The organism is Verrucomicrobium sp. GAS474 (genome assembly GCF_900105685.1).
Taxonomy (GTDB): domain Bacteria; phylum Verrucomicrobiota; class Verrucomicrobiia; order Methylacidiphilales; family GAS474; genus GAS474.
The window spans coordinates 285963-399834 of the sequence record NZ_LT629781.1 but is presented as its reverse complement, the minus strand read 5'-3'; the positions used below and the strand labels follow the sequence as shown (position 1 = coordinate 399834).

99 protein-coding genes and 1 pseudogene (2 of these 100 only partly in view) are annotated in these 113872 nt (G+C 68.0%); 42 read left to right on the top strand and 58 right to left on the bottom strand.

Translation table 11 applies throughout. The features are described 5' to 3' along the window. The 9 genes from waaF to BLU04_RS01690 form a co-directional block, all read right to left on the bottom strand. On the bottom strand, positions 1–41 hold the beginning of the coding sequence (gene waaF, locus BLU04_RS01730) for a lipopolysaccharide heptosyltransferase II (RefSeq protein WP_093281423.1). It extends 1003 nt beyond the left edge of the window; the window shows 41 of its 1044 coding nt (coding positions 1–41); its start codon is at positions 39–41; its stop codon lies off the left edge, out of view. Further along, positions 38–1267: a tetraacyldisaccharide 4'-kinase gene (lpxK, locus tag BLU04_RS01725; RefSeq protein ID WP_093281421.1), complete on the bottom strand. Its 1230-nt coding sequence runs from the start codon at positions 1265–1267 to the stop codon at positions 38–40. The genes waaF and lpxK overlap by 4 nt, the downstream gene beginning before the upstream one ends. 19 nt (positions 1268–1286) lie before the next feature. Beyond that, entirely contained in the window at positions 1287–2489 is a 1203-nt protein-coding gene (locus tag BLU04_RS01720) for an extracellular solute-binding protein (RefSeq protein ID WP_093281418.1), read from the bottom strand. Positions 2490–2533: 44 nt separating this feature from the next. Further along, positions 2534–4606, bottom strand: a complete 2073-nt coding sequence (locus BLU04_RS01715) for an autotransporter outer membrane beta-barrel domain-containing protein (protein WP_093281415.1) — start codon at positions 4604–4606, stop codon at positions 2534–2536. Between the two features lie 127 nt (positions 4607–4733). Beyond that, positions 4734–5903, bottom strand: a complete 1170-nt coding sequence (locus BLU04_RS01710; protein ID WP_093281413.1) for a hypothetical protein — start codon at positions 5901–5903, stop codon at positions 4734–4736. A gap of 18 nt (positions 5904–5921) precedes the next feature. Next, positions 5922–6458: an isochorismatase family protein gene (locus tag BLU04_RS01705; protein WP_093281410.1), complete on the bottom strand. Its 537-nt coding sequence runs from the start codon at positions 6456–6458 to the stop codon at positions 5922–5924. Positions 6459–6460: 2 nt separating this feature from the next. Next, positions 6461–7132, bottom strand: a complete 672-nt coding sequence (locus tag BLU04_RS01700; RefSeq protein ID WP_093281407.1) for an NAD(P)H-dependent oxidoreductase — start codon at positions 7130–7132, stop codon at positions 6461–6463. Next, complete coding sequence (locus BLU04_RS01695) at positions 7133–8353, bottom strand: hypothetical protein (RefSeq protein ID WP_093281405.1); 1221 nt, start codon at positions 8351–8353, stop codon at positions 7133–7135. Next, positions 8350–9360, bottom strand: coding sequence for an L-threonylcarbamoyladenylate synthase (locus BLU04_RS01690; protein ID WP_093281402.1), 1011 nt, complete (start codon positions 9358–9360; stop codon positions 8350–8352). The genes BLU04_RS01695 and BLU04_RS01690 overlap by 4 nt, the downstream gene beginning before the upstream one ends. A 117-nt stretch (positions 9361–9477) precedes the next feature. Here BLU04_RS01690 and fmt point away from each other — a divergent pair, with 117 nt between their 5' ends. The 3 genes from fmt (at position 9478) to BLU04_RS01675 (ending at position 12272) form a co-directional block, all read left to right on the top strand. Beyond that, the gene (fmt, locus tag BLU04_RS01685; protein WP_093281400.1) at positions 9478–10440 is read left to right on the top strand and encodes a methionyl-tRNA formyltransferase; all 963 of its coding nucleotides are present in this window, start codon (positions 9478–9480) and stop codon (positions 10438–10440) included. A gap of 9 nt (positions 10441–10449) precedes the next feature. Continuing rightward, entirely contained in the window at positions 10450–10818 is a 369-nt protein-coding gene (locus BLU04_RS01680; protein ID WP_093281397.1) for a hypothetical protein, read from the top strand. A gap of 68 nt (positions 10819–10886) precedes the next feature. Beyond that, positions 10887–12272, top strand: coding sequence for a hypothetical protein (locus BLU04_RS01675; RefSeq protein WP_157895023.1), 1386 nt, complete (start codon positions 10887–10889; stop codon positions 12270–12272). 338 nt (positions 12273–12610) lie between these two features. Here BLU04_RS01675 and BLU04_RS01670 read toward each other — a convergent pair whose 3' ends face one another. The 9 genes from BLU04_RS01670 to tadA form a co-directional block, all read right to left on the bottom strand. After that, positions 12611–13177: a hypothetical protein gene (locus BLU04_RS01670; RefSeq protein WP_093281392.1), complete on the bottom strand. Its 567-nt coding sequence runs from the start codon at positions 13175–13177 to the stop codon at positions 12611–12613. Between the two features lie 40 nt (positions 13178–13217). Then, positions 13218–14951 carry a hypothetical protein gene (locus BLU04_RS01665; protein WP_093281389.1) on the bottom strand — a complete coding sequence of 578 codons (1734 nt, stop codon included), beginning with the start codon at positions 14949–14951 and terminating at the stop codon, positions 13218–13220. Further along, positions 14948–16162 carry a glycosyltransferase family 9 protein gene (locus BLU04_RS01660; RefSeq protein ID WP_093281387.1) on the bottom strand — a complete coding sequence of 405 codons (1215 nt, stop codon included), beginning with the start codon at positions 16160–16162 and terminating at the stop codon, positions 14948–14950. Before BLU04_RS01660 ends, BLU04_RS01665 begins: the two co-directional genes overlap by 4 nt. Continuing rightward, complete coding sequence (locus tag BLU04_RS01655) at positions 16159–17403, bottom strand: glycosyltransferase (protein WP_093281384.1); 1245 nt, start codon at positions 17401–17403, stop codon at positions 16159–16161. The genes BLU04_RS01660 and BLU04_RS01655 overlap by 4 nt, the downstream gene beginning before the upstream one ends. Before the next feature lie 27 nt (positions 17404–17430). Beyond that, positions 17431–18870 carry a UDP-N-acetylmuramate:L-alanyl-gamma-D-glutamyl-meso-diaminopimelate ligase gene (gene mpl, locus BLU04_RS01650; protein ID WP_093281382.1) on the bottom strand — a complete coding sequence of 480 codons (1440 nt, stop codon included), beginning with the start codon at positions 18868–18870 and terminating at the stop codon, positions 17431–17433. Positions 18871–19481: 611 nt separating this feature from the next. Continuing rightward, positions 19482–21572, bottom strand: coding sequence for an autotransporter outer membrane beta-barrel domain-containing protein (locus BLU04_RS01645; protein ID WP_093281379.1), 2091 nt, complete (start codon positions 21570–21572; stop codon positions 19482–19484). A gap of 318 nt (positions 21573–21890) precedes the next feature. Continuing rightward, on the bottom strand, positions 21891–22709 hold the full coding sequence (locus BLU04_RS01640) for a LuxR C-terminal-related transcriptional regulator (protein WP_093281376.1): 819 nt from the start codon (positions 22707–22709) through the stop codon (positions 21891–21893). Positions 22710–22833: 124 nt separating this feature from the next. Further along, the gene (locus BLU04_RS01635; protein WP_162274609.1) at positions 22834–23586 is read right to left on the bottom strand and encodes a hypothetical protein; all 753 of its coding nucleotides are present in this window, start codon (positions 23584–23586) and stop codon (positions 22834–22836) included. Positions 23587–23747: 161 nt separating this feature from the next. Then, entirely contained in the window at positions 23748–24278 is a 531-nt protein-coding gene (gene tadA, locus BLU04_RS01630; RefSeq protein ID WP_093288397.1) for a tRNA adenosine(34) deaminase TadA, read from the bottom strand. A 182-nt stretch (positions 24279–24460) separates the two neighbouring features. On the opposite strand from tadA, the gene BLU04_RS01625 reads away from it, so the two are divergent. Then, positions 24461–25114, top strand: a complete 654-nt coding sequence (locus BLU04_RS01625; RefSeq protein WP_093281371.1) for a phosphopantothenoylcysteine decarboxylase — start codon at positions 24461–24463, stop codon at positions 25112–25114. Positions 25115–25136: 22 nt separating this feature from the next. Here the strand turns inward: BLU04_RS01625 and BLU04_RS01620 are convergent, their stop codons facing one another. Together BLU04_RS01620 and BLU04_RS01615 are read right to left on the bottom strand one after the other, a co-directional pair. Beyond that, a complete protein-coding gene (locus tag BLU04_RS01620) occupies positions 25137–26231 on the bottom strand; it encodes a histidine kinase (protein ID WP_093281368.1) in 1095 nt (364 codons plus the stop codon). A 114-nt stretch (positions 26232–26345) separates the two neighbouring features. Further along, positions 26346–27188, bottom strand: a complete 843-nt coding sequence (locus tag BLU04_RS01615) for a LytTR family DNA-binding domain-containing protein (RefSeq protein WP_093281366.1) — start codon at positions 27186–27188, stop codon at positions 26346–26348. Positions 27189–27404: 216 nt separating this feature from the next. Here BLU04_RS01615 and BLU04_RS01610 point away from each other — a divergent pair, with 216 nt between their 5' ends. The 8 genes from BLU04_RS01610 (at position 27405) to BLU04_RS01585 (ending at position 33346) form a co-directional block, all read left to right on the top strand. Next, on the top strand, positions 27405–27689 hold the full coding sequence (locus tag BLU04_RS01610) for a hypothetical protein (protein WP_157895022.1): 285 nt from the start codon (positions 27405–27407) through the stop codon (positions 27687–27689). Between the two features lie 76 nt (positions 27690–27765). Next, positions 27766–28869 (top strand): redox-regulated ATPase YchF, encoded by a 1104-nt coding sequence (gene ychF, locus BLU04_RS01605; protein ID WP_093281362.1) that lies wholly within the window; start codon positions 27766–27768, stop codon positions 28867–28869. A 58-nt stretch (positions 28870–28927) separates the two neighbouring features. After that, entirely contained in the window at positions 28928–29554 is a 627-nt protein-coding gene (locus BLU04_RS01600; RefSeq protein WP_093281360.1) for a L,D-transpeptidase family protein, read from the top strand. A 98-nt stretch (positions 29555–29652) separates the two neighbouring features. Continuing rightward, a complete protein-coding gene (locus tag BLU04_RS01595) occupies positions 29653–30309 on the top strand; it encodes a L,D-transpeptidase family protein (RefSeq protein WP_093281357.1) in 657 nt (218 codons plus the stop codon). Between the two features lie 36 nt (positions 30310–30345). Continuing rightward, complete coding sequence (locus BLU04_RS01590) at positions 30346–31494, top strand: glycerate kinase (RefSeq protein WP_093281355.1); 1149 nt, start codon at positions 30346–30348, stop codon at positions 31492–31494. A 471-nt stretch (positions 31495–31965) separates the two neighbouring features. Beyond that, the gene (locus BLU04_RS16205) at positions 31966–32403 is read left to right on the top strand and encodes a hypothetical protein (protein WP_162274608.1); all 438 of its coding nucleotides are present in this window, start codon (positions 31966–31968) and stop codon (positions 32401–32403) included. 8 nt (positions 32404–32411) lie between these two features. Beyond that, positions 32412–33053 carry a hypothetical protein gene (locus BLU04_RS16200; protein ID WP_157895020.1) on the top strand — a complete coding sequence of 214 codons (642 nt, stop codon included), beginning with the start codon at positions 32412–32414 and terminating at the stop codon, positions 33051–33053. Positions 33054–33067: 14 nt separating this feature from the next. Beyond that, entirely contained in the window at positions 33068–33346 is a 279-nt protein-coding gene (locus BLU04_RS01585) for a hypothetical protein (RefSeq protein ID WP_093281352.1), read from the top strand. On the opposite strand, the gene BLU04_RS01580 is transcribed toward BLU04_RS01585, so the two are convergent. The 4 genes from BLU04_RS01580 to mutL form a co-directional block, all read right to left on the bottom strand. Beyond that, positions 33343–33576 (bottom strand): hypothetical protein, encoded by a 234-nt coding sequence (locus BLU04_RS01580; protein ID WP_093281350.1) that lies wholly within the window; start codon positions 33574–33576, stop codon positions 33343–33345. The two genes, BLU04_RS01585 and BLU04_RS01580, sit on opposite strands and share 4 nt — an antisense overlap. 75 nt (positions 33577–33651) lie before the next feature. Further along, positions 33652–34230, bottom strand: a complete 579-nt coding sequence (locus BLU04_RS16195; protein WP_157895019.1) for a hypothetical protein — start codon at positions 34228–34230, stop codon at positions 33652–33654. 152 nt (positions 34231–34382) lie between these two features. Next, positions 34383–34619: a hypothetical protein gene (locus BLU04_RS01575; RefSeq protein WP_157895018.1), complete on the bottom strand. Its 237-nt coding sequence runs from the start codon at positions 34617–34619 to the stop codon at positions 34383–34385. Positions 34620–34770: 151 nt separating this feature from the next. Then, positions 34771–36699, bottom strand: a complete 1929-nt coding sequence (gene mutL, locus BLU04_RS01570; protein WP_093281345.1) for a DNA mismatch repair endonuclease MutL — start codon at positions 36697–36699, stop codon at positions 34771–34773. A 37-nt stretch (positions 36700–36736) separates the two neighbouring features. On the opposite strand from mutL, the gene BLU04_RS01565 reads away from it, so the two are divergent. Together BLU04_RS01565 and BLU04_RS01560 are read left to right on the top strand one after the other, a co-directional pair. After that, the gene (locus tag BLU04_RS01565; RefSeq protein ID WP_093281342.1) at positions 36737–37210 is read left to right on the top strand and encodes a CAP domain-containing protein; all 474 of its coding nucleotides are present in this window, start codon (positions 36737–36739) and stop codon (positions 37208–37210) included. Positions 37211–37227: 17 nt separating this feature from the next. After that, positions 37228–37563 carry a hypothetical protein gene (locus tag BLU04_RS01560; RefSeq protein ID WP_093281339.1) on the top strand — a complete coding sequence of 112 codons (336 nt, stop codon included), beginning with the start codon at positions 37228–37230 and terminating at the stop codon, positions 37561–37563. A 12-nt stretch (positions 37564–37575) separates the two neighbouring features. On the opposite strand, the gene BLU04_RS01555 is transcribed toward BLU04_RS01560, so the two are convergent. The 4 genes from BLU04_RS01555 to BLU04_RS01540 all read right to left on the bottom strand — a co-directional run bounded on the left by BLU04_RS01555 (position 37576) and on the right by BLU04_RS01540 (position 42486). Beyond that, entirely contained in the window at positions 37576–38139 is a 564-nt protein-coding gene (locus BLU04_RS01555) for a thioredoxin family protein (protein ID WP_093281337.1), read from the bottom strand. 330 nt (positions 38140–38469) lie between these two features. Then, on the bottom strand, positions 38470–38862 hold the full coding sequence (locus BLU04_RS01550) for a response regulator (RefSeq protein WP_093281334.1): 393 nt from the start codon (positions 38860–38862) through the stop codon (positions 38470–38472). 99 nt (positions 38863–38961) lie between these two features. Next, on the bottom strand, positions 38962–41517 hold the full coding sequence (locus BLU04_RS01545) for a tetratricopeptide repeat protein (protein ID WP_093281331.1): 2556 nt from the start codon (positions 41515–41517) through the stop codon (positions 38962–38964). Between the two features lie 36 nt (positions 41518–41553). After that, on the bottom strand, positions 41554–42486 hold the full coding sequence (locus tag BLU04_RS01540; protein ID WP_093281328.1) for a hypothetical protein: 933 nt from the start codon (positions 42484–42486) through the stop codon (positions 41554–41556). 141 nt (positions 42487–42627) lie between these two features. Here BLU04_RS01540 and BLU04_RS01535 point away from each other — a divergent pair, with 141 nt between their 5' ends. Further along, the gene (locus tag BLU04_RS01535; RefSeq protein WP_093281326.1) at positions 42628–44082 is read left to right on the top strand and encodes an MBOAT family O-acyltransferase; all 1455 of its coding nucleotides are present in this window, start codon (positions 42628–42630) and stop codon (positions 44080–44082) included. 70 nt (positions 44083–44152) lie between these two features. Continuing rightward, a complete protein-coding gene (locus BLU04_RS01530) occupies positions 44153–45043 on the top strand; it encodes a hypothetical protein (protein WP_093281324.1) in 891 nt (296 codons plus the stop codon). 6 nt (positions 45044–45049) lie between these two features. Here the strand turns inward: BLU04_RS01530 and BLU04_RS01525 are convergent, their stop codons facing one another. Further along, complete coding sequence (locus tag BLU04_RS01525) at positions 45050–46588, bottom strand: hypothetical protein (protein WP_093281322.1); 1539 nt, start codon at positions 46586–46588, stop codon at positions 45050–45052. Beyond that, positions 46585–48429: a hypothetical protein gene (locus tag BLU04_RS01520; RefSeq protein ID WP_093281319.1), complete on the bottom strand. Its 1845-nt coding sequence runs from the start codon at positions 48427–48429 to the stop codon at positions 46585–46587. Before BLU04_RS01520 ends, BLU04_RS01525 begins: the two co-directional genes overlap by 4 nt. Before the next feature lie 103 nt (positions 48430–48532). On the opposite strand from BLU04_RS01520, the gene serS reads away from it, so the two are divergent. The 10 genes from serS (at position 48533) to atpC (ending at position 59421) form a co-directional block, all read left to right on the top strand. Next, a complete protein-coding gene (serS, locus tag BLU04_RS01515; RefSeq protein ID WP_093281318.1) occupies positions 48533–49819 on the top strand; it encodes a serine--tRNA ligase in 1287 nt (428 codons plus the stop codon). Between the two features lie 27 nt (positions 49820–49846). After that, positions 49847–52201, top strand: a complete 2355-nt coding sequence (locus BLU04_RS01510) for a carboxy terminal-processing peptidase (protein WP_093281315.1) — start codon at positions 49847–49849, stop codon at positions 52199–52201. Positions 52202–52721: 520 nt separating this feature from the next. Continuing rightward, positions 52722–53510, top strand: coding sequence for a F0F1 ATP synthase subunit A (locus BLU04_RS01505; RefSeq protein WP_157895017.1), 789 nt, complete (start codon positions 52722–52724; stop codon positions 53508–53510). Positions 53511–53597: 87 nt separating this feature from the next. Beyond that, complete coding sequence (locus BLU04_RS01500) at positions 53598–53807, top strand: ATP synthase F0 subunit C (protein ID WP_093281311.1); 210 nt, start codon at positions 53598–53600, stop codon at positions 53805–53807. An 82-nt stretch (positions 53808–53889) separates the two neighbouring features. Then, positions 53890–54465: a F0F1 ATP synthase subunit B gene (gene atpF, locus BLU04_RS01495; protein ID WP_157895016.1), complete on the top strand. Its 576-nt coding sequence runs from the start codon at positions 53890–53892 to the stop codon at positions 54463–54465. Between the two features lie 27 nt (positions 54466–54492). Continuing rightward, complete coding sequence (locus tag BLU04_RS01490) at positions 54493–54912, top strand: F0F1 ATP synthase subunit delta (protein ID WP_093281306.1); 420 nt, start codon at positions 54493–54495, stop codon at positions 54910–54912. Positions 54913–54974: 62 nt separating this feature from the next. Further along, positions 54975–56534, top strand: coding sequence for a F0F1 ATP synthase subunit alpha (gene atpA / locus BLU04_RS01485; protein ID WP_093281303.1), 1560 nt, complete (start codon positions 54975–54977; stop codon positions 56532–56534). A gap of 47 nt (positions 56535–56581) precedes the next feature. Then, on the top strand, positions 56582–57490 hold the full coding sequence (atpG, locus tag BLU04_RS01480) for an ATP synthase F1 subunit gamma (RefSeq protein WP_093281300.1): 909 nt from the start codon (positions 56582–56584) through the stop codon (positions 57488–57490). A gap of 57 nt (positions 57491–57547) precedes the next feature. Continuing rightward, the gene (atpD, locus tag BLU04_RS01475) at positions 57548–58966 is read left to right on the top strand and encodes a F0F1 ATP synthase subunit beta (protein WP_093281297.1); all 1419 of its coding nucleotides are present in this window, start codon (positions 57548–57550) and stop codon (positions 58964–58966) included. A 20-nt stretch (positions 58967–58986) separates the two neighbouring features. Then, complete coding sequence (atpC, locus tag BLU04_RS01470) at positions 58987–59421, top strand: ATP synthase F1 subunit epsilon (RefSeq protein ID WP_093281294.1); 435 nt, start codon at positions 58987–58989, stop codon at positions 59419–59421. Positions 59422–59770: 349 nt separating this feature from the next. On the opposite strand, the gene BLU04_RS01465 is transcribed toward atpC, so the two are convergent. After that, a complete protein-coding gene (locus BLU04_RS01465; RefSeq protein WP_093281291.1) occupies positions 59771–60229 on the bottom strand; it encodes a flavodoxin domain-containing protein in 459 nt (152 codons plus the stop codon). 45 nt (positions 60230–60274) lie between these two features. Next, on the bottom strand, positions 60275–61252 hold the full coding sequence (locus BLU04_RS01460; RefSeq protein ID WP_157895015.1) for a hypothetical protein: 978 nt from the start codon (positions 61250–61252) through the stop codon (positions 60275–60277). A 160-nt stretch (positions 61253–61412) separates the two neighbouring features. On the opposite strand from BLU04_RS01460, the gene BLU04_RS01455 reads away from it, so the two are divergent. Further along, positions 61413–62492: an NAD(P)-dependent alcohol dehydrogenase gene (locus BLU04_RS01455; protein WP_093281286.1), complete on the top strand. Its 1080-nt coding sequence runs from the start codon at positions 61413–61415 to the stop codon at positions 62490–62492. A gap of 685 nt (positions 62493–63177) precedes the next feature. Here BLU04_RS01455 and BLU04_RS01450 read toward each other — a convergent pair. The 3 genes from BLU04_RS01450 to BLU04_RS01440 are packed head-to-tail and all read right to left on the bottom strand — an operon-like array spanning position 63178 to position 65748. After that, positions 63178–63996 (bottom strand): metal ABC transporter permease, encoded by an 819-nt coding sequence (locus BLU04_RS01450; protein ID WP_093281283.1) that lies wholly within the window; start codon positions 63994–63996, stop codon positions 63178–63180. A gap of 7 nt (positions 63997–64003) precedes the next feature. Further along, entirely contained in the window at positions 64004–64873 is an 870-nt protein-coding gene (locus BLU04_RS01445; RefSeq protein ID WP_157895014.1) for a metal ABC transporter ATP-binding protein, read from the bottom strand. Beyond that, positions 64870–65748: a metal ABC transporter substrate-binding protein gene (locus BLU04_RS01440; RefSeq protein ID WP_157895013.1), complete on the bottom strand. Its 879-nt coding sequence runs from the start codon at positions 65746–65748 to the stop codon at positions 64870–64872. The genes BLU04_RS01445 and BLU04_RS01440 overlap by 4 nt, the downstream gene beginning before the upstream one ends. A gap of 152 nt (positions 65749–65900) precedes the next feature. Between BLU04_RS01440 and uvrA (BLU04_RS01435) the strand changes: the two genes are divergently transcribed. From uvrA (BLU04_RS01435) to BLU04_RS01420, 4 genes are all read left to right on the top strand, one after another. Further along, positions 65901–71621, top strand: a complete 5721-nt coding sequence (gene uvrA, locus BLU04_RS01435; protein WP_093288394.1) for an excinuclease ABC subunit UvrA — start codon at positions 65901–65903, stop codon at positions 71619–71621. Positions 71622–71670: 49 nt separating this feature from the next. Continuing rightward, on the top strand, positions 71671–72315 hold the full coding sequence (locus BLU04_RS01430) for a DUF4136 domain-containing protein (protein WP_093281274.1): 645 nt from the start codon (positions 71671–71673) through the stop codon (positions 72313–72315). Positions 72316–72416: 101 nt separating this feature from the next. Further along, positions 72417–73418: an oxidoreductase gene (locus BLU04_RS01425; protein WP_093281271.1), complete on the top strand. Its 1002-nt coding sequence runs from the start codon at positions 72417–72419 to the stop codon at positions 73416–73418. A 60-nt stretch (positions 73419–73478) separates the two neighbouring features. Then, positions 73479–74471 carry an AraC family transcriptional regulator gene (locus tag BLU04_RS01420; protein WP_093281268.1) on the top strand — a complete coding sequence of 331 codons (993 nt, stop codon included), beginning with the start codon at positions 73479–73481 and terminating at the stop codon, positions 74469–74471. Positions 74472–74500: 29 nt separating this feature from the next. Here BLU04_RS01420 and BLU04_RS01415 read toward each other — a convergent pair whose 3' ends face one another. From BLU04_RS01415 to BLU04_RS01385, 7 genes are all read right to left on the bottom strand, one after another. Continuing rightward, positions 74501–75418 (bottom strand): DNA-binding domain-containing protein, encoded by a 918-nt coding sequence (locus BLU04_RS01415; protein WP_093281265.1) that lies wholly within the window; start codon positions 75416–75418, stop codon positions 74501–74503. Continuing rightward, positions 75399–76259 carry a DUF692 domain-containing protein gene (locus BLU04_RS01410; protein ID WP_093281262.1) on the bottom strand — a complete coding sequence of 287 codons (861 nt, stop codon included), beginning with the start codon at positions 76257–76259 and terminating at the stop codon, positions 75399–75401. Before BLU04_RS01410 ends, BLU04_RS01415 begins: the two co-directional genes overlap by 20 nt. A 64-nt stretch (positions 76260–76323) precedes the next feature. After that, positions 76324–76584 carry a hypothetical protein gene (locus BLU04_RS01405; RefSeq protein WP_093288391.1) on the bottom strand — a complete coding sequence of 87 codons (261 nt, stop codon included), beginning with the start codon at positions 76582–76584 and terminating at the stop codon, positions 76324–76326. Between the two features lie 141 nt (positions 76585–76725). Continuing rightward, positions 76726–77193 (bottom strand): DoxX family protein, encoded by a 468-nt coding sequence (locus tag BLU04_RS01400; RefSeq protein WP_093281259.1) that lies wholly within the window; start codon positions 77191–77193, stop codon positions 76726–76728. 36 nt (positions 77194–77229) lie between these two features. Next, on the bottom strand, positions 77230–78024 hold the full coding sequence (locus tag BLU04_RS01395) for a hypothetical protein (protein ID WP_093281255.1): 795 nt from the start codon (positions 78022–78024) through the stop codon (positions 77230–77232). Then, positions 78021–78560 carry an RNA polymerase sigma factor gene (locus tag BLU04_RS01390; protein ID WP_093281253.1) on the bottom strand — a complete coding sequence of 180 codons (540 nt, stop codon included), beginning with the start codon at positions 78558–78560 and terminating at the stop codon, positions 78021–78023. The genes BLU04_RS01395 and BLU04_RS01390 overlap by 4 nt, the downstream gene beginning before the upstream one ends. A gap of 153 nt (positions 78561–78713) precedes the next feature. Next, positions 78714–79904: an MFS transporter gene (locus BLU04_RS01385; protein WP_157895012.1), complete on the bottom strand. Its 1191-nt coding sequence runs from the start codon at positions 79902–79904 to the stop codon at positions 78714–78716. Between the two features lie 94 nt (positions 79905–79998). Here BLU04_RS01385 and BLU04_RS01380 point away from each other — a divergent pair, with 94 nt between their 5' ends. Then, complete coding sequence (locus tag BLU04_RS01380) at positions 79999–80442, top strand: YiiD C-terminal domain-containing protein (RefSeq protein ID WP_093288389.1); 444 nt, start codon at positions 79999–80001, stop codon at positions 80440–80442. 261 nt (positions 80443–80703) lie between these two features. Here BLU04_RS01380 and BLU04_RS01375 read toward each other — a convergent pair whose 3' ends face one another. The 8 genes and pseudogenes from BLU04_RS01375 to cysT form a co-directional block, all read right to left on the bottom strand. Then, positions 80704–81633, bottom strand: a complete 930-nt coding sequence (locus BLU04_RS01375; RefSeq protein ID WP_093281247.1) for an OmpA family protein — start codon at positions 81631–81633, stop codon at positions 80704–80706. Positions 81634–81724: 91 nt separating this feature from the next. Next, a complete protein-coding gene (aat, locus tag BLU04_RS01370; protein WP_093281244.1) occupies positions 81725–82384 on the bottom strand; it encodes a leucyl/phenylalanyl-tRNA--protein transferase in 660 nt (219 codons plus the stop codon). Between the two features lie 398 nt (positions 82385–82782). Then, complete coding sequence (locus BLU04_RS01365) at positions 82783–83241, bottom strand: TPM domain-containing protein (RefSeq protein ID WP_157895011.1); 459 nt, start codon at positions 83239–83241, stop codon at positions 82783–82785. A gap of 1 nt (position 83242) precedes the next feature. Continuing rightward, a complete protein-coding gene (locus BLU04_RS01360) occupies positions 83243–84028 on the bottom strand; it encodes a TPM domain-containing protein (protein WP_093281239.1) in 786 nt (261 codons plus the stop codon). 10 nt (positions 84029–84038) lie between these two features. Continuing rightward, entirely contained in the window at positions 84039–84683 is a 645-nt protein-coding gene (locus BLU04_RS01355) for a LemA family protein (RefSeq protein WP_093281236.1), read from the bottom strand. Positions 84684–84999: 316 nt separating this feature from the next. Continuing rightward, a pseudogene (locus tag BLU04_RS01350) lies at positions 85000–85719 on the bottom strand (ATP-binding cassette domain-containing protein); the annotation flags it as partial. Beyond that, positions 85716–86552: a sulfate ABC transporter permease subunit CysW gene (cysW, locus tag BLU04_RS01345; protein WP_343124808.1), complete on the bottom strand. Its 837-nt coding sequence runs from the start codon at positions 86550–86552 to the stop codon at positions 85716–85718. The gene cysW and the pseudogene BLU04_RS01350, both read right to left, overlap by 4 nt. 116 nt (positions 86553–86668) lie before the next feature. After that, positions 86669–87535 (bottom strand): sulfate ABC transporter permease subunit CysT, encoded by an 867-nt coding sequence (gene cysT / locus BLU04_RS01340; protein WP_093288383.1) that lies wholly within the window; start codon positions 87533–87535, stop codon positions 86669–86671. Between the two features lie 287 nt (positions 87536–87822). Between cysT and BLU04_RS01335 the strand changes: the two genes are divergently transcribed. Genes BLU04_RS01335 through BLU04_RS01325 form a run of 3 tightly spaced genes read left to right on the top strand, consistent with a single transcriptional unit; the run spans position 87823 to position 94168 of the window. Beyond that, positions 87823–91614, top strand: a complete 3792-nt coding sequence (locus BLU04_RS01335; protein ID WP_093281230.1) for a filamentous hemagglutinin N-terminal domain-containing protein — start codon at positions 87823–87825, stop codon at positions 91612–91614. A gap of 23 nt (positions 91615–91637) precedes the next feature. Then, positions 91638–93350, top strand: a complete 1713-nt coding sequence (locus BLU04_RS01330) for a ShlB/FhaC/HecB family hemolysin secretion/activation protein (RefSeq protein ID WP_093281228.1) — start codon at positions 91638–91640, stop codon at positions 93348–93350. 41 nt (positions 93351–93391) lie between these two features. Next, positions 93392–94168: a TSUP family transporter gene (locus BLU04_RS01325; protein WP_093281226.1), complete on the top strand. Its 777-nt coding sequence runs from the start codon at positions 93392–93394 to the stop codon at positions 94166–94168. Between the two features lie 19 nt (positions 94169–94187). Here the strand turns inward: BLU04_RS01325 and BLU04_RS01320 are convergent, their stop codons facing one another. Beyond that, complete coding sequence (locus tag BLU04_RS01320) at positions 94188–95054, bottom strand: alpha/beta hydrolase fold domain-containing protein (protein ID WP_093281223.1); 867 nt, start codon at positions 95052–95054, stop codon at positions 94188–94190. Positions 95055–95230: 176 nt separating this feature from the next. Here BLU04_RS01320 and BLU04_RS01315 point away from each other — a divergent pair, with 176 nt between their 5' ends. Together BLU04_RS01315 and BLU04_RS01310 are read left to right on the top strand one after the other, a co-directional pair. Beyond that, entirely contained in the window at positions 95231–95623 is a 393-nt protein-coding gene (locus BLU04_RS01315; RefSeq protein WP_093281221.1) for a BlaI/MecI/CopY family transcriptional regulator, read from the top strand. Next, positions 95620–98388 carry an ankyrin repeat domain-containing protein gene (locus BLU04_RS01310; RefSeq protein ID WP_093281218.1) on the top strand — a complete coding sequence of 923 codons (2769 nt, stop codon included), beginning with the start codon at positions 95620–95622 and terminating at the stop codon, positions 98386–98388. The genes BLU04_RS01315 and BLU04_RS01310 overlap by 4 nt, the downstream gene beginning before the upstream one ends. A gap of 12 nt (positions 98389–98400) precedes the next feature. Here BLU04_RS01310 and BLU04_RS01305 read toward each other — a convergent pair whose 3' ends face one another. The 5 genes from BLU04_RS01305 to trpE all read right to left on the bottom strand — a co-directional run bounded on the left by BLU04_RS01305 (position 98401) and on the right by trpE (position 103605). Beyond that, a complete protein-coding gene (locus BLU04_RS01305) occupies positions 98401–99114 on the bottom strand; it encodes a lipoate--protein ligase family protein (RefSeq protein ID WP_093281216.1) in 714 nt (237 codons plus the stop codon). Beyond that, on the bottom strand, positions 99111–100061 hold the full coding sequence (locus BLU04_RS01300; RefSeq protein ID WP_093281213.1) for a dienelactone hydrolase family protein: 951 nt from the start codon (positions 100059–100061) through the stop codon (positions 99111–99113). The genes BLU04_RS01305 and BLU04_RS01300 overlap by 4 nt, the downstream gene beginning before the upstream one ends. 26 nt (positions 100062–100087) lie before the next feature. After that, positions 100088–101344, bottom strand: a complete 1257-nt coding sequence (locus BLU04_RS01295) for a Glu/Leu/Phe/Val dehydrogenase (protein ID WP_093281210.1) — start codon at positions 101342–101344, stop codon at positions 100088–100090. 97 nt (positions 101345–101441) lie between these two features. Continuing rightward, positions 101442–102017: an aminodeoxychorismate/anthranilate synthase component II gene (locus BLU04_RS01290; protein WP_093281207.1), complete on the bottom strand. Its 576-nt coding sequence runs from the start codon at positions 102015–102017 to the stop codon at positions 101442–101444. A 19-nt stretch (positions 102018–102036) separates the two neighbouring features. Continuing rightward, a complete protein-coding gene (trpE, locus tag BLU04_RS01285) occupies positions 102037–103605 on the bottom strand; it encodes an anthranilate synthase component I (RefSeq protein ID WP_093281204.1) in 1569 nt (522 codons plus the stop codon). 166 nt (positions 103606–103771) lie between these two features. On the opposite strand from trpE, the gene BLU04_RS01280 reads away from it, so the two are divergent. The 5 genes from BLU04_RS01280 to nagB all read left to right on the top strand — a co-directional run bounded on the left by BLU04_RS01280 (position 103772) and on the right by nagB (position 112155). Continuing rightward, positions 103772–103999: a hypothetical protein gene (locus tag BLU04_RS01280; protein ID WP_093281202.1), complete on the top strand. Its 228-nt coding sequence runs from the start codon at positions 103772–103774 to the stop codon at positions 103997–103999. A gap of 3 nt (positions 104000–104002) precedes the next feature. After that, the gene (locus tag BLU04_RS01275) at positions 104003–104389 is read left to right on the top strand and encodes a type II toxin-antitoxin system death-on-curing family toxin (RefSeq protein ID WP_093281199.1); all 387 of its coding nucleotides are present in this window, start codon (positions 104003–104005) and stop codon (positions 104387–104389) included. Positions 104390–104504: 115 nt separating this feature from the next. After that, the gene (gene uvrA / locus BLU04_RS01270) at positions 104505–107399 is read left to right on the top strand and encodes an excinuclease ABC subunit UvrA (RefSeq protein WP_093281197.1); all 2895 of its coding nucleotides are present in this window, start codon (positions 104505–104507) and stop codon (positions 107397–107399) included. Between the two features lie 11 nt (positions 107400–107410). Continuing rightward, positions 107411–110191: a tetratricopeptide repeat protein gene (locus BLU04_RS01260; protein WP_157895010.1), complete on the top strand. Its 2781-nt coding sequence runs from the start codon at positions 107411–107413 to the stop codon at positions 110189–110191. Between the two features lie 35 nt (positions 110192–110226). Then, positions 110227–112155, top strand: coding sequence for a glucosamine-6-phosphate deaminase (gene nagB / locus BLU04_RS01255; protein ID WP_093288380.1), 1929 nt, complete (start codon positions 110227–110229; stop codon positions 112153–112155). A 275-nt stretch (positions 112156–112430) separates the two neighbouring features. On the opposite strand, the gene BLU04_RS01250 is transcribed toward nagB, so the two are convergent. Both BLU04_RS01250 and BLU04_RS01245 read right to left on the bottom strand, forming a co-directional pair. Beyond that, the gene (locus tag BLU04_RS01250) at positions 112431–113501 is read right to left on the bottom strand and encodes a UDP-glucose--hexose-1-phosphate uridylyltransferase (RefSeq protein WP_093281188.1); all 1071 of its coding nucleotides are present in this window, start codon (positions 113499–113501) and stop codon (positions 112431–112433) included. A 41-nt stretch (positions 113502–113542) separates the two neighbouring features. Further along, on the bottom strand, positions 113543–113872 hold the final stretch of the coding sequence (locus BLU04_RS01245; protein ID WP_093281186.1) for a malate:quinone oxidoreductase. Its footprint extends 1212 nt past the window's final position; 330 of the gene's 1542 nt are visible here — the last part of the coding sequence; its start codon lies off the right edge, out of view — the gene reads right to left on this strand; the stop codon is at positions 113543–113545.

The following is a 113872-nucleotide window of genomic DNA, read 5'->3' as shown; positions in this document are numbered from 1 at the left end:
GTCCGCAGGAGGAGGCGGGCGGGAGCGGACTGCGTTTTCATGCGTGGGCGACGGCGGGCGCGTGAGCGGTCTTCGCCGGGGGGACGGTCGTGGCGCAGAGGCGGTCGACGAGGGCGTCGAGGACTTCGCCGCCCTGCAGGAGCTCGATCTCGACGCGGAGGAAGTAGATGGGGAGGGAGAAGTCGCCGAGGGGGATCTCGGGGAAGCGGACGGCGTCTTTCTCCGTGGTGACGACGAAGCGGGCGTTGCGGGCCTTGCTGCGGGCGAGGGCGTTGAGGATCTCGGGACCGGCGTAGCGGTGGTGGTCGGCGAAGCTCCGGCTGTAGCAGATCTCGGCTCCCAAGGCGCGGAGGCCGCCCTCGAAGCTCTCCGGCCGCGCGATGCCGGAGACGGCCCCGACGCGCTGGCCCTTCAGGAGGGAGAGGGGGACGCGCTCCCCGGTGCGGAGGTCCTCCAGGTAGCGGGGGGCGTGGGAGCACTCGACGAAGGGGGCGTGGCGGTTGTGGCGGCGGAGGTCGGCCTTCAGCGGGGCGAGGTCGGAGCCGTCGCACTTCGTGATGACGAGGAGGTTCGCCCGCTTCAGGTGGCGGTGGGGCTCCCGGAGCATGCCGCGCGGGAGGAGGTTCCCCGCGCTCCCGCTCGCGCCGCCGTAGGGGGCCTCCCGGTCGACGAGGACGACGTCGAAGCGTTCCTTCAGCGGGAGGTATTGGAAGCCGTCGTCGAGAAGGAGGACGTCGGCGCCGAAGTGGCGGATGGCGTGGAGGCCGCTCTTCACCCGGTCCCGGTCGACGAGGACGACGACGTTGCGGAGGTTCTTCGCCAGCATGTAGGGCTCGTCCCCGGCGAGGTCGGAGCCGAGGAGGAGGCGGCTGCCGTCGGAGACGACGCGGGGCGGGCTGGCGTTGTCGCGGCCCCGGAGGCGGTTCTTCACCCGCTGGAGGAAGGGGAGGGGGGTGCTCTTGTACCCGCGGCTGAGGATGGCGACGCGGCGGCCCCCGTCGGTGAGGCGGCGGGCGAGCTTCTCGACGATGGGGGTCTTCCCCGTGCCGCCGACGGTGAGGTTCCCGACGCTGATGACCTGGCAGCCGAGGGCGTGGACGCGGGAGAAGCGCCACTCGAAGAAGCGGAGCCGGAGGACGACGATCCCCTCGTAGAGGTAGGCGAGGGCGCGGAGGAGGACGCGGAGGGCGACGGCGGCGCGCCCGTGGCGACGTTCCAGGATGACGTCGATGGCGAACTGCTCGAGGTTTTCCAGGAAGGCTTTCATCCGGCGGCTCGTTCCCGGCCTAGCGGACGAAGCGGGTGTTGTTCAGCAGGGGATGGGCCGGGTAGAGGAGGGGATCGAGGAGGAGGGCGGGGGGGAGGAGCTTCTTCGCCTCGGGCTGGGTGACGCCGAGGTCGTCCTCGACGGCGAGGCGGGCGGCGGCGGCGGGATTGACGAGGGACTTCAGCGCGGCCTCGGAGAGGGCGGGCTTCGGGGCCGTGGCGGGGATCGCCCAGTGGTGGATGCGGAGGAGGGAGCCCTCGGCGGGGAGGACGACCTGCCAGGCCTCGCCCGGCTTCGACTTGAGGGAGTGGAGGGCGGCGACGGTGTCGATGCGGACGACGGAGGGCGGCAGGCCGGTGGGGGCCGGGTCGGCGTCGGTGTGCGCCTTCCACATTTCGGGGAAGGCCTCGGTGTCGGCGGGGAGCTTGTTGTTGGCGAGGTTCCAGAGGGCCTGCCGGGTGGCGTCGTCGGTCCCGGCGGGGAAGGTGACGAACTGGCCGGGCTTGGTCAGTTCCTTCCACGCGCGGAGGGCGGGGGCGGCGGCGGCCTTGCCGGGGGCGGGGGTGGCCGCGGCGGTTTCGGGGACGTAGGCGAAGGCGAGGAGGGTCCAGCCGTAGGGCCAGGTGTAGAGGCCCTTCGGATCGTAGTAGTGGTGGAGGAACTCGGGCGCGGGGCGGGCGGCGGGCGGGGCGGCGTCGAGCGGGAGGGGGCGGAGCTGCTGCTTTCCGATCAGCTCGGCGGCCTGGCGGTCGTCGATCGAGACGAGGTCGGCGGCGGGAAGGGCGGTCTGGAATTCGGCGGCGGTGGCGTAGGTGACGAAGACGATCTTCGTCCCGGTCTCCTTCTGGACGGCCTCGGCGAGCCACGCGGGGCCGTGCCCGGCGGGGACGAGGACGTGGAGGGTCTCGCCGTTGGTCGGAAGGACGGGGGCGGGGACGGGAGTCGGCGCGCTGTCGGAGGGGTGGGGAGCGGAGGTGATCTCGACGGGAGCGGGGGCGGGGGCCGCAGCGGTTTCCGGGGCGGCGGGGGTGGGTGCGGGGGAGGAGGCCGGGGCGGCGGCCTCGACCGGAGCCGACGAGACCGAGGAGGAGGCGGCGGCAGGGGCGGGAGCGACCGGCTCTTCGGCCGTTTTTTCAGCGCGGGAGCAACCGGTGAAGGAGAGCGTCAGGGCGAGGGTCAGCGCGACGAGGCGGAAGGGGGCGGACGGAACCAAGGAGGCCATAAGGGGCGATTCTGTACGCCCCGGCCAAACAATCAAGAACGCGATTAGAACGCGACCCGGATCGAGGCGTTGAGGCTGTTGTCCTGGTAGCGGTCGTTGGCTTCGCCGGAGTAGGAGACGTTGGCGGAGACGGTGTCGGTGAGCGTGGAGCGGAGGCCGATGCCGTAGGTGGCGCTGTCGTGGCCGAGGTTGTCCCCGGTGACGGTGAAGGCGGTGCCCGCGCCGGAGGCGAGGCGGGCGGTGACGGCCTGGGAGGCGTCGAGGTATTCGTGCGACCACCCGGCGGTGAGGTAGGGGGTGAGGTTGAAGCCCTTCAGGCGGAATTCCCGGGCGACGATGCCGCCGAGGTTGCTGCGGAAGGAATTGGCGGTCTGGTCCTGGACGGTAAGGGGGGCCAGGGAGCCGGTCTCGGAGTAGCCGTCGATGGCGAGGCGGATGTAGTCGAAGCCGAAGGTCGGGGTGAGGGTCCATTCGCGGTTGTCGCCGATCTTGAAGTCGTGGCCGTATTTCACGCCGCTGTCGAATTCGAGGCCCGCGGTGTTGCTCTTGGCCGTCCCGCCGTAGCCCTGGCGGTCGGAGTCGAACCAGTGGAACGCGCCGCCGACGAGGCCGTCGACCCAGTCGCCGGACTGGTCCTTCCACGTGGCGTAGGGGCCGAAGCGGATGGTGTTGACGGTGCTGCTGGAGCCGCTCTGGCCGAAGTCGGTCTTCGAGTAGTCGTAGCCGGTGGCGAAGCCGAGGGTGAAGGCGCGGTCCAGGCGGTAGTCGACGCCCGTGGTGAACCCCGCGCCGTGGTAGGTGGAGGAGGTCGTCTGGCCGTCGACGTCGCCGAAGTTCCCGGTGGTGGCGGCGAAGAAACCCCACTTGTTCTTCGGCGTCGGGGCGAGGACCTTCACGCCCTGGCCGACGCTCAGGTCGGTCCCGGCGAGGAGGGCCGAGGCGGGGAGGTTCTGGTCGATGAGGTTGATCTGGCTCAGGGAGAGGCCGGTCGAGCCCGCGCGGATGTTGTCCATGCGGTCGTGGAGGGTGCCGATGGCGGCGCGGCTGACGGAGAGCGAGGTCGGGACGACGGTGGTCTGGGCGACGGGGCTGATGAGGGCGAAGGCGGTGGAGAGGTCGGAGGCGGAGAGGCTGTTCAGGCTCCCGATGAGGGTGGTGGCCCGGCTGTCGCCGACGGCGCTGTCGATCGCCTTCGCCACGTCCTTGTAGGGGGCGGGGACGTAGCCGGTGAAGGAGTTCTGGACGGCGGTGACGACGACCGTGGTGCCGGTGTAGCTGACGGTGAACGAGAGGGCGTTGTTCAGGGTGTTGGCGACGCGGGCGTAGGTGCCGGTCACGGCGGTGTCCCCCTGGACGACGGTGAAGGTGTTCCCGTTGAGGACCCCCGCGCCGGGGGTGAGGTTCAGGGTGTTGCCGGTGCCGATGGTGACGGTGCCGGTGGAGTGGACCTGGCTGTAGCTGCTGGCGCTATCGAGCCGGAAGTAGGTGGAGCTGTTGCTCCCGAGGGTGAGGTTGCCGTTGATGGTGAGGGTGCCGCGGGCGGTGTCGCTCCCGCCGGAAATGATGGTGCCGGAGCCCAGGGTGACGTCGGAGGTGATCGAGCCGGTGCCGCGCAGGGTGCCGCCGGTATCGACGGTGACGGAGGAGGTGGCGGAGAGGGAACCGTCGACTTCGAGGATGACGTTCGTCCGGACGTCGGTGGGGCCGGTGTAGGTGTTGGCCCCGTTGAGGATGTAGGTGGCGAGGCCGCTGCCCGACTTGAATTCGACGACGGAGCCGGCGCCGGAGATGTTGCCGTTGAAGGTGGTGACGGTGCCGTTGCTGCCGGTGTTGAAGGTGACGCCCGAGCCCGTGTTGACGAAGTTCTGGCTCAGCGTGGTGCTGGTGTTGTCGAAGCGGAGGGTGACGGCGGCGGTGGCGATGGTGCCGTAGGCGGAGAGGGCCGTCGTCCCGGCGGGGCTGGTCACCGAGGTGATGAAGTTGTTGCCGCCGCTGGTGGTGACGCTGTAGGTGGAGCTGCCCGGGAGGGTGAGGGTCTGCGCCTGGAGGGAGGCGGAGAGGGTTCCGAGGAAAAGGGTGGCGGCCAGCGCGAGGCGGTGGGGGAAATGAGGCTTCATGACGATGTGGCGGCGATTTTTTAAGCCCCGAAAAAACCGTACCGGCACGGGAAAGACGACCTCTTTTGCGGTACGGATAATGCGTAGGCAAAGTGCCTACAGCGAAGACCGGGCAGGGAGATTGGCCCTAGAGCCCGGCCTGCTTGAGGAGGTCGGCGCAGACCTTCGGGGCGTCGAAGTGCTCCTCGGCCATCCGGCGGGCGGCGCGGCGGTGGCCCTCGTAATCCCCGGCGATCGATTCCATCGCGGCGGCGACGTCGGCCTCGGTCTCGAAGGGGTAGACCCCGGCGTCCTTCCCGTGGGGGAGGTGGGCGCTCCACCCCGTTTCCTGGACGACGGCGGGCCGCCCGGCGGCGAGGTAGCAGGCGGTGCGGCAGCTGAACCAGCCGCTGCGGGAGCGGACGTAGCCGTTCTTCGCGATGCTCCACTCGCCCTTCGAGGCGGAGAGGAAATCGCGGTAGGTGAGGTGGTCGGGGACGACCTCGTTCGGCTCGAGGATCTCCCATCCGGCCTCGCGGAGGGCCTCGGTCGGGCGCTGGCGCTTCGGCCCCTGGCCCATGGCGAGGGTGAGGCGTTCCGCGGGGACGCTCTTCGGCAGGTCGAAGAAGCGGCGGAACTCGAGGTCCTTCTGCCCGTAGTCGTCGCCTTCCCAGGTGCGGGAGGCGTAGCTGGCCCAGTTCATGACGGTGGTGTAGCCGTGCTTCGGGGGGGAAGGGAGGACGGGCCAGTGGCGGAGGGAGACGGGCTGGACGGTCTTCTTCCAGTCGAGCTTGCCGGTGGGGACGCGGCAGTCGGCGGCCCCGACGTTCAGGCCGAAGGTGAAGTGGCTGTCGTGGGCGAGGATGGTGGCGCACTTCGCGGGGTCGGTGAGGAGGTCGATGTGGGTGAACATCGGGTCGCCGTCGAGGTACATGCGGTGGCACCGGCCCCCTTCGTAGCCGGTGAGGTTCGCCGCGCCGGAGACGTTGGCGAGGAGGTCGGAGTCGCGGACGAGGGCGCGGGCCTCCTTCTCGCCGAGGAGGCCGTTGGCGCTGTGGAATTGGCCGTTCGCGCCGTTGCGGTAGATCCACCGGTCGCCGAAGCCGAACTCGCCGAGGAGCCGCCCGAGGGCGGCGATGTTGTGGGAGGCGTCCTCGGTGTAGGTCTGCTCGACGGGATGGTAGGGCCACATGCCGCTGTCCTCCAGGTACCAGACGTCGTGGCCGAGGTCGCGGAAGCCGATGAGGTATTGGACGTAATCCCAGATGACCCCGCCGAAGGGATACTGGGCGAGGAGGCCGCTGACGAGGATGCGCATGGAAGAGGAGTGGATCCGCTACTTGAGGAGGGCGAGGACGGCCTTGAAGCGGGGGGAATCGACGGAGCCGGTCAGTTCCCAGCCGAGGGCCTCGACCGAGGTGATGAGGGTCTTGTCGGTCCGCATCTCGTCGAGGGCGAGGGCGTGGTCGAGGGGGGCGCGGGAGCTGCAGGCGTCGCCGACGAGGACGACGGTCCGTCCGCCCTCGCGGAGATCGTAGACGGTCTGGCGGACGCAGATGTGGGTCTCGCAGCCGCAGACGAGGAGGGTCTTCGGCAGGGCGTCGCCGAGGGCCTCCAGCGCGGCGGCGGCGGAGAAGGTCCGCTTGAGGACGCGGCGGTCGTCGGGGAGGAGGCCGAGGTCGGGGACGGTGGGGCCGAGTTTTTCCGGCACGTGTTCGGAGACGAGGAGGGGGAGGGCGAAGAGGCGGGCGAGGGCGACGAGGGAGGCGGTCTTTTTGACGAGCCGCGCGGGCTCGTGGAGGACGGGGACGAGCCGTTCCTGGACGTCGACGACGACGAGGCCGAGGTCGCTGGGATCGAGGCGCCAGGACATCGCTATTCGGCGGCGTGTTCCTCGGCGCGGTGGCAGGCGGCGGCGAGGGTGTGGTGGAGCATCTTCGGGGAGCCCGAGGTCGGCTCGACGAAGATTTCCCGGATCGGGGAGAAGCCGACGAAGCGGAGGCATTGGCGGAGCCACGCGGCCTGGTGCTCCACGAGGGGTTCGCCGACCTTCGGGATCCAGGTGCCGCCCCGGGAGTAGACGGTGAAGGCCTTCTTCCCCGTCATCTTCCCGGGGAAGTGGCCCCGCCCGTCGGGCTCGGCGGCGAAGGCGATGCCGGGCTGCATGACGAGGTCGATGTAATGCTTCAGCCGGTAGGGGACGCCGAAGTTCCACATCGGGACCGAGAAGAGGAGGGCGTCGGCCGAGGCGAAGTGGGCGGCGATGCCGAGGGCCTCCTCCCATTCGGGGGAGGTGGCGGGCGGCGGCGGCGCCTCCCCCTTGCGGAGGGGGGCGGCGGCGGCCGCGGTGCCGGGGTTCATGAGGGAGCCGTGGGCGGCGAGGCAGGCGGGATCGAGGTCGGGGAGGCGGACGGCCCAGAGGTTGACGGTCTCCAGCTTCCACTTCGGGCGGTGCTCGATGTATTTCTTCGCCAGGTGGCGGGCGACGGTGCCGGAGGCGGAGGCGTCGCCGTTCGGGGAGGCTTCGATGTGGAGGAGGGTGGGCACCTAGAGCGGAGGTTCGGGCTTCAGGAAGGGGAGCAACGTGACTGGCGCGTGGCCGGTGAGTCCTGCAAAGAGGATGCCGACGAGGGCCAGAAGCGCAATCCAAACCAGGCGGAGACGGAGGCGGGGCGGGGCGGCCGAGGCCGGATCGAGGCTTTTTACCAGCGCCGGTTCGGCATGGGAGATGTAGCGGTCGAAGCTGGAGAACCCGAAGGAGCCGCCGAGGCAGAGATGGAAGAGGGTGTGGACGAGGGTGGCCCAGCCGAGGGGCCGGGAGAGGGAGTCGCCCGGCGGGGCCGGGCGGAGGAGGAAGCGCCAGACGGCCCACCCGGCGAGGAGGAGGGAGGCGGCGACGGAGAGTTTCTTCGCCAGCGGGACCCAGCCGAGCGCGAGGCCGTGGAGGAGGGAGGAGCCGGGCGTGGTGAGCATCGCCGGGGGGTAGCCGTCGGTCGAGGTGTAGGCGAAGTAGGCCTGCTGGGCTTCCTTCTGCGGGAAGGGGGTGCCGACGGCGGCGACGTTCCACGCGAGGTAGAGGAGCGGGAGCGCGCCGAGGGCGCCGAGGTAAAGGATCAGGCGGCGGGGCTGGTTCCGTTCCTCGGCCCACCACGACGCGATGACGAAGGGGAGGAGGAAGAAGAGGGCGGTGTTCCGGACGACGAGGGCGAATCCGGCGACGGCGAGGAGGAGGAGGCGGGGGGCGAGGCGGCTCCGGTCCTCGCGTTGGAGGGCCCAGATCGCGGTGAGGATGAGGAGGAAGGCGAGGCCCTCGCTCATGATGAGGGTGCTGGAGGCGACCCAGCTGGGGACGAAGACGACGTAGAGGAGGGTCAGCCGGAAGTTGCGGAAGAGGGCGTGGAAGAGGACGACGGAGCCGAGGGAGGCGGCCCAGGCGACGAGGTAGCCGCTCCATTCCATGTTCCCGACGAGCGGGTTGACGAGGGCCATCAGCAGGGCGAGGCCGGGGAACTGGCGGTAGGCGATGTCGGGGCCGGTCGGCAGGTGGCCGTGGGCGGTGAGGTAATTCGCGATGGTGATGTAGTTCGACGGATCGGACTGGAGGACATCGTAGTGGCGGAGGGCGTAGAGGCCGAGGACGGCGGCGCGGGTGGCGCAGAAAAGGAGGACGGCCCAGGCGGCCCCGACCCAGAAGGAGGGATCGGGACGGCGCCGGTCGGCGTCGTCGACGAAGAGGAGGCGGGTCAGGAATGCCTTCGGCGCGTTCATTGGTGGGCCGCCCGGATCAGCCGGTCGTTGATCGCGAGGCCAAGGCCGGTCTCGGGGACCGGCAGGGCGACGATCTCCCGCGCGGCGGCGTGGTCGAGGGTCCTCAGGAGGGTGAAGAGCCGGGCGGCGGCCTCGGGGAGGGAGGCCGAGGGGGAGAGGTTTTCGACGGCCTGGAAGGAGGCGGCATCGCCCGCGTCGAGAGGGCCGAAGGCGAGGAGGGCGGTGGCGTTCCGGTCCCCGGGGGCGACCTCCGAGGGGTGGCCGATCCGGCGCAGGGGCGTCCGGGGCGCGTAGTGGGAGGGGAGCTGGCCGGGGGCGGCGGCCCCGGCGGGAGGGGCTTCCTTCCCCAGCCGGGTGTTGTGGGCGAGGGGGCCGACGGCGTGCTCGATCTCCTCGACGGAGAGGCCGCCCGCGCGGAGGAGGAGGGGGCGGGATTCCCCCTCAGGGAAGGCGAGGATCGTCGACTCGAGGCCGATGGGGCAGGGGCCGCCGTCGAGGATGAGCGCGAGGGCGGCGGCCCCGCCCAGCTCCTCGGCGACGGCCTCGGCGGTCGTCGGGCTGATCCGGCCGAAGCGGTTCGCGCTCGGCGCGGCGAGGGGGAGGCCCGCCGCCTTCAGCACGGCCTGGGCGACGGGATGGGAGGGGGCGCGGAGGGCGACGTAGGGGAGGCCGCTGGTGACGAGGTCGGGGATGGAGGGATGCTTCGGGAGGATCAGCGTCAGCGGCCCGGGCCAGAAGAGCTCGGCCAGCTTGCGGGCCTGGGCGGGCCATTCCCCGGTCACGAGGGCCTCGGCCTCGGCGAGCCCGGGGAGGTGGACGATGAGGGGATCGAAGAAGGGGCGGCCCTTCGCCTCGAAGATCTTCGCCACGGCGGCGGGGTCGAGGGCGTTGGCGGCGAGGCCGTAGACGGTCTCCGTCGGGAGGCCGACGAGGCTCCCCTCCCGCAGGAGGGCGGAGGCGCGGGCGAGGCCGGCGGCGTCGGGAAGGGCGATCAGGGAGGCGGACATGCGGAAAGAGGTCGGAACGGGAAGGAAACCGTCTCGGTCTTATATAACGGACTTGCGCCTGCTTGGGAATCGGGCTTTATAGAGTTCCACGCTTTTTTGGGGGATTCTATTGTGATTATGAAGGTTGTCTTTATCGGTACCTCGGAATTCGGGGTTCCCGCGCTCGACGCGCTCGTCGCCAGCCCCGAGCACACCGTGGTCGGCGTCGTCACCCAGCCGGACCGCCCCGTCGGCCGCCAGCAGAAGATGACCCCCTCCCCGATCAAGGAGGCCGCCTTCAAGCACCACCTGAAGATCTTCCAGCCGGAGCAGATCAAGCGGGACAGCGTGATCAAGCAGATCGCCTACCTCCGGCCCGACGTCATCGTCGTCGCCGCCTACGGCCAGATCCTGCCGAAGGTGATCCTCGACCTGCCCCAATACGGCTGCCTCAACCTCCACGCCTCGATCCTCCCGAAGTTCCGCGGGGCCTCGCCGATCCAGTCGGCGATCCTCGCCCGGGAGAAGAAGAGCGGCGTGACGGTGATGTGGATGAACGAGGGCCTCGACACCGGGGACGTCCTCCTCGTCGGCGAGACGCCGATCAAGGCCGACGACACCGCGCAGACCCTCCACGACCGGCTCGCCCTGATCGGGGCGAAGTCGCTCCTCACCTCCCTCGCACTCATCAAGAAGGGGAAGGCGACCCGCACCTCCCAGTCCGACCTCGGCGTCGCCGCCTCCTACGCGAAGAAGCTGACGAAGGAGGACGGCCGGATCGACTGGACGAAGGGGAAGCGCGACATCGACGCCCACATCCGGGCGATGACGCCGTGGCCCTCCGCCTACACCTGGGTGCCCGACAACATGGCGGGCGGCACCGACCAGAAGATGCTGAAGATCTTCACCACCATCTTCTCCCACCGCGCGAAGGGGAAGCCGGGCGAGGTCGTCCGCGTCGACAAGCACGGCGTCCTCGTCTCGACGGGCGGGACCGGCGGCCTCCTCCTGCGCGAGGTCCAGCTCGAGGGGAAGAAGCGGATGCACGCCGCCGAGTTCGCCCGCGGGTTCAACCTCGCCGTCGGGACGATTCTGGGCTAACGTCGGGCCATGGCCCCAAGGACCGCTCTTTCGCCAGCTCGAACGCTGACCCTGGCGGGAGCGGTCTCCCTCAACGGCGTCTGGGAGCCGCTCTCCCCGCGCCAACGCGCCGCCCTCGCCCGCCTTGCCGGGACGAAATCCGAAATCCTTTTCCCCACCCCCGACGAGGCGGCGTGCCATCTGGCGGCGGGGGAGGCGGACGAGGTCGTCCTCCTCTGGCGGGCGAGGCTTGCGGCGGGCCCGGGGAGCCCGGGATTCGCCGCCCCTTTCACCCCTCCCGGCGGGCGGGCCCGGCTCGCGTTCCGCCTCCTTTCGGTCGATCCCGCCCCGGCGGGGTGCGGCCCTGGGGTCGTTGCCCGATACGGTTTGAAGAAGTAAGGTTTTTTTGATTGCCCGATTGACCGGAAAAATCGGCAACGCTAGGTTTGTACTTTATGGCTGGAACTGTGAAGAGTGAAAACGAGTTGGAGGCATCCCAGCTTGATCTGTGGAAGCGGGCGAAATCGGCGGCCGACACCAACAATCGGGACTACGCCATCAGCCTGATCCAGAACCTGCTCAAGGTGGAGCCCGGCTTCAACGAGGGCCGCCGCTACCTGCGGCAGGTCGAGATCGCGAAGTACAAGACCCTCTCGGCGATGTCGAAGAAGCTCAACGACGTCAAGACGATGGCCGGCGCGATGCGGGCCTCGGGCGCGGTGAAGAAGAACCCCCTCGACGCGATCGTCTCCGCCGAGGAGGTCCTCGCCCTCGATCCCTACCACGAGAAGGCGAACGAGGTCCTCTTCGACGCGGGCCAGTCCCTCGAGCTCTACGACATCTCGGTCCTCGCCTACGAGACCGCCGCCGAGGGGAACCCGAAGAAGACGAACCATCTCCAGCTCCTCGCCAATCTCTGCCTCAAGATCGAGAACTACGAGAAGGCGATCTGGGCCTTCGAGAAGATCGTCGCCATCGAGCCCCGGAACACCGACGCGCAGAGCGGCCTGAAGAACGCCACCGCCCGCTTCGCCTCGAAGAGCGGCGGCTGGAACGACGCGAAGGACTTCCGCGGCGCGCTGAAGAGCAAGGACGAGTCGGCCCGCATCGAGCAGGAGTCGAAGGTCGCGAAGTCGGCCGACGCCGTCGCCGAGCAGATCGCCCGCCTCTACCAGCAGTCCCAGGACAACCCGACGAACCTCAATTTCCCCAAGCAGATCGCGGGCCTCTACGACCAGATCGGCGACTACGAGAACGCCGTCGCCTGGTACGAGCACACCTACAACTCGGGCGGCGCGACCGACGCCTCGCTCGAGAAGATCATCGAGAACCTGAAGCTGAAGCAGATCGACAAGCAGATCGCCGACGCGGCGGCGAACGTCGCCGCCTCGGGCAACGACCAGGCCTGGGTCGATTACCACCAGCAGCTCGTCGACTACAAGAAGCAGCTCTTCGTCGAGACGGCAAAGAAGCGCGTCGAGAAGTATCCGACCGAGAAGAAGCTCCACTACGAGCTCGGCAAGGCCTATGCCGACATCGGCATGTACCGCGAGGCGCTCCCCTGCCTCCAGACGGGCAAGCAGGAGCCGAGCGTCCGGACCGAGGCGGCGAACCTCCTCGGCCTCTGCCAGTGGAAGCTCGGCATGTTCGACATGGCCGAGAAGGGCCTCGCCGCCGTCGCCGCCGAGATCCCGGTGATGAACGACGTGAAGAAGGACGTCCTCTACAACCTCGGCGGCGTCCTCGAAGGCGCCGGCAAGAAGGCCGAGGCGATCGACGTGCTGAAGCAGATCTACGAGGTCGACATCGGCTATCGCGATGTCGCGGCGCGGGTCGAGGCGTCGTACGGGTAAGGGTTCCCCAGCGGAATCAGTATTCAGGTCCTTCGGTTCCGCCCGCATTCGGACGCGTGGTTCCTCCCAAGCGGACAAGGGAACTAGCGGACATTCTCTACCCGGGAAGCACGGCCTGATCGGTACTGCCCTGAACAGTTCAGGCCTATCAGACGGGGAGGTCCAGGAGGGGCAGAATGCCGTCGCGGCAGCGACGCTCGTTTCTCAGTGGAGACTAACTGGCATGGCCGGGAGGCAAGCCCCTCTTGCGTCGTCTAACCCGTGCGGGTTACATCCAGCTGTACGGGGTCTCTGCCCGGTCCCGAAGGAGCGTTCACCGCCCCCTTCGCGAACCCTCCTCAGGGCTTCGCGTCCCCAAGCGCTTTCGCGACGACGTCGCGCAACTGTTCCGGCGCTTTCAAATCTTCCCAATAGTGGAGCACGTTGCCGTCTCTCCCGAAGACGGTGACGCGGAGGAGGTCGTCGTCGGGATTCCATTTCAGCGCGTCGACGAGCTTGCCGTCGAAGTCGGGGATCGCCGCCAGGTCGGTGCGGGGGTTCCCGGGGTTGCCGTTTTTCCGGTAGAAGGGAATGAGGCGCTTCGCCTCGGTGTCGAGGTTCGTCCGGATCTGGCTCTTCACGAAGTCGGGGACGATCCCGGCGAGGGAGTCGCGGAGGTCGACAACGATGATGAGGCGGAAGTCCTTTCGTCCCCGGTAGGTGTCGATCAGCGATCCGGCCTGCCGCGTCCGCTCCTGCGTGTCGGGCGAGGAGCTGATGACGACGGTAACGAGGTCCTTCGCGTTCAGGGTCACGGCGTGGCCGTCGGCATTGACGCCTTCGATCGGCTTCGCCGGGAGAGGGAGCGCGAGGGCGAGCAGGACGAGGCCGCAGGCGGCGAGTGGGGAAAGGGAAAAGGTTTTCATCCCGGGCCTTTTAACAGTCTTAAGCAAGCCTAGCGGGGCCTCATCCCGAGGTGAAGAGATATTTTACGAGGCCGTCCCAGAGGAAGAGGTTCGCCGGAACGGCCCAGACCCAGAACGCGCGCCCGCGCCGCGTCCGGGCCAGTTCCCAATGGAAGGCGAGGGTGAGGGGGAGGAGGGCGCGGGCGGTGGCGTAGTATTCCTCGAGGACCGGCTGGCCGAGGCAGAGGAAGAGCGGGACGTAGAGGATGCCCGCCCGCCACGCCGCCGAGGCGGGACGGGGATGGCGGAGGAGGAAGGCCGACTGGACGAGGAGGCTGACGAGCGCGAGGAGGGTGGCGCGGTTCGCCGGATCGGCCCAGCCGCCGCTCCGGGGGATGAGGGCGAGGCGGTCGGCGAGGCCGAGGAAGGGCCAGGCGAAGTTGTGGGTCGTCCTGGAGAGGGGATCGGGGAAGCGGAGGGTGACGTAGGCGAACCAGCCGGCGACCACGGCCCCGCCGAGCGCCGCCGTCGCGAGGAAGGGGCGGGAGAGGAGGGTGCGGCGGAGAAGAAGGGGGAGGGAGAGGACGAGGCTTTCCCGCGTGAGGAGGGCGGCGGCGAAGAGGAGGGGGAGGCGGGGCGAGGCTATTCCCCCTTTCTCGTCCTTTCCGCTTTTTTCGGTCCAGTACAGGACGAGGGCGAGGAGGGCGGCGGCGGGGAGATCGGTGAGGGCGCGGCGGATCGATTCGAGGGTGCCGACGGAGAGGAGGAGCGCGGCGACGGCCGCGCCCTCTTCCAACGTGGGGGCGGGGAAGGCGCGGCGGAGGACGAGGAGGAGGAGGGCCCACGCGGCGACGTTGAGGAGGGAGTAGGCCTGGATGACCCACGGCGCATGGCCGAGGCCCGCGAGCCAGGCGAGGGCGGGGAGGGCGATCCGCTTCGCGCGGTAGGAGGGGGCGTCGAGGGCCTGGGCGAGGGCGGCCCGGTCGAGTAGCAGCGGATCGAGGGCGAGCTGGGCGTATTGGAGGCCGTCGTAACCCCAGAGCGAGGCGACCTTGAAGTCGACGGCGCGGGCTTCCGGGGTGGCGCGGACGAGGGGGAACGAGCCCATGTCGCAAAGGCCGTTGAAGCCGTGGCGTTGGCCGTGCGGGCCGCGGTCTCCGTCCCAGCGGATCGCGAGGCCGAAGACGACGAGGAGGGCGAGGCCGAGGGGGAGGAGTGTCCGTCCCGCGAGGGAGCCGAAGCGTTCCGGGCCGAGGCGGCGGCGGAGGGCGGCGAGGCCGGTGCCGCAGGCGGCGAGGAGGGCGAGGAAGCGGGCGGCGTGGAGGGTCTCCCGGAGGAGGAAGTAGCGGGGGGCAACGGAGGCGAGGGTGATCGCGCCGAGGGTCGGCGTCGATTTGCGCCACGTGAGGGTGAGGGCGAGGGGGCCGGGACCGGCGGGGACGGTGAAGGTGCCCTGCCATTTCTGGAAGACGGGGGCGGCCCCGGGAAGGGTGGCGAGGGAGGGCTCGATGCCCCGTTTCTTCGAGGTTTTCGGGCCGCCGTTTTCGAGGAAGGCGACGGTGTCCGGAGCGCCGATCAGCGTGACCGTGGCGAGGACGACTGTGCCGGGCGGGACCGACTGGGCCTGCGGGCGGAGGACGGTTTCCTTGTGCGAGGAGTTCGGAGCCTGATCCCCCTCCCGCCCGGCGAAGGAGGAGGCAAGGAGCGGGGTGAGGTGGGACGCGAGCTTCGGATCGGGGATGAGGAAGAGGAGGAGCGCGAGGGCACCGAGGAGGAGGGGAAGGGCGCGTTTCATCGCAGGAGGGCCTCGGTTGCGGCGAAGACGCGATCGACGGAGAGCGTGGCGAGGTCGGGCTCCTGCAGGGCGTGGAAGCGCGGGGAGAGCGGACGCCACCGCTCGAGGTCCTGCGGCCCGAAGAGGCCGAGGACGGGATAGGCCGCGGCGGTCGCGGAGGCCAGGTGCATCGGCCCCGAGTCGTTTCCAACGAAGAGCGCCACCGCCGCGTTGCCGAGGAAGGCGGCGGTGACTTCGAGGGGGAGAATTCCGGCGAGGTGGATCGTCTTTCGGGAGTCGAGTTGGCCCAGCGCGGCGATGGCCTCGGCGTCGGCGCGATCCTCGGGACCGCCGATGAAGGCGATGCCGAATCCCTTCTCGTCCTGCAGGCGGCGGGCGAGGGAGGCGAAGTGTTCCTTCGGCCATTTCTTCTCGGGCTTTCCCGCGCCGATGCCGAGGACGGCGTAGGCGGGGGTGGAAGGGTCGCGGAGCGTGGCCCAGAGGGCGTCGGCCTCGGCCTGGGCGGCGGGGGCGATCCAGAGTTCGGGGAGGGAGACGGCTGAGTGCGCTGTTCCGGTGGCGGCGGCGAGCAGGGCGAGTTGCCGCGCGGTTTCGTGGCCGGAGGGGGGGAGGCCGAGGCCGAGGTCGAGCGGGTGCTTGGAACGGAGCGTGCCGTAGAGGTTCTTCAGGTTGTAGCCGACGCGGAGTTTGGCGCGGGAGGAGGCGAGGGCGATCTGCGCGGCGGCGGCGAGGGCGTCCCGTTCCCCGCGCAGGCTGATCGCGAGGGCGGGCGGAACGGCCGGGAAGTGGGCCTCGCGGAGGGCGGCGGCGGCTTCCCACCAGCCGGGATGGCCGTAGAGGTGGGTGATCCAGTCGGGACCGGCGATCCCCTTGGCGTCGAGAACGGCGACGGCGTCGATGAGTGGGCAGGCCTGGAGGAGGCGGGCGGGGAGGGGAGAGGCGACGACGACGATCCGTTCCGTGGGAAAGGCCTCGCGGAGGCGGCGGAGGAAGACCGAGGTGAGGACCATGTCGCCGATGTCGGCGGGCTGGAGGACGAGGATGCCGGAGGCGCGGGCGTCGGGATTTTGGAAATAGGTCCGCCGCGCGGCGGCCTCCCGCTGCGGCAGGGTGCGGAGGAGGTGGCTCCGCTTGAACTCGAGGAAGCCCCGCGTGAGGAGGCGTCCGGCGAAGCGGAGGGGGGCGAGGAGGGAGGATCGGTTTCCGCTCATCGGTGTTGCTCCAGCAGGGCGGTGAGTTCGCGGGCGTAATCGCCCCAGCGGCGGAAGGGGCGGGCGGCAGCCTCGGCGAAGAGGCGGGCGTGGAGCGCGGGATCGGAGAGGAGGCGCTCGATGCCGTGGGCGAGGGAGGCCGTGTTTGCGGCCTCGATCCCCTCGGTGAGGCAGCCGCCGCCCTCGGCGACCTCGCCGAGCGCCCCGGCGGCGGAGCAGAGACAGGGGCGGCCATGCCAGAGCGATTCGAGGATGGGGAGACCGAAGCCCTCGCGGAGGGAGGGGAAGACGGTGAAGGACGACTCGGCGTAGGCGCGGGCGAGGCCCGCGTCGTCGATGTGGGCGTGCCAGGTCAGCGGCCGGCCTGCGGCGCGGAGGCGCTCGATCTCGGCGACGACGGCGGCGCTTCCCGCGCCGAGGGAGCGGCCGACGAGGTCGAGGGAGAAGGCGTGCCCCTGCTCCCACAGCAGGCGGCAGGCCTCGAGGAGGCGGAGGTGGTTCTTGCGCGGCTCCAGGGTGGCGACGACGAGGAGCCGCCGCCGGGCGTGGGCGGCGGCGGCCTCGCCCGGCACGGGGCGGGCCTCGTCGTTCCCCAGCGGCATCGGGAGGGGAAGGGTGCAGGTGCGGGTCGCGGCGATGTCGTTCGCCTCCCAGAACCGGATCAGTTCGGCCTCGGCTTCGCGGGAGTCGGAGACGACGAGGTCGAAGCGGGCGAGGGCGGCGAGGTAGTCGGTGAAGCGGGGGTTGGATCCGGGGAGGAAGAATTCGGGCGACGACCACGCGAGGGCGTCGTAGTAGAGCGCCGCCGATTTCCCCCGCTGCAGCGGGAGGTTCGCGGCGAAGTATTCGATCCGCTTGTCCTGGAAGATCTCGGGGACGAGGAGCCAGCCGCCCTCCCCGACCCGGTCGGGAACGGCGATCCGGTGGAGCGCCTGGAAGAGCCACCGGAAGGTCTTCGACCACGGGTAGGGATTGTGGAGGAGATCGGGCCGGGAGGAGGGGCCCTTCTTCTTCCTGCTTCCGAAGGGATCGACGAGGTTCCGGTATTCCTCCTCCCGCAGGGTGCAGTAGGAGAGGAACGAATTGCTCCAGCCGACGGGGCGGACGGGGTTGCCGTCGCCCATGCCGGCACCCCCCCGGTTCGCGATCTCCCCGTGGAGGCCTCGGACGACCCGCTGGACGCCGGTCTGGACGCGGTGCCGCGCGGTGCTGCTGACGTCGAGGAAGAGGGCGGGAGGCATGGGGTTCCCTCTGTCGTGGTCGGCCCGTTAGATCGCCTGGAGCAGCTTCTCGTGGATGCCGCCGAAGCCGCCGTTGCTGAAGACGACGACGACGTCGTTGTGCTGGAGGAGGGGGACGAGGCCGGCGACGATGGTGTCGGCATTGGCCGAGTAGTGGGCGGGCTTCCCCATCGCGGCGATGTCGGAGACGACCTTCTCGGGGTTCAGCCGGTCGGCGACGGCGATCTGCTCCAGCGCCGCGACCTGGGCGACGAAGACGCCGTCGGCCTCGCCGAGGGCCTCGGGGAGGCTCTGCTGGAAGACGGCGCGGCGCGTGGTGTTGCTCCGCGGCTCGAAGATCGCCCAGAGGCGTCGGCCCGGATACTGGTGGCGGAGGCCCTTCAGGGTCTCGCGGATCGCCGTCGGGTGGTGGCCGAAGTCGTCGATGACGGTGACGCCGTTCTTCACCCCGCGCACGTCCTGGCGTCGGCGGATCCCCTCGAACGCGGCGAGGCCCTGCGCGAGGGTCTCGAGCGGGATGTGGTAGAAGTGGGCGGCGGCGACGGCCATGGCGGCGTTGCGGACGTTGAACTCGCCGGAGAGGGGGACGGTGAAGCGGTGGCCGAAGAGGGTGAACTCGCTCCGGTCGGGGAAGTAGGCGACGTCGCCGATCCGCGCCCCGGCGTTCGGCCCGAAGCCGACCTCGAGGAGCGGCGCGGGGCTTTCCTTCACGACTTCGAGGGCGCTCGGGTCGTCGGCGTTGACGAGGATGATGCCGTTGCGGGGGACGATGCGGACGAGGCGCCTGAAGGAGAGCTGGATCGCGGCGAGGTTCTCGTAGATGTCGGCGTGGTCGAACTCGACGTTGTTGATGATGACGAGCTCGGGGAGGTAGTGGAGGAACTTGCTCCGCTTGTCGAAGAACGCGGTGTCGTACTCGTCCCCCTCGAGGATCCAATGCTTGCCGTCCTGCTTCCGGCAGCCCTCGGTGAAGTTCTTCGGCAGGCCGCCGATGAGGTAGGAAGGCTCCTTCCCGGCGTGCTGGAAGAGCCAGGCGAGGAGGGAGGTGGTGGTCGTCTTGCCGTGCGTCCCGGTGACGACGAGGTTGTGGCTCTGGCGGAGGAAGAAGTACTTCAGCGTCTCGGGGAGCGAGAGGTAGAGGCGCTTCTCGTCGAGCGCGGCCTCGAGCTCGGGATTGCCGCGGCTGATCGCGTTGCCGACGACGATGATGGTGTCCTTGTCGGCGGGGAGGTGGTCGGCGGAGAAGCCGCTGTCGGTTTTGATTCCCTTGCCCTCGAGGAAGGTCGACATCGGCGGGTAGACGCTCTGGTCGGAGCCGGTGACGGTGTGGCCCTGGTCCTTCAGCATCGCGGCGACCGCGCCCATCGCCGTCCCGCAGATTCCGATGAAGTGGAAACGGAGGTGCCGTCGTTCGCCGCCGGGGGCGGTGGGGGTGCCGGAAATCGCGTGGAGGAAGGGGCCGCTCATACTGTTGGTCTCTTAGGGAACCAAAAGAGGGGGGCGGGGTACAGGAGAAAGTGAGGGTTCGGAGCGCCCTTCGGGGCTGGCGGGGTCGACCCTGTGCAGCTGGAGGCGACCCGCTTTATAGCCCAAGAGGGGCTTTGCCCCTCCTGGAACCTCTGTTCTGAGGGCCTTAGCTAGGCGGACGCGCTTTGGCGGCGCCTTGTCTCTTCACTGGATTAAAATCAGATGGTTTCGGGAGCGTCCGAGGGTACGTGCTGCGGGGGGAGACGGGACCAATACGCCCAGACTCTTATTGGGAGAGGAGCGCTTGGAAGAATGGCCGCTTCGGCTCCGCCAGCACTCGGATGGAAGGAATCGTTCCCCCCTACCGCCTCTTACGGGAGAGGTTCAAGGAGGGGCGACAGCCCACTCCTTGGCGTTAAAGCGGAGAGCCTCCAGCAGTACAGGTAAGCGAAGCGATTCTGCCCTGCCCCACTTGGATATCCAAATTCAGTATTTTATCAAGAACACATCAACCGGAGATGCTTGTCACAAGATAGAGGCAGGAATATCGCTCTACGCCGTTTTTGGACTCAAGGCATTTAGCACGCCTCATCAAAGAGGGCATCCATGCGTTAAAACGTCACCCTTACCGCGGCATTGAACGAGTGATTCTGATAGCGGTCATTCGCCTCGCCGTTGTAGGAAATCGTCGCCGACAAGGTATCGGTCAACGCCGTGCGGAGGCCCACGCCGAAGGTGGCGCTGTCGTGGCCCAGATTGTCGCCCGTCGCGCTGAAGAGATCGCCCGCGCCGGAAGCGAAGCGGGCGCTGACGGTTTGCGAAGCGTCGAGCAACTCATGCGCCCAGCCGGTGCTGACGTAGGGTGTCCAGCCGATGTTCTTCCACGTGAAGCCGTAGGCCGCCGTGCCACCGAGGGTGCTGCGGAAGGAGTCGACGGTCTGTTCCTGAACGGAAAGAGGCGCGAGCGAGCCGCTCTCCGTGTAGTCGTCGATATTCAGGCGGGTGTAATCGAGGGCGAAGCTCGGCGTCAGCGTCCATTCCTTGTTTTTGCCCGTCTTGAAGTCATGCCCGTACTTGAGGCCGCTGTTGAATTCGAGACCCGTCGTGTTGCTCTGTGCCATGCCGCCGAAGCCTTGCCGATCCGAGTCGTACCAGTGATGGGCACCGCCTGCGTAGCCGTTGACCCAATCGCCGAGCGTGTCCTGCCACGTGGCGTAAGGGCCGAAGCGGACGGTGTTCACCGTGCTCTTCGAGCCCGAGTTGTCGAACTCGGTCTTGGAGTAATCATAGCCCGCCGCGAAGCCGACGGCGAAGGAGCGGGCGAGGCGGTAGTCGGCCCCCAGCGTGCCGCCGTAGCCGTGGTAGCTCGACTGGACGGTCTGGCCATCAATGTCGCCGAAGTTGCCGTTTGTCGCCGCGAAGAAGCCCCATCTGTTTTTGGGCGTGGGAGCCAACACTTTTACGCCTTGGCCGACGCTCATGTCCGTTCCGGCGAGGAGCGCCGAGGCGGGGAGATCGTCGTCGAGGAGATTGATCTGGCTGAGCGATAGGCCGGTCGAGCCGAAGCGGATGTTGTCCATCCGGCTCTGCAGCGTGCCGATGGCGACGCGGCTGTTCGCGAGGGAGGTGGTGGAGACGGTGGCCTGCTGGATCGGGCTGATGAGGGTGAAGGCGGCGGGGAGACTCGTTCCCGGCAGGGCGTTCAATGCGGTGAGGAGGGCGTTGGCGCGGGAGTCGCCGACGACCTTGTCGAGGTTCCGGGCGATGGCGCTCTGGTTCGCGTTCCCCGCGAAGGAGGTAAAGGAGTTTTGGACCGCAGTGACGCTGACCGAGCCTCCGGCTCCCGCCGTGTAATTCGGGGTGAAGGTGAGGGCGTTGCCGAGGCTGTTAACGACGGAGGCGTAGGTGCCGCTGAGGGTGCCGTCGGCCTTCAGGAGGGTGACAGTGTCGCCGTTGAGGACACCGCTGCCGGGGGTGACCTTGAGGGTGCCGTCGAGGGTGATGTTGCCGGTGGCGTGGATCTGGTCGGAAGAGGGGGTGCCGTTCGCCCGCAGGGCGGTGATGCTGCCGCTGTTGAGCGTCAAGTCTCCGACGGTCAGGGTGCCGACGGCGGAGGCGCTTCCGGCGGCGAGGGTGCCGCCGCTGTTGACGGTGACGTTGGCGACCGTGCCCGCACCCCGCAGGGTGGCGCCGGAAAGAACGATGGAATTGGAGGTGATGGAGCCGTCGACCTGGAGGGTTCCGGCCCCCACCGACGTCGCTCCGGAATAGGTGCTGGCTCCGCTGAGGATGAGGGTGCCGGTGCCTTTCTTGAAGATCGGGACGGCGCCTGAGACATCGGAGATCCCCGATGAAATCGTCGCCGTGTCGTTTCCGTTGACGGTGAGGGACGCCGAGGCCGTCAAGTTGTTCAACTGGAATTGCGCCGGGGCGAAGATGACGCCGTCGCCGAGGATGAGGGTGCTGCCGCTGTCGAGTTGGAAGAAGCCGGTGACGTTGAGGGTTCCTCCCGTCGCGATCGTGGTGGTGCTGGTGGCATCGACGTAGAACATGCTTGCGGTGACGGAGCCCGCAATGGTGACAGCGGCACCGTTGTATGTCTCGATGAGGCCCGCTTGCAAGCTGCCCGCCGCGCCGACAAGGAGGTTTGCTCCGCCCACATGGATTTCGTTGGCCGTGGTGCCGGGGGTCGAAATCGTCACCGCACCGGAGGTGATATCGGGGCTGGCGGTGGAGGTCGGGACAGTGCCGTTGTCCCACCCGGACGCGGTGTTCCAATCGCCGGAGCCTCCGTTCCAGGATTGGTTTCCCCCAAATCCATGCAAGGCCCAGCCTGGCGTAGTGGCGCAGGTGAGTGCGCCCAGCAGTAGCGCAGTGGCCGCCGTCCGCACCCACTGGTTCTTAAACCTTTCTGAGTATTTTCCCTTATGCACCTCCTCTACATGCCTGAGACGGAGAGGAATGCCTAGTGGGCTAAACAGCGTAATTTGATCAGGTGTGCTCCATTGGAGCTTAAGGACTTAGCGCCCCGCCAGCCAGAGGGCCATCAGGGCGGCACGGCTGTTGACGCCGAGGGCGCGGTAGACGGCTTCGACGTGCTTGTGGGTGGTGGCGGGGCTTTGGCCGAGTTCGGCGGCGACGGCCTTTTCTTCCTTCCCGGTGAGGAGGCCGTGGACGACGCGGCGCTGCATGGGGGTGAGGGCCTTGTCTCCGACGAGGAGGCCGCGGTCGAGGAAGAGGCGGAGGTGGAACCAGCGGAGCCCGCGCAGGGCGGAGGCGGCGAGGGCGGCCTCGGCCTGCGTGAAGCGGGGTGACTGCGTCCGGTCGAAGAGGATGTACGATTCGGCATCTTCGTTGAGCGGGAAGGCGATCCAGAGGCGGTCGCGGACGCCGAGCTTCTCGTAAAAGAGGCGATAGTGGGAGGTTTGGCGAAAGGCGGCGAAATCGACAAAGCCGTTCCGGACGCCGTCATGGAGGCGGTGGACGCGAAAGGTTCCTGCCCGGGCGACGGTGGCGTGGGTCGTCATCCCGGCGTCGACCGGACCCTCTCTGCTCTGGCGGCGGATCTCGGCGAAGAGGGCGAGCTGCGCGGGGGTGGGCGGATGGAGGAGGCGCTGGGCGGCCATGCGCCAGCCGAGGAGGTAGTCTTCACTGATGCGGAGGTGGGCGGGACGGATCGCGCCGATCCACTGGGCGTTATCGGCACCGATCCAGGTGGAGACCGTGTCGAGGAGGTGATGGAGGGCCTGATCGGTGCGGGCGGTGGGATAGGACGAAAGCGCGTCCCACAGTTGATAGACTTTTTCCCGACCTGCAGCCCTGTCGACTCTCCCCTGCATGATTCCTCTTTTTATCTGAGGAGGTCAGCCGTTCAAGAGAGGAACGCGTTTCAGCTTCCTTTTTAAATCCCGAAAAATGGGGGGAGCCATCACCGAAGGGGATGCAGTCCTCTTTGCGCCCCCTTTACGCCTTCTTCTTCGCAACCTTCGCTTTCGCCTTAACCTTCGTCACGGCCTTTTTCTTCGGCTTGGGCGCAATCTTTTTCCCTTCTTCCTGCTTGGAGAGGAAGACCAGGTCGGAGGCGGTGACTTTCGGGAGGTTGAACGATTTCTCCCATTCCTTGAGCATGCAATCGAGGCCGCAGCCGACGAAGTGGAGGCGGCGGCGGATCGAGCGGAACAGGTAGGGGCAGAAGCTGTAGAAGCCGAGGTAGCGCGATTCGCCTTTGGCGGAGGGAAGCTCCTTCACGAGGAGGACGGTGCTGAACTTCGGCGTCTCGAGGAGGATGAGGCGGTAGTGGGTGAGGATCGGGCTGTCGATGGCGAGGAGGTCGACGCCGGGGAGCCGCTTCGGGGAGGCCCCGCTGCCCCAGACGCGGACGGTGTCGAGGCTCTTGCCGAGGGCGGAGAAGCGTTGCCGCAGCTCGGGGGTCAGGTCGGCGAAGGAGCCGAAGGTCGAGGTCCACTCGCCGCTGCTGGCGGTGAGGGCGAGTTCCTCGATGAGCTCGGCGACGATGCCGAAGGTCGCCGCGTCGAAGAGGTGGATGTCGTCCTGCTTCGGGACGGGGGCGGGCTTGCTGAGGGGGCGCTTGCTCTTCGGGCAGCGGCCCTCGATGGAGAGGCAGTGGCCGGTCGGCGCGGCGGCCTTCACGCGTGCGCCGAGTTTCTTCAGAAACGTGTCGGCCATCTTTTTCTCGGCAGGGGTACGCAGGGGCATATGAAAAGCGGGAGGGAAACGTCGGAATGGGTTGGGGACGCCGTAATAAACGGCACTTCTCCCCGGTGTGCAAATAATTTCTACAGAAGGGGATGGAAAACAACTACCTAAGCCCGCCTGGGCAACTTTGTTCAGTCGCCGCGTGTCGGGCACGCCGCGCCCTATCCCCGGCGTTCCTTGAAGAACTGGCGGAGGAGGGAGAGCGATTCCTCGGCGCGGAAGCCGGGGGTGACGAGGCACGTGTGGTTGAGGCCCTTCAGGTCGAGGAGGTTGAAGGCGCCGCCGAGGGCCCCGGCCTTCGGGTCGCCGATGCCGAAGACGACGCGCCGCAGGCGGGTGTGGACGATGGCCCCGGCGCACATGGGGCAGGGCTCTTTCGTGACGTAGAGGGTGCAGTCGGTCAGCCGCCAGTCGCCGACGGCTTCCTGGGCCTGGGTGAGGGCGATCATCTCCGCGTGGGCGGTGGCGTCCTTCAGGAGCTCGACCTGGTTATAGGCGCGGGCGATGATCTGCCCCTCGCGGACGATGATTGCGCCGACGGGGACCTCCTCCTTGGCCCCCGCCTTGCGGGCGAGGCGGAGGGCCTCTTCCATGAAGCGGGAATCGAAGAAGATTTCGTCCTCGTTTTCGCCTTCCCCGGAATGGCCGTGGCTCTCGTCGGGGTCGGGGAGATCGTTTTCGTCCCGGGGCATGATCATGGGGAGAATCTAGAGCCTGGCATGCACTTTGGGAAGCCCGCGCCGGAGGGGCTGCGCCCCTCGCGTCTTGATGGAGGCCGTTTTAGGAGCTTTTCCAAAGTGGATGCCGGGCTCTATATCAGTTGGCTTGTGGGAAAAAAGGGTTTAAGTGGAGGGAACGCCAATCCCTTCCCCTCATGCACATCGTCATCACCTGTGGTCCGGCTTATGCCCCCATCGATTCGGTACGCCGGATCACGAACACCTCGTCGGGGCGGCTGGGGGCGATCCTCTCCGATTTCTTTCTCTCGCGCGGTCATGCGGTGACCTGTTTCCGTGGGGAAGGGGCGACGTTCCGAGGGGTCTCCGAAGGGGTGAAGATCCACGAATTCGGGACGAACGACGACCTGGAGAAGGCGCTGGCGAAGCTGGCGGCCTCGGGGGCGCGGGTCGACGCGGTCCTCCATGCGGCGGCGTTGTGCGATTTCGGGATCGAGACGGTCCGGGACGAGGCGGGCCATCCCGTCCAGGGGAGCAAGCTGCCGAGCCGGGTCGAGGGCTACACGCTGCGGCTGAAGCCGCTGCCGAAGGTGATCCACCGCCTCCGCGCCCTCTTCCCCGACGCCTACCTCATCGGCTGGAAGTACGAGATGGAGGGGAACCACGAGCGGATCGCCGCCCTGGGCCGCCGCCAGATCGACGAATCTCGGACGAATCTCTGCGTCCTGAACGGCCCGGGCTGGGATGAATCGGGCGGCTTCGGGATGGTCGGCGCCGACGGCGCGGTCGAGGAGGCGCGGGATTTCGTCGCGCTGGCCGCCAGCCTGATGTGGCGGATCGAGGGGTTGTAGGCCTTCCCTCCCGGTCTCTTTCCTAATCGACGGGGAGGATGATCCGGGCGCGGACCCAGCCGTCCCCGGCTTCGCTCTCATGGGTCAGCCTGGAGCGGTCCGGGTAGAGGAGGTCGAGCTTCCGCCGCAGGTTGGCGAGGCCGACGCCGGTCGAGTCCGACTTGCCCCCGGGGAGCCATTTCCCGGTGTTCGCGATCTCGGCGTGGAGGTGGCCGTCCTCGACGCGGGCGGTGACCCGGATCCGCAGGGGGCGGGGGGAGGTCTTCAGGCCGTAGCGGAGCGCGTTTTCGATGAGGGGCTGGAGGATCGGGATCGGGGCGTGGGTCCCGGCGGCCTCGGGGGTGCAATCGATCTCGTAGACGAGGGCGTCGAGGTGGCGGAGGTGCTCGATCTTCAGGTAATTCCCGACGGCGTCGATCTCCTGCTGGAGGGGGGCTTTCTCCTCGCGGGCCTCGAGGCAGAAGCGGAGGTAGTCCGACATGGCGTGGACGAGGGGCTTCAGCTGCTTCGGATCGTAGTCGGCGTAGGCGATGAGGGAGTTGAGGGCGTTGAAGAGGAAATGGACGTTGAGCTGGGAGCGGAGGAGGGAGAGCTCCCGGTGCTGCGAGGCGATGAGGGTGCGGGCGGCCTCGCGCTCCTGCCGGAGGCGTTCGGTCCACTCGAGGAAGAAGAAGCGGGAGAGGCACCAGACGAAGGGGGTGCCGAACCAGAAGAGGTAGGAGGAGATGCGGGCGCTCTCGATGAAGCAGAGGGAGTAGATGAGTTCGGGATCGGCCCCGACGGCGCGGTAGAGGTGGGGGCTGATGTCCATCTCGACGACGGAGATCGGAAGGCAGGCGACGAGGGAGAAGAGGACGGTGCGGAGGAAGTTCGTCGGGTTTCCCGCGGGGGGCCAGATGGCGCGGTAGACAAACTCGATCGCCGTGGTCCAGAGGCCGAGGGCGAGGGCGAAGCCGACGGTGATCGGAAGCCGCTGGCCCCACATCGGGAAGAAGGTGCCGAAGAGGACCTGCTCGAAAAGGAGGAACGCGAGCCAGCAGACGAGCTGCCACCGCCAGAGGGAACGGATCATCGAGGCCGGACCGGCGGGCCGGGTGAGGAACGAGGCGAGGGGCATAGGGGGCGGGAGGCTCTCGGGTCGCAACTTCTGCTGCGTTAATGAAACAGCCCCTTTCTATCTCACCCCATATTTATATCAAACGAAAAACAAGGAAAAGGGTACTTGTGGTGATTATTTATCCCCCATGAGGAACTTCCGCAGGCGGGCGGCCCCGATCCGGCCCAGTTCGATGGGGCAGGTGAGGGGGTCGATGTGGAGGAGGGTCCGGTCGCGCGAGAGGGATTCCGCCTTGGAGATGCGGTAGCGATGGACAAGGGTGCTCCGGTCGAGGCGGAGGAAGACGGAGGCGGGGAGGCTCGCCTCCCATTTGCCGATGGTCTGGGAGAGGAAGAGCTTCTCGCCGCTTCGCAGGTGGACGTGGGTGAAGCTCCCCTCGGCGAGGATGAGGCTGATTTTCTCCACGGCGATGGCGTGGAGGCGGCCCGCTTCCCGCAGGAGGAGGGTGTCGTTCTGGTCGAGGGTGCCCGGGGTGGCGGGCGCCTGCCCCTGGCCCGCTTTGGCGGGGGAGCGGAGGCGGATGAGGGTCTCCGCGAGGCGGGGCGCGGTGACGGGCTTCAGGAGGTAGCCGACGGCCCCGACCTCGAAGGCCTGGAGCGCCCGCTCCTTTTCCGAGGTGACGAAGACGATCTCCGGGGCGACGGGAAGGGAGGCGAGGTGGGGGAGGAGGCTGAAGCCGTCTTCCTCGCCGAGGTGGATGTCGAGGAAGATGAGGTTCGGCTCGTGGGCGAAGGAGGCCCGGGCGGCGGAGGCGAGGTCGGCGGCCTCGGCAACGATCTCGACCTCGGGATGTTGACCGAGGAAAGCACGGAGGCAGGAGCGGGCGATGGTGTCGTCGTCGACGAGGAGGGCGCGCCAGCGGACTCCGTCAGCCGGAGTCTGAGTCGGGGACGGAGGGGTCTTTGCAGCCTTCTTGGCCTTCACTTTCGGCGCGGCAGCGGCAGGAGGCTTTTTCATGCAAAATGCTGGAGGAATCAATAGAGTGCTTTTTCTTCAGAGAAAAGAGGAGAAATCAGGAAAATAAGGGAGAATGGCTGATTTGACTGAAATTCTGCCTGTTTCATCGTAATACGCTTAACAAATTGTTCCGAATAGAGGATTGAGTTCGTTGTGCAAGCCGAGCGGATGGGGGGACCTTCCGCCTTGGCCGGTTCAAAACCAGGAGATGGAACTATGAATAGAATCGAAAACGACAGCGAAACGGTCTTGGGTCAGAATGCGGTGGAAAGCCAAGTGAGCCCCCTCGTCGGCGGGATGGAACTGCGCCGCCGGATGGGCCGCCCCCCGAAGCCGGTCGAACACGTCCGCCGCCACCTCGTCGCCCTCCGCGTGACGACGCTCGAAAAGCAGATGCTCCAGGATTTCGCCGCCTCCAACGGCAAGGCTTTCTCCGACTGGGCCCGCCCGATCCTCCTGGCCGCGCTCCGCGAAGAGCGCCGCACGGGGTTGGTCGCCTAGGGTTTTTTGGGAAAGGGGCCGCGGGGAGGGGCGGCCCTTTACTTTCCCCGGGTTCCCGGGTATCACCCTACCCCTTATGCTACGCGCTGGTATCGTCGGTTTGCCCAATGTCGGCAAAAGCACTCTCTTCAACGCCATGACGCGGAGCCGCAAGGCGCAGGCGGCGAACTATCCCTTTTGCACGATCGACCCGAACGTCGGCGCGGTGACGGTGCCCGATGCCCGCCTCGCCTTCCTCTCCGAGATGTCGAAGACGCAGAAGACGATCCCGGCCGTGATCGAGATGGTCGACATCGCCGGCCTCGTGAAGGGCGCGAGCCAGGGCGAGGGCCTCGGCAACCAGTTCCTGACCCACATCCGCGAGGTCGACGCCATCGTCCAGGTCGTCCGCTGCTTCGAGGATGAGAACATCCACCACGTCAGCGGCGCGGTCGACCCGATCGGCGACATCGAGGTGATCAACACCGAGCTGGTCCTCGCCGACCTCGGCGCGGTCCAGAAGCGGATCGAGAAGACGGCGAAGGGCGCGCGCGGCGGCGACAAGGTCGCGAAGGCCGAGCTGGCCCTGCTGGAGCGCCTCGCCCCCCACCTGGACTCGGGGAAGCCCGCCCTCCTCCTCTCCGTCTCCGACGAGGAGAAGCCGATCCTGAAGCACTTCCAGCTCCTCACGGCGAAGCCGACGATCTTCGCCTGCAACGTCGCCGAGGGCGACCTCGCGAAGGCCGACGACCATCCCCTCGTCCAGAAGGTCCGGGCCTACGCGAAGGAACACCTCTCCACCGAGGCCGTCGTCATCTCGGCCCAGATCGAGTCCGACCTCGTCGAGCTGAGCGACGCCGAGGCGGCCGACTACCTGAAGGAACTCGGCGTCGCCGAGTCGGGCGTCGGCGGGCTGATCCGCGCCACCTACCACCTCCTCGGCCTCCGCACCTACTTCACGACGGGCGAGAAGGAAACCCGCGCCTGGACGATCCCCGAAGGGGCGACCGGCCCCCAGGCGGCGGGCGTCATCCATTCCGACTTCGAGCGCGGCTTCATCGCCGCCGAGTGCGTCGCCTACGACGTCCTCAAGAGCCTCGGCACCATGGCGAAGGCGAAGGAAGCCGGGAAGTGGCGGATCGAAGGGAAGGAATACGTCGTCGCCGACGGCGACGTCCTCGAATTCCGCTTCAACGTCTGATCCGGTCGAGGGGCCGGGCTTCGGTTGGCGGTTCGGGCGGGAGAGGCTAAATTGGGATATGCGCTTTCTTTTCCCGTTCCTGTGCCTCGCCCTCCTCGCCCCCCTGCGGGCCGACGAGGCCTCCGACGACGCGGAGAGCCGCGGCTTCGCCCAGCCCTCCTCGTCCCGGGAGAGCCTCCACCGTTCCGAGAGCCGGGTCGTCGACTACTGGACGAACCGGGCCCTCATCCCGCTCCTCTGGAATCCCGACACGACGAAGCCGATCACGAAGATCGAAGTCGAGCTCGGCGCGTGCAAGCTCTTCGTCTACCAGGGGGAGAAGCTCGTCGGGGCGACCTCCATTTCCCCCGGCAAGGAAGGGGGCTACGAGACCCGGCCCGGGGTCTTTGAAATCACCCAGAAGGACAAGGACCACCGCTCCAACCTCTACGGCTCCTTCGTCAACGCGAAGGGGGAGACGGTGAACGACAGCGCCGAGGCCGGGCAGACGCCGCCCCCCGGCACCCATTACGAGGGGGCGCCGATGTTCTGGTTCCTCCGCATCACCGATACCGGGACCGGCCTCCACGCCGGGTATGTGACCGGGACGCCGGTCTCCCACGGCTGCATCCGGATGCCGCCCCCTTTCGCCGAGGATCTCTTCAGCCTCGCCCAGGTCGGGACGAAGGTGGTGGTGAAGCCTTAGCGGGCTCCCTTTAGCGTGTTTCCTGGCCTAGGTAAAACCCCGTAGCGTTTTACCTCGACGACAGGGTAATTCGCCGCCAATTTTTCAAAAAAACCGGTATGCGTCTTTACCCTCTCTCGCTCTCTCTCCTGGTCGCGTGGATCGTCGCCTGTGGACCGGTTGCCGGGGCGCGCGCCGATCTGCCTTCCGACACGAAGAAGGCTCCCGGCTTCTCCCAGACCGTCTCGTCGAAGGGAGGCTCCCTCAAGCGCCGCGCCAGCGACGGCGAACCCGATTACTACTACAGCAACCGCTCCCTCATGCCGATCGTCTGGGAGCCCGACACGACGAAGCCGATCACGAAGATCGAGGTGCAGCTGACCGCATGCAAGCTCTTCGTCTACCAGGGCGACAAGGTCGTCGGCGCGACCTCGATCTCCCCCGGCAAGGAAGGGTACGACACCCGCCCCGGCCAGTTCGAGATCACCCAGAAGGACAAGGACCACCACTCGAACCTCTACGGCTCCTTCGTCAACGCGAACGGCGGCATCGTGAACGACAAGGCCGAGGCCGGGCAGGAACCTCCCGCCGGGCTCCACTACGTCGCCGCGCCGATGCTCTGGTTCCTCCGCATCACCGACACCGGGACCGGCCTCCACGCCGGGTACGTGACCGGGACGCCCGTCTCCCACGGCTGCATCCGGATGCCCCCGACCTTCGCCGAAGACCTCTTCAACCTCGCCCAGGTCGGGACGAAGGTCGAGGTGAAGCCCTAGCCCGCCGCCCGGGCTTCCCCCGCTTCCGCTCCCTCCATGCCTTCCCCACGGGCCTTCCTGCTCGTTCCCGACAAGTTCAAGGGAACGCTGACGGCCTCGGCGGCGGCCCGCGCCCTCGCCCTCGGCCTGCGGCGCGCCGATCCCCGGGCCCGCGTCGCCGCGCTTCCCCTTTCGGACGGCGGGGAGGGCTTTGTCGAGACGCTCTGCCGCGCGCGCGGGGGCACGCTCCACCGGATCGACTCGATCGATCCGCTGGGCCGCCGCTGCCGCGCCGCCTTCGCCGTGCTCCCCGACGGTACCGCCGTCGTCGGCCTCACCGAGGCGTCCGGGCTGTGGCGCGTCCCGGTTCCCCGCCGCGATCCGGGGACGACGACGACGGTCGGCACCGGGCGGCTGATGCGCGAGGCCGTGCGCCGGATGGGGCGCGGGTGCCGCCGCCTCATCGTCGGGATCGGCGGGAGCGCGACGAACGACGGCGGCATCGGGCTGGCGTCGGCGTTCGGGTTCCGGTTCCTCGACGCGCGGGGCCGCCCGATCCCGCTGACGGGCGAGGGGCTGGCGCAGCTCGAAAAGATCGTCCCGCCGTCCCGCCTGCCGCAAGTCGAGGTCATCGTGGCGTGCGACGTGAACCATCCCCTCTACGGCCCGCACGGGGCCGCCCGCCAATTCGCCGCGCAGAAGTTCCCGGTGAAGGACGAGGTCGGCGAGGAGACGATCGCCCGGCTCGACGCGAACCTCCGCCGCCTCGCCCGCGTCGCCGAGGCGTGCCTGGGCAGGAGCGCCCATCGCCGCGCCGGGGCCGGGGCGGCGGGCGGGTGCGGCTACGGGCTGATGACCTTCCTGGGCGCGCGCCGCGTCTCGGGCTTCGACGTCTTCGCGAAGGCCTCGGGCCTCCGCGAGGCGATTGCGCAGCACGACGTGGTGATCACCGGGGAAGGGTGCTTCGACCGGACGTCGCTGGGCGGCAAGGGCCCCTCCGCCGTCGGCACGATGGCCCTCCGCGCCGGGAAGAAAGCGTGGCTCGTCTGCGGCAAATGCCTCCTCACGAAGGCGGAGCGAAAAGCATCGCCCTTCGAGAAGATCGTCGAGCTGGTCGAGCTCGCCCCCACCCCGAAGAAAGCCCTCGCCGACGCGGGGCGCTATGTCGAGGAAGCGGGACGGCGGTTGGCTTCCGCTTCGCTTTAAGAGGGGATGAGGAGTCCTCATAACCTGAAGGTCCTAGGTTCAAATCCTAGCCCCGCAACCAATTTCGACGGTTTAAAACGCCCTCGGAGCCTCTTAAAACAAGGTTCCGGGGGCTTTTTCGTTTGTTGATGTAGGTTAGGGTGTCCGAAGGCTGGTTTTGCCGAAAACGAGGCTAAGTAGGGCGGGAAGTGTCCTCAAGGTGTCCTCCGCGTACAGAGAGGGGGACTACTCCGTTCGCCTTGTTTCACTATCTTTGGTTAGGTGAATCGGCGAGGAAGCCTGAGATGCTAAAGAAGATGGTGTGCGGAGCATCATCGTGCTACGTGATGGATATGAACTTCCGATTCGTCGAGCACACGCTGCAATTTGAAACTCCTAGGAACGGAAATGTACGCTTTGGGACTGTTTGCAAAGGATAGTGTCCATCCCCTCACGGGCGTGCCTCAATCTTCTGTCGGTGCGCCTTGCCCTATGGTGGTTGCCGACGAGCATCATCTATCCGTCATTTTCTATCTTCAAAATACCCCGGAAGGCTGGGACGGGGCAGAGGTAAAGGTTGTGGGGCCTGACTCGGAAGATGAAACCCACGCCATTGTTTCCTTTTCATCTTTTAAAGCTTACTACCACGGCGCACCTAACGATGAGGCGTTTTCGGGACACCCTCTCTCGAAAAAGGGATTAGAGCCGTATGGAGCTTATGAGGTCAAAGACTCTACTTGGATTCGAGACCTAATAGAGATGAATCGCGTCCATGCTTATCACAGCGATGAGGCGTTCAAAGATTATCGACACTTCATTTTCTCGTTCCACGACACGACGTTTGAGTGCGTGGCAAAAGGATATGACATCACAGTCGGGCAAGGCAGCGTTTTGGGTGCTGCTCAAGGTCTGCTGCATAATAGAGCGTAGGATACTTTATGAACTCTCTTTCGGTCGGTGAAGTCTTGGAGGGAGATTGGAGCGACCGTCCTATGCGGGTTCTAATGTTTGACGAGGTAGAGGTCTTCTATGACTCTTGGTGGCCTTACAAAAGCTCTTGGGGATTCACTTCCTTAAAGAAAAGAATCTCTTATTATCGCACTTCGACGGCGACCTTTTTGGCTCGTTCCAAGTCACTCAGGATTGAGCCGTTTACAGACGCTGAGAGGGAAGCTCATCGCGCTGACCTTCCTTTGCGTTTATGCCGGAGTGCGCGTTTCCAGTGGTCTTCGCAAGCATTTAAGACTTTCGAGGATTTCTCTCAAGCAGTGAAGTCTGCAGCTCCAATGTTCCATTCTAACGTCTCTAAAGCTGACTTGCCTATTTCCAAGATTGCACTCTGTCCGGTTGGCCCTAAAGGCAGCTCAAAGCGTGGCGTTTTGGTTGAGACTAAAAAGCAGGTTGGCTTTTCCTATCTAGAGTTGCTGTGGCATGCCCACACGATTCAGTCCTCGTATGTTCGGGAGTCGAAGATCGGAGTTGGCCTATATCGCTTGGGTCTTCAAGGCGGCGTTCCCTCCTACTACGTTTGGGGAAGTCAGAGCCAAGCAGGAAATTTGAAGGACACTCTCGCCATCTAAACCTCTCTATTTTTGTGATCGACTGGCGCAGCAACCCCGAAAGGAGGTCGCAACTAGACGAGTTCTTTATGGGGAAGCGCAAGCTGTTCTTTGTGTTTGTCTCGGATGCCGGCTTCGAGGTGCGCGGAGAAAAGCTAACAGTGGATTATCATCTCGTGATGAAGCAGCGAGACGGTTTGGTCATTCCCTGCTGGTTGACGCATGAACTGGCTGAGACCGCTAACCCAAGCTGCGTGCGACCCGGCCAAGGTGAGGGGGAGTCACTTGAGGCGCATTCTATGTTTCGATTTTAGCTATCCAAGTAATCATCCGAGATTCCAAAACCCTCGACCCAATGGGTTTTATCTATCTCGTATTTATCCACGTAAAATCCATCCTGATAATCGATGAAACCCGGAAAATTTTTCAATGACTCGATGGCTTTGCGCGCCTGCTCTTCCGACGAATACACGCCGATGAACTTCACGTCCTCATCTTCGGAGGATTCGCGCAGGTGTTGAACCACGAAAACCTTGTTTTCCATTGGAAAGCTTTTTTGGGTATTGTTAACGGTCGACGCTCTTTATGACGTAAAGGGAAGTCACTTGAGACGCATGGCTTAACGTTTTCTTGCTGGAGCCGTAGCTGCCAAGGCGCGTTCGTATCCCTCGTTAAAATTGATTCGAGTGATGTCCGACAATTTGATGTGAACTGGCTTCGTCCACTCACAATTAGTGTTGAGACTGTCTAGAATCAGCGTCTTCTCTGTCACTTTCAAAGGGAATCCAATGTAACAAACATCGGGTTTCGTGATTTCGCAGTTGATGGCAAGGAGTGGGAATCTTTCGGCAGCGGAGGTGATGCAAGAAGCCCAATCAAAAAGGTTCACTTGCGGAGCCTGAGTTGGCCGTTCTTGCATTTTTTCCAAAGCAGCATTTCTCCAATCCTTAGCGCGACGAAAAAGACGAATACGTTGAACATCGACGTCTCGAACTACACCAAAGCCATTGAAAGAGAAAGTATCCCATTCGAAGCTGTGGAGTAAGATCAAGCTGTCGGAGAAGTCGGCCACGATCCCAGAAACTCGATCCGTGATTTTTGGGCGATCGAGTTCGCAGAAAGTCTTTCCTTGATGCTTCAAGAGAAGCCGACGCCATGCGGGTTCCATGCGTGATGGGAATTTCTGATCCGTTTTCATTCTGAGGCGCTTCTCCCGAGAGTATCGAGGCTACATCTGGAAACCAGCCTAAAGGCTCCAATACGCAGCCACTTCGCATAGTCAAAGCGGCATCCGCTTTTGGAGCATGACGTAGCCCGTTGATTGGGCATACTGCGGAAGATGGCAGACGATCAGAGCATTGCAGCGTTGTCGGGATTGATCGGAGCGTCCTTAGTTAGCTTTCGGAAGTAGGATTTTAGCGTGTTGGCGATCGCGCTTAGATAGGCGTCAAGCTTATCGACAAGCTGCTTGGTCGAAAGCAGCTCTGCAACCTGCGTGAATCTCTTGAGATCGCAGAACACGATGGTTGCCAGGACGCTCTCCCGCTCTGTTTCGATCAATCGACGAGACGAGGCGAAGGGCCACATTCGGCTTTGATAGCAGCTAACGATCTAAATGCAAATCTCCCCCAGTGCGCGGACACCTCCGCTTTTGGGAGAGCGAGGCAGAACAGGGCGAATGGCCTTTTTTGTCGAATCGGGAGTCCAGCGTTCATAGCCGCCGAGCTCCTTTTCTTGATCAGACGATGCGGCCGAACTTTTTTTCCAGCTCGGGCTTGGTGATCTGGATCATCGTCGGGCGGCCGTGGGGGCAGGTGTAGGGGAGGTGGCAGGCCATGAGGTCGAGCAGGAGGCGCTCGGCTTCGGGGGGGGAGAGGCGGTCGTTGGCCTTGACGGCGAAACGGCAGGCTTTTTTGGCGACGGTCTCCTCGCTCAGGCGGCGTTCTTTGCGGGTTTCGCCGCCTTCTTCCTGGAGGTCGGCGAGGAGGTTGCGGATGAGTTCGGGGACGTTGGCGCCGTGCTTGGTGTTGGCGATCATCGGCGGGAGGGCGTCGACGACGAAGGTCCGCGCGCCGAAGGGGGCGATGCCGAGGCCGATGGCCTGGAGGGAGGCGATCTCCGATTCGAGGAAGGCGCTCTCGCGCGGGGGGAGCTCGACGGTGACGGGGAGGAGGAGGCGCTGGGATTCGACCTCGCGGCGGCGGAGGCGGTCGAGGAGTTTCTCGAAGAGGATCCGCTCGTGGGCGGCGTGCTGGTCGATGAGGACAAGGCCCTCGGGGCTTTCGGCGACGAGGTAGAGCTTCGCGAGGATGCCGAGGAGGCGGAAGCCGAGGGGGGCGGGGGAAGCGGCTGCGGCAGAATCGGGCTCTGGCTCGGGCTCGGGCCGGAGTGGCGCGGAGGGGAGGGGATCGAGGCCGGGGCGGGGCAGGGGGGCGAGGGGCGTTTCTTCCCGGGGAATGGGAAGGTCGGATTGGCGGGGCGGCAGGGCCTCGTCGGGGGTGCGGGCGATGGGGGCGGCCTCCCTGCCGGGGCTGGCCGGGGGCGGGGCGAGGCGGCTGGCGATGCCGTAGCGGGGGGAGGCGATCTCCCGGACGGAGGGGGCGGGAACGTCGGACCCGGGGCCGGCGCCGAGGGAGACGGAGAGGGGGGCGTCGGCGAAGCCTTCGAGGGCTTTCTGGACGGCTTTTTTCAGGAAGAACCGGATGCGCCCCTCGTCGTGGAAACGGACTTCGCGCTTGGCGGGGTGGATGTTGACGTCGAGGTCTTCGGGGGCGAGGTCGAGGAAGAGGACGGTGACGGGGTAGCGGCCCCGCATGAGGGCGTTGTGGTAACCCTCCTGGAGGGCGTAGTGGAGGGTGCGGCTCTCGACGGGGCGCTTGTTGACGAAGAGGAATTGTTCCTGCCGGGTGGCGCGGCTGACGCCGGGGCGGCCGATGAAGCCGGTGAGTTTCAGGTCGCCGTCCTCGCCGGAAACGGGGACGAGGTCGGCCCCCCAGGCGGGGCCGAAGATGGAGGCGATGCGGCGCTGGAGGTCCTGGCCGGCGGGCCAGCGGACGGGGGCGTCGTCGTCGTGGACGATGTCGAAGCCGACGTCGGGCCGGGCGAGCCCGGCGAGGAGGAGGATGTGCTGGAGGTGGGAGAGCTCGGTCTTCTCGGTGCGGAGGAATTTGCGCCGGGCGGGGAGGTTGTAGAAGAGGGAACGGACCTCGACGCGGGTGCCGTGGGCGAGGCCGGCCTCGCGGACGGAGAGGAGTTTTCCGCCGTGGATGGAGATTTCGGTCCCCTCGATCGCGCCCGGTTCCTGGGTCTGGAGGAGGAACTTCGAGACGGAGGCGATGCTGGGGAGGGCCTCGCCGCGGAAGCCGTAGGAGAGGAGGTGGCGGAGGTCGTCGGTGTCGCGGAGCTTGCTGGTGGCGTGGCGCTCCAGGCAGAGGAGGGCGTCGTCCCGGTTCATGCCGTGGCCGTCGTCAATGACTTCGACGAGGGAGCGGCCGCCGCCCCGGGTGCGGACGCCGACGCGGCGGGATCGGGCGTCGAGGGCGTTTTCGAGGAGTTCCTTCAGGACGGAGGCGGGCCGCTCGATGACCTCGCCCGCGGCGATCTGGTTGGCGACGTGCTCGGAGAGGAGGCGGATGCGGGAGGGGGAAGGGGCGGGGGACGAAGCCACGCTTTGAAATTTGGGGAAGGTGCCCTATCTTGGCGATATGAAAGTACGGCGACTCTGGATGGCGGCGGTCTTCGGCCTGGCGGCGGCGTGGCTTGCGGCCCCCCTTCCGGCGGCGGCGAAGGGGAATGACGACGAGGTCTTCCAGCAGGAGGCGGTCCGCCAGATCAACGGCTTCCGCGCCTCGGAGAAGCGCGGCCCGGTGACCCTCGACCCGGCGCTCAACGCGCTCGCCTCCGAGTGGGCGGCGAAGCTGGCGCACGAGGGGGAGATGGAGCACCGGAGCATGGGGAACATGAGGACGCTCCTCTCCTCCCACGGCTGGTCGGCGCTGAACGAGAATCTGTTCATGAGCAGCGCCCCCTCGGCCTCCCCCTCCGAGGTGATCGCGGCGTGGAAGGAGAGCACGGGCCACCGGCGGAACCTGCTCCAGGGGAACATCACCCGGATCGGCATCGGGACGGCGGCGGGCAAGGCCGGTTTTTTCGTCGTCTTTAACGGCGCGGGCGGATAGACCCTATTTCCTATTTTATGGCCCGCAATCACACTCCCGAGGCGATCGCCTCCCGCAAGGCATTCTACCGGGCGTTCTGGATCCGCACGGCGATCCTCTCCGCCGCGTTCTGGGCGGAGTTCCTCCTCGTCAGCGCCGTGCGGCACGGCGGGGCGGTGACCCCGTCCCTCTGGAACCCGCTTTCCTATCCCGCGCTGATCTACCACGGCGGGCTGATGCCGGGGGTCAATGCGTGGATCTTCGTCGTGATGACGGCGGTGATCTTCGTAACGACGGTGCGGACGATCCCGCTGGCGTGGCTGATCCCGACGGCCCTTTCCTTCGCCCCGCTGGCGTGGTGGCTGGGGGTCTAGACGGGCTTCCGCTTACTCCCGCCACTTGATATTGCAGCCGAGGCTCGGGAGCTGTTCGGCGGCGGGGGCCTTTCCGGCGAGGACGGAGTCGAGGGCGGCGCGGAGGTCGGCCCCGGTGAGGGGCTCGGGCTTTTCGACGCGGGGGCGGCTCCCGTCGAGGCGGCCCCGGTAGGCGAGCTTGTGTTCCCGGTCGAAGAGGAAGAAGTCGGGCGTGCAGGCCGCCTTGTAGGCGCGGGCGACGGCCTGCGTTTCATCGTAGAGATAGGGATAATCCCAACCGAAGGTCCGCGCCTGGTGGGCGAGTTTCGCGGGCGCGTCGTCGGGATAGGCCGCGGCGTCGTTGGAGCCGATGGCGAGGAAGGCGACGCCCTTCCCCGCGTAATCGTTCGCGAGGCGGGTCAGCTCCGGCTCGATATGCTTCACGTAAGGGCAATGGGCGCACAGGAACTGGATGAGGACCGCCTTCCCGGCGGCATAAGTCGAAAGAGTGATCGCCGAGCCGGTGACCGTATCGGGAAGCGTGAAATCGGGCGCGGGCGTGCCGAGGGGGAGCATGGTGGAAGGGGTGAGGGCCATGGGGAGAGGCTAAGCTATCTGCTTCGATTTCGCCAGCACCCGAACAAGCATTCCTCCCCCATACGCTTCTCTCCCGATAGGAGTCTGGGCGTATTGGCCCCGTCTCTCCCTATCGCTCGTACCCTCGGGCGTTCAGGGAAGCAGCGGATTTTAAAACAGTGAGGAGATGAGGCGCCGCCAAAGCGCATCCGCCTAGTTCAGGCCCTCCGAAGGGGAGGTTCGAGGAGGGGCAAAGCCCCTCTTGGGCTATAAAGCGGATCGCCTCCACCTGTACAGGGTTGACCGCGCAGGTCCCGAAGGGCCGCTCCGCTTCCCCGCCCCCCGCCCCCCCTACCCCAACGCCCGCCCCAACGCCGCCGCCACCTGCTGCGGATCAAACGGCTTCGGCAGGTAGATAAACTGCGCCCCGCCGGTCTGCTCCTGAACCGTCTGCCACTCCTCCGGAGTCGCGCAAAGAATGGCGGGAAGGCGGTTGAGGGCCGGATTCTCCTCGGCGCGGAGTTTCTTCAGGAAATCGAGGCCGCCGAGGTTTCCTGCCACGCAGTCGACGATGCAGAGATCGGGGAGGTCGATCCCGGCGCGGAGGCGGGAGAGGGCTTCCTCGCCGTCGGGGAGCTTCACCAGCCGCCAGTCGCGGGCGGGGCGGGCGTCGATGACCTCATGGAGGGCGAGGCGGCTCTTGAGGTCGCCGCCGATCACGACGATTTTTTTCCAGTGGCTCATGGCGATGACGGGAGGGGATGACGTTTGTAGCGTCGGGGCTTTCCGACGGGAAGCAAAAGGAAGCAGGAGTCGGGCCGTTTTTTCAATCGGGGAAAGGCCCTACTTTTGCGGTCCCTTCGCCAGCGCCGCGGCCATTTCCGCGACGGGATCGCTCCAGTCGCCGTGCCGGGTCTGGCGGAAGAGGCGCATCGTCGGATACCACGGGCTCCGGTCGTCGCCGCCGGGGTTCACGCCGGGGCGGAGCCAGCGCCAGTCGGGGGCGGTCTGGAGGGGGACCCAGACCGGTTTCCCGAGCGCCCCGGCGAGGTGGGCCGCCGCCGTGTCGCAGGCGATGACGAGGTCGAGGGCGGCGATTTCCCGCGCGGTGGCGGCGAAATCGGGCAGGGCCGGGCCGAGGTCGGCGGGGCCGCCGGGGGCGATGCCGAAGCGGGAGTGGAGGAGGGCGGCCTCCTCGGCGGTCCGCTCTTTCTGGAGGGTGATCCACTCGATGCCGGGGAGCGCGGCGAGAGGGAGGAGGGCGGCGAGGGGGAGGCTCTTGCTCCGGCCCGAGGTCTCCGGCAGGCGCGATTTCCAGACGAGGCCGATCCGGCGGCGGGCCGGGGCCGGAAGGGAAGAGGGAATGGCGGCGAGGTAGGGGACGGCGTCGAGCTGCCGGTCCGGGATGTCGCGCAGATCGCGGAGGCCCGAGAGCCGCAGGAGGGAGAGGAGGGGGCAATGGAAGGCGTGGCGCGGGAGGGTGCCGCCGTCGGTGACATATCCGGCGAGGCCGGAGGCGACGGGGGAGTCCTGGAAGAGCCGCAGGAGGGAGGGGGCGCAGACGAGGTGGACCGCCTCCGCCCGGGCGCGGGCCCACGGGAGGAGGCGGATGAATTGGATGGCGTCGCCGATGCCCTGCTCGCAGTGGATCAGGAGGGGCTGGTCGGCGGCGAGGGGGCGGCCGTCCCACAGCGGGGCGTTCTCGGAGCAATGGGGGTCGATGCAGTTGTCGCGGTCGAAGCGCGATTCGTATTCGGGGAGGCCCTTGCGGAAGTCGCCCCGGCCCAGGCGGAGGAGGGCGAGGCTGAAGCGGGTGTCGGGATGGGTCGGCTCGAGTTTCAGCGCGCGGCGGAAGAGGCGGAGGGCGCCGGCGGGGTCGCCGTTGTCGGCCCGCGCGGTGCCGAGGGCGCGGAGGACGGGGGCGTGGCGGGGATGGCGGGCGGCGCACCGCTCCAGCACGGAAAGGAGGGCGGGGTAGTCGCCCTTTTCGTGGAGGAACTGGGCCTCGAGGAGGGCGATCTCCCGGTCCTCGGGGGAGGTCGGGATGCGGGGGGCGGCGGCCCGCGCCTCGGGGGTCGGCCACCGTCCGGCGAAGCGGATTTCCAGGGCCTCCCGCACGGCGGCGACGGGGGCCGACCAGTCGCCGTTGTCGGCCTGGCGGAAGAGGCGGAGGGAGGGATGCCACGGGGAGGTCTCCCCGTGGGCGGTCGTCGGCGAGAGGGGCCAGCGCCAGCTGGCGGCCTTCGGGAGGAGGACGAAGGCGGGCAGGCCGAGGGCTCCGGTGAGGTGGGCGGCGGAGGTGTCGTTCGTGACGAGGAGGTCGAGCTCGGAAAGGAGGCGGCCCGTCTCGAGGAAATCGCGGCAGGCGGGCGAGGCGTCGCGTCCGTGGAAGGCGGTGTGGAGGAGGTCGAGTTCGGCGGGGGTCGGGTTTTTCTGGAGGCCGAGCCATTCGGCGGGGAGCGGGGCGAGGGGAAGGAGCGATTCCAGGGGGAGGGAGCGGTAGCGGCTCCCCTCGCTCTGGCTGCCGTCGCGGAGGGTGCCGGAACGCCAGACGAGGCCGATCCGGGGCGGGCGGGCCGCGTCCCGTTCGGGGCGGGGGGCCCCGGTGTCGGGAAGGGCGAGGTAGGGCGGGGCGGGGGTGAAGAGCGTTTCCCCGGCGAGGCCGAGAACATGGGGGAGGGAAAGGAGGGGGCATTGCCAGCGGAGGCCCTGTTCCGCGGGGAGCGGAAGGGGTTCCCGGAAGGTGACGACGCGGGCGGGCTGGAGCGCGGGATGGAGCTTCAGGAATCCCTCGACGACGAGGCGGCGGAGCGGCGAGGGGAGGGCGATCCAGAGGGGGACGCCGGGGCCGATCCGGGCGCGGACGGCGGGGAGATGGCGGAGGAAGAGGAGGGTATCGCCGAGGCCCTGTTCCGCGTGGACGAGGAGGGACTCGGAAGCCGGAAGGGGCGCCCCTTCCCAGCGCCGCAGGGGGGAGCGGGTGTGGCGGCGGAGGACCGAGCCGCGGGGGTGGAGGAGCCGCCATTCGTATTCGGCGAAGCCGGGGCCGTGCTCCCCGGCGGCGATGCGGAGCATGGCGAGGTCGACGCGGGTCTCGGCGTCGTTCGGCGAGAGGGCGAGGGCGGCGGCGAAGTGGCGGCGGGCGGCGGCCTCGTCCCCCTCGCGTTGGGCGAGGACGCCGAGGGCGTGGGCGATGCGGACGCGGGCCTGCGGGGGGTAGGGGCCGCCCGGTCCGGCGGTGTCGAGGAGGGAGAGGCGGGACTGCTCCTCCAGCGCGGCGCGGGCCTCGGCGTAGCGTCCCGCGTCGAAGAGGGCGGCGGCCCGGTGGAGCTCCCCCTGGAGGGAGAGGAAGGAGTTGAAGGAGGAGAGCGACGCCAGGGAGGAGAGGGGGGTGGACATGGCGCGGGGCGGCGGGAGGGGGGCTTTAGCCGATGGCTAGCGGGCCGGAGGGGTTTCCTGCAGCAGCGCCCGGGTCCGGTCGACGATCAGCCCGGCGACGCGGCGCGATTCCTCGCCCGGGGGGATGTGGGTGCCGTCGTAGGTGCGGAAGGTGCCGTCCGAGGGGAGGTCGATCCACGGGTAGCGGCTCTTCGGGAACCGCTCCGCCGCGGTGGCGTGGACGAAGTGCTCGACGGGGGCGGCCTCGGCGGCGGGGTCGAGGGGGAGGTGGAGGAAGACGGGACGGATGCCCCGCCGTTCGAGCTCCGCGACCTGCCGTTCGAGGACGGCGAAGTTCCGGAGGATCTCGGTCCGGAGGGCGTCGTCGAGCGCGGCGGGCGGGGGGAGGGCGTGGGAGGGGAGGGGCTCCCGGGCGGCAGCGGCGGGCGCCGGGCTCTTTTTCCCGTGACGCATCGCGCCGAAGGCCCGGCCGTAGGTCCAGAGGAGCGATTGGATGACGCGGCTGGGGCGATACTCGAAGCGGAGGGCGGGGAGGAAGCGGCGGAGGGTCGCCATCGGCTCGGCGGTCGCGTCGTCGACGATCGCCCGGTCGAGGGGGCGGTCGATCCGGTTGATCTCGATCAGGACGGCGCGGGGATGGGCGCCGCTCTCCAGCAGGATGGCGTTCCCGGTCATCGGGCCGCCGCCGAAGAAGCCGCCGTCGAGGAAGTCCGGGGGGAAATCGAGGCCCAGCATCCGGCTGTAGGAGCTGCCGACGATCACCCCCGTCGCCTCGGGCCGGTGGGAGGCGAGCTGCTCCTCGGCGATGCGGTGCCAGACGGAATCGAAGGCGTTGTGGAGGTAGGGGGTGGGGCGCGTGACCTCGATGAGGAGGCTGTAGGTCGCGATCAGGAGGAACGCCCGCCCGCCGATCCCGGCGAGGAAGCGGAGGGCGGGGAGGGGTAGGAGAGGGGAAAGGGGGAAGGCCACGGAGACCCGATCGTAGCGCGTCCCGCCCCCTTTTGCCAATGTCTCTGCAACGCCCCGGGAAAAGGCCCCGAGATTCTTCTCGGCAGGGGGACGGAGGCTAATTACCGTCACTGCCGACTTTCACGGTATTTTTCCTCGACCATGCTCTTCACCAGCCTTTCCTTTTTCTGGCTCCTGACGGCGACGCTCTTCCTTTACTACGTCGTGGCGCGGACGGCGGCGCTGCAGATCGGGGTGCTGGTGGCGGCGAGCCTCGTTTTCTACGCGTGGGAGAATCCGCTGCTCCTCATCCTCCTCGCGTTCTGCACCGGCGTGGCGGCGGGGGTGAGCCGGGCGGTCGCCGTCGATGCGGCGGGCGGGGGGCGGCATCGGGCGGGGTGGCTCGTCTTCGGCGGGGTGGCGGTGCTCCTGGCGATGCTCGCCTATTTCAAGTACTCGAAGCTCTTCTATTGGACGTTCCACGCCGAGGCGGCCCGGGTTTACCACGCGTTCCACGGGGAGGGCGCGGGGTGGGCGTGGCGGCAGTTCCTGCTCGGCATGCCGCTCCCGATCGGGATCTCCTTCTACATTTTCCACGGGATCAGCCTGATCGTCGACACGTGGCGCGGGGACTGGAAGCCCCCGGCGAGGGAGGGCGGGCTCTCGGCCTTCGGGCGGACGACGCTCTACATGGTCTTCTTCCCCCAGCTGATCGCGGGGCCGATCACGAAGGCGCGCGATTTCTTCCCCCAGATCCAGACCCCGGCCTCGGGGGTGAAGCGGTGGAAGGAGATCGATTTCATCGCCGTCGCGCGGCTGCTGATCGCCGGGTATTTCTTCAAGCGGGTCGTCGCCGACAACCTCGCGACGGAGACGATGTGGATGGGGGCCGGCTCCTACGAGGGGCTCCCCGGGTTCCATCTCCTCCTCCTCCTCTTCGGCTTCTCGGCCCAGATCTTCGCCGACTTCTACGGCTACTCCCTGATCGCGCTGGGGCTGGGGCGGCTCTTCGGGTTCCGGCTCCCGGTGAACTTCGACCGGCCCTACCTCGCGGCGAGCTTCTCCGAGTTCTGGCGGCGGTGGCACATGTCGCTCTCCGCATGGCTCCGGGATTACCTCTTCATCCCGCTCGGCGGCTCGCGGCACGGCCTGGCCCGGACGGCGGTGAACCTCATGATCGTGATGTTCCTCGGCGGGCTGTGGCACGGGGCGGCGTGGGGCTTCGCCTTCTGGGGGCTCTTCCACGGCGCGGCCCTCGCGCTGGAGCGGCCCTTCCTACGGAAGGAGGGGGAATCGTCGGGCGTCGAGCGGGCGGTCCGCATCGCGATTGTCTTCTCCCTTGTCACCTTCGGCTGGCTCTTCTTCAAGTTCCCGAACCTCGGCCAGGCCTTCGCCTATCTCCATGCGATCGGGGCGAACTGGCCGAAGAAGATCCTGCTGCAGCAGTGCGCGCCGGTCCTCCTCTGCCTGATCCCGGTCTTCCTCCACCACGCCTCGCCCTTCCTCTTTCCGAAGGGCTTCTCCGCCCGGCTGGAGGCGTGGACGCTGGCGGCGATGCTTTTCCTCCTCCTCGTGAACAGCGGAGTTCCCGGTGCCTTCATCTACTTCCAATTCTGATTCGTCCTCCAGTTCCCCGGATGCCAATGGACCGGAGAGGAGGGGGCTGTTTCTTTTCCTTTGGGCGGCGATGTGGCGCGCGGCGCTCCTCTTCGGGCTCTACGCGGCGTGGATCGCGGCCGTGAGTCCGACGGTCTACGACAATCTCTCGACGATGGAGGCCCGGCATGCGATGGTGACGGAGCGGTTCCTGGTCCGTCCCTCGATGCCCGAGGCGGTCCTCGTCGGCAGCTCGATGTCGCGCGCGCTGGAAAAGGGGTTGGCCGAGAGCGGCGCTCCCGAAATCTACGACCTCGGCTTCTTCGGGGGGAGCCCGCTCACGGGGAACGCCCTCCTCCTGCACGGGAAGACGCTGCCCCGCCTCGTCGTCATCGAGGTGAACAATCTGCGGCAGCCCGCCGCCGAGGCGTTCCTTCAGGAGATGCTCGGGCCGCCGTGGGGGTGGCTCCGTCTCCATTGTCCCGCGCTGCGCACCGAGTACCAGCTGCTGCGTGTCATCCAGAGCGGGGCGCGGACCCTCGGCCACCGGATCGCGGGGAGCCCCCTCGATCCGCCCCGCTCCGACGTCGAGCCGCCGACGCCCCATCTGGAGGAGGGGATCGCCTTCGCCCACCGGGCCGACGAGACCTTCCAGGCCACGGTCTGGAAGCAGGTGCCGAAGAACCTCGACCGGCTCGCCGTCCAGGTCGATGAGCTCCGGAGCCGCGGCGTGCAGGTGCTCTTCCTCTACCTCCCTCCCGATCCCCGCGTCGAGGGGAGCGAGTTCCGGACCTACCTCCGCGGGGCGGTGCTGGCGCGGTTCCCGAAAGCGGAATGGCCGTGGCTCGATTTCCCGGTCGACGGCTCCTACCGGACGACCGACGGCGTCCACCTCACAGGGCCGAGCGCCCGACGGGCCTCGGCGCGAATCCGGGAACGGGTGCGGGAGATGCTCTCCGCCGCGCCGCCCGCGGGGCGGTGACACGGACTAGTTCGCGCTCTCGATCCGCTCGTAGAAGGCGAAGCGGTAGGAAGGGGCCGTCCCGCTGAGGGCGATGCCGAGGAAGCGCGGTTTTTCGGCCGTGAAGTCGTCCCACACCTTGCGGAATCCGGGGAGCTCCGGCGCGGTTTCGTAGGCGGTGAACCGTTGCTGGAGGACGATGTAGGCCGGATGGTCGTCCCGGCGCTGCGCGGGATCGAGGGCGAAGGCGCGGACCGGGTTCGGCTGCTCGACGTCGTCGAAGAGGAGCCAGAGCGACTTCGAGACGGCGATGAGGCCGGGGGGGCGTTCCCCAAGGAGCCGGGCTGCCTGAACCTTCGCCGCGTCGAGGCTCCCCGCCCGGTCGGCGAGGGCGTAGGGGAAGAGAAGGGCGCGATGGAGGAACCCCGAGGCGCAGGCAAGGAAGACCGCGAGGAGGAGGACGAAGCCGAGGCGCGGCGCGGTCCGTCCCCCCATCCGTTCGCCCATCCTGCCGCCGAGGATCAGGATCACCCAGAGGGTGACGGGGGTGAAGACCCAGAGGTTATAGGCCCGGTCCCACGCCTCGGCGACGAAGTGGAAGAAGAAGGCGGCGAGGCATCCCGTGAAGAAGACGATCCCGACCCGCGTCCCCCTCCCTTCCTTCCAGCGCCGGACGACAGCCTCGCCGAGGAGGGCCGCCGCCACCAGGACGAGGAGGCCGTAGGCGGTGGCGTAGGAATGGAGGAAGAGGAATTTCAGCGGCTGGTTCTTGTGGGGATCGTCCCAGGTTCCCGAGACCATCGTCGATCCGGCGTGCCAGCGGATGCCGTCGAAGGAGGCCTGGAGGCCGTTCGGGCTGACGGCGAAGAGGAGGAGCATGACGCCGACGCCGATGAGGCAGAACGGAATCAACAGGGTGGCCACATGCGGGAGGGTGAGCCGGAGGGAGAGCCGCAGGCCGAGGAGGGCGGTGGCGAACAGGGCGGCGACGGGATGGAGGAAGGCGAGGAGGCCGAGGACGGGCGAGAGGAGGAAGATCTCTCGGTCGGCCAGGGCGACGGCGAGGGCGCCGAACAGGACGACGACGGTCGCCATCGTGTCGGGCCGCCCGAAGGCGAAGGCCGAGCCGTAGGTGCCGAGGGCGAGGAGGGCGGCGAGGGCGAGGAGCCAGCCCTTCCGCCGTTGCTCCGGGGGCCGCCGCCCCGCCCAGTGGGCGAAGGGGAGGGCGGCGAGGAGGACGGTGAGGGAGCTCAGCGCGGCGAAGGCGGTGTAGATACCCTGCGCCGTCGCGCCGAAGGTGTGGGCGGCGATCTTCCCGAGGAACCAGGGGAAGCCGGGCGGGTAGAAGACGAAGAGGTTCCGGTGGGTGATGTCGAACGACCCGGCGTTGACGTGGAGCGCGTTGACCAGCCCCTCTCCCCGCGCCTCGGCGAGGGCGGCGGGGAGGAACCAGAGCGTGTCGCCGTCGGACTGCGGGTAGCCGTGCCACGCCATGAAGGGGAAGAGGACGGCCATGCCGAGGGCGGCGAGCCAGAAGAGGGGGCGGAGGAGGCGGGGGGAGATCATGGCTGGACGTCGATCCGGAAGCCGTTGCGGGGCGCGAGGCCGAGGGCGTCGAGCGAGTCCTTGCTGCCGTGCCAGAGGGTGAGCTGGAGGAGGTAGGGACCGGCGGGGAGCCCCTGCGGTATCGCGTAGGTCAGGGGGATGACCGCCTTCAGTCCGGGATCGATGGGGGCGGGGATGAAGCTTTTGTGAAGTGGGTAGACGAGGTTGGGGCCTTTTTCCGAAATGCCGATCAACACCGGCTCGATGAGGATATTGCCGCGCCGTCCCCAATGCTTGAGGGTGAGGCTGCCGAGGTTCTCGACCTCGACCTCGACGCGGAGCGTCTCGCCGCTGCGGACGACGATCGGATTCGCCGTCGGGGAGAGCGGCGTGAGGACGGCCCGCGTCTCCTTCCACCAATCGAGGGCCGAGGTGTTGCGCGGGTGGCGGAGGTCGAAGGCGGCGTCGTAGAAGGCACCGCCGAGGCGGAGGGGGAGCTCGGTGAGGGCGGCCTTCGGCAGCTTCGCGAAGTCGTGCCGGGTCATCGAGTCGCTCTTCACGAAGTGGAACCAGTAGAGCTGGGTGAAGAGCTGCGCGTAGAGGACCGCCGCCCAGACGACGATCCAGACCGTCTGCTTCCGGCCCGCGTCGAGGCCCCGCGCCGCGAGCCACGCCGCGCCGAGGAGGAGGAGGGGGTAGGCGTCGACGAAGGCGCGGTGCCCCAGCGAGCCGCCGAAGGGCCAGCTGCTCCAGCTCGCCGCGATGTAGAGCTGGAGGAGGGCGCAGAGGAGAGTGGTCCCGGCTTCCAGGCGGAGGGGGGCGGCGGGAGGGAGGTCGGCCCCGGTCTTTCCGGCCGGTCCCGCCGGGCGGCGGCCGAGGAAGAGGGCGAGGAAGAGCCCCGCGACGGGAAGGAGGAGGAAGGGGAAGTGGAGGAAGGCCCCCTTGCGCCAGCTCCAGAGGACGTTGGCGAAGAGCGGGTCGCCGAGGTTGGAGAAGCCCTCGCCGCCGTAGGAATAGGCGAGGAAGGTCCCCATGCAGTACTTCCAGATCAGGAGCTGGGGGACGATCACGACGAAGCCCGCGACCGTGGCAAGGAAAGCCCCCCGCAGCCACTCCCACAGCGGCATCCGCCGGGCGAGGAGGGGAAGCAGGAAGAAGGGGACGAAGTAGAGGACGGTGGTGTTCCGCGTCAGGAAGCCGTACCCGGCCAGGAGGCCGAGGAGGAGGGCGCGGCCCGGGGTCGGCGCGGCGGCGAAGCCGTCGAGGAGGTTCAGGAAGAGGGCGATCGCGGCGACGCTGTAGATGTGGGAGGCAAAGGAATCGAACGTCGCGTAGTGGGCGAGGTTCGTCCCGAAGGCGATGAAGACGAGGGCGGGGGCGACGGCCCCGGGCGGGAAGCGGCGCGCCAGCCACCGGGCCAGCGCCCAGAGGGCGACGGCGAAGGCGAGGAGCCCGGAGACGACGAGGGAGAGCTGGTAGGGGAGGGAGTAGCCGTCGGCGGCGTAGTGGTGGGAAAGCGGGGTCGCCGTGCAGAGGAAGTGGGCGAGGAGGTAGAACGGGGCCGCCGTGAGGGCGACACCGATCGGGTACTTGATGTTCCAGTGGCCTGTTTTCTCGATGAAGAAGCTCCCGCTCGGCACTGTCCCGGTCCCCTGCGCGGGGACGACGGCGGTGAGGTCGGTGGTGTGGTAGACGAAGGCGAGGGGGAGATAGGCGAAGTAGCCCTCGCCGTCGGAGCGGGCCGGGGGCCAGTTCGTCGTCCGGTTCACCCCGAGGAAGACGTAGAGGAGCGAAAGAAGGGTGGCAGCCAGGAAAAGGAGCGAGAGGACCCGCGAAAGTCCGGAACGAGAGCGAGGCGGCATCGGAAAACCGTGGCTAAAAGCCTCCCCGGGTTCAAGGATAGATCTTTCCCCCTCAGTCCCCGTCTTGCCCTTCAGAACGCGTTCTGATTCACTCAGCGTTTCCATGCTCGACATCAAGTACCTCCGCGACAACCCCGATGAAGCCCGCCGCCGCCTGGCGACCCGGGGCCGGGGCGACGAAGCCCACGTTGACACCCTCCTGGCCCAGGACGAGAGCCGCCGCGCCCTCCTGGTCCGCGTCGAGTCCCTGAAGGCGGAACGGAACAAGGCGAGCAAGGAGATCGGCGCGCGCAAGGCGAAGAAGGAGCCGACCGACGATCTGATGGCCGCCATGAAGACGGTCTCCGACGAGATCGCGGGGCTCGACGTCGAAGTCGCCGCCGTCGAGGCCGCGCAGGAGGCCCTCCTCCTCACCATCCCGAATTTCCCCCACGCCACCGTCCCCGTCGGCGACGATGCGGCGGCCAATCGGACCGAGCGGACCCACGGCGCTCCCGCCTCGTTCCCCTTTGCGCCGAAGAACCATATCGACCTCGCGGCTCTCTCGGGGCTGCTCGACTTCGAGCGGGCCGCGAAGATCTCCGGCAGCGGCTTCCTGGTCTTCAAGGGGAAGGGGGCCCGCCTGGAACGGGCCCTGATCTCCTATCTCCTCGACTTCCACACCGAGGCGAAGGCCGCCCCCGGCCTCGACGCCTACGTCGAAGTCTCCCCTCCCTTCCTCGTCCGGGGCGAGGCGATGAAGGGGACCGGCCAGCTCCCGAAATTCGCCGACGACATGTACAAGATCGAGGGCGAGGACCTCTACCTCATCCCGACCGCCGAGGTCCCGGTGACGAACCTCCACGCCGGGGAGATCGTCCCCGCCGAGGCCCTCCCGATCCGCTACGCCGCCTACACCCCCTGCTTCCGCAAGGAGGCGGGGAGCGCCGGGAAGGACACGCGCGGGATGATCCGCGTCCACCAATTCGACAAGGTCGAGCTCGTCCAGATCGTCCGCCCGGAGGACTCCTACGCCGCCCTCGACCGCCTCGTCGCCCAGGTCGAGGCCGTCCTCCAGAGCCTCGGCCTCCATTACCGGGTCCTGACTCTCTCGACGGGCGACATGGGCTTCGGCGCGGCGAAGTGCCACGACATCGAGGTCTGGGCTCCCGGCCTCGGGACGTGGCTGGAGGTCTCCTCGTGCAGCAATTTCGAGGACTTCCAGGCCCGCCGGATGGGGCTCAAATACAAGGATGCCGAGGGGAAGAACCGCTTCTGCCACACCCTCAACGGTTCCGGGACCGCCCTGGCCCGGTTATTTATCGCCCTTGTGGAAACGCACCAACAAGACGATGGTCGGGTCTTGCTTCCTGAGAAATTACGTTCATACATGGGGGCAGATTTTATTTAAAATCGGTAAAAACGAGCCCCTCCCTTTGTGATTCTCCTGAAGGTCCCCTCCAGAACGCTCGCCCTGACGGCGGCTCTGGTCTTTTCCATCGCCTCCTCCACGGGGGGCCTTCGGGCCGACGGCATCGTCATCCCCCAGCTCCCGCCGCCCGCGCCGACGGCGGCCTTCGGCGACGATCCCGCCGCCGCCATCGCCGCCACGGGGAACGCGGCGCAGGATGCGCGGATCGGCCAGATCGTCGCGAAGATCGTCAGCGGCGGCCACTACCTCCAGAAGCCGATCGACGACTCGGTCTCCCAGCTCTTCCTGAAGAGCTACGTCGACGCGCTCGACTTCCGCCACATGGTCTTCCTCCAGACCGACCTCGACGAATTCGCCCAGGCCTACGGCACCGCGATGGGGGTCCTCCTCCTCAACGCCGATCTCTCCCCCGAGGCGGCGATCTACAAGCGTTTCCTCGACCGCCTCGCCGAGCGCGTCGCCCTCGTCGACCGCCTGCTGAAGGACCCCGCCGTCACCGGCGACTTCACGAAGGACGAGAGCTTCAACATCGACCGGACGAAGGCCCCGTGGCCGAAGACCCCCGCCGAGGCCGACGACCTCTGGCGTCTCAACATCCGGTACGAGCTCCTCCAGGGCCGCCTCGGCACGAAGGAGAAGCCCGAGGAGACGATCAAGAATATCTCCCGCCGCTACAACCGCCTCCTGAAGACGATGCGGGAAAACGAGCACGAGGACCGCCTCGGCATCTACCTCTCCGCCCTCACCCACGCCTACGATCCCCACTCCGACTACCTCACCGAGGACGAGATGGAGAACTTCCGGATCAACACGATCAACATGTCGCTCGTCGGCATCGGCGCGGTCCTCTCGACCGACGTCGAGGGCTACCCGAAGGTCGTCAGCCTCGTCCCGGGCGGCCCCGCCGACCTCGGCGGCCAGCTGAAGCCGACCGACCGGATCCTCTCCGTCGCGCAAGAAGGGCAGAAGCCGGTCGACGTCGCCGACATGAAGCTCAACAAGGTCGTGAAGATGATCCGCGGCGCGAAGAAGACGAAGGTCACGCTGACCGTCATCGCCACCGAGGGCGCGGCGACCGACAGCAAGGGCAAGCGCGAGATCACGATCGTCCGCGACGTGGTGAAGCTGACCGAGCAGGTCGCCCAGGCCCGCCTCTACGAGCGGACCCTCGCCGACGGGACGAAGCAGCGTTACGCCGACATCATCCTCCCCGGCTTCTACGACCACGCCTCCGACGACGTGAAGCGGCTCCTCCTCCGCCTCCAGAAGGAGAAGATCGACGGCGTCATCCTCGACCTCCGCACGAACGGCGGCGGCATCCTCGAGGAGGCCGTGAACCTCACCGCCCTCTTCGTCCCCTCCGGCCCCGTCGTCCAGGTGAAGGACGCGCGCGGCGCCGTCCAGTCGTTCCGCATGGGCTTCGGGAACAGCCCCGTCTACACCGGCCCCCTCATCGTCCTCGTCGGGAAGCCGAGCGCCTCGGCCTCCGAGATCACCGCCGCCGCCCTCCAGGACTACGGCCGGGCGCTGATCGTCGGCGGGAAGACCACGTGGGGGAAGGGGACCGTCCAGAAGCTCTTCGACCTGAAGGAAATCAACCTCGGCTTCCGCACCGGGAACGATCCGGGCGGCCTGAAGCTGACGATCCAGAAGTTCTACCGCATCGCGGGCGGCACGACCCAGAACCGGGGCGTCCTCTCCGACGTCGTCCTCCCGGCCCTCGACGACTACATCGACTACGGCGAATCGTCGCTGCCGAACGCGCTGGCCGCCGACGAGGTCCCCGTCGCCGACTACACCCGCGTCCAGCCTCCCTTCACCTTCATCCCGCAGCTCCAGAAGGCTTCCTCGGACCGCATCGCCGGGAGCGAGGAATTCGCCTGCCTGAAGGACCGCCTCGCCCTGCTGAAGGAAAAGACGATCCCGCTCAACGAGGTCGCCCGCAAGGCGCAGCTCGACGCCTTCAAGGCGATCGACGAGCGGGAGAAGAAGCTCGCCGACAAGCCGGTTTCCGACCACAAGGTCTGGATCCTGAACCTCGCCATGCTCGACAGCAACCAGCCGCTGAAGCCGGTCTCCGACATCCGCCCCTCGGCGAAGTCGCTCAAGGGAAAGAAGGCCCCCGCCTCCTCGACGAGCGACGATGACGCCGACGCCGATTCGGCGACCCAGGACGAGGGAACCGTCCGTCGCGACATCTCCCTCGACGAGACCGTGAACATCTTCGGCGATTACATCCAGGCGCTGGGGAAAGCCCCCGGGACGCCGGCCACCGCCTCCGCGCCCGCCCCTGCCGCCGAGACCGACGCCCCCGCGAAGCCGCGCGGGTTGTGGGACGCGATGAAGGGCTTGTTCAAGTAGGCAGGGCGCTTTCGGCTCCGCCCGCACAGGGACGCGTGATTCTCCCAAGCGCCCATCTCCCGATAGGAGTCTAGGCGTATTGACCCTATCTCCCCCCGCAACCCGTACCCTCGGGCGTACCGGAACCATCCGATTTTAATCCAGTTAGGAGACGAGGCGCCGCCCAAGCGCATCCGCCTAGCTAAGGCCCTCCGAAGGGGAGGTTCGAGGAGGGGCGAAGCCCCTCTTGGGCTATAAAGCGGATCGCCTCCAGCTGTACAGGATTGACCGCGCAGGTCCCGAAGGGCCGCTCCGCAACACGGCATCAAGGACGCGCTTTCCCAAGCGCCCCTCTCCCCCCCCGTCAGGCAAAGAAGGGAGGTGTGGCAGATTGCCGCAGTACCCCAAAGGTTACAAAAAAAGCGTTGCCAAAAGAGGTGGGGGACGCCTATAGGAATAGCTCCCCTTTTATATTCCTATGCCGTTTTTTGCAGCATTAACATCTTCTGAGGCCGCGGCGGTCCACCAGGTTCCCTCTCCGGTGGCCCCCGTTCTCTTCCATCTCGGCCCCGTCGGCATCAGCGGCTCGATGATCGTCATGGTCGTCGTCGCGGCGGCCCTCATCGCCTTCGCCCAGATCGCCACCCGCTCCGCCACCCTCATCCCCACCGGTCTCCAAAACTTCGCCGAATGGGTGATCGAGTCCCTCTACAACTTCCTCGGGGACATCCTCGGCGCGAAGCTCGTGAAGGCGACGTTCTGGTTCTTCGCCTCGCTCTTCCTCTTCATCCTCGCGTTGAACTGGTTCGGCCTCCTTCCCGGCGTCGGCACCATCGGGCGCGGCGTCGGCGAGAGCGCCCTCGACCTCCACATCACCGAGCCCTTCCTCCGCGGCGCGAATGCCGACCTCAACCTCCCCGTCGCCCTCTCCCTCCTCTTCTTCGGCCTCTGGATCTTCTGGGCCGTCCGCTACAACGGCCCCGTCGGCGTCATCAAGCACATCTTCGGCTCGAAGGCCGATTTCCCCGGCATCGTCGGCTTCCTCATGGCGATCGTCTTCGTCGCCGTCGGCGTCCTCGAGCTGATCTCGATCCTGATCCGCCCCATCGCCCTTTCCTTCCGGCTCTACGGCAACGTCTACGGCGGCGAAGTCATGATCGACTCGATGATGAACCTCGCGAACAGCCCCTTCCTGAAGTGGATCGCCCCGACGCCCTTCTACTTCTACGAACTCCTCGTCGGCCTCGTCCAGGCCCTCGTCTTCTGCCTCCTCTGCTCCGTCTTCACGGCCATGATGTGCCGCCACGACGAAGAGGGAGGGAGCCACTAGCCCCTTTCAGACCCTTTGATCCCGCCGGACTGCGACAGACGCGGCGGCGGGTTCAGCCCCCAAAAAAACAAACCACCGCATCCCTCCATGAATCACCTCCTCGCTGAAATCACTGGCAACCTCCACGCCGGCCTCGCCCTCCTCGGCGCCGCCATCGGCATCGGCCTCATCGGCGCGAAGTTCGTCGAAGCCGTCGGCCGCAACCCCGGCGCGCAGAACAAGGTCCTCGTCTGGGCGATCCTCTGCATCGCGCTCGTCGAGTCGATCTTCTTCTACGCCCTGTTCCTGGTGAAGTAAGTCCCTCGGCGTCGCCCGCCGCATGGCGGGCGACGCCGACTTCCCTTTCCAACACGCTTCCTCCCCACCTTCCCCCTTTCCTATGTTCCTCTCCACGGTCATTCTCGCCCAAGCCGCCGAAACCGCCGCGCCCTCCAGCAGCATCGTCGGCGACCTGAAGGAAACGTTCGTCCATAACGGCGTCAACGGCCCCGACCTCCTCGCGCAGGCCATCGTCTTCCTCGTCGTCGCCCTCGCGCTGAAGAAGTTCGCCTACGGCCCGATCCTGAAGGTCCTCGAGGAGCGCCGGGCCCTCATCTCCCAGGGCCTCGAGAACGCCGAGAAGATCAAGGCCGAGCTCGCCAACGCCCAGGCCCACGCCGCCAAGGTCCTCCACGAGGCGGGCAACCAGGCCAACGGCATCATCGCCGAGGCCCGCAAGACCGCCGAGGCCCAGATCGCCAAGGCCCAGGCCGACGCCGCGAAGGTCGCCGAGGCCCAGCTCGCCTCCGCCCGGGAACAGATCGCCCAGGACCGCCAGCAGATGCTCCGCGAGACGAAGAACGAGGTCCTCGGCCTCGTCTCGACCGTCCTCACCCGCGTCTCCGGCAAGGTCCTCACCGCGCAGGACCAGGAGCGCCTGAAGTCCGAGACGCTCGCCGTCATCACGCAGAACTAATTTCGTCCCCTCCTCCCTCCGCACCCCATGAAGATCAACCGCGAAGCCCGCCGCGACGCCCGCAAGCTCTTCTCCGCCTGCCTCACCCCCACCGGGGTCGAGCCCGACCGGGTGCGGACCGTCGTGAAGCGGATCGCCGAGGGGAAGCCCCGGAACTACCTCCCCCTCCTCCAGCGTTTCAAGGAACTCCTCGCCATCGAGGAGGAGCGCCGGACCTACATCATCGAGAGCGCCGTCGAGCTCCCCGACAAGGGCGCGGCGATCTTCGCCGACCTGACGAAACGCTTCGGCGCCCCCCTCGTCACCCGCTACACGGTGAAGCCGGAACTCCTCGGCGGCGTCGTCATCTACGTCGGCAGCCGCATCTGGGACGGCTCCCTCCAGTATCGCCTGCGGAGCATCACCCCGCCCTCGTGGCTCCGCCGCCGCGGCATCGACGTCCGCTAAGGCGTCGTCCGCAATCCCTCCCTCTTTAAACAAGCAAAACGTTCCCTACCGAACCCACCATCATGAGCAGCCTCCTCCAGGAAATCGAAGCCCAGATCGCCAAAGTCAAAACCGACATCACCGAAGGGGCCGTCGGCACCGTCCGTGAAGTCACCGACGGCGTCCTGAAGATCAGCGGCCTCGGCGGCGTCGCGATGAACGAACTCATCGAGATCTCCTCCGCCACCTTCGAGACCAACGGCCAGACCGTCGGCCAGTACGCCCTCGTCCTCAACATCGAGGAAACCGAGGTCGGCGCCATCGTCCTCGGCGAGTTCACCGGCATCCGCGAGGGAGACCAGGTCCGCGCCACCGGGAAGCTCCTCCAGGTCCCCGTCGGCAAGGGCCTCCTCGGCCGCGTCCTCAACGCCCTCGGCCAGCCCATCGACGGCAAGGGGCCGATCACCGCGACCACCCACTATCCCGTCGAGAAGCTCGCCCCCGGCATCATCGCCCGCCGCTCCGTCAGCCAGCCCGTCCAGACCGGCATCATGGCCATCGACGCGATGATCCCGATCGGCCGCGGCCAGCGCGAGCTCATCATCGGCGACCGCGCCACCGGCAAGACCTCGATCGCCATCGACACGATCATCAACCAGGCCAACATCAACAAGGTCCAGGCCGGGAAGCCCGGCTTCCGTCCGATCTACTCGATCTACGTCTCGATCGGCCAGAAGAACGCCAACGTCGCCCGCGTCATCGAGATCCTGACCAAGGCCGGGGCCCTCGAATACACCATCATCGTCAGCGCCACCGCCTCGGACAGCGCCACCAGCCAGTTCATCGTTCCCTTCGCCGGGGCCGCGATCGGCGAGTGGTTCATGGACAACGGCATGGACGCCCTGATCGTCTTCGACGATCTCTCCAAGCACGCCGTCGCCTACCGCCAGGTCTCCCTCATCCTGAAGCGCCCCTCGGGCCGCGAAGCCTACCCCGGCGACGTCTTCTATCTCCACTCCCGCCTCCTGGAGCGTTCCGCCCGCCTGAGCGAGAAGGCCGGCGACGGCAGCCTCACCGCCCTCCCGATCATCGAGACCCAGGCCGGCGACGTCTCCGCCTACATCCCGACGAACGTCATCTCGATCACCGACGGCCAGATCTACCTCGAGACCGACCTCTTCCACCAGGGCATCCGTCCCGCCGTCTCGGTCGGCCTCTCGGTCTCCCGCGTCGGCTCGGCCGCGCAGATCAAGGCGACGAAGCAGGTCGCGGGCAAGATCAAGCTCGACCTCGCCCAGTATCGCGAGCTCGCGGCCTTCGCCCAGTTCGGCTCCGACCTCGACGCCGGCACCAAGGCCAAGCTCGACCGCGGCGCCCGCGTCGTCGAAGTCTTCAAGCAGCCCAACTACAGCCCGATCGCCATCGAGGTCCAGGTCGCCATCCTCTGGGCCGTCCAGAACAACTACTTCGACAAGATCCCCGTCGACAAGGTCCAGGACTTCAAGGCCAAGTACGTCGAGGCCCTGACCCTCCGCCACGAGCCGCTCCTCGCCGCCCTCCGCGACAAGGCCGCCATCAGCGACGAGATCGCCGCCGAGCTCAAGACCTTCGCCAACGCCTTCGTCACGGCCTACCAGGCCTAGGTCGAAGCGCTCCTCCAGCCAGAAGCCGAGAAACGAACAAGGAACGCATGGCCAACACGCGCGACATTCGCCGCCGGATCAAGTCGGTCAAGAACACCGCCCAGATCACCAAGGCGATGCAGATGGTGGCGGCGACGAAGATGCGCCGCGCCCAGGGCCGCGCCGTCGCCGGACGCCCCTACGCCGCCCTCATCGGGAAGGTTGCCTCGCGCATCCGCCCCGAGGTCGTCGACGCGGGCCACCCCCTCCTCGAGGCGAAGGAGCTCGCCGGGGCCGCCCCGAAGAAGCTCATCCTCGTCGTCGGCACCGACCGCGGCCTCTGCGGCGGCCTCAACACGAATCTCTTCCGCGAGATCCACAAGGCCGACAGCGCCACGACCCGCTACGTCTCCATCGGCCGCAAGGCGAAGAACTTCATTCCGCGCCTGAAGGCCTCCGGCGTTCCGACCGGCGGGAAGAACCTCCTCGCCGACTTCGAGCTGAAGGACAACTTCACCCTCGCCCAGAGCAAGGCCGTGAGCCAGTTCCTCATCGACCAGTTCCTGGCGGGCGAGTTCGACACCGTCGAGATCGTCTACTCCCGCTTCGTCAACGCCCTCGTCCAGGTGCCGACCCATGCCCCGCTCGTCCCCGTCTCCCACGCCGACCTGCTGAAGCAGGCGCCGGAGCCGGTCGCGGCCGCCGCCGACGGGGTCGAGGCCGTCTACCTCGCTGAGCCCGAGGCGGGCGAGCTCCTCAGCCACTTCCTCCCCGCGGTGATCCACTTCCAGGTCTACCAGGCGATCCTCGACGCGCGGGCCTCCGAGCACAGCGCCCGGATGGTGGCGATGAAGAACGCCACCGAGAACGCGAAGGGCCTCATCAAGGACCTCACGCTGCAATACAACAAGGTCCGGCAGGCCTCGATCACCACCGAGCTGCTCGAAATCACGACGGCCCAGATGGCCATCGCATAGCGAGCGTCCTCCCCTCCCACCCAATTTACGGAACACAACACGAAGCATCCCCCTATTATGGCGAATCAAGGCAAAATCGTTCAGGTCATCGGCCCCGTCGTCGATGTCGAATTCAGCGGCGCGGTCCCCGCGATCTATGAGGCTCTCGAAATCGAGTTCACTATCGAAGGCAAGCCCGCGAAGCTGACCCTCGAGACCCAGCAGCACCTCGGCCAGGGCTGGATCCGCGCCATCGCGATGTCCTCCACCGAGGGCCTCAAGCGCGGTCTCCCCGTCACCGCCACCGGCGCCCCCATCAGCGTCCCCGTCGGCGAGGGCGTCCTCGGCCGCATCTTCAACGTCCTCGGCGAGCCGACCGACGAGCGCGGCCCGGTCACCTTCACCAAGAAGTATCCGATCCATCGCACCGCCCCGGCCCTCGTCGACCAGGACACCGGCTCCACCATCCTCGAGACCGGCATCAAGGTCATCGACCTCATCTGCCCCTTCACGAAGGGCGGCAAGGTCGGCGCGTTCGGCGGCGCCGGCGTCGGCAAGACCGTCGTCATCATGGAGCTGATCAACAACATCGCGAAGGCGCACGGCGGCTACTCCGTCTTCGCTGGCGTCGGCGAGCGGACCCGCGAAGGCAACGATCTCTACCACGAAATGGCCGAGTCCGGCGTCATCAACCTCGAGAAGATCGAGGAGTCGAAGGTCGCCCTCGTCTACGGCCAGATGAACGAGCCCCCCGGCGCCCGTCTCCGTGTCGCCCTCTCCGGTCTCGCCATGGCGGAATACTTCCGCGACGAGAAGAACCAGGACGTCCTCCTCTTCGTCGACAACATCTTCCGCTTCTCCCAGGCGGGCGCGGAAGTCTCCGCGCTCCTCGGCCGCACGCCGAGCGCCGTCGGCTACCAGCCGACCCTCGCCTCCGAGATGGGCAACCTCCAGGAGCGGATCACCTCGACGAAGAACGGTTCCATCACCTCGTTCCAGGCCGTCTACGTCCCCGCGGACGACTTGACCGATCCGGCCCCCGCGAACACCTTCGCCCACCTCGACTCGACGATCGTCCTCGAGCGTTCCATCGCCGAACTGGGTATCTACCCCGCCGTCGATCCGCTCGCCTCGACCTCGAAGGCCCTCTCGCCCGACATCATCGGCGAGGAGCATTACAACGTCGCCCGCGGCGTCCAGAAGGTGCTGCAGCGGTACAAGGAACTCCAGGACATCATCGCGATCCTCGGCATGGACGAGCTCTCCGAGGAGGACAAGAAGACCGTCTACCGCGCCCGCAAGATCCAGCGTTTCCTCTCGCAGCCGTTCCACGTCGCCGAAATCTTCACCGGCGCGAAGGGGCAGTATGTCCCGATCGCCGAGACGATCCGCGGCTTCAAGGAAATCCTCGAAGGCAAGCATGACGCCCTCTCCGAAGGCGACTTCTACATGAAGGGCGACATGGCCAGCGTCCTCGCCGCCAAGGACGCCAAGTAAGCGGGATTCCCGAACCCACCATGAGCGACACCCTGCACCTCGAAATCGTCACCCCGGACGGCCGCGCCTTCGCGGGCGACGTCGCCTCGGTGACGCTCCCCGGGGCCGAGGGCGATCTGGGGATCCTCCCCCAGCACGCCCCGCTCCTGGCCGCCCTGCGGCCCGGCGAGCTCAGCTACCTGCCGGTGGAGCCCGGCGTCGGCGGCCCCGGCCGCGAGGTCTTCCTCGCCGTCGGCACCGGCTTCGCCGAGGTCACCGGGACCACCGTCTCGATCCTCACCGACATGGCGGTCTTCCCCAAGGACGTCAACGCCGAGGCCGCCGAGGCCGAGCTGAAGCGGGCTGAAGAGGCCCTCCGCTCCCGCACCCTCGTCGGCGAGGAACTGGAGGCGACCGAGGCGTCGCTGGCGCGCTCGACCGCGCAGCTGCACCTGATCCATACGCACAAGGCGTAGGCCGATTCGGCGACATGAAAAAAGGCACCGGGTTTCCCGGTGCCTTTTTTCGTTTTGGGGCGCTTGGGAGAGGGACGCGTCCTTCGCGCTGTTTTCCGGAGCGCCCTTCGGGACTTGCGCGGTCACCCTGTACAGCTGGAGGTAACCCGCTTTATAGCCACAGAGGGGCTTCGCCCCTCCGTGACCTCCCCTTCGGAGGGCCTGAATTAGGCGGACGCGTTTTGGCGGCGCCTCGTCTCGGAACTGGATTAAAATCGGCTGCTTCCTGGAGCGCCCGAGGGTACAGACTGCGGGGGGAGACGGTACCAATACGCCTAGACTCCTATTGGGAGAGCTACGCGTTTTGTTCTTACCGCATGACGGCGACGGCCAGGATGTACGGCAGCCGTTCCAGCCAGACTTCGAGGGGTTCGGAGTAATCGACGTCGCACTCGATCCGGTCGCAGAGCCGGGTCGCTCCGAGGCGTTCCATTTTCTCATCGAAGATGCGGCCGAAGCCGCAGAATTGCTCGTAGCTCGAATCGCCCAGGGCGAGGACGCCGTAGCCGACGCCGTTGAGGGAGCCGGGGGTGAGGAAGGCCATCTTGTCCCAGAAGGGGATGGCGTCGTCGGGCGGCTCGCCGTCGCCCCAGGTGCTGGTGACGATGAGGACGAGGCCCGCGGCCTTCAGCTTTTCGGGGGTGAAACCGGCCATGTTCTCCAGGCGCGGGAGGAAGCCGAGGGAGGCGGCCTTCTCGGCGGTTTTCTTGGCGCAGTCCTCGGCGTTGCCGGTCGTGGTGCCGAAGAGGATCGTGACTTCTTTGCTCATGCGGATGGATGAGGTGGGTTGCGTTCGGTGGGGGGGGTGAAAAAATCAGGCGAGGTGAAAGGAGGCGCGGATGAGGCGGTTCCACTTGTCGGGCGCCTGTCCCTTGCCGGAGGCGAGGGTGAAGAAGGCCCGGCCGTCGCGGTCGAGGCCGCTGACCTGGAGCGGCTCTCCCGGCTCCCACCAGCGGGGCTCGACGGCGAGCGACTCGATGGCGTCCATGCGGACGTGGAGGACGGAGTGGTCGTCGGTGCAGTAGGCCCAGCCGTCGGAGAGGCCGACCTTGCGGAAGCGGAAGGAATGGGAGTGGCTCAGCCCCGTCTCCCCGCCGCTCCCGCCGAGGGTCGCGGTGACGGAGAGCCCCGCGTGCATGAGGTGGCGGAAGGCGAGGAAAAGTTCGGTGATCTCGACCGGGCTGCCCTCGGGGAAGGCGGAGGAGGCCTGGCAATCGCAAGCGCCCTGGCCGTCGGCCTCGTCCCCGTCGGAGAGGAGGTGGGCCAGGTCGTTCGCCTCCATCCGGGCGTGGACGGGGGAGGGGGGTGGAAAGCCCTCGATGCCGATGGCCTGGTATTCCCGCACCCAATCGAGGAAGGCGGGGAAGTCGGCCTCGGGGGTCAGGCAGATCTTGTGGAAGAGGTTGCCCTCCAGGTTGCGGAATTCGACGGCGTAGCTGACGCCGCCCGGCATCGGCTGCTCCCAGACCCGCGCGTGATGCCAGTGGAGGAGCTCGAAGAAATGGTCGCCGTTCTCGGAAAGGAACCGGTCGCCGTCGCCCTCGGGGAGCTCGGGGTAGAGGCCGTAGTGGCCGAGGATCGCCGCCTGGTTGCGCGAGGCGATGAGGAGCGGGCCGAGGCGGCGGAGGCCGGAGAGCATCGGCTTCCACTGGCGGGAGAGGTGGAGCGCGATGCCGCCGTTGGCGGGGAACCAGAGGTTGCGCTTGAGGTCGGGCCGGAGGAGCGGGCTCGAGAAGCCCGAGGGAAGCCCGGGTAAGGGGGAGTCGGAAGGCCGGTTAAAGCGAAAGGACATGGCGGGGAGCATCCCCGATTTCGGCGCGCCCCGCTTCCTCCCCGTTGCGCTCCCCCGTTGGGAAGTTGCGCTTTCATCTGGTGGAAGGGGGAGGGAAAGGAGGGCGGCTCTCTTTAAGGGGGGGCTATCCGAACGGCGTTTTCTCGGCTAGAGTGGTCTGATGTCGATCACCCTTTCCAAGTCGGGCGCCCCCAAGGCGACGAAGTCGTATGCCGCCCGCGCCGCCCGCGAGCCCCTCGCCCCCTTCACCTTCGACCGGCGCGATCCGCTCCCGCACGACATCGTGATCGACGTCCTCTTCTGCGGCGTCTGCCACTCGGACATCCACCAGGCCCGCGACGAATGGGGCGGCAGCCTCTTCCCGATGGTCCCCGGCCACGAGATCGCGGGCCGCGTCATCGGCGTCGGCGACAAGGTGACGAAGTTCAAGGTCGGCGACCTCGCCGCCGTCGGCTGCTTCGTCGACTCGTGCCGCACCTGCGGCAGCTGCGGCGAGGGGCTGGAGCAGTATTGCGAGAACGGGATGACGGTGACCTACAACGGCATCGACCGGAGCGGCGCGCCGACCTTCGGCGGCTATTCGGAACGGCTCGTCGTCGACGAGGCCTACTCCCTCCGCGTCTCGGAGAAGCTCGACCTCGCCGCCACCGCGCCCCTCCTCTGCGCGGGGATCACGCTCTACTCCCCCCTCCGCCACTGGAAGGCCGGCCCGGGGAAGAAGGTCGGCATCGTCGGCCTCGGCGGCCTCGGCCATATGGGGGTGAAATTCGCCCACGCTTTCGGCGCCCACGTCGTCCTCTTCACCACCTCGCCGGGCAAGGTCGAGGACGGAAAGCGCCTCGGAGCCGACGAGGTCGTCATCTCGAAGGACGCCGACGCGATGGCGAAGCACGCGAACAGCTTCGACCTCATCGTCGACGCCGTCTCGGCCGAGCACGACATGAACGCCTACCTCAATCTGATCAAGCGGGACGGCACCCTCGTCCTCGTCGGCGTCCCCGAGAAGCCGCTCTCGATCCATCCGTTCAGCGTCGTCGCGAAGCGGAAGAACTTCGCCGGCTCGTGCATCGGCGGCATCGCCGAGACCCAGGAGATGCTCGATTTCTGCGCCGAGAAGGGCATCGTCAGCGACATCGAGCTGATCCCCATCGATAAGATCAACGAGGCGTACGAGCGGATGCTGAAGAGCGACGTGAAGTATCGCTTCGTGATCGACATGGCGTCGCTGAAGAACAGCTAGTGCCGGCGACCGGGCGTTTCTCTCCCGATAGGAGTCAGGGCGTATTGGCCCCGTCTCTCCCTATCGCTCGTACCCTCGGGCGCTCCAGGAAGCAGCGGATTTTTATCCAGTTAGGAGACGAGGCGCCGCCAAAGCGCGTCCGCCTAGTTGAGGCCCTCCGAAGGGGAGGTTCGAGGAGGGGCGAAGCCCCTCTTGGGCTATAAAGCGTGTTACATCCAGCTGTACAGGGTTGACCGCGCAAGTCCCGAAAGGCGGTTCCCGTTCCGCGATCCCTTTCCCCGTGCGCCTTGTCTCCCAAGCGCTCCTCTCTTATGCGCTTGGCAGACGGAGCGCCTAGGAGGCCCACGCTGAGTTAACGCCACGGAGCGGGGCAGCCCTTCGGGACCTGCACGGTCAACCCGGTACAGCTGGATGTAACCCGCTTTAACGCCACAGAGGGGCTTGCCTCCCGGCCATGCCAGTTAGTTTCCCCTGAGGAACGAGGTCGCTACCGCGACGGCATTCTGCCCCTCCGTGACCTCCTGTTCTGAGGGCCTGAACTAGGCGGACGCGTTTCCCCCTGCGCCTCGTCTCCTCACTGGATTAAAATCGGATGGTTCCAGTACGCCCGAGGGTACGTACTAAAGGGGTAGCAGTACCCATACGCCCAGACTCCCATCGGGAGAGGAACGCTTGGCGTTACCCTTTACCTCCGCCCCGCAACCGCCCGGCATCCCAGCAAGATCGCGATATCGAGCAGAATGATCGACGGCCCCGCCGGGAGGTCGAACAGGCACGAGACGATGATTCCGCCGACGGCTCCGGCTCCGCCCAATAGGAGGGCGGCGCGGGTCATTCCGGCGAAGTCCCTCGCCACCAGCCGCGCCGCCGTCGCCGGGATGACGATGAGGCCGCTGAGGAGGAGGGTTCCGAGCATCTGGATGCAGACCGTCACCGTCGCGGCGACGACGAGGGCGAAGAGGAGGTTCAGGCGGGCGACGGGCAGCCCTTCGACGCGGGCGAGGTCGGGCTGGACGATGCCGAGGAGGAAGGCCCTCCGGTTCCAGCCGAGGAAGGCAAAGAGGACGAGGGCGAGGGCGGCCTGGGCCAAGAGGTCGGCCTTGCCCGAGGCGTAGATGTCACCGAAGAGGAGGCTGTCGATCAGCCGGTATTTCCCCAGCTTGCTCAGGACGGCGACGCCGAGGGCGACGCTCCCGGTGAAGGAGAAGGCGATGATGGCGTCGGGGCGGAGCGTCGTTTGCTCGGCGATCTGGGCCATCCCGGCGGCCAGCAGGAGGCTGAAGAGGAGGACGACGGGCAGGAGCGGCATCCAAGGCCAGACGGCCTGGACGACGAAGCCGAGGGCGATGCCGGTGAGGGCGGCGTGGGCGAGGGCGTCGCTGAAGAACGACATGCCGCGCAGCGTGATGAAGACGCCGAGGTAGGCGCAGACGGGGCCGAGGAGGAGGGCGGAGAGGAGGGCGTTCCGGACGAAGGGAAAGTGCCAGAGGTCCAAGAGACTCATGTTTGGCTCATCGCGCTGGCGCGCTGGCGGGTGGCGTCTCCACTTTCTGCTTCTGATCGCCGTAGACTCCGGCGAGGACGTGCTCCTGGAGGACCTCGGCGGGGGTGCCGACGGCGCAGACGTGGCGGTTCAGGCAGACGACGACGTCGGCGACGCCGCCCGCCATGTGGAGGTCGTGGGAGACCATGACGATGGCGAGGTTGCGCCGCTGGCGGAGGTCGAGAAGGAGGTCGCGGAAGAGGGTGCCGCCCTTGATGTCGACGCCGGTCATCGGCTCGTCGAGGAGGAGGAGGGAAGGATCGCCGAGGAGGCTGTAGGCGATGAAGACGCGCTGCATCTCGCCGCCGGAGAGGGAGCCGAGGGGCCGCCGCGCGAGAGAGGAGACGCCGAGTTCGTCGAGGAGGGCGAGGGCCTTCTCCTCGTTCTTCCCCTTGCCGAAGGGGAGGAAGCGGGCGAGGCCGGTTTCCTGTTTCTGGAATTTGAGGGCGAGGAATTCGAGGACCGAGACGGGGAGGCCCCGGTCGAAGGCCTGGTATTGCGGGACGTAGCCGATGGCCTTCGCCTCGGGGCGGAGGCGGGAGAGGCTTCCCTCGGCGAGGGGCTGCAATCCGGCGATGGCGCGGAGGAGGGAGGTCTTCCCCGCGCCGTTCGGGCCGATGAGGGCGATGATCTCGCCCGCGCCGATTTCGAGGGTGACGCCGTGGACGGCCCATTCGCTCCGCGCCTTCGTCGCGCCGGGGTAGCGGACGCCCGCGTTCTCCAGCCGCAGCAGGGCGCGGCCCGGCGCGAGGGGGGCGCGGAGCGGATGGTTCACCGCGGGGGAGGGTTCCCCGCAGGAGGAGCAGCCGCAGGCGGAGGAGGCGGGGGGCGTTTTCACGGTCGGGCCATTGTCCACGCTTCGCGCAAGGTTTCAAGGTTGCGGCGCATGCGGAGGAGGTAGTCCTCGGACCGGGGCAGGCTGGCGGCCACCGCCGCGGGGGCGACCTCCAGCGTGTCGAGCTCGGCGACGGCGGCGCCGCTCTCGGTCGCGATCCGTTTGAGGAGCTTCGGCGAGTAGCCTTCCTCGGCGAAGACGGTGCCGACATGGGCGGCTTTCAGCTTCGTGATGAGGGCGGCGATTTTCTGCGGGCCCGGTTCCTTCTCGGGGAAGTCCTCGACGCTGCCGAGGTAGTGGAGGCCGTAGCGGGAGGCGAACCAGGGGAAGGCGTCGTGGAGGGTGAAGAGCTCCTTCCGCGGGGCGGGGAGGGAGGCGAAGAGGGCGCGGAAGTCGGCGTCGAGGGCGTCGAGCTTCGCGAGGTAGGCCGCGGTGTTCGCGTCGTAGTCGGCGGCGTGCGCGGGGTCGAGTTCCTTCAGCGCGTCGCGGATCGCCTTCGCCTGTTCCTTCGCCAGGACGGGATCGAGCCAGGCGTGGGGGTTGCCCTCCTTGGCGGCGTCCCGCTCCCCGGGCGTCATCGCGGCGAGGAGGCCGGGGGCCTTGGACAGATCGAGGATCCGCGTTTTCTTTCCCGCGAGATTTCCCGCCGCCGTCGTCAGCCACTCCTCGACGCCGAAGCCGTTCACGACGAGGAGGTCGGCCTGGGAGAGGGTCTTGTAGTCGGTGGGGGTCGGCGCGAAGTCGTGGGGATCCCCCCCGGCGGGGCAGAGGGTCCGCGCATCGATCCGGTTGCCGGAGACGGCGGCGACGTGGGCGGCGATGGGAAGGAACGAGGCGGCGACGACGGGCCCGGCGTCGCCGAGGGAAGGGAGGGACAAAAAGAATGGCGAAAGGAGGAGCGCGATCGCGCATTTATTCATGCAAGCAACTTGCATTATTTTGTTCCTCATCGCAATCAAAAAAGAAGAGAGGGATGAAAATCCCCCTGTTCGCGAAGCCGAAAAGGCGTGCTATCTTCACCTCCCTTCCCATGGCTTATTCGTGCATCTCGGTCCGCGGCGCGCGGGTCCACAATCTCAAAGGCATCGATGTCGACATCCCCCACGGCACGCTGACGGTCGTCACCGGGCTCTCCGGCTCGGGCAAGTCGTCGCTCGCCTTCGACACGCTCTATGCCGAGGGGCAGCGCCGGTATGTCGAGACCTTCTCTCCCTACACGCGCCAGTTCCTCGACCGGATCGACAAGCCCCAGGCCGATTCGATCGAGGGGATCCCGCCCGCCATCGCGATCGAGCAGGCGAACGCCGTCCGCACCTCGCGGAGCACCGTCGGGACGATGACCGAGGTCGCCGACCACCTGAAGCTCCTCTTTCCCCGCCTCGCCCGGCCCGATTGCCCGACCTGCGGCCGCCCGATCCGGGCGTGGACGGCGCGGGAGATCGTCGCCGACGCGGCGGGGGTCTTCCCCGACGGGGAGTGCCTCGTCCTCTTTCCCATCGCCTTCCCGAAGGGGACGCCCCGGGGCGAGGCCGCCGCCTTCCTCGGCGCGCAGGGCTTCCTGCGGACCTGGGAGAAGGGCGAGGTCGTCCGCCTCGACGAGGGCGACCCGAAGGCCGCCGTGCCGGAGGAACTCCTCGTCGTCCAGGACCGGGTGAGGACGAAGGAGACGGCCCGCCTCGCCGAGGCGGTCGAGAACGCCCTCCGCTACGGCAAGGAGGAGGTCCGCCTCCGCTCGCCCTCGGGCGGGGAAGAGCATCGCTACAACCGCAAGGCCGTCTGCCCGCACGACGGGGCGACGGTCCCCGACGCGACTCCGGCCCTCTTTTCCTTCAACCACCCGACCGGGGCCTGTCCCCTCTGTCGCGGCTTCGGGCGGACCGTCGAGATCGATTACGAGCGGGCGCTCCCCGACCGTTCCCTCACGATCCGCCAGGGCGTCGTCCGCGCCTTCCAGGGCGACACGATGGCCGAGAGCCAGCGCGATCTCCTCCGCGCCTGCAAAAAGAACGACATCCCGATCGACGTCCCCTTCGCCCGCCTCTCCGAGAAGGACCGCCGCTTCGTCCTCGACGGCGAGATCCCGGCCGACGCCGATCCCGAGGAATCGTACGGGCAGGGGCTCTGGTACGGCGTGAAGGGGTTCTTCCGCTGGCTCGAATCGAAGAGCTACAAGATGCACGTCCGCGTTCTCCTCTCCCGCTACCGGGATTACCGGACCTGCCCGGCGTGCCACGGCGCGCGGCTCCGGCCCGAGGCGCTCCTCTATCGGATGCCGTGCCCCGACGGGGTCCGGCGGAATGTCGCCGAGATCAACCTCCTCCCGCTCGACGCCTCGTTCACCCTCTTCAGCACCCTCGCCATTGCCGATGCCGACGAGCCGACCGAGCGGCTCCGGCGCGAGATCGTCCTCCGCCTCGGCTACCTCCGCGACGTCGGCCTCGGCTACCTCACCCTCGACCGCGCGACCCGGACCCTCTCGGGCGGCGAGATCGCCCGGGTCAACCTCACCTCGTGCCTCGGCAACGACCTGGTGAACACCCTCTTCGTCCTCGACGAACCGACGATCGGCCTCCACCCGCGCGACACAGGGAAGCTCCTCGGCATCGTCGAACGGCTCCGCGACCGGGGGAACACCGTCCTCCTCGTCGAGCACGACGAGGCGGTGATGCGGCGGGCCGACTGGCTCGTCGACCTCGGCCCCGGGCGCGGCGAGCAGGGCGGCACGGTTCTCCACTCCGGCCCGCTCGGCGACCTGAAGGGGGACGGCGCCTCCCTCACGGGGAAGTACCTTCACGGCAAGACCTCGGTCCCGCTCCCGAAGGAGCGGCGGAAGCCGAAGCCGGGCCAGGCCCTCCGCCTCGAAGGGGCGCGGGCGAACAACCTCGACGGCCTCGACCTCGATCTCCCGCTCGGCCTCCTCGTCGCGATCACCGGCGTCAGCGGCTCGGGGAAAAGCACCCTCGTCCACGAAGTCCTCCACGATACCCTCGCCCTCGCGGAGCGGACGGCGCGGGAGCAGGGAGAGACGCCGGAGGAGGCCTCGTCGCCGACGCTGCGGAAGCTGACCGGCCATACCGCGCTCGGCGAGATCCTCCGCGTCGATCAATCGCCGCTCACCCGGACCTCCCGCTCCAATCCGGCGCTCTACCTCGGCATCTGGGGTCCGATCCGGGAGCTCCTCGGCCAGACCGAGGAGGCCGCGGCGCAGGGGCTGACGGCGGGGGCGTTCTCCTTCAACGGCGGGATGGGGCGGTGCCTCCGGTGCGGCGGCTCCGGCTCGGAGAAGGTCGAGATGCAGTTCCTCGCCGACGTCTTCATCACCTGCCCCGTCTGCGACGGGAAGCGGTTCCAGCCCCACGTCCTGAAGATTTCCTACCGGGGCCGGAACGTCGACCAGATCCTCGCGATGACGGCGCTCGACGCCCGCGATTTCTTCCGGACGACCGACGACCTCGACGCCTTCCACCGCTCGCGGCACGAGGCGATCATCCCGATCCTCTCGCTCCTCGCCGACGTCGGCCTCGGCTACCTTCGCCTCGGCCAGCCGCTGAGCCATCTCTCGGGCGGCGAGGCGCAGCGGATCAAGCTCGTCTCCCACCTCTCCGGCGCGGGCGGCGAGGAGGAAGAAGAGACGAAGCCGAAGAAAGGAAAGGAAAAGGAGAAGGCCGGCAGCCGCCTCTTCATCCTCGACGAGCCGACGACCGGCCTCCACTTCGACGACGTCCGGCTCCTCCTCGCGCTCCTCCAGCGGATCGTCGACCGGGGCGACTCGGTCTTCGTCATCGAGCACAACCTCGACGTTATCGCGACCGCCGACTGGGTCGTCGAGCTCGGCCCCGAGGCGGGAGCGGGCGGCGGGAAGCTCGTCGCCGAGGGGACGCCCGAGGCGGTGGCCCGGGGGACGAGCGCGACCGCGCCCTACCTGGCCGACCGGCTGGCGGGACGGCGGACGAAGCTCGCCGCGCCGCAGGGGGCGAAAAAGGCGAGGCGGGAATCGGGCGCGACGGGCGACATCGTCATCGAGAACGCCCGGCACCACAACCTGCGCAACGTCTCGACGACGATCGAGCGGGGGAAGATGACCGTCGTCACCGGCCTCTCGGGGTCGGGCAAGTCGACCCTCGCCTTCGACCTCCTCTTCGCCGAGGGGCAGCGGCGCTACCTCGACAGCCTCAACGCCTACGCGCGGCAGTTCGTCGACCAGATGGAGAAACCGGCCGTCGACGCCGTCCGCGGCCTCCCGCCGGCCGTCGCCATCGAGCAGCGGCTGACGCGGGGCGGCGGCAAGAGTACCGTGGCGACGATCACCGAGATCCACCAGTTCCTCCGGCTCCTCTACGCGAAGCTCGGCGTCGTCCACGATCCCGAGACCGGCGAGGCCGCCGTCCGGCAGAGCCCCGGCGAACTGCTCGCCCGCCTCGACGCGCAGCTCGCGAAGTCGGGCGAGCTGACGGTCCTCGCGCCGCTGATCAAGGCGCGGAAAGGGATCCACACCGAGATCGCGAAGTGGGCCGAGAAAAAGGGCTACCCCTATCTCCGCGTCGACGGGAAGTGGATCGAGCCGGCGAAGTTCAAGGCCCTCGACCGCTTCACCGAGCACACCATCGACGCCGTCCTCGGCAACCTCTCGCGGAAGCAGCCCGAAGCGGAACGCCGCCGCCTCGTCGAGACGGCGCTCCTCCTGGGGCGCGAGACCTTCTACGTCATCGACAACCGGAGCCGCCAGACGGTCCACAGCACCGCCCTCTACTGCCCCGGGACGGGCCGCGCCTTCGAGGAGCCCGATCCCCGGCTCTTCTCGTTCAATTCCCCCCACGGCTGGTGCGTGGCGTGCCAGGGGTATGGGACGCTGGCCGATCTCCCCGCCTCGGCGCTCGACGACGAGGCCGGGGAGCTGGCGCGGGAACTCGCCATCGAGGCGGCCCGCGACCGGGCCGAGGAGGAGGCCGACGGCGCGGAGGAATCGACGACGCGGCCCTGTCCGGCGTGCGACGGCGGGCGGTTGAACCCGCTCGCCCGCGCGGTGCGGCTCCCGCTCGGGAAGCTCGCCGTCGACGGGGCGAAGGTCGATCCGACGCTCCCCGACCTCGGGCGGCTCACCGTCGGCGCGGCGGCGGCGTGGTTCGCCGTGCTCCGCACGAAGCTGAAGGGACGGGCGGCGGCGATCGGGCGGGACATCGTCCCCGAGATCGCCCAGCGGCTCCTCTTCCTGGAGGAGGTCGGCCTCGGCTACCTGACGCTCGACCGCTCGGCGACGACGCTTTCCGGCGGCGAATCGCAGCGGATCCGCCTCGCGGCGCAGCTCGGCTCCAATTTGCAGGGGGTCCTCTACGTCCTCGACGAGCCGACGATCGGCCTCCATCCGAAGGACAATGAGCGGCTCCTCGATTCCCTCGACGCGCTGAAGGCGAAGGGGAACACCCTCGTCGTCGTCGAGCACGACGAGGAGACGATGCGCCGCGCCGACCGGATCCTCGACCTCGGCCCCGGCGCGGGGCGCGAAGGCGGGAAGATCGTCGCCGAGGGGACGTGGAAGCAGCTGGCCGCCGATCCGAAGTCGGTCACCGGGATGGCCCTCGCCCATCCGCCGCAGCATCCGATCCGGGGTTCCCGTCGGCCGTGCGGGAGGAAGGAGACGGGCTGGCTGCAGGTCGTCGGCGCGAAGGCGAACAACCTGAAGGGGATCGACGCCGCGCTCCCGCTCGGCCGCCTCATCGTCCTCTGCGGGCCGAGCGGCGCGGGCAAGAGCACGCTCCTGCACGAGGTGGTGAAGCCCGCGTTGCAGGCGGCGTTGGCGCAAAAGGGGGCCAAGAAGGGGAAGGCCGTCGCTGATCCGCGCTGGAAGAAGCTCGTCGGGGCCGAGGCGATTTCCTCCCTCTGCGAGATCGACGCCTCGCCGATCGGGAAGACGCCCCGCTCGACCCCGGCGACCTACCTCGGCCTCATGGACGGGCTCCGGAATCTCTTCGCCGCGACGCCGCTCTCCCGGCAGCGCGGCTACACGGCGGCCCGCTTCTCCTTCAATAGCGGCAATGGCCGGTGCGAGACCTGCCAGGGACAGGGCAGCGTGAAGGTCGAGATGCCGTTCCTGCCCACGGTCCACATCCCGTGCGAGGCGTGCGGCGGGAAGCGGTACAAGGCCGAGACGCTCGACGTCCTCTTCAACGGGAAGAACATCTCCGAGGTCCTGAACATGGGGATCGACGAGGCCTCGTCCTTCCTCGAAGGGGTGCCCCGCCTGAAGCGGCCCCTCGACCTCCTGCGGCAGACCGGCCTCGGCTACCTGACCCTCGGGCAGCCGAGCCCGACCCTCTCCGGCGGGGAGGCGCAGCGGCTGAAGCTGATCGCGCAGCTGGCGGCCTCGCTGGAGGGGGCGCTCCAGACGCGGCTGCGGAGCCGGTCGCCGGTCGCCGCGCGGCAGCTCTTCCTCCTGGAGGAGCCGACGATCGGCCTCCATCCCGCCGACGTCGGGCGCCTCCTCGATCTCCTCCAGAGCCTCGTCGACGCGGGCCACACGGTCGTCGTCATCGAGCATCACCTCGGCGTCATCGCCGAGGCCGACCACGTCCTCGAGCTCGGGCCGGGCGCGGGCGCGGCGGGCGGGAAGATCATCTTCACCGGGACGCCCGAGGAGCTGGCGAAGCTCCCCGAGGCGAAATCGGTGACCGGGCCGTTCGTGAAGTCGGAGCTGGAGGCCGGATGGAAGGCGAAGGCCAAGGCGGGGGCGGCGAAGAAGCGCGGGGCGGTTTGAGTTCCCGCCGCGGTGGATTACATTAGGGGAGAACCCTCTTCCCCCCTTCATGAATATCCCCCGTCTTTCCCCTCTTTTGGTCGCCGTGACGGTGGCTGCGGCCTCCCTCCTCCTGGGAGGCTGCGGCACGCTCGTCTCCAACGTCACCACGTTCCACAATCTTCCCGAGCACGCCGCCCTCTCGGGATCGGTCTATGTGAGGACGAGCGGGGGCGGGAGCGACCTGGAGACGGAGAGCTACCGGACGCGGGTCTATGCGGCGCTGGGCCGGATCGGCCTCGCGAGGACCGAGAATGCGAAGGGGGCCGATTACAGCGCCGTTCTCAGCTATTCGATCGACGAGGGGAAGAAGTTCACCTTCAGCCAGCCGATCTATGCGCCCGTCTGGGAGCCGACCTACCATCCCCGGCTGATCCCGACCCGGCACGGCTACGTCTACGTGAACGATTTCTATCCCGAGCCGGTCTACGACGTCGTCGGCTACCAGCAGGGAACCGGGATCGCCTACACCCGCACCGCGACGCTGAAGCTGGTCCGCGCGAAATCGGGGGCGACGGTCTGGGAAGGACGCAACCGGAGCACCGGCCCCGAGGGCGAGATCAGCGCCGTCCTCCCCGGGATGATCGACGCGATGGTCCGCGATTTCCCCGGCACCTCGGGCAAGACCCGGGTGATCCAGGGCAGCGCGCAGTAACGCGGGTCGGATCCAGCCAGATCGATCGTGGCACGTCGTGCAAGTGCTTTGGCGCGTCGTGCCGATGACGGAAGGCGGGTCGAGGCGGTAGGATCGACGGCATGACCCTCCTCTCCCTGACCCCGCAATCCCCGATCGGCTCGGGATTCCATGTCGAAACCACCTCCGCCGAAGTCATCCGCGGCCTCGACCTGACCGGCAAGACGGCGATCGTCACCGGCGGCTACGCCGGGATCGGCCTGGAGACGGCGCGGACCCTGGCCGGGGCGGGTGCCTCGGTGATCGTCCCCGCCCGCGACCTCGAAAAGGCCAAGGCCAACCTGCGCGGTTTCCCCGGCATCGAGACCGCCTTCCTCGACCTGCTCGACCCCGACTCGATCGACGCCTTCGCCGCGTCGTTCCTCGCGTCGGGAAAGCCGCTCCATCTCCTGATCGACAACGCCGGCGTCATGGCTCCGCCGCTGACCCGCGACGCGCGCGGCTACGAAATCCAGTTCGCCACCAACCACCTCGGCCACTTCCACCTCACGGCGCGGCTCTGGCCCGCCCTCGTGAAAGCCGAGGGAGCGCGGGTGGTCGCGGTCTCCTCCGCCGGGCATCGCTTCTCCGGCGTCGACCTCGACGATCCGAACTTCGAGCGTCGCCCCTATGACAAGTGGCAGGCCTACGGCCAGTCGAAGACCGCGAACGCCCTCTTCGCCCTGGAGCTCGACCGGCGCGGGCGGGAATCGGGCATCCGCGCCTTTTCCCTCCATCCGGGGGCGATCGTGACCGACCTGGGCCGCCACCTCGTCGCCGACGACCTCAAGGCGTTCGGCGTCACCCTGGGCGCGGACGGCTCGTGGATCCTGGCACCCGACAGCCCGTTCAAACTCAAGACGATCCCCCAGGGAGCCGCGACGACGGTCTGGTGCGCGACGAGCCCCCGCCTGAACGGCCTGGGCGGCGTCTACTGCCAGGATTGCGAGATCGCCGCGCCTTCTTCCGGCGAAGGCTTGGAAGGGATGCGGGACGGCGTTCATCCGTGGGCCGTCGATCCCGGGGTGGCGGCGCGGCTCTGGAGCCGCAGCGAGGAGCTGACCGGGGTGGTCTTTCCGGCGTGAGCGGTCGGGCGGGGATTGATGTCGCCCCTTCCCGGTATCGCGCCTAGACTGGTCGTCGCCATGGAGCAGATCAAGATCCCGGCCATCCTCTCGCCCGCCCTGCGCAAGGCGGGGATCGATCCCGTCGTCGTGCTGCGCCGGGCGGGCTTTTCTCCGGCTTTCCTGGCCGACGGAGAGGGGATGGCGACCCCGGAGCAGGTCGTCCGGCTCTGGGCCGTGATCGAGGGGATGGCTCCCGATCCGGCCTTCGCCCTGCGGCTGCCGCTGATGATCCCGCCCGAGAAGCATCACCCCGCGAGCATCGCCGCCCAGCACGCCCGCGATTTCCGCGACGGGCTGGCCCGGTTCGCCCGCTACAAGCTGCTCTGCTGCGGCGAGGAGATCGGGGTCGAGGTGCGCAGGGGGGAATGCCTCGTCTCCTTCGATTGGCCGCAGATTCCGGGGCCGCTCCCGCCGTTCTTCGTCGACGTGGTGTTTTCCTCGACCCTCGAACTGGGACGGCGCGGCACCCGGCGCGACCTCCGTCCGCTGCGGGTCGAGCTGGCCCGGCGGCGTCTCCCCGGAGGCGGCCACGAGGCCCACTACGGCTGCCCCGTCCGCTGGGGGGCGCGCCGGAACCTCCTCGTCTTCCGCGCCGCCGACCTCGACCTCCCGTTCGCCACCTACAACGCCGAGCTGCTCGCGATGCTCGGTCCCCAGCTGGAGGCCGAACTGGCCCGGCGGAAGTCGGTGCGGACGGTTTCCGAGAAGGTGAAATGGGTCGTCGCCCGGTCCCTGGAAAAGGGGCGCGTCGACATGGCCGACATCGCCCGGGAGATCGGCCTCGGCAGCCGGACGCTCCAGCGCCGGATCGCGGAGGAGGGGACGACGTTCCGCCGCCTGGTCGACGAGACGCGGCGGGAGCTGGCCCGGCGCTACCTGGGCCAGCCGTCGCTGGCCCTGGGAGAGGCCGCCTTCCTCCTCGGCTACGAGGACCCCAATTCGTTCTTTCGCGCCTTCAGCCGTTGGGAGGGGCGGACGCCCGGCGACTGGCGGGCGGCGCAAGAGGCTTGAGGCAAGAGGCTTAAAAATCCGAGGCTGCCTCAGCATCCCTTGAACGCCGCCAGCCAGCCGAGCTGGGCCCAGAGGCGGAAGCCGTCCTGGATGATCCGGCTGCGGCGTTCGAGTTCGGCTTCGGGATTCCGTTTCGGCAGCGGTTGGGGGAAGGCGTCCTGGCAGGCCTTGGCGAGGGGGCGGCCCGCGCCGAGGGCGGCGAGGAGGCGGAAGGCCTCGGGGCCGAGCCGCTTCGAGTAGAGGAGCTGGTCGGAGCGATGGACGGCGAGCCAGGTTTTTTCGGGCTTCGGAAGCGGCGGGCGCTTTTTCTCTTTTCCCTTCTTTTTCCTCCGCGTGAGGACGTTGCTCGCCTCGGAGCGGAGGCGGGTGTCGTGCTGGAGGGCGAGGACGAAGGCGTCGACGGGGTGGCGGAGTTCGAGGAGGGTGAGGTGGGGCTGGAGGCGGAAGCGGAGCTGGCCCGGATCGCCCCCGGACAGAACCTCGGCGGGGAGGGGGGGGAGCTCGGCCTCGTCGAAGGCGACGACCTGGGCCCACTCGAAGCGGGCGAGGTCGACGGCGAGGGCCTGTCCCGGCCGGGGAGAGCTCCATTTCCGGTTTGCCGGTTGCGCGAGGAAGGCGGGGAGAAGGCTGCCGAGGTTGCGGAGAGTGTGGCTGCGGGAGGGGTGGGCCGTCAGGTAGGCGCGGGAGAGGGCGGCGAAACGCCTCGCTCCGAGGGCGGCCTCCAGGGCGGGAAAGTCCTCGCGCAGGGCCTCCGTGACGCGGAGCCAGTATTGGACGTGGTAGATGTCGAGCCGTTCGGCGGCGGTGAGGCGGTCGTTCGGCTTGACGAGGGCGAGGGCCGTGCGCTCCTTCTTCGCGCCGGGCGGGGCCATGATCGCGGCGGCGACGGTTTTCTGGAACGCCTTCAATCCGGCGCGGGAGCGGGCGTCAGGCTTGGGCTTGGCCATGGGAGGAGCGGTGGGCGTCGAGGTAGCGGGACGATTTCTTCGCCTCGGCGTGGACTTCGTCGAAGGAGGGAATGCGGTCGTCCCATTCGAGGAGGGTCGCCGTCGCCCCGGTCCGCGCGAGGACGCGGGCGTAGAGTTTCCAGACGGGGTCGAGGACGGGATGGTCGTGGGTGTCGAGGAGGAAGCGTTCGTACTTCGAGTGGCCCGCGATGTGGATCTGGGCGACGCGCCGGGGATCGACAGAGTCGACGTAGACGCGCGGGTCGAAGCCGTGGTTCCTCGAGGAGACGTAGATGTTGTTCACGTCGAGGAGGACGCCGCAGTCGGCTTTCTCGACGACTTCGTTGAGGAATTCCCATTCGGTCATCTCCGAGGCGTGGAACTCGACGTAGCTGCTGACGTTCTCGACGGCGATGGGGACTTCGAGGAAGTCGCGGACCTCGCGAATCTTCTGCGCCGTCCGCTTCGCGGCGGCGAAGGTGTAGGGCATCGGGATGAGGTCGTGGGTGTAGGTGCCGTCGACGCTCCCCCAGCAGAGGTGGTCGGAGAGCCACGGGGTCTTCGTCCGCTTCACGAGGGCCTTCAGCCGCTTCAGGTGGGCGCGGTCGGTCTTGTCGGCGGAGCCGAAGTACATCGAGACGCCGTGCTGGACGACGCGGTATTGCTCGAGGATCTGGTCGAGGACGTGGAGGGGGCGGCCTCCGTCGACCATGAAGTTCTCGGAGATGATCTCGAACCAGTCGACGGTCGGCTTCCGGCTGAGGATGTGCTGGTAGTGGGGGACGCGGAGCCCGATGCCGATGCCGTAATCGGTGAAGCCGTTGAAGGCGTTGGCGGGCATGGGGGAAAAGGAAAGAAAAAGGAGCGCCGGGCGGGGATCGGACCGCGCCCGGCGCGGGAGCGGGCTAGAGGACGCTGTTGGTCTTGCAGCCGCCCTTGCCCTTGCAGGAGTTCTTGCCCTTGCAGCTGTTGTCGCCGCTCTTGCAGCCGCCCTTGCCCTTGCACGAATTCTGGCCCTTGCAGGAGTTCGTGTCGGCGGTGTTGATCGAGGCCTGGAGGAGGGAGCCGGGAGCGGACGAGGCGGAGGCGTGGACGCGGGCCGAGGTTCCGGCGGTGAGGCCGGCGACGGCGAGGCCGAGGAGGAGGGCGTGAGTGGTGCGGTTCATGATGAGGTTTTCCTTGGGTTGGATGTTCGACGTTGAGTTTCGGGCCGCCGTCTTCCCTGGCGGGATCGGCGGCGGCATGGAACGTGAGAGGCGGGGCGTCGGGATTTATTCCCGTGGGGGACGAAAAAGATGGGGAAAAATTTAGGGGTGGGTGCCTTTGTTCCGGCAGAGGAGGGCGTCGACGGAGAGTTTGCCCGGGCCGAAGAGGAGGACGATGAGGAAGGCGAAGGCGAAGAGGAAGGGGGCGGCGGAGACGAACTTGTCGGGCGCGGTCCAGATCGCCTGGAGGGACTCCTTTTCGGCCGTGGCATAGGCGACGCCCATGACGAAGAGGAGCGGCACGGGGACGATCCGGCTGGCGAAGCCGACGGCGAAGAGGAGCCCGCCGAGGGTCTCGGTCCCAGCGGCCATCACGGCATTCGCGTAGGGGAAGGGGATGCCGAGGTGGTCGAAGAAGCCGGAGACGTCCTTGAGGTGGGTCACTTTCCCCCAGCCCGCGAGCATCATGTTGATGCCCCAGTACAGCCGGATGGCGAGGAGGAAGGGCGACTGGAGGAGTTCGAGGAAGGCGGTCCAGCCTTCGTAGATGCGTTTGAGAGGATGGCTCATGGGGGGGCGGGTTCTTTCGGCGTGGGGTTGGGGAAATCAGAGGAGCTTTTTCACCGTCTCCAGGTCGCCCTCTCCGGCGAGGACGTAGGTGGTGGCGCCGTCCCGCCAGCTGGCGAGGGTCCAATCGCCGTGGCGGTTGAATTGGGAATGGCCCTGGCCCTGGGGCGGCGCGGTGGCGGGCCGCCATCCGGCGTCGCGGATGACGAAGAGATGGACGATCTTCCCGTTCTCCAGCGTGAAGCAGACCTGGCCGACCTGCCGCCCCTTCCAGTTGAAGGTCCGGCAGCCGAGGCTGGGGACCGCCTGGAGGCTGCCGGGGAGGACGATCGGCGAGGGGGCGTGGTTGGCGGCGAGCCAATGCTCGAGCGTGGCGACGTCGGGGGATTCGTGCGCGAGTTGGGTGACCTCGCCGCACGCGATCTGTTCGGCGAGTTCCCCCTCGTAGCTGGCGTAGGAGGGACGGAGGAGGGGCAGGAGCGCGGCCGCCGCGATGGCGACGGCGGCCAGCGCGAGGAGGGCGTAGGCGCGGGGACGGCGCAGAAGGGGAACGGGAATGGCGACGGGCCGGGGCTCCGCCGACCGCATCCGCGCGAGGAGGGCGGCCTTCGCGTCGGGGTCGGGCGCGGCGGTGGGGAACGTCTCGGCAAGCCTCCCCGTGACGTGGAGGTCGACGCGGCGTTCCTCGGCCAGCCAGCGGGCGAGCTCGGGATCGCGGCGGGCGAGGGCGAGGGCCTCGGCGAAGGCGGGATCGGCGTCGTCGGCCCCGTTCGCGCGGGCGGCGCGCAGCAGGCGGCGGGCTTCCTCGGGAGTCAGGGAGGAAGGCCGGCTCATGAAAGGGCCTCCGATTGCGATGGCGATGGCGACGGCGATTGGGCGGCGGGGAGGAGGCGGGCGCGGAGGGCTTCCTTCCCGCGCGCGATCCGGGACATGACGGTGCCGATGGGGATGTCGAGGATCGCGGCGATTTCCTTGTAGGAGTGATCGTGGAGGTAGAAAAGGGAGAGGGGCGCGCGGAAGACCTCATCGACGTGGCGGAGGGCGTTCAGGACGGTCGCCCCGTCGAGGCTCGCCTCCATGGCGGGGGGGATGACGGGGAGATCGCCGGTGAGGGCGCAGGCTTCGAGTTCCCGTTCGGGGAAACGGTTTTCCCGCCGCCGCGCCCCGAGGAACTGCCGGTAGAGGGTGCTGAAGAGCCAGCTTTTCACTTTCGAGGGGTCGCGCAATTGATGTCCTTTTTCAGCCCAGGCGACGAAGGTCTGCTGCGTGAGGTCGCCCGCTTCATGGCTGTCCCGGGCGAGACTCAGGGCAAAGCGGTGGAGCGGTCCGTAATAACGCTCCACCATCTCTTCAAAATCGACGGCGGCCATGGTCTGTGGAGTGGGAGGCTCGGGGGAACGACTTTATTCCCGGAAAAATGAGGGCGGCAGGATAGGGCGGAATCCCTGCCCGAATTTAGCGGGCCTTCCCCGGTCAAGGCAAGCCGCAAGCCGGTGGGACGGGATGCGGAAAGGGTGTCGCCGTTAACCGGCCTGGCGTTTCTCTCGTCCCGCCGCGTGGACGGCCATCGCGAGGGTATTGAGGGCGATCCCGACGGCGCAGACGCCGGGCCATTGCCAGAGGGACCAGGCGACGGCCCCGACGAGGGAGCCCGCCGCGCCGCCGCCGAAGCGCATGACCATGTAGATCGTGTTGAGGCGGCTCCGGGCCGAGGGGAGGAGGGCGACGATCTTCGCCTGTTCCGCCACCTGGACCGCCTGGACGCCGAGGTCCATGAGGAGGACGCCGACGATGAGTCCCGGGACCGTCACCCAGGCTCCCATCAGGACAAAGGAGACGCCTCCCAGGACGAGGGCGAGGCTGACGGCGCGGCCGCTCCCGATCCGGTCCGCGAGGCGTCCGAAGAACGGCGCGGCGAGGGCCCCGGCCAGCCCGACGAGGCCGAAGAGGCCGGCCTCGGCCGCGCCCCGGTGGAAGCGGTCGGCCATCAGGAAGGAGAGCGTCGTCCAGAAGGCGGTGAAGCTGCCGAAGGAGAGGGCGCTGACGAGGGACGAGGTCCAAAGCTTGGGACGGCCCCGGGCGACCTCCCAGAGGGACGACATCAGCCTGCCGTAGGACATCGCCGCCATCTCCCGCGACGGGGCGTGGCGGGGGAGGCGGAACTCGATCGCGACGGCGACCGCCGCCATGAAGGCCGCCGCCATCGCGAAGACCGCGCGCCAGCCGAAGGCGTCCGAGACGGCGCCGCCGATCGTCCGTCCCAATAGCAGGCCGCCGAGGACCCCCGTCATCAATGTCCCGACGACCCGGCCCCCGTCCTCCGGCGGGGAGAACTCGACCGCCATCGGGATCAGGATCTGGGCGCTCATCGCCGTCGCCGCCACGCAGAACTGGAGGGCGACGAGGAGGGGAAGGGAGGGGGCGCAGGCCATCGCCACGAGGAAGAGGATGCAGGCCCCCATCAGGCCGACGACGAGCCGCCGCCGCTCCAGCAGATCGCCGAGCGGCAGGAAGAAGAGGAGGCCGACGCCGTAGCCGACCTGCGAGGCGACGGAGACATGGCCGACCTGGGCCGGGGAGGCGTGGAAGTAGGCGGCGAGGCTCCCGAGGAGGGGCTGATTGTAGGCGATGTTCGCGACCGAGGCCCCCGATGCGAGGCTCATCAGCCAGAGGGTGCCTTGGGAGAAATGGAGATGGGCGGGGCGATGGGACATCGGGAAAGGAGGGGGACGATAGCACGCGGGCCGCGGTTTTCCAAGGAACCCGCCGCTATCTTTTCCGGGCCGCCTGTGGGAGGATGGCGGGGTCATGACCTCCGCCGACCTGGAACGGTACCTGCACGAATTCATTCCGCTTTCCCATGCGATGGGGGTGCGGGTCATCCGGGGGGACGGAGAGGGCGTCGAGCTGGCCGCGCCCCTCGGGCCGAATCTCAATCATCACCGGACCGCCTTCGGCGGCAGCATCGCTTCGCTGGCGATCCTCAGCGCGTGGACCTTGTTCCACGTCCGCCTGCGCGGGGTGGTGGCGAGCTCCCAGCTCGTGATCCAGCGGAGCGAGTTTTCCTATCTCAAGCCGATCGAGGGGGAGTTCTCGGCATTCTGCCCCGGGCCCGCGGCTGAAAAGTGGGAACGTTTCCTCGCCGTTTTCGGGAGGAAAGGAGTCGGTCGGTTGGCGCTGACGGCAGAGGTGCGGTACGCCGGAGAGGTGGCGGGACGCTTCGAGGGGGATTACGTGGCGACGCGGGGGTAGGGGGAAGGGGATCGCAGGGGAGGGGCAGCCCTTCGGGACGGGGTACATCTCCCTGTGCAGCTGGATGTAACCCGCGCGTTTAAAGATGCAAGAGGGGCTTCGCCCCTCCTGCATCTCCCCGTCTGACAGGCCTGGGTGTGGAGAGCGCGCGATCCTAAAGGCTGTTCTCCCATCCGCTCACTTTACTCCGCTGGATCCAACCTCCTTGAGGGCCGAGCCGCGGGAAGGAGCATCCGGAGGCAGGCCTATCCTCCTGGTTCTTTAATCCCCCACCGTCAGAACAATTTCCACCCGGCGGTTCTTCGTGTGGTCGGGGCTGTCGTTCGGGACCAGGGGGCGGGTGTCGGCGAATCCCTGCGCGGCGATCTTCATCGTGGCGAGGGAGGGGACGCTGTCGGTCAGCGCCTTCACGACGGCCCCGGCGCGGGTGCTGGTGAGGTCCCAGGCGTTGGTCGATTTCAGGGGGGTGCTGTCGAAGTGGGCCTCGACGGCGACGGCGGCGGGGAGTTTCTGGGCGGCCTGGGTCGAGATGGCGGCGGCGACGGTCTTCAGGAGGGGCGCGCCCTTGGCGTTCGGGACGGTTTCGCCCGGATCGAAGAGGAGGCCGGTGCCGATGCGGATGATGACGCGGGGCGCGGTGGCGGCATCGCCGGGGGCGGTGACGACCTGGATGTCGGGATCGTTCGGGATCGCCTTGTCGAGGGCGGCGCGGAGGGCCTCGGCGCCGAGGCGGCGGGCCTCGGCGGCCTTGCCCGCCTGGTCGGCGCGGGCCTGGACGTCCTGGAGCGATTCGGTCGTCTCCCGGAGGATCTGTTCGCGGTTCCGCAGGAGGGAGCCCTCGCGGGAGAGCTCGGTCTGAAGGCGGTCGACCTCGGAGCGGAGTTTCTGGTTGTCGGAGACGAAGAGCTGGAGCTGTTCCTGCGCCTCGCGGTTGCTCTGCTCCGATTTGGAGAGGCGGGTGTGGAAGAGGAAGGCGGCGACGGCGAGGAAGAAGCAGAGGCCGCTCCAGAAGAAGAGGCCGCCCCGGCCGCCGGGAGGGGCGAGGGGCTGGAGGCGGGCGAGGGGGGAAACCGGGGGAGCGGGGTAAGGGGTCGAGGATGTCGGTGACGGCTCCGTCGGCTGCGGCGGCGTTTGCGGCTTCGATTCCTTCCCTGCCGATGCGGCCCCCGGTATGTCTAACCCTTCGCTCATGCGGGGAGACTTTCGCCGAGGATCGGCGCTGCCGCAACCAAAAAGGCCCCGGCGGGGGAAGGGGCGCGTCGGGATTGCGGCAAAGGAGGCCTTAGAATCTCGCCGGGAGGGCCACCGCGGCCTCGAGCCGCCGGAGGTATTCCTTCCGGGGGATGTCGACGGCGCCGAAGGTGCGGGTGATGGGGGTGGCGACCTGGGTGTCGAAGAGGGTGAATCCGGCCCCGCGCAGGTGGGCGGCGAGGGCGCAGAGGGCGAGCTTCGAGGCGTCGGTCACGCGGTGGAACATCGACTCCCCGGCGAAGAACCCGCCGAGGGCGACGCCGTAGATGCCTCCGACGAGGGTCTCCCCTTCCCAGACCTCGACGCTGTGGGCGTGGCCTTCCCGGTGGAGGGCGGTGTAGGCGGCGACGAAGCCGGGGGTGATCCACGTTTCCTCCCGGCCCGGCGCGGGTTCGGCGCAGCCCGCGATGACGGCGGGGAAGGCGGCGTCCCGGGTGATGCGGAAGCGGCCCTGGCGGAATTTCTGGACGAGGCGCTTCGGGGTGTGGAAGGCGGCGAGGTCGAAGACGGCGCGGGGATCGGGGGACCACCAGGTGACGGGGTCCTCGGTCCAGGGGAAGACGCCGTGGCGGTAGGCCTCCAGGAGGCGGGGGATGGAGAGATCGCCGCCGACGGCAAGGAGGCCGTCCCGCTGGGCCTGGTCGACCGGAGGGAAGGCCAACTCGCGGGGATGGAGAAGGGAGACCTTCACCGGTCCATTATCGTCGGAGCGCGGCGCGGTGTCAAAGCGGCTATCTTCCCGTTCCCGCAGCACTCGGACGCATGATTCCTCCCAAGCACGCCCTCTCCCAATAGGAGTCTAGGCGTATTGGTACCGCTACTCCTTCAGTACGTACCCTCGGACGCTCAGGGAAGCAGCGGATTTTAAAACAGTTTGGAGACGAGGCGCCGCCCAAGCGCGTCCGCCTAGTTCAGGCCCTCCGAAGGGGACTGCCTGCGCGATAGCGCAATACCTCGTAAAGGGGAAACTAACTTGCAGGGTCGGGAGACAAGTTCGAGGAGGGGCGAAGCCCCTCTTGGGCTATAAAGCGGATCGCCTCCAACTGTACAGGGTCGACCCCGCAAGCCCCGAAGGGCCGCCCCACCCCCCTAATCCTCCGTAACCGCATCAGAAAGCTCATTGCGATCCGCCTCCCCTCGGGGGAAGTGAGCGGCGAGATGATCCCCGATCCGGGCGACGGCGCTCACAAGGCCCGCATGGAAATCGCCCTCACGGAAGCACGCCGCGATCTGCGCGGTGATCTCCTCCCAGGCGGCGGTCCCGATCTTCGCGTGGATGCCGGTATCGCCGACGAGGGCGAAGTTCCGCGAGGCCGGGGCGACGAGGAGGAGGACGCCGTTGCGGAGGGCGGTCTTCTCCATGCCGAGGCGGAGGAACTGGGCCTGCGCGGCGGCGACGGGATCGCCGACGCGGTGGCGGGTGACGAAGAGGCGGATTTCCCCGGAGGTGCGGGCCTCGGCCCCGGCGATGGCGTGGACGAGGGCGTCGTGGTCGAGGGCGGAGAGGAATTTCCGGTGGCGGAAAGGGAAGAGCCAGGAGAAGTTCATGTTACCAGCTCCCTCCCGCGCCGCCGCCGCCGAAGCTGCCGCCGCCCCCGCTGAAACCGCCTCCCCCGCCACCCCCTCCATCGCCTCGACTCCATCCGCCGCCGAGGCTGGAGCCGAGACCGCTTCCGATGCCGAAGGGAACGATGCCGCTCGAAGTATAGTGACGCCCGCCGCCGACTTTCATCCGGCTGAGGACCCAGAAAATGAGGAAGACGCCGATCAGGAAGCCGATGCCGAGGCGCTTCCCCGATTGGGCGGCCCGCTCGTCGCCGACGGTCTTTCCGTTGCCGACGAAGGGCTCTCCCTTGGCGGCGGAGATCAGGGCGTCGGCCCCGGCCTCGATGCCGCCGTCGAAGTCCCCGGCGCGGAGGCGCGGGGTGATCCGCTCGGAGATGATCCGCTTCGCGGTGACGTCGGGGATCACCCCTTCGAGGCCGGTGCCGACCTCGATGCGGAGGCGGTGTTCCTTGGCGAAGAGGAAGAGGACGACGCCGTTGTTCCGCCCTTTCCGGCCGATGCCCCAGGCCTGGGCCATCCGGTAGGTGGCGTCCTCGACGGCGCCGCCGTCGGGGAGGGCGGGGAAGAGGGCGACGACGATCTGGGTCGAGGTCTCCCGCTCGAAGGCGCGGAGCTTCCCGTCGATCCGCGCCTTCGCGGCGGGGGAGAGGAGCCCGGCGTAGTCGTTGCACCACGCGGCGGGCGCGGGCGGAACGGCGTCGGCGGCCCCGCCCTTCCCGCACGGGAGGAGGAAGAGCCCGAGCAGGAGGAGGAGCGACGCGGCCTTCACCGGATGCCCTTTACTTGACGGGGGTCGGCGGGTTGCTGTTGCTGTTGAAGTCGAACTGGACCTTCGGGGCCGTCTCCGCCCCGGCGGCGGCGGCGAAGTAGGCCCGTTCCTTGAAGCCGAGGAGGGGGGCGTAGAGGACGGCGGGGAAGCGGCGGATGGCGGTGTTGTACTGCTGCGCGACGACGTTGAAGTTGTTCCGGGCGACGGCGATCCGGTTCTCGGTCCCCTCGATCTGGGCCTGGAGGTCGCGGAAGTTCTCGGAGGCCTTCAGGTCGGGATATTTCTCGGCGACGACGAGGAGGCGGGAGAGGGCGCCGCCGAGCCCGGCCTGGGCCTGCTGGAAGGCGGCGAGCTGGGCCTGCGTCGGCGCGGTCCCGGCGGGGAGGGTCACCTGGCCGACCTTGGCGCGGGCCTCGGTGATGTCGGTGAGGGTCGATTTCTCGAAGTTCGCCGCGCCGGAGACGGTGGCGACGAGGTTCGGGATGAGGTCGGCGCGGCGCTGGTAGCTGGTCTCGACGTTGGCCCAGGAGGAGGAGACCCCCTGGTCGAGGGCGACGAGGCCGTTATAGGAGCCGATCAGGGCGATCGCGAGGCCGGCGAGGAAGAGGAAACCGACGGCGACGACGCCGAGGATGATTTTGAGAGGGGTGGTCATAGGATGGGGTGGGGAAGAGTAGCATGGATGGCGGGGATGTAAAAGGGTGTTGGGGGGGGTGGGGGAAAGGGGGCGCGGGACGGGGAGCGCCCTTCGGGGCTGGCGGGGGCGACCCTGTACAGCTGGAGGCGACCCGCTTTATAGCCCAAGAGGGGCTTTGCCCCTCCTGGAACTTGTCTCCCGACCCTGCAAGTTAGTTTCCCCTTTACGAGGTATTGCGCTATCGCGTAGGCAGTCCCCTTCGGAGGGCCTGAACTTGGCGGACGCGTTTTGGCGGCGCCTATACCATCGCGCCGGGGTGGAGGTCTTCTCCGAAGCCGATGAAGGCGCGGACGAAGTCGTCGGCGGGGGTGGAGCGGACTTCTTCGGGGGTGCCGATCTGCCGGATGCGGCCTTCGCCGAAGATGACGACGCGGTCGGCGAGGCGGAAGGCTTCCTCCTGGTCGTGGGTGACGAAGAGGCTGGTGATCTTGGTCTCGTCGTGGAAGGTGCGGAGCCACTTGCACAGCTCGAGGCGGACGCGGGCGTCGAGGGCGCCGAAGGGCTCGTCGAGGAGGAGGATCTGGGGCTCGATGGCCAGGGCGCGGGCGAGGGCGATGCGCTGGCGCTGGCCGCCGGAGAGCTGGGTGGGGAACCGCTGCTCGTAGCCGGTGAGGTGGATCAGCTCCAGGAGCTCGCGGACGCGCTTCGCGATCCCGGCCTCGTCGGGGCGCTGCTTCCGGGGACGGACGCGGAGGCCGAAGGCGATGTTCTCGAAGACGTTCATGTGCTGGAAGAGGGCGTAGTGCTGGAAGACGAACCCGGCCTTCCGCTGGTAGGCGCTCTTCGTGGTGACGTCGACGCCGTCGAATTCGATCCGGGCGGGGCCGTCGTCGGGCGATTCGAGGCCCGCGATGATCCGCAGGAGGGTCGTCTTGCCGGAGCCGCTCGGCCCGAGGAGGGCGAGGAGCTCGCCGGGGCGGATCTCGAGGTCGATGTCCCGGAGGGCGGCGAATTTGCCGAAGGTCTTGTTGATCGCGGTGATGCGGATGCTCATTTGGCGGGGGCGGGGGGTTCGGCGGTGTCGGCGGCGGCGGACGAGGCGGCGGTGAGGTGGTGCTGCGAGCGCCATTCGATGAGGGTCTTCAGGACGAGGGTGACGAGGCCGAGGAGGGAGAGGACGGCGGCGAGGGCGAAGGCGGAGGAGAGGTGGTAGTCGTTGTAGAGGTTCTCCACCTGGAGGGGCATGGTGCTGGTGATGCCGCGGATGTTGCCGGAGAGGACGGCGACGGCGCCGAATTCCCCCATGGCCCGGGCGTTGCAGAGGACGAGGCCGTAGAGGAGGGCCCATTTCACCTTGGGGATGGTGATGCGGAAGAAGATCTGCCAGCCGCGCGCGCCGAGGGAGAGGGCGGCTTCCTCCTCGGCGCGGCCGAGGCTTTCCATGAGGGGGATGAGGTTCCGGGCGACGTAGGGGAAGGTGACGAAGACGGTGCCGAGGACGAGGCCGGGCAGGGCGTAGGCGATCTGGAAGCCGTGGGAGATGAGCCACGGGCCGAAGAGGCCCTGCCGCCCGAAGAGGAGGAGGAAGACGAGGCCGCCGACGACGGGGGAGACCCAGATGGGAAGGTCGATCAGGATCTCGAGGAGGCGCTTCCCCTTGAAATCGAACTGGGAGATGAGCCATGCGGCGGCGAGGCCGAAGAGGACGTTGAAGGGGACGGCGATCGAGGCGACGGTGAGGGTGAGGCGGATCGACTCGGCGGTGCCGGGATCGTCGTAGGCGGCGGTCAATCCGGCCCAGCCCTTGGAGAGGGCCTCGTGGAAGACGATGACGAGGGGGAGGATGAGGATCAGGACGATGGAGAGGACGGCGAGGCCGATGAGGATCCACCGGACGGGGGCGGGCTCGGTCCGCGAGGCGGCGGCCTGGGCGCTGGCCGACCGGGAGGAGCGGGCGACGAGGGTGTTCGCCTTCGTCAGGGAGGGCGCGGCGGAGGCGGGGCTCACGATTCGTCCCCCCCGTGGCCCGAGGTGTGGCGGGCGTGCCAGCGTTGGAGGAGCGTGACGGTGGCGAGGATGACGACGGAGAAGAGGACCATCGTCGCCCCGATGGCGGCGGCCCCGGCGTAGTTGTACTGCTCCAGCTTGTGGATGATGAGGATCGGGGCGATCTCGGTCTTGAAGGGGATGTTCGCCGCGATGAAGACGATGGAGCCGTATTCCCCGACGGCCCGGCCGAAGGCGAGGGTGATGCCGGTGATCCAGGCGGGGACGAGGGCGGGGAGGATGACGCGGCGGAAGGTCTGCCAGCGGTTCGCGCCGAGGCAGGCGGCGGCTTCCTCGACGTCGGCGTGGAGGCTCTGGATGACGGGCTGGACGGTGCGGACGACGAAGGGGAGGCCGATGAAGATGAGGGCCAGGGTGATCCCCGTCTGGGTGAAGGCGACGCGGATGCCGTAGGGGGCGAGGAGGGAGCCGATCCAGCCGTTGGCGGAGTAGAGCTGGGTGAGGGCGAGGCCGGCGACGGCCGTGGGGAGGGCGAAGGGAAGGTCGACGAGGGAGTCGAAGAGGCGGCGGCCCGGGAAATCGTAGCGGGAGAGGACCCAGGCGATGACGAAGCCGACGGCGCCGTTGACCAGGGCGGCGAGGGCTGACGACTGGAGGCTGACGCGGAAGGAGTCGACGACCTCGGGCTCGGTGATCGTCGCCCAGAAGAACTGGAGGGCGCTCTGCCCCGCCTCGACTGCCTCCTGGGGCGGGACGAGGGAGCGGTGGAAGAGGGCCGCGATGGGGAAGAGGACGATGAGGCTGAGCCCGAAGACGGTGTAGCCGAGGGAGATGCCGAAGCCGGGCAGGATATGCTTCCGCATCCGCCGCCAGCGGGGGAGCGGCGCAGGGAGGGGGGCGATCGGGAGGGGAGGCGTCGTCGTCATTCGGATGAAAGGCGTCGGGAAACGATAGAATTAAAGAGAGGTGGGAGCCATATCAATACAAATAGATAGATTTAGTATCCTAATGCGTGATTTTGTTTTTCAAATTGGATGAATCGGGTTGTTTACTGGAATAGCATTCTTTGACTGTACTCTGGGAATCTGGGCTCAATAAGTACAAATACGCAGGTCGTATCGCAGCTCATCTAATTGATAAAAGGGATATTATGACGAAAAGGGACGCTTCATCGGTTCGGGTCTTCTCGCACGCCGGTTTCCGCCGCTACGCGGCGATGCTCCAGCTCGCGCTGGTCGGGGTCCTCGCGGCTCCCAGTTCCTCCCATGCCACCGATCTGCCGACGGGCGGGACCTTTCAGGCGGGCGCGGGGACGATCAGCACCAGCGGCAACACGATGAACGTCACGACGACGACCGCCCAGACGGTGATGGGGTGGACCGATTTCTCGATCGGCGCCGGGTTCACGACGAATTTCAACCAGCCCAATAGCAGCAGCACGGTGTTGAACAAGGTGACCGGCGGCAACGTCTCGAACATCTACGGGACCCTCAGCTCGAACGGCAACATCATCCTCATCAACCCGAACGGCGTCCTCATCGGGCCGGGCGGCGTCGTCAACACGCAGAGCTTCACCGCGTCGACCCTCGATCTCGTCAGCGGTTCCCCCTCGGCGGGCACCTACGCCGGGAACTCGAACGCAACCATCGTCAACCTCGGCACCATCACCGCCAACGGCGGCGATATCTTCCTCATCGCGAAGCATGTCTCGAACGGCGGCGTCCTCAAGGCACCGAACGGGACCGTCGGCCTCGCCGCCGGGACCCAGGTGACCCTCGCCGAGGGCGGCGACAACCGCGTCTCGGTCCGCTACGACACCGGCGCCCGGGACGGCATCGGCGTCGAGAACACCGGGACGATCGCGGCCCTGAAGGCCGAACTCGTCGCCAATGGGAACATCTACAGCCTCGCGGTGAACAACACCGGCCTCATCCGCGCCACCGGCGTTTCGAGCGTCGGCGGCCGGGTCCGCATCACCGCCTCGGGCGGGACGGCGCAGAACAGCGGGACGATCATCGCGACGAACGGGACGAAGGGCGGCGAGGTCTCGATCACCGGCCACGACGTCCACCTCGCCTCGACCTCGGTCGTCGACGTCAGCGGCGCGAACGGCGGCGGGACGGCGAAGATCGGCGGCGGTGCGCAGGGCGAGGACGCCACCCTCGAGAACGCGACGAACACGACGATCGACGCCGGGGCGGTGATCCATGCCGACGCGACCGACAGCGGCGACGGCGGCACCGTCGTCGTCTGGGCCGACGGAAGGACGGCTTTCTCGGGGGCCATCACGGCGCGGGGCGGCCCGAACGGCGGCAACGGCGGCGCGGTCGAGGTCTCCGGCGTCACCGGCTTCGACTTCGAGGGCACCGTGAACACCCTCGCCCCGAAGGGCGTGGCCGGTTCGCTCCTCCTCGATCCGTCCGATCTCACGATCTACAGCACCTCCGGCAGCGCCAGCACCTCGGGCAAGACGGTCCTCTCCTGGGAGACGATCCAGAACTCCCTGGGAACGAATGGAACTCTCACTGTCCAGACGAAGGACTACCAGTTGAACGCGAACGACTTCGGCGGCATCGTCATTGCGGACAGCTTCACCCTCAACACAGGGGCCAATCTCATCTTCGCCGCGCAGGGGGCGATCACGATCAACACCGGCATCACTATCGCGAACACGGGCTCCGGCACGCTCACCCTCCGGGCCGACAGCATGGCCTATGGCGCGAACCTCCCGTCCCCGGCCACCTCGACTTCCGCCTCGACCCTCGCCGTCGGCAACGCCCTCGGCGGCGGCGGCACGGTGACGAACAACGGGACGATCAACTGGGCGGGAAAAGTCACGATCTACTACGACCCTGTCAGCTACGCCTCTCCGATCACCAGCTATTCAAACGCCGGCGCCGGAAGCCTCACCGCCTACATGCTGGTGAACACGGCGTCCGACCTCACCGCCGCCGCCACCGCGATCAACGCGAACGCCAGCGGCGCGGCCGCCGCGAATTACTCCCTCAACCAGTCGATCGACCTCGCCTCGGCCTCGTGGACTCCCATCGGGAGCAGCACGACGCCCTTCACCGGCATCTTCGACGGCAATTCCAAGACGATCAGCAACATCGTCGTGAGCGGCGGCAACGGAAGCAACTACCTCGGCTTCTTCGGTTACGTCCAGGGCGGCACCGTCTCGAACGTTACCCTCCAGAACATCTCGGTCACCTCGACGGCGACGACGGGTACGGTCAACATCGGCGGCCTGATCGGTTACGCCGATTCGGCGAAGATCAGCGGCGTCAGCTTCAGCGGGAGCACGAACACCGTCACCAGCACCTCCGGGGCGAGCAGCAACGCGGGCGGCCTCGTCGGCGTCGCCGCGGGGACGACGAGCGTCTCCGGCTCGAACAACGCGAGCGTCAGCGGCGGGACGGCGGGCGGCCTCGTCGGTTACCTGACCGGTACCTCCACGGTCACCGGGTCGAATTCGGGCGTCATCTCCGGGACGGGCGGTTACGCCGGCGGCCTCGCCGGTTACGTCGATTCCAACGGCGCTCTCTCGAGCCTCACGAACAACGCCGCCGGCACCGTCACCGCCTCGGGCGGGAGCGCCTACGCGGGCGGCATCTTCGGTTACCTCTCGGGGAGCGGCACGGTCTCCAATCTCAGCAACGCGGGCGCGGTCAACGGCGACAACGCGGGCGGCCTCTTCGGCTACCTCGACGCGGCCCGCACGGCCACCCACGGCGTCAACAGCGGCGCGGTCACCGGTACCCTCGTCGCGGGCGGCCTCGCGGCCATCGCGGCGAACGGCTCGACGATCACCAACTCCTACAACACCGGGACCGTCAGCGGGGCCGGGATGGTCGGCGGCGTGGTGGGCGATCTCCACGGGACGATCAACTACACCTACAACTCGGGTCTCATCCAGATCACCACCGGCCAGACGGGGAACTATCTCGGCGGCCTCGTGGGCACCCTCGAGAGCGACGGCCTGATCGAGAACTCGTTCAACGCGGGAACGCTGCGCAGCACCTCGGGTTCCAGCTCGTGGGGGACGGCGACCTACGCGGGGGCGCTGGTCGGGAACAACCTCTCGGTCAACACCAGCCTCACGACGACGACGATCAGCTCGAGCGGCAGCAGCTCCAGCACCACCTCGACCGACACCACCGGGGCGGTCTCCCTCGGCAGCACGACGAGCACCTCCGCCGGGACGACGACCACGACGACGACGACGGCCTACGCCGGGATCTGGACCAGCTACTACGGCTCGGGGTCCTACAGCACGGGCGGCATCTCCTCCTCCATCGGGACGTCGAGCAGCGTCTCGGGCGCGACCGCCGGGGACAGCGGCTACAGCGGCACCTTCGCGAGCGACTCGAGCAGTTCCTCCTGGTACAGCACGACGACGAACTGGACCTCCTCCGCCTGGCAGAGCAGCACGGTCTGGAACCTGACCGGCACCGGCCTCCCCACCTTCATCGTCAGCGGCGGCGGCGGGGGCGGCGGCGGGAGCGGGAACCACGCGCTCAGCGGCGATCCGAATGCGACGGCCAACGCCAACAAGGCCGCCCTCTCCTCGGCCCAGTCGAATTCGGCGGGGATCGGTACGGCGGTCTACGTCGACGGCATCGGGGTCGTCGTCCTCCCCACCGTCGCGCTCCAGCCCCAGGCGCCGGTCCAGGGCGGCAACGGCACGGCCTCGGCGATCGGCAGCTCGACGGCGGGCCTTGGCGGCGACGGCGGCACGCCCCACAGCCTCGCCTTCACGCCGGTCGATACGGGCGACCAGGGCAACCGGCAATACGCCCCGATCTTCGACAGCCCGACCCTTCCCGGCGCGCTGCAGCACGTGAGGCCGATCAGCACGACCTCGAACGAAGGGGTCTCCTTCGGCCATCCGACCTTCGGCGGCACCCATAGCACGATGAGCTATACCGACCCGAACCATTGATTTCCCCTTCGCCTTCGCGTCCCATGAAAAAGTTCCTGTTCCTTTCCCTCCTTCCCGTCCTGGCTCTCTCCGCGCACGCGCAGGACCTCCAGCGCGTCATGCCCCACACGGCGCCCGACAAGAAGGTGAACGTCGAGGTTCCCGAGACCGAGCCGCAGCCGGTCCCGGGCGGCACCGAGGTCGTCGTGAAGAAATTGCGCGGCATCAAGTTCGTCGCGGGCAAGACCGTCGTCCCCGGCGGCGTCCCCGCCTTCGACGGGATCGAGGCCGAGGGGCTCCCGTTCCTCCAGGACGAGAAGTTCCAGGCGAAGCTGAAGCAGGACTACCTCGGCAAGCCGGCGACCTTCGACACCCTCAACCGGATCACCCGCGACGCCACGACCCAGTACCGCCACAGCGACCACCCCGTCGTCGACATCGTCGTCCCGGAGCAGGACGTCACCGACGGCATCCTCCAGGTCGCCGTCGTCGAGGGGCACGTGAACCAGGTCCGCAGCGAGGGGCAGAAGTGGTTCTCCGAGGAGATCCTCGTCTACCGCACCGGCTTCCGTCCCGGGGACCGGATCTCGGAGAGCCGCGTCGTCGAGAACCTCAACGACATGAACCGGAATCCGTTCCACTCCTCCAACGTCGAGCTCGCCCCCGGGCCGACCTTCGGGACGACCGACCTCGTCCTCAAGACCGAGGACCGCTTCCCCGCCCGCTTCTACACCGGCTACGACAACACCGGCAACGAGATCACGGGGCAGGACCGCTACAACTTCGGCTTCAACTACGGGAACCTCTTCGGGATGGACCAGCAGCTGAACTACCAGTTCACCTCGGACAACGCCTTCGAGCGTTTCCAGGCCCACGCCGGGAGCTACATCGTCCCCCTGCCGTGGCAGCACACGTTCACCCTCTTCGGCGGCTACATTGACAGCGTCGGCCATCCCTCGGGGACGAACCTCGTCGGCAAGGCCTGGCAGGCGAGCGGCCGCTACAACGCGGGCCTCCCCACCCTCGGCCGCTACAGCCAGAACATGAGCGTCGGCTACGATTTCAAGGAGTCGAACAACGACCTCGAGTTCGGCGGGGCCGACATCTTCAACACGAACACCCACATCTCCCAGTTCCTCGTCAGCTACAACTGCACCTACCACGAGCCCTCGGCCCTCACGAACCTCCTGCTCAACTGCTACATGAGCCCGGGCGGCCTCGGGACCCACAACCTGACGAGCGACTTCCAGATCGCCCGCTACAAGGCGCAGGACGATTACGTCTACGGCCAGCTCGCCCTCGACCGGACGCAGCGCCTTCCGGGCGACTTCACCTGGTTCTTCAAGGGCCTCCTCCAGGAGTCGAGCGCCAACCTCCTCGGCAGCGAGCAGATCGGCATCGGCGGCGCCGACGCGATCCGCGGCTACCGGGAACGCGAGGCCAACGGCGACAACGGCTACCAGATCACGAACGAGATCCGGACGCCGCCCGTCTCGATCAAGGGCGTCGCCACCGAGAAGGGGCCTTCCGATTCGCTCCAGTTCATTGCCTTCTGGGACTACGGCTGGGTCCGCAACGTCCACCTCCTCCCCGGCGAGGACGCGAACGTCTATCTCTCCAGCATCGGGCCGGGCGTCCGCTACGCCATCGGCCAGTTCGTCTCGGTCAAGTTCGACTACGGCTTCCAGCTGACGAATCCCGGCCTCGGCGATCCCGACAGCTCCCGCGGCCACATCGCCGTCACGGTCGCCTATTGAGGCGTATTGATCGCGGGGCGCGTTGGGCCTAGGTTGGGTCCATGGCCCCGCTCGAACCGTTCTCCATCGCCTTCCTCGGCGCGGGGGCCTTCGCGGCGGGGCTCGTCGACGCCGTCGTCGGCGGGGGCGGGCTGATCCAGTTCCCGACCCTCTTCAGCGTCTTCCCCCAGCTCCCCCCGGCGACCCTCTTCGGGACGAACAAGATCGCCTCCCTCTGCGGGACGAGTTACGCGACCTACCGCTTCGCCGGACGGATCGCGATCCCCTGGGCCGTCGTCCTCCCGGCGGGGCTGGCGGCGCTCGCCTTCTCCTTCCTCGGGGCCCACTCGGTGACGCTGCTGCCGAAGGCGATGCTGCGGCCCCTCGTCCTGGTGCTGCTGATCGCCGTGGCGATCTACACGTTTTGGCACAAGGATTTCGGATCGCTCGACAAGGGCCACGTCGTCGGCAGGCGGAGCATCGCCGTGGCGGGCCTCGTCGGCGCGGTGCTCGGCTTTTACGACGGCTTCTTCGGGCCGGGGGCGGGGAGCTTCCTCATCTTCGCCTTCATCCGCTGCTTCGGCTTCGACTTCCTGAAGGCGTCGCTCTCGGCGAAGTGCGTCAACCTCTGCACGAACGCCGGGGCGCTGGTCGCCTTCGGCTGGACGGGCCACATCCTCTACGGCGTCGGCCTCGGCATGGCCGCGTGCAACGTCGCGGGCTCGTGGGCCGGGTCGTATCTTTCATTCCGGCACGGGACGGGATTCGTCCGGGTCGCCTTCCTGGTCGTGGCGACGCTGCTGATCGGGAAGTTCGGGTGGGATACGTTCCGGGGGTGAGGCGCCCGGAGGGGGGACGCTATTGCGGGGGCATCGCCTTCCCCTGGAGGAAGGCGGCGAGGAGGTCGGTCCAATGGGCCGCGCTGGCCGGGGCGATCGCCGCCACGCCGAAGCCGTGGGCGACGTTGGGGAGGAGCTGGAACGTCGCGGGGCCGGTCGCCTCCTTCCATGCCGCCGCGTAGGCCTCGGCACCCTTGATCCAGCCCTCGTTGTCCTTGTCCCCGATCACGACGAAGAGGCGGCCCGACTTCGGCGGCGGCGTCACGACGAGGTCGCGTTTGTCGAGGTAGGCGGGATAACCGAGGATGAGGTCGTCGGGCTGCTCGGCCGGGTCGAGGGCCTGGACGGTCCGCGTCGCGAGATGGCCGCCCGCCGAATAGCCCATGATGCCGAACCGCCCGCCGTGGAGGCCGAGCGCGGCGCCGCCCGAGCGGACGAGCCGGAACGCCTGCAGCGCGTCGGCCAAGGCGAGCTCCATGGTTTGCCGCCGCGCCGCGCCCTCGTCGAGGCCGCGGACTTCGGGCGCGCTCAGGAGGTGGTATTCGAGCATGGCGACATCGAAGCCCTGCTCGTTGAGGAAACGGGCGGTGTTCTCCCCCTCATGGACGACGGCCAGCACCCGATACCCGCCGCCGGGAAGGAGAAGGAGGGTCCCCAGCGGCGTGGCGGCATGGGTCCGGTAGAGGAGAAGCGCGGGCGCGCGGAAATCCCTCACCAATTCCTTCTCGACGGGATTGCCCTCCGGCAGCGGCTTCCCGTCGAGGGAGACGCAGGCCGGGAGGATCTCCGGCGTCTCTTCCGCCTGCGCCGGGACGATCGGCGCGGCGTTCAGGAGGAAGGCCAACCCGATCGCCAGGGATCCCTTGAAAAGCGTGTCGCGAGTCATTCCCGAGGTTTTAAGCGTTGGCGGGGGAAGCGCAATCCTCTCGTCGCACCCTACAATAGCATTGAGCGGGGAAAGAGGGCGCAAAGGAGAGGGAAGCCGGCCGGGACTTTTTGTTTGCCCTTATCTACGAAAATTATCGTAGACTCTACGAAGATCTTCGTGATAAAGATCGGCCCATGAAGAAAGAACCCGGCAAGGCGCTGGCGGAACCGACCGATTCCGAACTCCAGATTCTCCAGGAGTTATGGAATCGGGGCGAGGCGACGGTGAAGGAAGTCCACGAGGCGCTGACGGCCCAGGGGAAGACGACGGGCTACACCACCGTCCTGAAACTCCTCCAGATCATGACGGAGAAGGGACTCGTCGTCCGCGACGAGGCCCGCCACGCCCATCTCTACCGGGCCGTCCGTTCCGAGGACCGGACCCAGCGGCAGCTGTTGAGCGGCATTCTCGACAAGGCTTTCCGGGGATCGATGGCCAACCTCGTGATGCAGGCGCTCGCCACGAAGCGGGCGACGGCGGGGGAGTTGAAGGAAATCGAACGGCTGATCAAGCGCCTCTCCTCATGAGCCTTTCTTCCCTTTATGTCGCGGCCTGTGGCGAGGCCTGGGTGCGGGAACTGGGCCGGGTTCTGGTCGCTTTCCTCTGGCAGGGGGCGGTGATCGGCGGCCTTGCGGCGCTCCTGGTGCGGCTCCTGCGCCGGGAGGCGGCTTCGCTCCGCTATCTGGTGCTCTGCGGGGCTCTTCTGGCCTGCATCCTTTGCCCGCTGGCAGGGTGGCGTGGCGCGTCTTCCGGGGCGGTGAGGTTGCAGCCTCTTCCCGTGGCGGTGGTCGTGGAGGAAGGGCGTCCTTTCCCGCCTTCCGTCTCTTCCCCCGTGCCGCATGCGGCGGCGGCCTCTTCGCCATCGGTATCGGAGGAGAGGGCCGCCGTGGGCGTGGGGCCGTTCGGGGAGGGGAGTGCCATGGCGGCGGGGAAGGGGAGCGGCGCCTTCTTTGCGATCGCCGCCCTCGGTTGGCTCGGAGGGGTGGCGGCGCTCAGTTTCTTCCTCGCGGGAGGCTGGTTCCGCCTCTGGCTGATCCGCCACCGTGCCCTCCCGGTGGCCGATCGGGGCTGGCAGGAACGGCTCGACCGGCTGGCCGGAACGATGGGGATCGCGAGGACGGTGGCGCTGCTCGAGTCGGCCTGGGTCGAGGTGCCGATGGTGGCAGGGTGGCTCCGCCCGACGTTGATCGTCCCGGTCAGTTTCTTTTCCGGCCTGACCCCCGCGCAGGTCGAGGCGATCTTCGCCCACGAGCTCGGCCATGTGCGGCGGCACGATTACCTGGTGAACCTGTTCCAGGTGGTCGTCGAGACGCTCTTTTTCTACCACCCGGCGGTCTGGTGGATCGGCCGCCGCCTGCGCGAGGAACGGGAACATTGCTGCGACGACATCGCGCTCGAGGTGGTCGGGGACCGGGCGGCCTACGCGCGGGCCTTGGCGGCGCTGGAGATGGGCCGGGGCGGGGCGGAGGTGTGGGCGATGGCGGCGGACGGGGGATCGCTGCTGGGGCGTCTCGGCCGGTTGACGGGCGGCAGCGCTCCTTCGCCGGTCGAGACGGCGCGGCGGCGTTGGCTGACTTCGGCCTTCGTGCTGCTGGTGGCCTGCGGCGTTGGCGGCCTTGCCGTGGCGGCGAAGGCCCGGCGGGATCGCGAGGCCGACGCGGCGCTCTTCACGGCGATTCAGACGGAAGGGAAGTGGAACCACGTCGACTTCAAGAAACTCCTCGACCGGCATCATGACCGGATCGACCGGGCGCGGGACGGGGAGGGGAGGACGCTGCTTCAGCTGGCGGCGGAGAAGGGCTGGTGGAACGATGTCTACGTGCTGCTGGTCTCCGGGGCCGACATGGAGGTGAAGGACGCCAAGGGCCGGACGGCGCTGTGGAACGCGCTCTCCCGAGTTTTCTCGGAGGAACCGCCCGCCACGGGGCGGGCGGCGCAGCGGGAGGCGCTCACGCATGACAGCTACGGACATCAGTTGATTCGGGATTTGCTGCTGTTGCGGGGGGCGGATGTGAACGGGAGAGATGCCTCGGGGGAGACGCTGCTGGGGGCGATGGTCCGGAATGGCGACGTGGAATCGGCCCGCCTTCTGCTGCGCCGGGGAGCCGAGCTCGATCCGAAGGGGATGCGGCCCGACGCGGGACCCTTCGCCCTCGCGGAGCGGCTGGGGAAGCCGGAAATGGTCGCCCTCGTCGAGGCGGTCCGGTTGGAGAGGGCGTCGAAGGCGGCCCCGGCCCAAGCCCCGGCCGACGCGGCGGTGCAGGAAGAGCTGGGGGACGCGGCCTGGCGGAACGACCTTCCGGCGCTCGATGCGGCGCTGGCGAAGGGAGGCGACCCGAACGGCCTCGATAAAAACGGGCAGACGCCGCTTCTGCGGGCGATCTCCCATCAGCGGGAGCATGCCCTGGTCGTCCTGCTGCTGGCGGGAGCCGATCCGAGCAAGCCGAACGCCCAGGGGACGATGCCGGTGCCGAGGACCTTCACGTGGTTCGGCATGACGGCCGATTACATGCGGATGGCGCTGATCGTCGGCGGGGCCGACCTGGGGCGGCCGACGAAGGACGGGCAGACGCTGATGCAGGAGGCGGCGAGGAAGTCGAGCGAGATGGGGATCCAGCAGATGGCCTTCGCGGGGGTCGATCCCCGCAAGGGGCCGCCCGATGCGACGCCGATGCGGATCGCGAGCGAGGCGGGATTCGACGCCGTCGTCGAGCTGCTGCAGCACAACGGCGTGACGGAGGCTCCCTTCGACAATCCCGATCCGAAGTGGCAGATGAAGCAGGCGATCAAGCGGGGCGACGTGGGGAAGATCTACGACCTGATCCACGCCGGATTCCCGGTCGACGGGGAGGTGACCGATGGAGGGGACAACGGGGTGATCCTGGCGATCGGCTCGTTCCGCTTCGATTCGGCGCGGTTCCTGGTGCGGCAGGGGGCCGACGTGAATTTCCAGAACCCGAAGACGGGAAGGACGGCGCTCCACGCCTCGACGATGTGGCTGGCCGGGGAGAACGAGGATTTCCGGGAGCAGATGCTCCAGGCCGGGGCCGATCCGAACCGGCCCGACCACAAGGGCTTCACCCCCTTCATGGCGGCCTGCACCTACGGCGACGTGAATCCGAAGATCACGCAGATGCTGGCCCATGGGGCCGACATCAACCGGGCCGATAGCGAAGGGCATACGGCGCTCTACTTCGCCAGGAAAGCGGGCCAGCCCGATGCGGCGCAGTATCTTCTGGCCCGGGGAGCGGTGGAGTCGGGAACGCCCTATGTCCCTCCCGCGACCCCGTAGGGAGGGGCGCTTTTACCGCTCCCGATTCCAGGCGGCGGTGGCGTAGCGGGTCGCCTCCAGCTCGGCGGCGAGGGCTTCTTCCTCTTCGGTGAGGGCGGAGGGAAGGAGCTGGCAGCCCATGACCTTGGCGAAGGCGGGGGGGAGGAGGGCGCGGAGGGCGGGGTTCAGCGCGGCGCTTTGCTCGGGGGTGGGGAAGAGGATGCTGCCCTGCTGCAGGAAGCCGTCGCGGGTGCGGCGCTGGGCGGCTCCGGCGATTTTCTTGCCGTCGAGGATCACGTCGAATTTCACCGCCTTGCGGAAGCAGGCGGCGTCGTCCCAGTCGTCGCAGCCGGGGGCGAGGACGGCCGCGACGCCGATCTCCCCGAGGGCGGCGGCGACGGCTTCGTGGAGCTTGGAGTAGCTCTCCGAGGTCGAAAGCTGGCCGAGGGGATGGCTGCGGGGGGCGACGACGGTGTAGGTGACGTCGCGCTCGTGGTCGACGAGGCCGCCGCCGGTGTAGCGGCGGACGAAGCTCCGGCCCTTGGCATCGGCCTCCTCGGCTTTCTGGAAGTAGCCGAGGCTGACGTCGGGGGCGCTCCATTCGTAGACGCGGAGGACCGGTTGCGCCCCGGGTTCCCCGGCGAGGCGGAAGAGGGCCTCGTCGACGGCCATGTTCCGGGCGGCGGCGCCGGGGCCGTCGAGGAGGAGTCGCCAAGGGACGTGCGTGTCGGCGACGGGCGGGGTCATGGGGTCGTCGCCGCCTCGGCGGGGGCGACGGGGGAGGCCTTCGGCGCGGGGGCGTCGGCATCCTTGTCGCGGAAGGGGTTCATCGAGTCGATGGCGCCGATGACGGCGTTTTTCTTCTCGGGCGCGGCGAAGCTTTTCCGGAGGAAGGCGTCGAGGCGGGCGAAGGAGGGCTCGGGGAGGAGGAGGAGGGCGCTGGGCTCGGTGCCGTCGGGAAGGGTGCCGAGGTCGGCGGTGTGTTTCGAGTCCTTGAGGAGGGAGGCGAAGGCGTCGCGGGCCTCGGGGGTGGCGGCGGTGCCGAAGAGGACGAGGAGGTCGGGCCGTTTGTCGAGGCGGGCGACGGTCTCCTCGGGGAAGGAGCAGGGGCCGCCGACGAGGACGAGGGTGTCGAGGCGGGCGGCCTTGGGGGTCCCGGCCTTCGCGGCGGAAACGGCGAGGCCGTTCCCCGCGCCGAAGCCGACGAGGGCGACGCGCCCGGCGCGGAAGCGGGGGCTTTCCCGCAGGAAGCGGACGGCGGCGCCGAGGGTCTTCGCGGCGGTCTCCGGGGTGACGTCGCGGATCAGTTCCCCGGCGCGGAGGGGATCGGCGGTGGTCTGGCCGCTGAAGAAGTCGGGGATGAGGACGATGTAGCCGGCGTCGGCGAGGCGGTCGGCGAGGGTCGAGATGCCCCAGTTGAGGCCCCAGCCGTCGTGGGCGAGGACGATGCCGCCGATGGGGGGCTGGTCGGGGATGGAGAGGTAGGCGATGTCGGCGCTGCCGAAGTCGTCGAGGCGGATGACGATGCCCTGCGTCTTCTGGCCCTGGCCCGCCTTGTCGGCCCCGGCGGCGGCGGTGGGGGCCGGGACGCTGCTGCCGCCCTTCGTCCCGCCGCCGCCCGGGAGGGCCGTGGCGGCGGAGACGGAAGCGAGCGAGAGGACGAGGAGGAGGGCGGAGGGGAAGAGGCAGCGCATGGTTGGGGCGGTCGGGACGAGGGATATTAGGGGAAGAGGCCCCGGGCGGCCTTGGCGTCGGAGACCTTGCGGATGCCGATGGAGAGGGCGGCGATCCGCATGGGGATCTTTTTTTCCTCGGCGGTCCGCATGACCTGGGTGAAGGCGTGGGTGAGGATGCGGTAGAGCTTGTCCATGACCTCGGCCTCGGTCCAGAAGAAGCTCTGGAGGCCCTGGACCCACTCGAAGTAGCTGACGATGACGCCACCCGCGTTGCAGAGGATGTCGGGGATGACGAGGATCTCGGGCCGCTGGTCGAGGATGGCGTCGGCTTCGGGGGTCGTCGGGCCGTTGGCCCCCTCGGCGAGGATGCGGCACTGGATCTTCGCGGCGTTGGCCCCGGTGATGACCTGTTCCTTGGCGGCGGGGATGAGGATGTCGCAGGGCTGCTCGAGGAGCTGCTCGTTGGTGATGTGTTCCCCTTCGGTGTATTCGGCGAGGGAGCGGCCGCTGTCGACGAACTGGCGCAGGGCGACGACGTCGATGCCGTTCGGGTTGTAGATCGCGCCGGAGACGTCGCCGATGCCGATGACCTTCGAGCCGTACTGGGCCATGGCGATGGCGGCGTAGGTGCCGACGTTGCCGAAGCCCTGGACGATGACGCGGCACTCGGCGGGGAGCTTCATCTGGTGGGCGGCGTGGTGGGCGAGGAAGGCGATGCCGCGGCCGGTCGCCTCGTTCCGACCGGCGGAGCCGCCGAGGCCGAGGGGCTTCCCCGTGACGACGCTGGGGACGGAGTGGCCGATGTGGGTCGAGTAGGTGTCGAGGATCCACGCCATGGTCTGGGGATTGGTCCCCATGTCGGGGGCGGGGACGTCGACCTGCGGCCCGATGAAGGGGATCAGTTCCTGGGTGAAGCGGCGGGTGATCGCCTCGTTCTCGCGGAGGCTGAGCTTGCGCGGGTCGCAGGCGACGCCGCCCTTCGCGCCGCCGTAGGGGAGGTCGACGAGGGCGCACTTCCAGCTCATCCACATGGCGAGGGCGGCCGATTCGCCCATGTCGAGGTCGGGGGCGTAGCGGAGGCCGCCCTTGGTGGGGCCGAGGGTGAGGTGGTGCTGGACGCGGTAGCCGCTGAAGACGCGGACGTCGCCCGAGTCCATGCGGACGGGGATCGAGACGGCGATGGCCCGCTTCGGCCACTTGACGCGCTCGCGGACGGCGTCGGGGAGCTGGAGGAAGTCGGCGGTGCGGTCGAACTGGCTGCAGGCCATGCGGAAGACGCTGTTCTGAAGGAGGAATTCCATAGCGGTGGAGGTGGTGGCTGTCAGTGGCTGCTGAGGCGGTGGTTTGGTTTTTCCGCCGTGGCCCCCCGGTCACGGCGTGAAAGGGAAAGGAAGGAACCTAGACTTTCAGGTCGAGGAAGTTCTTCAGGATCGTCTTGCCCGCCTGGGTGAGGATCGATTCGGGATGGAACTGGACGCCGTGGACGGGGAATTCCCTGTGGCGGAGGCCCATGATCTCCAGGTCGTCGCCCTGGACGGTGGCGGTGATGACGAGGTCGGCGGGGAGGGTGGGACGCTCGACGATGAGGGAGTGGTAGCGGGTCGCCTCGAAGGGGTTGGAGAGGCCGGCGAAGACGCCGGTGCCGTCGTGCCGGATGGGGGAGGTCTTCCCGTGCATGAGGCGGGCGGCGCGGATGACGTTGCCGCCGTAGACCTCGCCGATGCACTGGTGGCCGAGGCAGACGCCGAAGATGGGGGTGCGGGGGCCGAAACGCTCGATGACGCCGCAGGAGATCCCGGCGTCGCGCGGGGCCTTCGGGCCGGGGGAGATGACGATGTGGGTCGGCTTCAGCTCGGCGATCCCGTCGAGGGTGATCTCGTCGTTCCGCTTCACGAGGAGGTCGGCCCCCATCTCGCCGAAGTATTGGACGATGTTGTAGGTGAACGAATCGTAGTTGTCGACGATGAGGATCATGGCGGCGGGAGGGATGGTGCTAAACCGTCGAGTGGGCGTTGCTGACGGCGGTGGCCAGGGCCAGGGCCTTGATGTTGGCGCGGGCCTTGCTGACGCTCTCGTTGTACTCGCCCATCGGGGTCGAGTCGGCGACGAGGCCGCCCCCGGCCTGGAGGTAGGCCTTCCCCTGCTTCAGCAGGGCGGTGCGGATGGCGATGCAGGAGTCGAGGTTCCCGGAGAAGCCGAAGTAGCAGACGGCCCCGCCGTAGCTGCCGCGGCAGGTCGGCTCCTGCTCGGCGATGATCTGCATGGCGCGGATCTTCGGCGCGCCGGTGAGGGTTCCGGCGGGGAAGGTCGCCCGCATGACGTCGTAGGGGCTCTGCCCGGCGCGGAGGTCCCCCTCGACGTTGGAGACGATGTGCATGACGTGGGAGTAGCGCTCGATCGTCATGAAGTCGGTGACCTTGACGCTCTTGTAGTCGCAGACGCGGCCGACGTCGTTCCGGGCGAGGTCGACGAGCATGACGTGCTCGGCCCGTTCCTTGGGGTCGGCGAGGAGTTCCTGCGCCATGGCGTTGTCCTCCAGCGGGTTTTCCCGGCGGGGGCGGGTCCCGGCGATGGGGCGGATGGTGATCTTGCCGTTCTCGGCCCGGACGTGGACCTCGGGCGAGGAGCCGACGAGGGAGAAGGCCCCCGGCTGCGAGGTGCCGCCCATCTTCAGGCAGAACATGTACGGCGAGGGGTTGATGAGGCGCAGGGAGCGGTAGAGGTCGATCGGCTCCCCGGTGTAGGGAACCTCGAAACGCTGGGAGGGGACGATCTGGAAGATGTCGCCGGAGCGGATGTATTCCTGCATCCGCTCGGCCATGCCGAGGTATTCCTCCTGGGTCATGTTGACCGAGGGGGTGAGGGCGGGGGGGCTGGCGCGGACGGAGAGGAGCTTGTTCCCGGCGATGGGCCGCTCCAGGCGGGCGGAGAGGGCGGCGAGCTTCGTGATCGCCGCGTCGTAGGCGGCCTCGACGGCGGCGGCGCTGTGGTTCTCGTCCTCCCCTTCGATGTGGGCGTTGCAGATGAGCTTCAGCTTCCGTTCCTGGTGGTCGAAGGCGACGAGGGTGTCGGCGACGAGGAAGTAGGCGTCGGGGACGCCGAGGTCGTCCTTCTGCGCGCGGGGGACGGTGGTCTCGAAGCGGGTGGCGGCCTCGTAGGCGAGGTAGCCGACGGCCCCGCCGTAGAAGGGGGGCATGCCGTCCTCGGGCTTCGGCACGACGGGCCGGTACTGGGCCATGAGGCGGCGGAGTTCCTCGAGCGGATCGGCGTGGCTGGTGAAGCGGCGGGTGCGGACGACGCCGTCGGCGCCGTGGACCTCGACGGTCGCGTCGTTCCCGCGCATCGTGAAGACGGCGGCGGGGTTCGCGCCGAGGAAGGAATAGCGGGAGAAGCTGCCGCTGGCGCGGTCGGCCGACTCGAGGAGGAAGGAATGGGTGCCGGGATCGAGCTTCAGGTAGGCCGAGACGGGGGTGTCGAGGTCGGCGACGAGTTCCCGGTAGACCGGGATGAGGTTCCCCTGTTTGGCCAGCTCACGGAACGTCTCGCGGGAGGGAGAAATCATAGGGGGATCGAACGACTCAAAAACGGCTAAAATGACACTTTTTCTCTGGAAGCTGGGGTGCGGCAGTATGGGTTACACGGGGGAAGGTGGCAAGGATGTCTTTCCCGTGGGAGGGCCGGAATGGGGCGGACTTGACTTGGGCTGGGTGTATAACTAAGTTTTACATATGGTCAAGACGATCTCCCGCATCGGTAACTCGCAGGGCATCATCTTCGACGCCGCTCTGCTCGAACTGACCCACCTCAAGGCGGGGGATCAGGTGAATATCGAGGTCCATGAGGGAGGGACGATCACGCTCTCGCCGATTCGTCCCCAAGTCAGCCCGGAGAAGTTCACCGAGACGGTCCGGGGCGTGGTGCGGGATTACAAGACGACGCTCAAGAAGCTCGCCTAGGCCGTGGCCGACTGGATTTATCTCACGGTCGCGCAAGTCCTCGAGATTCACGCCTCCGTTTTGGAGGAGCATGGCGGGGCGGCGGGGATCCGGGACGGGAACTTGTTGGAATCGGCGGTTCACGCGCCTCAGGCAAGCATGGGCGGGAAGCTGCTTTTCACCGATCCGGTCGAAATCGCCGCGGCTTATTTGTTCTATCTGTGCCGGAACCGCGCCTTCATCGATGGGAACAAGCGGGTCGCGCTCGTCTCCTGCATCGTTTTCCTCCGTCTCAATGGGCTGCAAACGAAGGCGGACGGGCCGGAGTGGGAAGAACTGGTTCTCGATGTGGCGGCGAGCCGTCTTGATCGGGACGCGACGTTGGCGCGGGTGCGGGAGCGAATGGAATGAAGGGGAGAGGAATGGGCGGGAGCCGAATCCTCAGCCGCATTTCTCCCGTCTCCCTGTTGCCCCCGACTGAGAAATGGGCGATGCTAACGGTTTCGACCTCTTCCCTCCAAGTACCATGTCCGTGAACGAAATCCGCATCGGGGGCGCCCGCCAGCACAACCTGAAGAACGTCTCGGTGACGATTCCCCGGGGGAAGCTCGTCGTCTTCACCGGGGTCAGCGGCTCGGGGAAGTCGTCGCTCGCCTTCGACACGCTCTATGCCGAGGGGCAGCGGCGTTACGTGGAGTCCCTCTCGGTCTACGCGCGCCAGTTCCTCGACCAGCTGGAGAAGCCCGACGTCGACTACATCGAGGGGCTCTCCCCCGCCATCGCGATCGAGCAGCGGACCTCGGGCGGCAACCCGCGCTCGACGGTGGCGACGACGACCGAGATCTACGACTTCCTCCGGCTCCTCTTCGCCCACCTCGGGACGGCCCATCATCCGGAGACGGGGAAGCCGCTGAAGCGGGAGACGGTCCAGCAGATCGCCGACCGGGTGCTGGCCCTTCCCGAGGGGACGCCGGTCCAGCTCCTCGCCCCGCTGATCCTCGACCAGAAGGGGGAGTTCCGCGACATCGTCGAGAAGATGAAGCGCGACGGCTACGTCCGCGCCCGGATCGACGGGGCGATCACCGAGATCGAGAACGTGACCGGCCTCGACCGGAACAAGCACCACACCATCGAGGCGGTGATCGATCGGGTGAAGGTGACGCCCGGGGCGCGGCAGCGGGTCGCCGAATCGCTCGAGACGGCGCTCCGCGAGGGGCGCGGGATCGTCGTCGTCCTGCGGCACGACGCCGACGGGAAGACGCGGGAATGGCGCTCCAGCAACCGGAACTTCGACCCCGAGACGGGGGCCCACTTCGAGGAGATGACGCCCCGCCATTTCTCCTTCAACAGCCCGCAGGGCGCCTGCCCGGTCTGCCACGGCCTCGGCGTCGGCCAGGTCTTCGATCCCGAGCTGGTCGTCCCCGATCCGGCGGCGACGCTCGAGGAGATGCCGATCGCCCCCTGGAAGCGGGGGAACGCCGGGATGGCCGCCATTTACAAGGCGCAGCTCGCCGCCGTCGCCTCCCATTACGGCCTCGGCCAGCTCATGGACCGGAAGTGGGAGGAGACGCCTGAGGCGTTCCGCAACACGATGCTCCACGGTTCGGGCGAGGAGGTGATCCCCTTCGCCATCGGGAAGAAAAGCACGGAGAAGCCGTTCGAGGGGGTCCTCCCCCAGCTGGCCCGGCTCTACCGCGAGAGCGAGAGCGAGCTGACGCGGCAGCGGCTCGCCCGCTTCATGTCGCGGGAGACCTGCGAGGCGTGCCACGGGGCGCGGCTGAAGAAGGAGGTGCTGGCGGTGACGCTCGCCGCCGCCGGCCCCCTCTCGGCCTCCCCGCCGGAGGTCCTCAACATCGACCAGCTCTGCCGCCTCTCGGTCGAGGCCGCCTTCCGCTTCGTCACGCGGCTGGAGAAGACCTTCACGGCCGCGCAGGAAAAGATCGGGCGCGACATCGTCCGGGAGCTGAAGGGCCGCCTGAAGTTCCTCGTCGAGGTCGGCCTCGGCTACCTGGAGCTGAACCGCGAGAGCGGGACCCTCTCGGGCGGCGAATCGCAGCGGATCCGGCTCGCCTCCCAGATCGGCTCCCAGCTGACAGGAGTCCTCTACATCCTCGACGAGCCGAGCATCGGCCTCCACCAGCGGGACAACGACCGGCTCCTCGCCGTCCTCCGGCAGCTGCGCGACCTCGGGAACAGCCTCGTCGTCGTCGAGCACGACGACGACACGATCCGCGCCGCCGACTACCTCGTCGACCTCGGCCCCTACGCCGGGGTCCGGGGCGGGCAGGTCGTCGCGGCCGGGACGGTGGCCGAAGTCGAGGCGAACGAGAAGTCGCTGACCGGCCGCTACCTCTCGGGCCGGGACCGGATCGAGGTGCCGAAGGCCCGCGTCCAGCCCCGCCCGGGCAATCCGTGGCTGAAGGTGATCGGGGCGCGGGAGAACAACCTGAAGAACGTCGACGCCGCCTTCCCCCTCGGCCTCTTCACCTGCGTCACCGGGGTCAGCGGCTCGGGGAAGAGCACCCTCGTCAACGACGTCCTCTCCCGCGCCCTCTTCCGCCACTTCCACGGCTCGAAGGAGCGCCCCGGCCTCCACGACCGGATCGAGGGGGTCGACTTCCTCGACAAGGTCGTCGAGATCGACCAATCGCCCATCGGGCGGACGCCGCGCTCGAATCCGCTGACCTACACCGGCGCGTTCAACGGCATCCGCGACCTCTTCGCCCAGCTCCCCTCCTCGCGCGTCCGGGGCTACGGCGCGGGGCGCTTCAGCTTCAACGTCGCCGGGGGCCGGTGCGAGCATTGCGAGGGGGGCGGGATGACGGTGATCGAGATGAATTTCCTCCCCCCCGTCTACGTTCCCTGCGAGGTCTGCAACGGGCGGCGCTTCAACCGGGAGACGCTCGAGATCACCTACAAGGGGCGGACGATCGCCGACGTCCTCGAGATGACGGTCGACGACGGCCTCGCCCTTTTCCGCAACATCCCCGCCGTCGGCGACAAGCTCGAGGCCCTCGCCTCGGTCGGCCTCGGCTACATCCGCCTCGGCCAGCAGGGGACGACCCTCTCCGGCGGTGAGGCGCAGCGGATCAAGCTGGCCGCCGAGCTGGCGAAGAAGGCGACGGGGCGGACCGTCTACCTCCTCGACGAGCCGACGACCGGCCTCCATTGGGCCGACATCGAGCTCCTCCTCGCCGTCCTCGGGAAGCTCCGCGACGCGGGGAACACCCTCATCGTGATCGAGCACAACCTCCACCTCATCAAGTGCGCCGATTACGTCATCGACCTCGGCCCCGAGGGGGGGAAGGCGGGCGGGAAGATCGTCGCCACCGGCACCCCCGAGGACATCGCCGCGAACCCGGAGAGCCGGACCGGCCATTATCTGAAAACCGTCCTTTCCCCTGCCGGGAGGGGACGCTAACGTTTTCGTCGGTGCGTTTCGATTTTTTCCGCCTCCGCTTGCTCCCGCTCCTCTTTCTGGGAGCCGTTGTTTCCGCCGGGGCGGCGACTCCCCCCGCGCCTCCGGCAGCTCCGGCCCCGGCTCCCGCCACCCCGGCCTCCTCGGCGGCTCTCACTCCCGCCCCCGCCTCGGCCCCTTCCGACGACGAGGTCCGCGCGTCTTCCGACCTCCAGGGGGCCTTCGACGCGGGGCTCTTCGACAAGGTCAATGCGGGGGCGAAGGGGTTCCTCCAGAAGACCCCGAAGAGCCCGCTCCGGTTCAACGTCCTCTTCCTCCAGGGCCGCGCCCTTTATTTCCTCGGCCAATACGGGCCGGCGCTCGCCGTCTTTTCCTCCTCCCCCGACGCGCCCGATGCGCTCGCCCCCTCGTTCGTCTTCTGGCGGGCGGAGACGCTCGCGGCACAGGCGAACTGGCCCGAGGCGGAGAAGGGATACCGCGATCTCCTTGCCCGCTACGCCGCCGCGCCGGAGGCGGTCTCCGGCCAGGGGCAGCTCGGCCTCGCCTGGGTCCTCTACAAGGAGGGGAACGGGAAGGACGCCCGCGCGCTCCTCGCCTCGCTGATGCAGGCGCAGCCGCCGACGGAGAGCGGGGAGAAGGCGGCCCTCGTCCTCACGAAGATCGAGATCGCCGACAACCACCTCGACGCCGCCGTGGCGACCCTCGACGCCCTCGCGGCGCGGAAGGTGAAGCCCGCCTCGGCGACGGCCTTCGAGGCCGATTACTGGCGCGGGGAGCTGGCGCTGCTCCAGGGGAAGAGCGCCGAGGCGATCGGCTTCTTCCGCCGTGTCGTCGACAGCCCGAAGGCCTTCCCGCAGCCCCTCGTCGCCGGATCGTGGTTCGACCTCGGGAGCGCCTACCAGAAGACGGGCGACCACGCGAAGGCGATGACGGCCTTCGACAAGGCGTTCCGCCTCACCCAGGCCGAGCCGGAGAAGCTCGCCGCCTTCCGCCTCTACCTCCGCAGCGCGGCGGCGCTCCAGCGGCTCCCCGAGGCGCAGGGGACGCTCCGCGACTTCGCCAAGAACGAGAAATCGCCCGTCACCGCCTCGGCGGCGCTCTTCGCCATCGCCTCGAGCCAGGCCGAGGCGAACACCCCCGCCGACGCGATCCAGACCTTCGAGGCGCTCCTCACGGCCTACCCGCAGACGATCTGGCGGGCCGACGCCTACTCCCGCCTCGGCCAGCTCTATGCCGACACGGGAAAGCCCGACCAGGCCCTCGCCGCGCTCCAGAATTGCGTCGATGCGGTGCAGGGCGGTTCGGGCTCCGGCGACGGCGGTTCGATCGCGCTCGCCCGGGAGGCGCAGTTCAAGGCGGCCGAGATCTACTTCGCCAAGGGGGACTACGCGAAGGCCGCCGACCTCTACCGGAAGGCTGCCGCCCCCGGCGCGGGGACCTCGTCGGCGACGACGGAGAAGGCCCTCTTCAACCTCCTCCTCAGCGAGGCCCGGACGGGCGACCTCCCCGGCTTCCTGGCGAGCGAGGGCGACTTCGCGAAGGCCTTCCCCGCGAGTTCCCTCGCCGTCCGCGTGGTGCTGGAGAAGGCGGCGCTCTACCAAAAGGCGGGGAAGACCGACGAGGCCCGCGCGGCCTATCGCGACGCCCTCGACAAGGCCGACAGCAAGGCCCCGGGCGATGTCACGACGCTCTTCAAGGCGCAGAAGCCGCTCCTCCTCCTCCGCCTCGCCGACCTCGAGCGGGCGGCGGGGAAGACCGACGACGCCCTCGCCCTCTACAACCGGATCGCGACCGAGTTCCCCGACGACCCCCGCGTCGCCGAGGCGGCCTATGCCTGGGTGATGGTCGGATACGAGGCGGGGAAGATCACCTCGGAGCAGGCCCGGGAGCAGCTCCTCGCCCTCGCCCGCCGCTTCGACAAGAGCCCCGAGGCCGCCGCGATCCTCTTCACCGCCGCCGAGTTCTTCCACCAGCAGCAGGACTACGCCAGCGCCCAGACCCACTTCGAGGCGATGGCGAAGAACTATCCCGACAGCCCGCTCCTCCCCGAGGCGCTCTATTTCGCCGGGGAATCGGCGCTGAAGCTGAAGGACTACGCCACGGCGATCCAGATCCTCGAGAAGATCCCCGACTCCTCCCCGCGCAAGGCGGCGGCGCGGCTCCTCCAGGGCCTCGCCTACCACCTGCAGGGGAAGTACACGAACGCCATCGCCCTCTTCGACGCCGTCCTGGGGACCGAGAAGAGCGGCCCCCTCTTCGTCACCGCGACGCTCCGCAAGGGAAACGCCCTCTACGCCCTCGGCGGCAACGACTCGACCCGCTACGAGCAGGCCGCCTCGACCTACGGCACGCTGCTGAACGGGACGCAGGGCGATTTCTCCCAGCGCAACGAGGCGGCCTACGCCCGCGGGAAGTGCTTCGAGAAACTGAACCGGATCGACGACGCGCTCACCCTCTACCTCTCGGTCCTCAACGGCCAGACGATGCCGGGCGGGACCGCGCCCCCCGCCGGGACGCCGCCCGAGATCCTCTGGCGGACCAAGGCCGGGATCGACGCCGCCGACCTCCGGCGTCGTCAGGAGAACTGGCGCGCCGCCGCCGACCTCTACCGCCGCCTCGAGGCCCTCGGCGGGCCGAACCAGGCCGAGTTCCGCGACGCCCTCATGAAGCTGCGGCGGGAACACTTCCTCTACGACGACGATCCCGACGCGTCGGCGCCCGCGGCGACTTCCGCTCCCGCTTCGGCTCCGGCCTCCCCTCCCGCTCCGTCGGCGGCGGGGAACGGGACGCCCTGATGACCAGCCGCGCCACCCCTTCCTTTTTTTCAGCCATGAAGATCAAACCTGATTCCATCGTCGATTTCCGTTTCGAGAAAATGCCGTTCCGCATCTTCCCCGGCGCCGCCGAGGCCTCGGCGGCGGCCGCCCAGGAGATCGCCGGGCTGATCCGGGCGCGGGAGGAGGAGGGCCGCCCCTGCGTCCTCGGCCTCGCCACCGGCTCGACGCCGGTCGGGGTCTATCGCGAGTTGATCCGCCTCCACAAGGAGGAGGGCCTCAGCTTCGCCAACGTCATCACCTTCAACCTCGACGAGTACTACCCGATGGGGCCGGAGAATCCCCAGAGCTACCGGGCCTTCATGGAGGAGCACTTCTTCTCCCACGTCGATATCGTCCCGGCGAACACCCACGTCCCGAGCGGCACCGTATCGATGGAGGAGGTCCCCGCCGCCTGCGCCGCCTTCGACAAGGCGATCGAGCAGGCGGGCGGCCTCGACCTCCAGATCCTCGGCATCGGGCGGACCGGCCACATCGGCTTCAACGAGCCGGGGAGCCTCCGCCGCTCCAGGACGCGGCTCATCTCCCTCGACCCGCTCACCCGCCTCGACGCGGCCTCGAACTTCGGCGGCCTCCAGGCCGTCCCCCGCCGCGCGATCACGATGGGCATCCGGACGATCCTCGGCGCCCGGCGCGTCCTCCTCCTCGCCTTCGGCGAGCACAAGGCCCCGATCATCCGCGAGGCGCTGGAGGGCGAGATGCGGGCCGAGGTCCCCTCGACCTTCCTCCAGGAGCACGACGACGTCCTCGTCCTCCTCGATCCCGCCGCCGCCTCCGACCTCACCCGCGTCCGGACGCCGTGGGTCGTCGACGCCTCCTCGGAGGGCAAGGACGGCATGCTCGAATGGGACGACCGCCTCGTCTGCCAGGCCGTCGTCTGGCTCGCCCGCGAGCGGAACAAGGCGATCCTGAAGCTGACCGGCGACGACTACAACGCGGGCGGCCTCCGCGACCTCGTCGCCCAGCCCCGCTACGGCTCGGCCTACGAGATCAACCGGAAGGTCTTCTACCGCCTCCAGGACACGATCACCGGCTGGCCCGGCGGGAAGCCGCCGGAACGGATCGAGCGCGAGGGGCAGTCGCCCCCCCTGCGCGGCTCGGGCAGCCAGGGCCAACGCTTCCCGAAGAAGATCGTCGTCTTCTCCCCCCATCCCGACGACGACGTGATCTCGATGGGCGGGACGGTGATCCGCCTCGTCGAGCAGGGCCACGACGTCCACATCGCCTACCACGTCAGCGGGAGCAACGCCGTCTCCGACGAGGCGCTCCAGCGGCACATGGAATTCGTCCGGGACACGCTGACCGAGTCGGGGGCGATCCTCCCCGCGGGGGTCGACGAGCCCGCCAACGCGCGGCGGCTGAAGGCGCTGATCCGCAAATCGGAGGCGCGGGCCTCGGCCCGGCGCTGCGGGGTGCCGATGGAGAACCTCCATTTCCTCGAGATGCCGTTCTACGAGACCGGCCTCGTCCAGCGCGCCCCCCTCGGCGGGGAGGACGTCGCGCTCCTCGTCGCCCTGCTGGAAGAGATCAAGCCCGACCAGCTCTACGCGGCGGGCGACCTCGCCGACCCGCACGGCACCCACCGGATGTGCCTGGAGGGGGTCCGGAAGGCCCTCGCCCAGTGCGCCGCCGCCGGGTCCCCGTGGGTCGCCGGGTGCGGGAAGTGGCTCTATCGCGGGGCGTGGGCGGCGTGGCCGATCCACCAGGTTGCGATGGCCGTCCCGCTGAGCCCCGACGAGGTCGTCCGCAAGCGGCAGGCGATCTTCAAGCACGAGACCCAGAAGGATCAGGCCCTCTTCATGGGGGCCGACACGCGGGAATTCTGGCAACGCGCCGAGGAGCGGACCCGCGCGGCGGCGGAGGATTACAATTTCCTCGGCCTGCCGGAGTACGAGGCGGTGGAGACGTTCGCGGCGTGGGCGTAGGGGGGGCGCGAAGGGGAGGGGCAGCCCTTCGGGACGGGGTACATGGCCCTGTACTGGTGGATGTAACCCGCGCGTTTAAAGATGCAAGAGGGGCTTCGCCCCTCCTGCACCTCCCCGTCTGATAGGCCTTGGTGTAGACGGAGCGCACCCCAGAGGCCTATCTTCCAATAAGCCCGCTCTACTCCGCTGGATCTAACCCCGATGAGGGCCGAGCCCTGGGAAGGAGCTTCCAAGGAGCAATTCCATCTCCTCGGTGTTGAAGAGTTCCTTCGCGCCTACCGCGCCCGGCTCTTGTAATGGATCTCGGGCAGCTCGCGCAGCCGCGCGGCGGCCTGCTCCGGCGTGAGGTCGCGCTGGGCTTCGGCCAGCATCTCGTAGCCGACCATGAATTTCTTCACCGAGGCCGAGCGGAGGAGGGGCGGGCAGAAGTGGGCGTGGAGCTGCCAGTGCGGGTAGATCCCGTCGTCGGTCGGCGCGCCGTGCCAGCCCATCGAGTAGGGGAAGGAGGTCTCGAAGAGGTTGTCGTACTTCGTCGTCAGCCGCTTCAGGATCGAGGCGAGGTGGTGACGCTCCCCCTCGGTGAGGTCGGGGAGGCGGGCGATGACGCGGCGGCGGGGGAGGAGGAGGGTCTCGAAGGGCCAGACGGCCCAGTAGGGAACGACGACGACCCAGTCCTGGTTCTCGACGACGATCCGCTCCTTGAGCGCCAGCTCCTGCTCGACGTAGTCGAGGAGGAGGGCGGTGCGGCGCGGCTCGCGGTCGGCCCAGTAGGTCTGCTGGTTCCGGTCTTCCTTCGCGGCCTCGTTCGGCAGGAAGTTCGAGGCCCAGACCTGGCCGTGGGGATGGGGGTTGGAGCAGCCCATGATGTCCCCCTTGTTCTCGAAGACCTGGACCCAGCGGTACTTGCGGCCCAGCTCGCTCACCTGCTGCGCCCAGACCTCGACGACGCGGAGGATGTCGGTCTCGCTGAGTTCGGGGAGGGTGAGGTCGTGGCGGGGGGAGAAGCAGATGACGCGGCACTCGCCCCGGACGTTCTCGCTGAGGAGGAGGGGGGAGGGGCTCCCGGTCGAGGCCGGGGCCTCGGGGAGGAGGGCGGCGAAGTCGTTGTCGAAGACGAAGGTGTGGGTGTATTCGGGATTGCGGGTGCCGACGGCCCGCTCGTTGCCGGAGCAGAGGTAGCACTTCGGGTCGTGCTGCGGGCGCTGGTCGGCGACGGGGGGCTCCTGCTTGCCCAGCCACGGGCGCTTCGTCCGGTGGGGGGAGACGAGGACCCATTCGCCGGTCAGGGGGTTGAAGCGGCGGTGGGGATGTTCCGAGGGGGTGGGAATGGCAGAGGGGGTATGCATGGGGGACGGGGGGATTAGGGAAACAGATTTCGGGCGATCATTCAAGAATCGCCGCCGCCGGCGCGGACGCCGAGCGTCTTCCCCGTCCACGCGTGGATCTTCCCCCACAGGGCGGCGTCCTTTTCGAGGGAGTGGCCGTAGGAGGGGATCAGCTTCGCGAGCTTCTCCTGCCAGGCGGGCGTGCCGACCTGCGCCTTGAAGCATCCCTTGAGGATCTCCAGCATGATCGGGACGGCGGTCGAGGCCCCGGGGGAGGCCCCGAGGAGGGCGGCGAGGGAGCCGTCCCCGGCGCAGATGACCTCGGTGCCGAACTGGAGGACGCCCCCCTTTTCCTTGTCCTTCTTGATGACCTGGACCCGCTGCCCGGCGAT

Bases quoted from the DNA above. Each gene is read 5' to 3' on its own strand.
- lpxK (WP_093281421.1), bottom strand. From the start codon at position 1,267: ATGAAAGCCTTCCTGGAAAACCTCGAGCAGTTCGCCATCGACGTCATC.
- BLU04_RS01720 (WP_093281418.1), bottom strand. From the start codon at position 2,489: ATGGCCTCCTTGGTTCCGTCCGCCCCCTTCCGCCTCGTCGCGCTGACC.
- BLU04_RS01715 (WP_093281415.1), bottom strand. From the start codon at position 4,606: ATGAAGCCTCATTTCCCCCACCGCCTCGCGCTGGCCGCCACCCTTTTC.
- BLU04_RS01710 (WP_093281413.1), bottom strand. From the start codon at position 5,903: ATGCGCATCCTCGTCAGCGGCCTCCTCGCCCAGTATCCCTTCGGCGGG.
- BLU04_RS01705 (WP_093281410.1), bottom strand. From the start codon at position 6,458: ATGTCCTGGCGCCTCGATCCCAGCGACCTCGGCCTCGTCGTCGTCGAC.
- BLU04_RS01695 (WP_093281405.1), bottom strand. From the start codon at position 8,353: ATGAACGCGCCGAAGGCATTCCTGACCCGCCTCCTCTTCGTCGACGAC.
- BLU04_RS01690 (WP_093281402.1), bottom strand. From the start codon at position 9,360: ATGTCCGCCTCCCTGATCGCCCTTCCCGACGCCGCCGGCCTCGCCCGC.
- fmt (WP_093281400.1), top strand. From the start codon at position 9,478: ATGAAGGTTGTCTTTATCGGTACCTCGGAATTCGGGGTTCCCGCGCTC.
- BLU04_RS01680 (WP_093281397.1), top strand. From the start codon at position 10,450: ATGGCCCCAAGGACCGCTCTTTCGCCAGCTCGAACGCTGACCCTGGCG.
- BLU04_RS01670 (WP_093281392.1), bottom strand. From the start codon at position 13,177: ATGAAAACCTTTTCCCTTTCCCCACTCGCCGCCTGCGGCCTCGTCCTG.
- BLU04_RS01665 (WP_093281389.1), bottom strand. From the start codon at position 14,951: ATGAAACGCGCCCTTCCCCTCCTCCTCGGTGCCCTCGCGCTCCTCCTC.
- BLU04_RS01660 (WP_093281387.1), bottom strand. From the start codon at position 16,162: ATGAGCGGAAACCGATCCTCCCTCCTCGCCCCCCTCCGCTTCGCCGGA.
- BLU04_RS01655 (WP_093281384.1), bottom strand. From the start codon at position 17,403: ATGCCTCCCGCCCTCTTCCTCGACGTCAGCAGCACCGCGCGGCACCGC.
- mpl (WP_093281382.1), bottom strand. From the start codon at position 18,870: ATGAGCGGCCCCTTCCTCCACGCGATTTCCGGCACCCCCACCGCCCCC.
- BLU04_RS01640 (WP_093281376.1), bottom strand. From the start codon at position 22,709: ATGCAGGGGAGAGTCGACAGGGCTGCAGGTCGGGAAAAAGTCTATCAA.
- BLU04_RS01635 (WP_162274609.1), bottom strand. From the start codon at position 23,586: ATGCCCCTGCGTACCCCTGCCGAGAAAAAGATGGCCGACACGTTTCTG.
- tadA (WP_093288397.1), bottom strand. From the start codon at position 24,278: ATGCCCCGGGACGAAAACGATCTCCCCGACCCCGACGAGAGCCACGGC.
- BLU04_RS01625 (WP_093281371.1), top strand. From the start codon at position 24,461: ATGCACATCGTCATCACCTGTGGTCCGGCTTATGCCCCCATCGATTCG.
- BLU04_RS01620 (WP_093281368.1), bottom strand. From the start codon at position 26,231: ATGCCCCTCGCCTCGTTCCTCACCCGGCCCGCCGGTCCGGCCTCGATG.
- BLU04_RS01615 (WP_093281366.1), bottom strand. From the start codon at position 27,188: ATGAAAAAGCCTCCTGCCGCTGCCGCGCCGAAAGTGAAGGCCAAGAAG.
- BLU04_RS01610 (WP_157895022.1), top strand. From the start codon at position 27,405: ATGAATAGAATCGAAAACGACAGCGAAACGGTCTTGGGTCAGAATGCG.
- ychF (WP_093281362.1), top strand. From the start codon at position 27,766: ATGCTACGCGCTGGTATCGTCGGTTTGCCCAATGTCGGCAAAAGCACT.
- BLU04_RS01600 (WP_093281360.1), top strand. From the start codon at position 28,928: ATGCGCTTTCTTTTCCCGTTCCTGTGCCTCGCCCTCCTCGCCCCCCTG.
- BLU04_RS01595 (WP_093281357.1), top strand. From the start codon at position 29,653: ATGCGTCTTTACCCTCTCTCGCTCTCTCTCCTGGTCGCGTGGATCGTC.
- BLU04_RS01590 (WP_093281355.1), top strand. From the start codon at position 30,346: ATGCCTTCCCCACGGGCCTTCCTGCTCGTTCCCGACAAGTTCAAGGGA.
- BLU04_RS16205 (WP_162274608.1), top strand. From the start codon at position 31,966: ATGGTGGTTGCCGACGAGCATCATCTATCCGTCATTTTCTATCTTCAA.
- BLU04_RS16200 (WP_157895020.1), top strand. From the start codon at position 32,412: ATGAACTCTCTTTCGGTCGGTGAAGTCTTGGAGGGAGATTGGAGCGAC.
- BLU04_RS01580 (WP_093281350.1), bottom strand. From the start codon at position 33,576: ATGGAAAACAAGGTTTTCGTGGTTCAACACCTGCGCGAATCCTCCGAA.
- BLU04_RS16195 (WP_157895019.1), bottom strand. From the start codon at position 34,230: ATGAAAACGGATCAGAAATTCCCATCACGCATGGAACCCGCATGGCGT.
- BLU04_RS01575 (WP_157895018.1), bottom strand. From the start codon at position 34,619: ATGTGGCCCTTCGCCTCGTCTCGTCGATTGATCGAAACAGAGCGGGAG.
- BLU04_RS01565 (WP_093281342.1), top strand. From the start codon at position 36,737: ATGAAAGTACGGCGACTCTGGATGGCGGCGGTCTTCGGCCTGGCGGCG.
- BLU04_RS01560 (WP_093281339.1), top strand. From the start codon at position 37,228: ATGGCCCGCAATCACACTCCCGAGGCGATCGCCTCCCGCAAGGCATTC.
- BLU04_RS01555 (WP_093281337.1), bottom strand. From the start codon at position 38,139: ATGGCCCTCACCCCTTCCACCATGCTCCCCCTCGGCACGCCCGCGCCC.
- BLU04_RS01550 (WP_093281334.1), bottom strand. From the start codon at position 38,862: ATGAGCCACTGGAAAAAAATCGTCGTGATCGGCGGCGACCTCAAGAGC.
- BLU04_RS01545 (WP_093281331.1), bottom strand. From the start codon at position 41,517: ATGTCCACCCCCCTCTCCTCCCTGGCGTCGCTCTCCTCCTTCAACTCC.
- BLU04_RS01535 (WP_093281326.1), top strand. From the start codon at position 42,628: ATGCTCTTCACCAGCCTTTCCTTTTTCTGGCTCCTGACGGCGACGCTC.
- BLU04_RS01530 (WP_093281324.1), top strand. From the start codon at position 44,153: ATGTGGCGCGCGGCGCTCCTCTTCGGGCTCTACGCGGCGTGGATCGCG.
- BLU04_RS01525 (WP_093281322.1), bottom strand. From the start codon at position 46,588: ATGATCTCCCCCCGCCTCCTCCGCCCCCTCTTCTGGCTCGCCGCCCTC.
- BLU04_RS01520 (WP_093281319.1), bottom strand. From the start codon at position 48,429: ATGCCGCCTCGCTCTCGTTCCGGACTTTCGCGGGTCCTCTCGCTCCTT.
- serS (WP_093281318.1), top strand. From the start codon at position 48,533: ATGCTCGACATCAAGTACCTCCGCGACAACCCCGATGAAGCCCGCCGC.
- BLU04_RS01500 (WP_093281311.1), top strand. From the start codon at position 53,598: ATGAATCACCTCCTCGCTGAAATCACTGGCAACCTCCACGCCGGCCTC.
- atpF (WP_157895016.1), top strand. From the start codon at position 53,890: ATGTTCCTCTCCACGGTCATTCTCGCCCAAGCCGCCGAAACCGCCGCG.
- BLU04_RS01490 (WP_093281306.1), top strand. From the start codon at position 54,493: ATGAAGATCAACCGCGAAGCCCGCCGCGACGCCCGCAAGCTCTTCTCC.
- atpA (WP_093281303.1), top strand. From the start codon at position 54,975: ATGAGCAGCCTCCTCCAGGAAATCGAAGCCCAGATCGCCAAAGTCAAA.
- atpG (WP_093281300.1), top strand. From the start codon at position 56,582: ATGGCCAACACGCGCGACATTCGCCGCCGGATCAAGTCGGTCAAGAAC.
- atpD (WP_093281297.1), top strand. From the start codon at position 57,548: ATGGCGAATCAAGGCAAAATCGTTCAGGTCATCGGCCCCGTCGTCGAT.
- atpC (WP_093281294.1), top strand. From the start codon at position 58,987: ATGAGCGACACCCTGCACCTCGAAATCGTCACCCCGGACGGCCGCGCC.
- BLU04_RS01465 (WP_093281291.1), bottom strand. From the start codon at position 60,229: ATGAGCAAAGAAGTCACGATCCTCTTCGGCACCACGACCGGCAACGCC.
- BLU04_RS01460 (WP_157895015.1), bottom strand. From the start codon at position 61,252: ATGTCCTTTCGCTTTAACCGGCCTTCCGACTCCCCCTTACCCGGGCTT.
- BLU04_RS01455 (WP_093281286.1), top strand. From the start codon at position 61,413: ATGTCGATCACCCTTTCCAAGTCGGGCGCCCCCAAGGCGACGAAGTCG.
- BLU04_RS01450 (WP_093281283.1), bottom strand. From the start codon at position 63,996: ATGAGTCTCTTGGACCTCTGGCACTTTCCCTTCGTCCGGAACGCCCTC.
- uvrA (WP_093288394.1), top strand. From the start codon at position 65,901: ATGGCTTATTCGTGCATCTCGGTCCGCGGCGCGCGGGTCCACAATCTC.
- BLU04_RS01430 (WP_093281274.1), top strand. From the start codon at position 71,671: ATGAATATCCCCCGTCTTTCCCCTCTTTTGGTCGCCGTGACGGTGGCT.
- BLU04_RS01425 (WP_093281271.1), top strand. From the start codon at position 72,417: ATGACCCTCCTCTCCCTGACCCCGCAATCCCCGATCGGCTCGGGATTC.
- BLU04_RS01420 (WP_093281268.1), top strand. From the start codon at position 73,479: ATGGAGCAGATCAAGATCCCGGCCATCCTCTCGCCCGCCCTGCGCAAG.
- BLU04_RS01415 (WP_093281265.1), bottom strand. From the start codon at position 75,418: ATGGCCAAGCCCAAGCCTGACGCCCGCTCCCGCGCCGGATTGAAGGCG.
- BLU04_RS01410 (WP_093281262.1), bottom strand. From the start codon at position 76,259: ATGCCCGCCAACGCCTTCAACGGCTTCACCGATTACGGCATCGGCATC.
- BLU04_RS01405 (WP_093288391.1), bottom strand. From the start codon at position 76,584: ATGAACCGCACCACTCACGCCCTCCTCCTCGGCCTCGCCGTCGCCGGC.
- BLU04_RS01400 (WP_093281259.1), bottom strand. From the start codon at position 77,193: ATGAGCCATCCTCTCAAACGCATCTACGAAGGCTGGACCGCCTTCCTC.
- BLU04_RS01395 (WP_093281255.1), bottom strand. From the start codon at position 78,024: ATGAGCCGGCCTTCCTCCCTGACTCCCGAGGAAGCCCGCCGCCTGCTG.
- BLU04_RS01390 (WP_093281253.1), bottom strand. From the start codon at position 78,560: ATGGCCGCCGTCGATTTTGAAGAGATGGTGGAGCGTTATTACGGACCG.
- BLU04_RS01385 (WP_157895012.1), bottom strand. From the start codon at position 79,904: ATGTCCCATCGCCCCGCCCATCTCCATTTCTCCCAAGGCACCCTCTGG.
- BLU04_RS01380 (WP_093288389.1), top strand. From the start codon at position 79,999: ATGACCTCCGCCGACCTGGAACGGTACCTGCACGAATTCATTCCGCTT.
- BLU04_RS01375 (WP_093281247.1), bottom strand. From the start codon at position 81,633: ATGAGCGAAGGGTTAGACATACCGGGGGCCGCATCGGCAGGGAAGGAA.
- BLU04_RS01365 (WP_157895011.1), bottom strand. From the start codon at position 83,241: ATGAACTTCTCCTGGCTCTTCCCTTTCCGCCACCGGAAATTCCTCTCC.
- BLU04_RS01355 (WP_093281236.1), bottom strand. From the start codon at position 84,683: ATGACCACCCCTCTCAAAATCATCCTCGGCGTCGTCGCCGTCGGTTTC.
- cysT (WP_093288383.1), bottom strand. From the start codon at position 87,535: ATGCGGAAGCATATCCTGCCCGGCTTCGGCATCTCCCTCGGCTACACC.
- BLU04_RS01335 (WP_093281230.1), top strand. From the start codon at position 87,823: ATGACGAAAAGGGACGCTTCATCGGTTCGGGTCTTCTCGCACGCCGGT.
- BLU04_RS01330 (WP_093281228.1), top strand. From the start codon at position 91,638: ATGAAAAAGTTCCTGTTCCTTTCCCTCCTTCCCGTCCTGGCTCTCTCC.
- BLU04_RS01325 (WP_093281226.1), top strand. From the start codon at position 93,392: ATGGCCCCGCTCGAACCGTTCTCCATCGCCTTCCTCGGCGCGGGGGCC.
- BLU04_RS01320 (WP_093281223.1), bottom strand. From the start codon at position 95,054: ATGACTCGCGACACGCTTTTCAAGGGATCCCTGGCGATCGGGTTGGCC.
- BLU04_RS01315 (WP_093281221.1), top strand. From the start codon at position 95,231: ATGAAGAAAGAACCCGGCAAGGCGCTGGCGGAACCGACCGATTCCGAA.
- BLU04_RS01310 (WP_093281218.1), top strand. From the start codon at position 95,620: ATGAGCCTTTCTTCCCTTTATGTCGCGGCCTGTGGCGAGGCCTGGGTG.
- BLU04_RS01305 (WP_093281216.1), bottom strand. From the start codon at position 99,114: ATGACCCCGCCCGTCGCCGACACGCACGTCCCTTGGCGACTCCTCCTC.
- BLU04_RS01300 (WP_093281213.1), bottom strand. From the start codon at position 100,061: ATGCGCTGCCTCTTCCCCTCCGCCCTCCTCCTCGTCCTCTCGCTCGCT.
- BLU04_RS01295 (WP_093281210.1), bottom strand. From the start codon at position 101,344: ATGGAATTCCTCCTTCAGAACAGCGTCTTCCGCATGGCCTGCAGCCAG.
- BLU04_RS01290 (WP_093281207.1), bottom strand. From the start codon at position 102,017: ATGATCCTCATCGTCGACAACTACGATTCGTTCACCTACAACATCGTC.
- trpE (WP_093281204.1), bottom strand. From the start codon at position 103,605: ATGATTTCTCCCTCCCGCGAGACGTTCCGTGAGCTGGCCAAACAGGGG.
- BLU04_RS01280 (WP_093281202.1), top strand. From the start codon at position 103,772: ATGGTCAAGACGATCTCCCGCATCGGTAACTCGCAGGGCATCATCTTC.
- uvrA (WP_093281197.1), top strand. From the start codon at position 104,505: ATGTCCGTGAACGAAATCCGCATCGGGGGCGCCCGCCAGCACAACCTG.
- nagB (WP_093288380.1), top strand. From the start codon at position 110,227: ATGAAGATCAAACCTGATTCCATCGTCGATTTCCGTTTCGAGAAAATG.
- BLU04_RS01250 (WP_093281188.1), bottom strand. From the start codon at position 113,501: ATGCATACCCCCTCTGCCATTCCCACCCCCTCGGAACATCCCCACCGC.